General features: G+C 71.1%; 103 protein-coding genes, 1 tRNA gene and 1 pseudogene (1 of these 105 running past the window's edge). 36 read left to right on the top strand and 69 right to left on the bottom strand.

What is annotated here, in order from left to right:
* The 3 genes from ABGB10_RS28105 to ABGB10_RS28095 all read right to left on the bottom strand — a co-directional run.
* Positions 1–1,871: the 5' portion of an ABC transporter ATP-binding protein gene (locus ABGB10_RS28105; protein ID WP_347664012.1), read on the bottom strand. 106 nt of this gene lie to the left of the window's left edge; the window shows 1,871 of its 1,977 coding nt (coding positions 1–1,871); its start codon is at positions 1,869–1,871; the stop codon falls past the left edge of the window.
* 114 nt (positions 1,872–1,985) lie between these two features.
* On the bottom strand, positions 1,986–2,753 hold the full coding sequence (locus ABGB10_RS28100) for an enoyl-CoA hydratase/isomerase family protein (RefSeq protein ID WP_347664006.1): 768 nt from the start codon (positions 2,751–2,753) through the stop codon (positions 1,986–1,988).
* Between the two features lie 46 nt (positions 2,754–2,799).
* Positions 2,800–3,027, bottom strand: a complete 228-nt coding sequence (locus ABGB10_RS28095) for a helix-turn-helix domain-containing protein (protein WP_007462679.1) — start codon at positions 3,025–3,027, stop codon at positions 2,800–2,802.
* 214 nt (positions 3,028–3,241) lie between these two features.
* Here ABGB10_RS28095 and ABGB10_RS28090 point away from each other — a divergent pair, with 214 nt between their 5' ends.
* A complete protein-coding gene (locus ABGB10_RS28090) occupies positions 3,242–3,841 on the top strand; it encodes a cadmium resistance transporter (protein WP_347664005.1) in 600 nt (199 codons plus the stop codon).
* A gap of 33 nt (positions 3,842–3,874) precedes the next feature.
* Here the strand turns inward: ABGB10_RS28090 and ABGB10_RS28085 are convergent, their stop codons facing one another.
* Entirely contained in the window at positions 3,875–5,479 is a 1,605-nt protein-coding gene (locus ABGB10_RS28085; RefSeq protein WP_347664004.1) for an ABC-F family ATP-binding cassette domain-containing protein, read from the bottom strand.
* Between the two features lie 265 nt (positions 5,480–5,744).
* On the opposite strand from ABGB10_RS28085, the gene ABGB10_RS28080 reads away from it, so the two are divergent.
* The gene (locus tag ABGB10_RS28080; protein ID WP_347664003.1) at positions 5,745–6,668 is read left to right on the top strand and encodes a neutral zinc metallopeptidase; all 924 of its coding nucleotides are present in this window, start codon (positions 5,745–5,747) and stop codon (positions 6,666–6,668) included.
* A gap of 138 nt (positions 6,669–6,806) precedes the next feature.
* On the top strand, positions 6,807–7,802 hold the full coding sequence (locus ABGB10_RS28075; protein ID WP_347664002.1) for a DUF6454 family protein: 996 nt from the start codon (positions 6,807–6,809) through the stop codon (positions 7,800–7,802).
* A 66-nt stretch (positions 7,803–7,868) separates the two neighbouring features.
* Here the strand turns inward: ABGB10_RS28075 and ABGB10_RS28070 are convergent, their stop codons facing one another.
* From ABGB10_RS28070 to ABGB10_RS28015, 12 genes are all read right to left on the bottom strand, one after another.
* Positions 7,869–8,243 (bottom strand): nuclear transport factor 2 family protein, encoded by a 375-nt coding sequence (locus tag ABGB10_RS28070; RefSeq protein WP_347664001.1) that lies wholly within the window; start codon positions 8,241–8,243, stop codon positions 7,869–7,871.
* Between the two features lie 95 nt (positions 8,244–8,338).
* On the bottom strand, positions 8,339–8,986 hold the full coding sequence (locus ABGB10_RS28065) for an acVLRF1 family peptidyl-tRNA hydrolase (protein ID WP_347664000.1): 648 nt from the start codon (positions 8,984–8,986) through the stop codon (positions 8,339–8,341).
* Between the two features lie 177 nt (positions 8,987–9,163).
* Positions 9,164–9,796, bottom strand: a complete 633-nt coding sequence (locus ABGB10_RS28060) for a LysE family transporter (protein WP_347663999.1) — start codon at positions 9,794–9,796, stop codon at positions 9,164–9,166.
* Between the two features lie 385 nt (positions 9,797–10,181).
* Positions 10,182–10,790 (bottom strand): TIGR03086 family metal-binding protein, encoded by a 609-nt coding sequence (locus ABGB10_RS28055; protein WP_347663998.1) that lies wholly within the window; start codon positions 10,788–10,790, stop codon positions 10,182–10,184.
* A gap of 197 nt (positions 10,791–10,987) precedes the next feature.
* Complete coding sequence (locus ABGB10_RS28050) at positions 10,988–11,452, bottom strand: metal-sulfur cluster assembly factor (RefSeq protein WP_347663997.1); 465 nt, start codon at positions 11,450–11,452, stop codon at positions 10,988–10,990.
* A gap of 76 nt (positions 11,453–11,528) precedes the next feature.
* A complete protein-coding gene (sufU, locus tag ABGB10_RS28045) occupies positions 11,529–12,002 on the bottom strand; it encodes a Fe-S cluster assembly sulfur transfer protein SufU (RefSeq protein WP_347663996.1) in 474 nt (157 codons plus the stop codon).
* Positions 12,002–13,306 (bottom strand): cysteine desulfurase, encoded by a 1,305-nt coding sequence (locus ABGB10_RS28040; protein ID WP_347663995.1) that lies wholly within the window; start codon positions 13,304–13,306, stop codon positions 12,002–12,004. Before ABGB10_RS28040 ends, sufU begins: the two co-directional genes overlap by 1 nt.
* A gap of 20 nt (positions 13,307–13,326) precedes the next feature.
* Positions 13,327–14,100 (bottom strand): Fe-S cluster assembly ATPase SufC, encoded by a 774-nt coding sequence (sufC, locus tag ABGB10_RS28035; RefSeq protein ID WP_278140651.1) that lies wholly within the window; start codon positions 14,098–14,100, stop codon positions 13,327–13,329.
* Positions 14,100–14,426: a non-heme iron oxygenase ferredoxin subunit gene (locus tag ABGB10_RS28030; RefSeq protein WP_347663994.1), complete on the bottom strand. Its 327-nt coding sequence runs from the start codon at positions 14,424–14,426 to the stop codon at positions 14,100–14,102. The genes sufC and ABGB10_RS28030 overlap by 1 nt, the downstream gene beginning before the upstream one ends.
* The gene (gene sufD, locus ABGB10_RS28025) at positions 14,426–15,625 is read right to left on the bottom strand and encodes a Fe-S cluster assembly protein SufD (protein ID WP_347663993.1); all 1,200 of its coding nucleotides are present in this window, start codon (positions 15,623–15,625) and stop codon (positions 14,426–14,428) included. Before sufD ends, ABGB10_RS28030 begins: the two co-directional genes overlap by 1 nt.
* An 89-nt stretch (positions 15,626–15,714) precedes the next feature.
* Positions 15,715–17,145, bottom strand: a complete 1,431-nt coding sequence (gene sufB / locus ABGB10_RS28020; RefSeq protein WP_347663992.1) for a Fe-S cluster assembly protein SufB — start codon at positions 17,143–17,145, stop codon at positions 15,715–15,717.
* A complete protein-coding gene (locus tag ABGB10_RS28015) occupies positions 17,142–17,822 on the bottom strand; it encodes a transcriptional regulator (RefSeq protein WP_347664011.1) in 681 nt (226 codons plus the stop codon). The genes sufB and ABGB10_RS28015 overlap by 4 nt, the downstream gene beginning before the upstream one ends.
* Before the next feature lie 206 nt (positions 17,823–18,028).
* Between ABGB10_RS28015 and ABGB10_RS28010 the strand changes: the two genes are divergently transcribed.
* Positions 18,029–19,006 (top strand): COX15/CtaA family protein, encoded by a 978-nt coding sequence (locus ABGB10_RS28010; protein WP_347663991.1) that lies wholly within the window; start codon positions 18,029–18,031, stop codon positions 19,004–19,006.
* 582 nt (positions 19,007–19,588) lie between these two features.
* On the opposite strand, the gene ABGB10_RS28005 is transcribed toward ABGB10_RS28010, so the two are convergent.
* From ABGB10_RS28005 to ABGB10_RS27995, 3 genes are all read right to left on the bottom strand, one after another.
* Entirely contained in the window at positions 19,589–20,509 is a 921-nt protein-coding gene (locus ABGB10_RS28005; protein WP_347663990.1) for a hypothetical protein, read from the bottom strand.
* 13 nt (positions 20,510–20,522) lie between these two features.
* A complete protein-coding gene (locus ABGB10_RS28000) occupies positions 20,523–20,858 on the bottom strand; it encodes a hypothetical protein (RefSeq protein ID WP_088988554.1) in 336 nt (111 codons plus the stop codon).
* Positions 20,859–21,205: 347 nt separating this feature from the next.
* Positions 21,206–22,159 (bottom strand): heme o synthase, encoded by a 954-nt coding sequence (locus ABGB10_RS27995; protein WP_347663989.1) that lies wholly within the window; start codon positions 22,157–22,159, stop codon positions 21,206–21,208.
* Positions 22,160–22,426: 267 nt separating this feature from the next.
* Between ABGB10_RS27995 and tkt the strand changes: the two genes are divergently transcribed.
* The 6 genes from tkt (at position 22,427) to pgl (ending at position 30,804) form a co-directional block, all read left to right on the top strand.
* On the top strand, positions 22,427–24,565 hold the full coding sequence (gene tkt / locus ABGB10_RS27990; RefSeq protein ID WP_347663988.1) for a transketolase: 2,139 nt from the start codon (positions 22,427–22,429) through the stop codon (positions 24,563–24,565).
* Positions 24,566–24,580: 15 nt separating this feature from the next.
* Entirely contained in the window at positions 24,581–25,756 is a 1,176-nt protein-coding gene (tal, locus tag ABGB10_RS27985; RefSeq protein ID WP_347663987.1) for a transaldolase, read from the top strand.
* Positions 25,753–27,402 carry a glucose-6-phosphate isomerase gene (locus tag ABGB10_RS27980; protein ID WP_347663986.1) on the top strand — a complete coding sequence of 550 codons (1,650 nt, stop codon included), beginning with the start codon at positions 25,753–25,755 and terminating at the stop codon, positions 27,400–27,402. The genes tal and ABGB10_RS27980 overlap by 4 nt, the downstream gene beginning before the upstream one ends.
* A gap of 63 nt (positions 27,403–27,465) precedes the next feature.
* Entirely contained in the window at positions 27,466–29,016 is a 1,551-nt protein-coding gene (gene zwf / locus ABGB10_RS27975) for a glucose-6-phosphate dehydrogenase (protein ID WP_347664010.1), read from the top strand.
* The gene (locus ABGB10_RS27970; RefSeq protein WP_347663985.1) at positions 29,013–30,041 is read left to right on the top strand and encodes a glucose-6-phosphate dehydrogenase assembly protein OpcA; all 1,029 of its coding nucleotides are present in this window, start codon (positions 29,013–29,015) and stop codon (positions 30,039–30,041) included. The genes zwf and ABGB10_RS27970 overlap by 4 nt, the downstream gene beginning before the upstream one ends.
* Complete coding sequence (gene pgl, locus ABGB10_RS27965) at positions 30,034–30,804, top strand: 6-phosphogluconolactonase (RefSeq protein ID WP_347663984.1); 771 nt, start codon at positions 30,034–30,036, stop codon at positions 30,802–30,804. The genes ABGB10_RS27970 and pgl overlap by 8 nt, the downstream gene beginning before the upstream one ends.
* A 210-nt stretch (positions 30,805–31,014) precedes the next feature.
* Here pgl and ABGB10_RS27960 read toward each other — a convergent pair whose 3' ends face one another.
* The 8 genes from ABGB10_RS27960 to rapZ form a co-directional block, all read right to left on the bottom strand.
* Positions 31,015–31,356, bottom strand: coding sequence for an RNA polymerase-binding protein RbpA (locus ABGB10_RS27960; RefSeq protein ID WP_347663983.1), 342 nt, complete (start codon positions 31,354–31,356; stop codon positions 31,015–31,017).
* Positions 31,357–31,496: 140 nt separating this feature from the next.
* Positions 31,497–31,757 (bottom strand): preprotein translocase subunit SecG, encoded by a 261-nt coding sequence (gene secG, locus ABGB10_RS27955; RefSeq protein WP_124816438.1) that lies wholly within the window; start codon positions 31,755–31,757, stop codon positions 31,497–31,499.
* A 96-nt stretch (positions 31,758–31,853) separates the two neighbouring features.
* Positions 31,854–32,645, bottom strand: a complete 792-nt coding sequence (gene tpiA, locus ABGB10_RS27950) for a triose-phosphate isomerase (protein ID WP_347663982.1) — start codon at positions 32,643–32,645, stop codon at positions 31,854–31,856.
* 2 nt (positions 32,646–32,647) lie between these two features.
* On the bottom strand, positions 32,648–33,847 hold the full coding sequence (locus tag ABGB10_RS27945) for a phosphoglycerate kinase (RefSeq protein ID WP_347663981.1): 1,200 nt from the start codon (positions 33,845–33,847) through the stop codon (positions 32,648–32,650).
* Complete coding sequence (gene gap / locus ABGB10_RS27940) at positions 33,844–34,848, bottom strand: type I glyceraldehyde-3-phosphate dehydrogenase (RefSeq protein ID WP_088988543.1); 1,005 nt, start codon at positions 34,846–34,848, stop codon at positions 33,844–33,846. Before gap ends, ABGB10_RS27945 begins: the two co-directional genes overlap by 4 nt.
* A 263-nt stretch (positions 34,849–35,111) precedes the next feature.
* Positions 35,112–36,092: a DNA-binding protein WhiA gene (gene whiA / locus ABGB10_RS27935; protein WP_030337350.1), complete on the bottom strand. Its 981-nt coding sequence runs from the start codon at positions 36,090–36,092 to the stop codon at positions 35,112–35,114.
* A gap of 54 nt (positions 36,093–36,146) precedes the next feature.
* Positions 36,147–37,298, bottom strand: a complete 1,152-nt coding sequence (locus ABGB10_RS27930; protein WP_347663980.1) for a 2-phospho-L-lactate transferase CofD family protein — start codon at positions 37,296–37,298, stop codon at positions 36,147–36,149.
* On the bottom strand, positions 37,295–38,197 hold the full coding sequence (gene rapZ, locus ABGB10_RS27925; RefSeq protein WP_347664009.1) for an RNase adapter RapZ: 903 nt from the start codon (positions 38,195–38,197) through the stop codon (positions 37,295–37,297). The genes ABGB10_RS27930 and rapZ overlap by 4 nt, the downstream gene beginning before the upstream one ends.
* Before the next feature lie 250 nt (positions 38,198–38,447).
* Here rapZ and ABGB10_RS27920 point away from each other — a divergent pair, with 250 nt between their 5' ends.
* Positions 38,448–38,792, top strand: coding sequence for a hypothetical protein (locus tag ABGB10_RS27920; RefSeq protein WP_347663979.1), 345 nt, complete (start codon positions 38,448–38,450; stop codon positions 38,790–38,792).
* A 77-nt stretch (positions 38,793–38,869) separates the two neighbouring features.
* On the top strand, positions 38,870–40,711 hold the full coding sequence (gene recQ / locus ABGB10_RS27915; protein WP_347663978.1) for a DNA helicase RecQ: 1,842 nt from the start codon (positions 38,870–38,872) through the stop codon (positions 40,709–40,711).
* 64 nt (positions 40,712–40,775) lie between these two features.
* Here recQ and ABGB10_RS27910 read toward each other — a convergent pair whose 3' ends face one another.
* From ABGB10_RS27910 to rsgA, 5 genes are all read right to left on the bottom strand, one after another.
* A complete protein-coding gene (locus tag ABGB10_RS27910) occupies positions 40,776–41,435 on the bottom strand; it encodes a C39 family peptidase (protein WP_347663977.1) in 660 nt (219 codons plus the stop codon).
* Positions 41,436–42,255: 820 nt separating this feature from the next.
* Complete coding sequence (gene uvrC, locus ABGB10_RS27905; RefSeq protein WP_347663976.1) at positions 42,256–44,244, bottom strand: excinuclease ABC subunit UvrC; 1,989 nt, start codon at positions 44,242–44,244, stop codon at positions 42,256–42,258.
* A 145-nt stretch (positions 44,245–44,389) separates the two neighbouring features.
* Entirely contained in the window at positions 44,390–44,872 is a 483-nt protein-coding gene (locus ABGB10_RS27900) for a Rieske (2Fe-2S) protein (RefSeq protein WP_347663975.1), read from the bottom strand.
* Positions 44,873–45,094: 222 nt separating this feature from the next.
* Positions 45,095–48,040, bottom strand: coding sequence for an excinuclease ABC subunit UvrA (uvrA, locus tag ABGB10_RS27895; RefSeq protein ID WP_347663974.1), 2,946 nt, complete (start codon positions 48,038–48,040; stop codon positions 45,095–45,097).
* Positions 48,041–48,267: 227 nt separating this feature from the next.
* A complete protein-coding gene (gene rsgA, locus ABGB10_RS27890) occupies positions 48,268–49,338 on the bottom strand; it encodes a ribosome small subunit-dependent GTPase A (RefSeq protein WP_347663973.1) in 1,071 nt (356 codons plus the stop codon).
* 178 nt (positions 49,339–49,516) lie between these two features.
* Between rsgA and ABGB10_RS27885 the strand changes: the two genes are divergently transcribed.
* Positions 49,517–50,233: a maleylpyruvate isomerase family mycothiol-dependent enzyme gene (locus ABGB10_RS27885; RefSeq protein ID WP_347663972.1), complete on the top strand. Its 717-nt coding sequence runs from the start codon at positions 49,517–49,519 to the stop codon at positions 50,231–50,233.
* A 7-nt stretch (positions 50,234–50,240) separates the two neighbouring features.
* A complete protein-coding gene (locus ABGB10_RS27880) occupies positions 50,241–50,894 on the top strand; it encodes an MBL fold metallo-hydrolase (RefSeq protein WP_347663971.1) in 654 nt (217 codons plus the stop codon).
* 194 nt (positions 50,895–51,088) lie between these two features.
* Here ABGB10_RS27880 and ABGB10_RS27875 read toward each other — a convergent pair whose 3' ends face one another.
* Both ABGB10_RS27875 and ABGB10_RS27870 read right to left on the bottom strand, forming a co-directional pair.
* Positions 51,089–51,697: a VTT domain-containing protein gene (locus ABGB10_RS27875; RefSeq protein WP_347663970.1), complete on the bottom strand. Its 609-nt coding sequence runs from the start codon at positions 51,695–51,697 to the stop codon at positions 51,089–51,091.
* Positions 51,698–51,799: 102 nt separating this feature from the next.
* Entirely contained in the window at positions 51,800–52,483 is a 684-nt protein-coding gene (locus ABGB10_RS27870; RefSeq protein ID WP_347663969.1) for a 50S ribosomal protein L11 methyltransferase, read from the bottom strand.
* Between the two features lie 183 nt (positions 52,484–52,666).
* Between ABGB10_RS27870 and ABGB10_RS27865 the strand changes: the two genes are divergently transcribed.
* Positions 52,667–52,870 (top strand): cold-shock protein, encoded by a 204-nt coding sequence (locus ABGB10_RS27865; protein ID WP_007072071.1) that lies wholly within the window; start codon positions 52,667–52,669, stop codon positions 52,868–52,870.
* A 48-nt stretch (positions 52,871–52,918) separates the two neighbouring features.
* On the opposite strand, the gene ABGB10_RS27860 is transcribed toward ABGB10_RS27865, so the two are convergent.
* The 5 genes from ABGB10_RS27860 to ABGB10_RS27840 form a co-directional block, all read right to left on the bottom strand.
* Positions 52,919–54,199 carry an MFS transporter gene (locus tag ABGB10_RS27860; RefSeq protein WP_347663968.1) on the bottom strand — a complete coding sequence of 427 codons (1,281 nt, stop codon included), beginning with the start codon at positions 54,197–54,199 and terminating at the stop codon, positions 52,919–52,921.
* Positions 54,196–54,771: a metalloregulator ArsR/SmtB family transcription factor gene (locus ABGB10_RS27855; RefSeq protein ID WP_347663967.1), complete on the bottom strand. Its 576-nt coding sequence runs from the start codon at positions 54,769–54,771 to the stop codon at positions 54,196–54,198. Before ABGB10_RS27855 ends, ABGB10_RS27860 begins: the two co-directional genes overlap by 4 nt.
* Before the next feature lie 109 nt (positions 54,772–54,880).
* Positions 54,881–55,753: a hypothetical protein gene (locus tag ABGB10_RS27850; RefSeq protein ID WP_347663966.1), complete on the bottom strand. Its 873-nt coding sequence runs from the start codon at positions 55,751–55,753 to the stop codon at positions 54,881–54,883.
* Positions 55,754–55,911: 158 nt separating this feature from the next.
* Positions 55,912–57,594, bottom strand: a complete 1,683-nt coding sequence (locus ABGB10_RS27845; RefSeq protein WP_347663965.1) for a CocE/NonD family hydrolase — start codon at positions 57,592–57,594, stop codon at positions 55,912–55,914.
* A gap of 3 nt (positions 57,595–57,597) precedes the next feature.
* Positions 57,598–58,113: a MarR family transcriptional regulator gene (locus ABGB10_RS27840; protein WP_347664008.1), complete on the bottom strand. Its 516-nt coding sequence runs from the start codon at positions 58,111–58,113 to the stop codon at positions 57,598–57,600.
* A 122-nt stretch (positions 58,114–58,235) separates the two neighbouring features.
* Between ABGB10_RS27840 and ABGB10_RS27835 the strand changes: the two genes are divergently transcribed.
* On the top strand, positions 58,236–60,362 hold the full coding sequence (locus ABGB10_RS27835) for an efflux RND transporter permease subunit (protein ID WP_347663964.1): 2,127 nt from the start codon (positions 58,236–58,238) through the stop codon (positions 60,360–60,362).
* 51 nt (positions 60,363–60,413) lie between these two features.
* On the opposite strand, the gene ABGB10_RS27830 is transcribed toward ABGB10_RS27835, so the two are convergent.
* Positions 60,414–61,295: a lytic transglycosylase domain-containing protein gene (locus tag ABGB10_RS27830; RefSeq protein WP_347663963.1), complete on the bottom strand. Its 882-nt coding sequence runs from the start codon at positions 61,293–61,295 to the stop codon at positions 60,414–60,416.
* Between the two features lie 31 nt (positions 61,296–61,326).
* On the bottom strand, positions 61,327–62,730 hold the full coding sequence (locus ABGB10_RS27825; RefSeq protein ID WP_347663962.1) for a DedA family protein: 1,404 nt from the start codon (positions 62,728–62,730) through the stop codon (positions 61,327–61,329).
* A 133-nt stretch (positions 62,731–62,863) separates the two neighbouring features.
* Between ABGB10_RS27825 and typA the strand changes: the two genes are divergently transcribed.
* The 3 genes from typA to ABGB10_RS27810 all read left to right on the top strand — a co-directional run bounded on the left by typA (position 62,864) and on the right by ABGB10_RS27810 (position 66,444).
* Positions 62,864–64,732 (top strand): translational GTPase TypA, encoded by a 1,869-nt coding sequence (gene typA / locus ABGB10_RS27820; RefSeq protein WP_347663961.1) that lies wholly within the window; start codon positions 62,864–62,866, stop codon positions 64,730–64,732.
* Between the two features lie 113 nt (positions 64,733–64,845).
* Positions 64,846–65,688: a serine hydrolase gene (locus tag ABGB10_RS27815; RefSeq protein WP_347663960.1), complete on the top strand. Its 843-nt coding sequence runs from the start codon at positions 64,846–64,848 to the stop codon at positions 65,686–65,688.
* A 54-nt stretch (positions 65,689–65,742) separates the two neighbouring features.
* Positions 65,743–66,444, top strand: coding sequence for a lysoplasmalogenase (locus tag ABGB10_RS27810; RefSeq protein WP_347663959.1), 702 nt, complete (start codon positions 65,743–65,745; stop codon positions 66,442–66,444).
* Here ABGB10_RS27810 and ABGB10_RS27805 read toward each other — a convergent pair.
* Entirely contained in the window at positions 66,413–67,210 is a 798-nt protein-coding gene (locus tag ABGB10_RS27805) for a tyrosine-protein phosphatase (protein ID WP_347663958.1), read from the bottom strand. The genes ABGB10_RS27810 and ABGB10_RS27805 overlap by 32 nt on opposite strands.
* A 44-nt stretch (positions 67,211–67,254) precedes the next feature.
* Here ABGB10_RS27805 and ABGB10_RS27800 point away from each other — a divergent pair, with 44 nt between their 5' ends.
* Together ABGB10_RS27800 and ABGB10_RS27795 are read left to right on the top strand one after the other, a co-directional pair.
* The gene (locus ABGB10_RS27800) at positions 67,255–68,352 is read left to right on the top strand and encodes a dipeptide epimerase (protein ID WP_347663957.1); all 1,098 of its coding nucleotides are present in this window, start codon (positions 67,255–67,257) and stop codon (positions 68,350–68,352) included.
* 60 nt (positions 68,353–68,412) lie between these two features.
* On the top strand, positions 68,413–69,336 hold the full coding sequence (locus tag ABGB10_RS27795) for an NlpC/P60 family protein (RefSeq protein ID WP_347663956.1): 924 nt from the start codon (positions 68,413–68,415) through the stop codon (positions 69,334–69,336).
* A 37-nt stretch (positions 69,337–69,373) separates the two neighbouring features.
* Here ABGB10_RS27795 and ABGB10_RS27790 read toward each other — a convergent pair whose 3' ends face one another.
* The 3 genes from ABGB10_RS27790 to pnuC form a co-directional block, all read right to left on the bottom strand.
* Positions 69,374–70,372, bottom strand: coding sequence for a TerC family protein (locus tag ABGB10_RS27790; RefSeq protein ID WP_347663955.1), 999 nt, complete (start codon positions 70,370–70,372; stop codon positions 69,374–69,376).
* 303 nt (positions 70,373–70,675) lie between these two features.
* Complete coding sequence (locus ABGB10_RS27785) at positions 70,676–71,797, bottom strand: AAA family ATPase (RefSeq protein ID WP_347663954.1); 1,122 nt, start codon at positions 71,795–71,797, stop codon at positions 70,676–70,678.
* On the bottom strand, positions 71,794–72,450 hold the full coding sequence (gene pnuC, locus ABGB10_RS27780) for a nicotinamide riboside transporter PnuC (RefSeq protein WP_347663953.1): 657 nt from the start codon (positions 72,448–72,450) through the stop codon (positions 71,794–71,796). Before pnuC ends, ABGB10_RS27785 begins: the two co-directional genes overlap by 4 nt.
* Positions 72,451–72,532: 82 nt before the next feature.
* On the opposite strand from pnuC, the gene ABGB10_RS27775 reads away from it, so the two are divergent.
* The gene (locus ABGB10_RS27775; protein WP_269683177.1) at positions 72,533–72,826 is read left to right on the top strand and encodes an antibiotic biosynthesis monooxygenase family protein; all 294 of its coding nucleotides are present in this window, start codon (positions 72,533–72,535) and stop codon (positions 72,824–72,826) included.
* Positions 72,827–72,966: 140 nt separating this feature from the next.
* Here the strand turns inward: ABGB10_RS27775 and ABGB10_RS27770 are convergent, their stop codons facing one another.
* The 4 genes from ABGB10_RS27770 to uvrB form a co-directional block, all read right to left on the bottom strand.
* Positions 72,967–73,824 carry a helix-turn-helix transcriptional regulator gene (locus ABGB10_RS27770; RefSeq protein WP_347663952.1) on the bottom strand — a complete coding sequence of 286 codons (858 nt, stop codon included), beginning with the start codon at positions 73,822–73,824 and terminating at the stop codon, positions 72,967–72,969.
* 462 nt (positions 73,825–74,286) lie between these two features.
* The gene (locus ABGB10_RS27765) at positions 74,287–74,655 is read right to left on the bottom strand and encodes a VOC family protein (RefSeq protein ID WP_347663951.1); all 369 of its coding nucleotides are present in this window, start codon (positions 74,653–74,655) and stop codon (positions 74,287–74,289) included.
* Positions 74,656–74,749: 94 nt separating this feature from the next.
* Positions 74,750–75,658, bottom strand: coding sequence for an AraC family transcriptional regulator (locus tag ABGB10_RS27760; protein WP_347664007.1), 909 nt, complete (start codon positions 75,656–75,658; stop codon positions 74,750–74,752).
* Between the two features lie 128 nt (positions 75,659–75,786).
* Entirely contained in the window at positions 75,787–77,895 is a 2,109-nt protein-coding gene (uvrB, locus tag ABGB10_RS27755) for an excinuclease ABC subunit UvrB (protein ID WP_347663950.1), read from the bottom strand.
* 206 nt (positions 77,896–78,101) lie between these two features.
* On the opposite strand from uvrB, the gene ABGB10_RS27750 reads away from it, so the two are divergent.
* On the top strand, positions 78,102–80,003 hold the full coding sequence (locus ABGB10_RS27750) for a hypothetical protein (protein WP_347663949.1): 1,902 nt from the start codon (positions 78,102–78,104) through the stop codon (positions 80,001–80,003).
* Between the two features lie 10 nt (positions 80,004–80,013).
* Here the strand turns inward: ABGB10_RS27750 and coaE are convergent, their stop codons facing one another.
* Positions 80,014–81,195 (bottom strand): dephospho-CoA kinase, encoded by a 1,182-nt coding sequence (gene coaE, locus ABGB10_RS27745; protein ID WP_347663948.1) that lies wholly within the window; start codon positions 81,193–81,195, stop codon positions 80,014–80,016.
* A gap of 220 nt (positions 81,196–81,415) precedes the next feature.
* Positions 81,416–83,035 (bottom strand): 30S ribosomal protein S1, encoded by a 1,620-nt coding sequence (gene rpsA / locus ABGB10_RS27740; protein WP_347663947.1) that lies wholly within the window; start codon positions 83,033–83,035, stop codon positions 81,416–81,418.
* Positions 83,036–83,531: 496 nt separating this feature from the next.
* On the opposite strand from rpsA, the gene ABGB10_RS27735 reads away from it, so the two are divergent.
* The 4 genes and pseudogenes from ABGB10_RS27735 to ABGB10_RS27720 all read left to right on the top strand — a co-directional run.
* On the top strand, positions 83,532–84,338 hold the full coding sequence (locus tag ABGB10_RS27735; protein WP_347663946.1) for a class I SAM-dependent methyltransferase: 807 nt from the start codon (positions 83,532–83,534) through the stop codon (positions 84,336–84,338).
* 58 nt (positions 84,339–84,396) lie between these two features.
* Positions 84,397–84,999 carry a Uma2 family endonuclease gene (locus ABGB10_RS27730; RefSeq protein ID WP_347663945.1) on the top strand — a complete coding sequence of 201 codons (603 nt, stop codon included), beginning with the start codon at positions 84,397–84,399 and terminating at the stop codon, positions 84,997–84,999.
* 36 nt (positions 85,000–85,035) lie between these two features.
* Positions 85,036–85,254, top strand: coding sequence for a DUF2945 domain-containing protein (locus ABGB10_RS27725; protein WP_347663944.1), 219 nt, complete (start codon positions 85,036–85,038; stop codon positions 85,252–85,254).
* Positions 85,241–85,579, top strand: a pseudogene (locus ABGB10_RS27720) (DUF3140 domain-containing protein); the annotation flags it as partial. The gene ABGB10_RS27725 and the pseudogene ABGB10_RS27720, both read left to right, overlap by 14 nt.
* A 548-nt stretch (positions 85,580–86,127) precedes the next feature.
* Here the strand turns inward: ABGB10_RS27720 and polA are convergent.
* The 8 genes from polA to ABGB10_RS27680 all read right to left on the bottom strand — a co-directional run bounded on the left by polA (position 86,128) and on the right by ABGB10_RS27680 (position 96,207).
* Positions 86,128–88,827, bottom strand: a complete 2,700-nt coding sequence (polA, locus tag ABGB10_RS27715) for a DNA polymerase I (protein ID WP_347663943.1) — start codon at positions 88,825–88,827, stop codon at positions 86,128–86,130.
* A 134-nt stretch (positions 88,828–88,961) separates the two neighbouring features.
* Positions 88,962–89,675, bottom strand: a complete 714-nt coding sequence (locus ABGB10_RS27710; RefSeq protein ID WP_347663942.1) for an ABC transporter ATP-binding protein — start codon at positions 89,673–89,675, stop codon at positions 88,962–88,964.
* Positions 89,662–90,603: an ABC transporter ATP-binding protein gene (locus tag ABGB10_RS27705; protein WP_347663941.1), complete on the bottom strand. Its 942-nt coding sequence runs from the start codon at positions 90,601–90,603 to the stop codon at positions 89,662–89,664. The genes ABGB10_RS27710 and ABGB10_RS27705 overlap by 14 nt, the downstream gene beginning before the upstream one ends.
* Entirely contained in the window at positions 90,596–91,774 is a 1,179-nt protein-coding gene (locus ABGB10_RS27700) for a branched-chain amino acid ABC transporter permease (protein ID WP_347663940.1), read from the bottom strand. Before ABGB10_RS27700 ends, ABGB10_RS27705 begins: the two co-directional genes overlap by 8 nt.
* Complete coding sequence (locus tag ABGB10_RS27695) at positions 91,771–92,754, bottom strand: branched-chain amino acid ABC transporter permease (protein ID WP_347663938.1); 984 nt, start codon at positions 92,752–92,754, stop codon at positions 91,771–91,773. Before ABGB10_RS27695 ends, ABGB10_RS27700 begins: the two co-directional genes overlap by 4 nt.
* A 66-nt stretch (positions 92,755–92,820) precedes the next feature.
* Positions 92,821–93,972, bottom strand: coding sequence for a branched-chain amino acid ABC transporter substrate-binding protein (locus tag ABGB10_RS27690; protein ID WP_347663936.1), 1,152 nt, complete (start codon positions 93,970–93,972; stop codon positions 92,821–92,823).
* Positions 93,973–94,335: 363 nt separating this feature from the next.
* Entirely contained in the window at positions 94,336–95,523 is a 1,188-nt protein-coding gene (locus ABGB10_RS27685) for a hypothetical protein (protein WP_347663935.1), read from the bottom strand.
* 60 nt (positions 95,524–95,583) lie between these two features.
* Positions 95,584–96,207: a response regulator gene (locus ABGB10_RS27680; protein WP_088991522.1), complete on the bottom strand. Its 624-nt coding sequence runs from the start codon at positions 96,205–96,207 to the stop codon at positions 95,584–95,586.
* Between the two features lie 84 nt (positions 96,208–96,291).
* On the opposite strand from ABGB10_RS27680, the gene ABGB10_RS27675 reads away from it, so the two are divergent.
* The 3 genes from ABGB10_RS27675 (at position 96,292) to ABGB10_RS27665 (ending at position 97,898) form a co-directional block, all read left to right on the top strand.
* A tRNA-Leu gene (locus tag ABGB10_RS27675) sits at positions 96,292–96,374 on the top strand.
* 358 nt (positions 96,375–96,732) lie between these two features.
* Positions 96,733–97,155: a hypothetical protein gene (locus ABGB10_RS27670; RefSeq protein ID WP_347663933.1), complete on the top strand. Its 423-nt coding sequence runs from the start codon at positions 96,733–96,735 to the stop codon at positions 97,153–97,155.
* Between the two features lie 92 nt (positions 97,156–97,247).
* The gene (locus ABGB10_RS27665) at positions 97,248–97,898 is read left to right on the top strand and encodes an NAD-dependent epimerase/dehydratase family protein (protein ID WP_347663932.1); all 651 of its coding nucleotides are present in this window, start codon (positions 97,248–97,250) and stop codon (positions 97,896–97,898) included.
* A gap of 3 nt (positions 97,899–97,901) precedes the next feature.
* On the opposite strand, the gene ABGB10_RS27660 is transcribed toward ABGB10_RS27665, so the two are convergent.
* Positions 97,902–99,080, bottom strand: a complete 1,179-nt coding sequence (locus ABGB10_RS27660) for an aminotransferase class I/II-fold pyridoxal phosphate-dependent enzyme (protein WP_347663930.1) — start codon at positions 99,078–99,080, stop codon at positions 97,902–97,904.
* Positions 99,081–99,163: 83 nt separating this feature from the next.
* Here ABGB10_RS27660 and ABGB10_RS27655 point away from each other — a divergent pair, with 83 nt between their 5' ends.
* Together ABGB10_RS27655 and ABGB10_RS27650 are read left to right on the top strand one after the other, a co-directional pair.
* Positions 99,164–99,643 carry an Lrp/AsnC family transcriptional regulator gene (locus ABGB10_RS27655; RefSeq protein ID WP_347663929.1) on the top strand — a complete coding sequence of 160 codons (480 nt, stop codon included), beginning with the start codon at positions 99,164–99,166 and terminating at the stop codon, positions 99,641–99,643.
* A gap of 12 nt (positions 99,644–99,655) precedes the next feature.
* Positions 99,656–100,699, top strand: coding sequence for an LLM class flavin-dependent oxidoreductase (locus ABGB10_RS27650; protein ID WP_347663928.1), 1,044 nt, complete (start codon positions 99,656–99,658; stop codon positions 100,697–100,699).
* 200 nt (positions 100,700–100,899) lie between these two features.
* Here ABGB10_RS27650 and ABGB10_RS27645 read toward each other — a convergent pair whose 3' ends face one another.
* Positions 100,900–103,158, bottom strand: coding sequence for a cellulose binding domain-containing protein (locus ABGB10_RS27645; protein WP_347663927.1), 2,259 nt, complete (start codon positions 103,156–103,158; stop codon positions 100,900–100,902).
* 240 nt (positions 103,159–103,398) lie between these two features.
* On the opposite strand from ABGB10_RS27645, the gene ABGB10_RS27640 reads away from it, so the two are divergent.
* Positions 103,399–104,838 carry a pyridoxal-dependent decarboxylase gene (locus ABGB10_RS27640; RefSeq protein ID WP_347663926.1) on the top strand — a complete coding sequence of 480 codons (1,440 nt, stop codon included), beginning with the start codon at positions 103,399–103,401 and terminating at the stop codon, positions 104,836–104,838.
* Between the two features lie 309 nt (positions 104,839–105,147).
* Here the strand turns inward: ABGB10_RS27640 and ABGB10_RS27635 are convergent, their stop codons facing one another.
* On the bottom strand, positions 105,148–106,134 hold the full coding sequence (locus tag ABGB10_RS27635; protein WP_347663925.1) for a sulfite exporter TauE/SafE family protein: 987 nt from the start codon (positions 106,132–106,134) through the stop codon (positions 105,148–105,150).
* Positions 106,135–106,724: 590 nt separating this feature from the next.
* Positions 106,725–107,189 carry an Rrf2 family transcriptional regulator gene (locus ABGB10_RS27630; RefSeq protein ID WP_347663924.1) on the bottom strand — a complete coding sequence of 155 codons (465 nt, stop codon included), beginning with the start codon at positions 107,187–107,189 and terminating at the stop codon, positions 106,725–106,727.
* Between the two features lie 256 nt (positions 107,190–107,445).
* Here ABGB10_RS27630 and ABGB10_RS27625 point away from each other — a divergent pair, with 256 nt between their 5' ends.
* The gene (locus tag ABGB10_RS27625; protein ID WP_347663923.1) at positions 107,446–108,114 is read left to right on the top strand and encodes a YceI family protein; all 669 of its coding nucleotides are present in this window, start codon (positions 107,446–107,448) and stop codon (positions 108,112–108,114) included.
* A gap of 70 nt (positions 108,115–108,184) precedes the next feature.
* On the opposite strand, the gene ABGB10_RS27620 is transcribed toward ABGB10_RS27625, so the two are convergent.
* The 4 genes from ABGB10_RS27620 to ABGB10_RS27605 all read right to left on the bottom strand — a co-directional run bounded on the left by ABGB10_RS27620 (position 108,185) and on the right by ABGB10_RS27605 (position 112,594).
* On the bottom strand, positions 108,185–109,069 hold the full coding sequence (locus tag ABGB10_RS27620; RefSeq protein ID WP_347663922.1) for an acyl-CoA thioesterase II: 885 nt from the start codon (positions 109,067–109,069) through the stop codon (positions 108,185–108,187).
* Complete coding sequence (pyk, locus tag ABGB10_RS27615; protein WP_347663921.1) at positions 109,066–110,514, bottom strand: pyruvate kinase; 1,449 nt, start codon at positions 110,512–110,514, stop codon at positions 109,066–109,068. The genes ABGB10_RS27620 and pyk overlap by 4 nt, the downstream gene beginning before the upstream one ends.
* A 205-nt stretch (positions 110,515–110,719) precedes the next feature.
* Entirely contained in the window at positions 110,720–112,096 is a 1,377-nt protein-coding gene (locus ABGB10_RS27610; RefSeq protein WP_347663920.1) for an FAD-binding oxidoreductase, read from the bottom strand.
* A 132-nt stretch (positions 112,097–112,228) separates the two neighbouring features.
* The gene (locus tag ABGB10_RS27605; protein ID WP_347663919.1) at positions 112,229–112,594 is read right to left on the bottom strand and encodes a YciI family protein; all 366 of its coding nucleotides are present in this window, start codon (positions 112,592–112,594) and stop codon (positions 112,229–112,231) included.
* Between the two features lie 171 nt (positions 112,595–112,765).
* On the opposite strand from ABGB10_RS27605, the gene ABGB10_RS27600 reads away from it, so the two are divergent.
* The gene (locus ABGB10_RS27600) at positions 112,766–113,638 is read left to right on the top strand and encodes an aldo/keto reductase (protein WP_347663918.1); all 873 of its coding nucleotides are present in this window, start codon (positions 112,766–112,768) and stop codon (positions 113,636–113,638) included.
* Between the two features lie 25 nt (positions 113,639–113,663).
* On the opposite strand, the gene ABGB10_RS27595 is transcribed toward ABGB10_RS27600, so the two are convergent.
* Both ABGB10_RS27595 and ABGB10_RS27590 read right to left on the bottom strand, forming a co-directional pair.
* Entirely contained in the window at positions 113,664–114,080 is a 417-nt protein-coding gene (locus ABGB10_RS27595) for a hypothetical protein (RefSeq protein WP_347663917.1), read from the bottom strand.
* 12 nt (positions 114,081–114,092) lie between these two features.
* Entirely contained in the window at positions 114,093–114,275 is a 183-nt protein-coding gene (locus tag ABGB10_RS27590; protein ID WP_347663916.1) for a hypothetical protein, read from the bottom strand.
* 99 nt (positions 114,276–114,374) lie between these two features.
* On the opposite strand from ABGB10_RS27590, the gene ABGB10_RS27585 reads away from it, so the two are divergent.
* A complete protein-coding gene (locus ABGB10_RS27585; protein WP_347663915.1) occupies positions 114,375–115,193 on the top strand; it encodes a M1 family aminopeptidase in 819 nt (272 codons plus the stop codon).
* Positions 115,194–115,343: the final 150 nt, after the last annotated feature.

The raw sequence follows: 115,343 nt of genomic DNA, 5'->3' as shown, positions 1-115,343 counted from the left end.
GCGACCGCGAACTGGGTCCGGTACAGCTCGGCGTAGAGCCCGCCGACGGCCACCAACTCGTCGTGCCTGCCCCGCTCGACGATCCGCCCACCGTCCAGGACCAGGATCTGGTCGGCGTCGCGCACGGTGGAGAGCCGGTGTGCGATCACCAGGGCGGTCCGCCCGGTCAGCGCCACCGCCAATGCCCGTTGCACCGCCGCCTCGCTCTCCGAATCCAGGTGGGCGGTCGCCTCGTCGAGGATCACGATCGACGGCGCCTTGAGCAGCAGCCGGGCGATCGCGATGCGCTGCTTCTCGCCGCCGGAGAACCGGTAGCCGCGTTCCCCGACGGTGGTGTCCAGCCCGTCGGGCAGCGCCCGGACCAGGTCGGCCACCTGGGCGCCGGCCAGCGCGGCCCAGATCTCGTCGTCGGTGGCGTCGGGCTTGGCGTAGCGCAGGTTCTCGGCGATCGTCTCGTGGAACAGGTGCGAATCCTGGGTGACCACACCGATCTCGTCGCGCAGGGACGCCAGCGTCGCGTCGCGTACGTCCACCCCGCCGACCAGCACCTGCCCGTCGCTGACGTCGTAGATCCGGGAGATGAGCATCGACAGCGTCGACTTGCCGGCACCGGAGGGGCCGACCAGCGCGACCATCTGCCCCGGCTCCACGCTGAACGAGACACCCTTGAGCACCGGCTCGTCGACGGTGCGGTCGAGCGTGGCGACCTCTTCCAGCGAGGCGAGGGAGACCTCGGCGGCGCTCGGGTAGCGGAATCGCACGTCGCGGAAGTCGACCCGGCCGGCGCCCCGGGGCACCGGCACCGCGTCGGGCTTCTCCACGATGCCCGGCTTGAGGTCCAGCACCTCGAAGACGCGGTCGAACGAGACCAGCGCACTCATCACGTCCACCCGGACGTTGGAGAGCGCGGTGAGCGGACCGTACAGGCGGGTGAGCAGCAACGCGAGCGTCACCACGGTGCCCGCGCTGACGCCGCCGGTCACCGCGAGCCAGCCGCCGAGGCCGTAGGTGAGCGCCTGCGCCAACGAGGCCACCAGCAGCATCGCCACGAAGAACGTGCGGGAGTACATCGCGGACTGGATGCCGATGTCGCGGACCCGCTCGGCCCGGTCGCCGAACCGGCGGGCCTCGATCTCCGGCTGGCCGAAGAGCTTCACCAGCAGCGCGCCGGCCACCCCGAACCGCTCGGTCATGGTCGCGTTCATCTTGGCGTCGAGGTTGTACGCCTCCCGGGTGATGTCGGCCAGCCGCCGACCGACGCGGCGGGCCGGGATGATGAAGATCGGCAGCAGCACCAGCGAGAGCGCGGTGATCTGCCAGGAGAGGGTGAACATCACCGCCGCGGTGAGCACGAGTTGGATGACGTTGCTGACCACACCGGACAGGGTGGAGGTGAACGCCCGCTGGGCGCCGAGCACGTCGTTGTTGAGCCTGCTGACCAGAGCGCCGGTCTGGGTACGGGTGAAGAACTGCAACGGCATCCGCTGCACGTGGTCGTAGACCCGGGTGCGCAGGTTGAAGATGATGCCCTCGCCGATCCGGGCGGAATACCACCGTTGGGCCAGCGAGAGCAGCGCGTCGGCGACCGCCAGCCCGGCGATGAACAGGGCCAGTCGGACCACCTGGCGGCCCGCTTCGGTGCCGCCCCGGTTGATCGCGTTGATCACGTCGCCGGCGAGCACCGGGGTGGCCACACCGATGATGGCGGCCAGCACCACGGTGGCCAGGAAGACGACGATGTCACGCCGGTAGGGCCGGGCGAAGGCGACGATGCGCCGGGCCACCCCACGCTTGAGCCGGTGGGCGGAGACCTCGTCGCGGTCGCGCATCGACCGGAGCATGCTCCACCCGGCCATGCCACCGCCGGACATCGGGTTGGACATCGCTCACCTCCGGGTCGTCGGGCAGACCGCGTCGTCAGGTCAATTCTCCCGACGAGTGTGACAACCTCGGCAGTAACCCGGATCTTCCCGTGCGGTCCTTACCTAGTCTCCCCTGCCGGCGAGGTCACGAAGCCGACGGGTCTGCGCCTCCCGCTCGGCGCGCTGCTGGTCGGCGTGCGATCGCCCGGCCGCGCCGGCGAGCAACGCCTTGATCTCCACCACCGCGTCCCGGGCCCCGGCGAGCAGGCCAGCGGTCAGATCCTGGACCGCGCCGTCCAGGTCGGCTGGCGGCACGACGAGGGTGGCCAACCCGACCCGGTCCGCCTCGGCGGCGTCCAACCGGCGGCCGGTCGCGCAGATCTCCAGCGCGCGGGCGTAGCCGACCAGTTCGACGAGGCGTTTCGTGCCGGCCAGGTCGGGCACCAGGCCCAGCGTCACCTCGGCCATCGACAGTTTCGCGTCGGCGGCGAGAACACGCAGGTCACAGGCGAGGGCAAGCTGGAAGCCGGCACCGATCGCGTGACCCTGCACGGCCGCGACGGAGATGACGTCCGGTCGGTGCAGCCAGGTGAAGCCGGCCTGGAACTCCGCGATGCGCTCGGCACACTCCTGCTCGGGCAGCGCGGCCAGCTCCGCGAACGACCCCGCGCCGGAGGCACCGGCCACCGCGAGGTCGAGGCCGGCGGAGAACGCACGTCCCTCGCCCCGGACCACCACCACCCGCACGTCGCCGGGCAGGTCGCGGGAGAAGTCGCTCATCGCCCGCCACATGGCAGGCGTCTGGGCATTGAGCACGTCGGGCCGGCACAACGTCACCGTGGCGACCGGCCCGTCGCAGGTCAGCCGAACCCCGGTCGCCTCGGCGGTCACCGGACGGCCCGGGGCGCGGCGCTGGTGAACGACGCTGAGGGGCGGGTCACGCCTTCTTGCGGCGCCGGGCACCACCGCGCTGACGCAGCTGAACCCCGGACTCGGTGAGCACTCGGTGGATGAACCCGTAGGAACGGCCGGTCGAGGCCGCCAACGCGCGGATACTCTCCCCCGAGGTGTACCGCTTTACCAGGTCCTTGGCGAGCGTCTGACGCTCGGCTCCGACGATCCGGCGACCCTTCTCAGTGCTGGTGGCTGTGCCAGTGGCTGCCATGCTGTGTCCTCACGTCCCAGACTGTGCGGTTCGGATACGGTCCCACCTATTAGACCGCCTCGAACGATCATGCGCCAGATATCAACTCTTCGCCAACCGACACGCTATGCAATGTCAGCTTCCCGATAGAGTGATCCTGGCAATCGGCCCCGCCCGGCCTCCGGGCGTACCCCCGAAGGCGATGGCTGCTGCCGACGAACCGTAACCTGCCGTCGTGATCGACCTGTTCAGCACGGCGGCCGGAGCCGCGGTGGTCTTCGCCGCGACCGACGTCGACGACATCGTCATCCTGACCCTGTTATTCGTCGCGGCCCGCACCACCGGCCGGCCCCGCCCGTGGCAGATTGTCGCCGGCCAATACGTCGGTATCGGCGCGCTCGCGCTGGCGAGCGCGGTCGTCGCGGCCGGGCTGCTCGTGGTGCCCGACCCGTGGACGGGGCTTCTCGGCCTCCTGCCGATCGCGCTGGGCGTACGCGCGCTGCGGCGCTCCGACGAGGACGTCGCCCCCGCGGTCGTCACCGGAACGCTCGGCGTGGCGGGGGTGACGATCGCGAACGGCGCCGACAACGTGGCCGTCTACGTACCCGTCTTCCGTGCCCTCGGCCCAGCCGACAGCGCGGTGTTCCTCCTGGTCTTCGTGCTGCTCATCGCGCTGTGGTGTGCCGCCGGCGCCTGGCTGGGCGGGCACCCCCGGGTGGTCCGGCTGGTCGAACGCGCCGGCCACTGGCTGGTGCCGACGATCTTCATCGGCATCGGCGTGGTGATCCTGGTCAGCTCCGGCATCCTCGGCCGGCTGGTCGACCTGCTCGGCTGAGGGCGGCGTCGAGCGTCGACCACCGGGACACGATCAGGCCAGCTCGACCAGTTCGAGCAGGTCGTCGCTCCAGGCGTCCTCGTCGCCGTCGGGCAGCAGGATCGCGCGGTCCGGCTTGAGCGCGAGCACCGCGCCCGGGTCGTGGGTGACCAGGACGATCGCGCCGGGGTAGTTGGCGATCGCGTCGAGCACCTGCTCCCGGCTGACCGGGTCGAGGTTGTTCGTCGGCTCGTCGAGCAGCAGCACGTTGGCGCCGGAGCAGACCAGAGTGGACAGGGCCAGCCGGGTCTTCTCGCCACCGGAGAGCACCCCGGCCGGCTTGTTCACGTCGTCACCGGAGAAGAGGAACGCACCGAGGATCTTGCGCAGGTCGGTGTCGGACTGCTCGACGGCGGCGGCGCGCATGTTCTCCAGCACCGTCCGCTCCACGTCCAGCGTCTCGTGCTCCTGGGCGTAGTAGCCCAGCCGCAGGCCGTGCCCCGCGTGCACCTCGCCGGTGTCCGGGGTGAGCAGCCCACCGAGCATCCGCAGCAGCGTCGTCTTGCCGGCGCCGTTGAGCCCCAGGATGGCCACCCGGGAACCCCGGTCGACCGCGACGTTGACGTCGGTGAAGATCTCCAGCGAGCCGTACGACTTGGACAGGCCGGTCGCGGTGAGCGGGGTCTTGCCGCACGGCGCGGGGCTGGGGAAACGCACCTTGGCCACCCGGTCGGCGACCCGCACCTCCTCCAGGCCGGAGATCAGCTTCTCGGCACGACGGGCCATGTTCTGCGCGGCCACGGTCTTGGTGGCCTTGGCCCGCATCTTGTCGGCCTGCGCCATCAACGCGCCGGCCTTCTTCTCCGCGTTGGCCCGCTCCCGACGGCGGCGCCGTTCGTCGGTCTCGCGCGCCTCCAGGTACGCCTTCCAGCCCAGGTTGTACACGTCGATCACCGACCGGGTGGCGTCGAGGAACCAGACCTTGTTGACCACCGACTCCAGCAGCGCGCCGTCGTGGGAGATCACGATCAGGCCGCCCTTGTGGTTGGCGAGGAAGCCGCGCAGCCAGGTGATCGAGTCGGCGTCGAGGTGGTTGGTCGGCTCGTCGAGCAGCAGGATGCCGCCGCCGTTCTCACCGGCGTCGCGGAACAGGATCCGGGCCAGCTCGATGCGCCGCCGCTGACCACCGGAGAGGGTGCCGATGGTCTGCGCGAGCGCCCGGTCCGGTAGGCCGAGGTTGGCGCAGATCCGGGCGGCCTCGGCCTCGGCGGCGTAGCCACCCAGGGCGGCGAACTGGTCCTCCAGCGCGCCGTAGCGACGGACCAGCTTCTCGTCGGCGTCCTCGGCGAGGCGCGCCTCGATCTCCTGCATCTGCGACATGAGGACGTCCAGGCCGCGCGCCGACAGCACCCGATCGCGGCCGGTCACCTCCAGGTCGCCCGTGCGCGGGTCCTGTGGGAGGTAGCCGATGGCGCTGCGCTGGTCGATCTGGCCGCCGTACGGCTGCCCCTCGCCGGCGAGCACCTTCAACGTGGTGGTCTTGCCGGCGCCGTTGCGACCGACCAGGCCGATCCGGTCACCAGGCTGCACGCGCAGCGTGGTGTCGGACAGCAGGATGCGGGAACCGGCACGCAGTTCCAGGCCGGTGGCAGTGATCATGTTTTCGGGCTCGCTCTCGGGGTCTGGAAGGCTGACTCGGGGCACGCGAAACGGCCGGCGGGCTCAAGAGGCCCGACGGCGCGGGGCGGTTCAGCCTTCGCAGCGCAGCACCCGGCAAGTGTACCGGGCGCTCGCGGGCGACCCGCTCGGATTACCAATCAAGATCATCGGGTACCGGAACGCCTGTCCGGACCCCGTCCGGCACTCGATGGACGAAACGACACACAAACGACACTCTCACCGGCATACGGCGATCGGGGTCACCATGGAACTCAACGAGCGGGCCGAGCTCGACACCTCCCAGGCCAACGACCTGGGCCGGGGTGGCGGCGGGTCGGGCGGCGGCATCGGCATCCCCATCCCCGGCGGCGGCGGCCGGGGCGGCATCATCGGCATCGTGGTGGCCGTCCTCGTCGCCCTGCTCGGCGGCGGGTTCGGTCTCAACGCCATGACCAACGGCGACGAGGGCGGGCAGGCCGGAGGCACCGACCTGGAGCAGGCGTGCTCCACCGCGAACCCCGACCGTCTCGACGACGCGCGCTGCCGCAACGTGCTCTACGTCAACAGCATCCAGGCGTACTGGCAGAAGGCCTACCCCGAGTTGGGCAACGGGAAGTACGAGCCGACCGACACCAACTTCTTCCAGGCTGCCGTGAACACCGGTTGCGGGCAGGCCGACTCGGGTGTCGGCCCGTTCTACTGCCCCGCCGACAAGCAGGTGTACATCGACCTGAGCTTCTACGACGAGCTGGCCTCCCGCTTCGGGGCGAAGGGCAAGTTCGCCCAGCCCTACGTGCTCGCCCACGAGTACGGACACCACGTCCAGAACCTGCTCGGCACCAACGCGAAGGCCGGTCAGGGCGACCAGAGCGGCCCCCGCTCCGCGTCCGTCCGGCTGGAGTTGCAGGCCGACTGCTACGCCGGCGCCTGGGCCAAGCACGCCACCGAGAGCAAGGACAAGACCGGCCAGGAGCCGCTGTTCACGTCGATCACCCAGACCGACATCAGCGAGGCCGTGCAGGCCGCCGAGGCGATCGGTGACGACAGCATCCAGGAACGCTCCGGCGGGCGAGTCAACCCGGACCAGTTCACCCACGGCACGTCCGAGCAGCGCAAGCGCTGGTTCACCCAGGGCTACGACGGTGGCGACCCGAAGACCTGCGACACGTTCGGCACCGACCAGCTCTGACCTCCTCGCACGATCGTGGCAGGCCCCTCGGCGGGCCTGCCACGATCGTTTCGGGCCATGACACCGCAGCATCAGAGGGCGTTCACGACGGCTACCTACGTTCACCGGGTCCCTGCAACCCGCTGTGAAGAGGTAACGATGAAGACGACCACCAGGTGGACCCTGGCCGTCGGTGTGGCCCTGACCGCCGTCCTCGGTGGTGGTGCCGCCACCGCCCAGGCCACCGGCCCGGCAACCGGGCACTCCGGCGTGGGCCACCCCCGCGACACCGCGCTCGCCACCGCATTCGGCGCCGTGGACCGCAACACCTCCTGGCAGCAGACCGGCAAGCTGAAGCTGAACTTTCCCACGTTCCACACCGAGGGCATCGCCGTCGCCGGCGACCGGATCTTCCTCTCCTCGGTCGAGATCATCGAACCGACGGTCAAATACCCCACCCCGCAGAACGGGTACGACCGCAGCCCCGGCAAGGGCGTGGGCCACCTGTTCGTCATGGACCGCCAGGGCAACCTGCAACGGGACATCGTCCTCGGCGAGGGGGACATGTACCACCCGGGCGGCATCGACTTCGACGGGACGAACATCTGGGTGCCGGTCGCGCAGTACCGCCCCAACAGCAGCACGATCGTCTACCGCGTCGACGCCTCCAGCCTGCGGGTGCACAAGCAGTTCGAGGTCACCGACCACTTCGGCGGCGTGGTCCTCGACAAGACCACCGGCCGACTCGTCGGCAACACCTGGGGATCGCGACGCTTCGCGGAGTGGAACCTCCAGGGCAGGCAGCTGCGGACCTGGGACAACGAGAACTTCTTCGTCGACTACCAGGACTGCCAGTACGTGCCGAACGGCAAGATGATCTGCGGTGGTGTCACCAACCTGCCGCAGACCCCTGCCGCCGGCGGCAGCAAGGCCACCTACGAGCTCGGCGGACTCGCCCTGATCGACCTGCACAGCCACGACGTGCTCCGTGAGGTGCCCTTCCAGCAGTGGTCCACCGCCGGACACGTGGCCACCCGCAACCCGGTCAAGCTCGCCGCCGACGGCAACCGGCTCACCATGTGGGCCGCGCCGGACAACGGCGAGGAGGGCAACGGCACCGAGATCCTGACCTTCCAGGCGACGGTCGCCCCGTAGCCACCGCACCGCCGTCGGCCGTCCTCCACCCCGGACCGGGAGGGGATGGCCGACGGCGGACCCGGGTCAGGCGAGCCGCGAGACCTGGTAGTGGCCGATGAGCCAGTCGTCGTCGACCCGCCGCAGGAGCACGCCGAGGTTGACGGTCAGGGCCGGCCGGTCGGTGAAGCCGAACTCCACCTCCAGGTAGCCGAGGACCACGTCGTCGGCGAGACGGCGGATCTCCCGGATGTCGTACGCGGCGGTCAGGCCGAGCGGCTGGGCGGCGTAGTACGCGGCGACACCGGCCGGACCGACGGTGTACGGGTGCAACCCCTGGAAGATCGCGTCGTCGGTGAAGCACGCCGCGACCCGATCGGGCTCGTGGGCGTCGACCGCCGATTTCCACCGGTCGAGGACGGTACGCAGAATCTGGGCCTCGGACATGATGGTCTCCTCCACGCGCCCATCCTCCGGCCGCCAGCCGGGCGGCACGCCGGGAACCCCGTTCTGCGTGGCGGTCGTCTCCCCTCCGACGCCGCCGGCGAACGCCGAGGTCAGTCGGGGTCGCGCAGCCGGATCCGTACCGCACGGGCCGCGCCCACCGCCGCGACCAGCACCGCATGCCGGGGCTCCGGCACGTCGAGCAACCGCTCCGCCCGCAACGGCACGAGCGGGGCCAACCGCCGGTCGGCCAGCACCCCGTCCACCGCCCGCCGGTCACCACCGCAGACCAGCGCGGCGAGCGTCGCCGCCTCCGGCAACAGCAGCCGTACGGCCAGGTCCGCCGCATCGCCCAACGCCGCCTTCGCCTGGTTGTCACGCCGGCGGGCGAACCGGTGCTGCGACCATCCCCCCGCAGCGGTGCGCCCCTGCACGTACCGGGTGTCCACCTTGGAGACCACGAGGTCGGTGCCCTCGGCCACCCCGAGCGCCACCGCGCCCTTGCGGGCCAGCAGCAGGCCGATCCGGCGGGGCTTGACGGCGGCGGCCACGAATCCGGCCACATCCGTGCCGGCCGGCGCACCCGGTGGGGCGTACAGCTCGGCGGTTGCCCCGTCCGGGGCGGCGAGCAGCAGCCCGTACTCCCGTGTGCTGGTGGTGGGCGGGCCGTGCCGGTCGGCGAAGCCCTCGACCCAGCGGCCGACGCGGGCCGGGTCGACCTCGACCCACCGGCCTCCGCCGGCTGCGGGTCGACTGGTCACCGCCCGACCGTACGGCACAGCGAGCCCGCCCGGACCCCCGGGCGGGCACACGATCCCGGCGCGGCCCGGCGGCCCGGCACGGCCCGGCAGCCCGGCACGGCCCGGCAGCCCGGCACGGCCCGGCAGCCCGGCACGGCCCGGCAGCCCGGCACGGCCGGTGCGGTCGGGTGTTGACCGTCAGCCCGGCAGTAGCGCGGCCACCGCCAGCGCGGCGATGAGCGCGCTGGAGACCAGACCGGTGGCCAGCCGGCCACGCGGCCCGGTCAGTGCCCGGCCGACCACCGTGCCACCACCGGCGATGACCAGTTGCCAACTCGCCGACGCCAGGAACACCCCGGCCACGAAGAGCGCCATGGGGACCGCGCCCGACTCGGCCGTGTCCCGGCGGCCGAGCACCAGCGCGGTGAAGTAGAGCACCGTCATCGGGTTCAGCAGGGTCAACCCGAGCAGCGCCGCGTAGGCCCGCCCCGGAGTGCTCATGCCCCGACCGGGAGATGCCGTCGGTGATCGCCGCGAGCGGTGCGCGGACCAGGTCCGCCAGAGGCCGTGCCCAGCAAGCCCCAACAGGACCACGGCGGCGACCACCCGCAGTGGCCCGGCGACCGGCGCGATCACGTCGGCCAGGCCGGCGCCGCCGAGCACGGCCACGGCGGCGTAGAGCCCGTCGGCCGTCGCCACGGCGAGCGCCGCGGCCGCACCAACCCGGAACGAGGTACGGGCGCTGAGCCCCAGAATCAGGATCGCGATCGCGCCGACGGGAATGGCGACGCCGTAGCCGGCGACCAGGCCGGCGAGGAACGCCCCGGTCACGGACGTCGGTGGCGGGTCGAGGTTCGTCCTCGGAGCGGCCGCTGTCGACGCGCGGCAGTCGCCGCACGGACAGGGACCTGCATCGGGTACGCCTCAATCACACGCGCATCCTCCGCGCCGAACCCGCACCCCCGCCACCGAATTTTCCCGCGCCCCGCCGCCCCGCCGCCCCGCGCCGCCCCGCGCCGCCCCGCGCCGCCCCGCGCCGCGCCGCGCCGCGCCCAAGATCCGCGCAACATCGGGGAAAGTGCTGCCTCCGACACGCCGGAGACACCAACATCCCTGATGTTGCGCGGATCTTGGGCCGTGCGCCTGGCGCAGGCGACCGCGGACGCGGACGCTGACGCTGCGAAGATCGTGGGGTTGACAGGACTTGTCGGGTCGGTCAGCGCTTCCCGGCGGGCCACTGGGGGTCGCGGCCGAGGTAGGCGAGCAGGGCGCTGACGTCGTCGGCCTCCGGACCGGTGGTGATCGCCGGGGCGTATGCGCCGTAGTTCCGCAACGGCTCGACGATCTGCCGGGCGACCTCCAGCAGGGGGCGGGCCAGGTCGGCGTGGAGCGGGGACGGCTGACCGGTGGCCGCCGCGATGTCCCAGGCGTGCACCGCCGCGTCGAGGGCGCAGGCGATGGCGCCGACCTTGGCCGGCAGCTTGCCCTGGGGCAGCGGCGTTGGCACCTGCGGGTCGTCCTCGGCGACACCCGCCCAGGCCCCGGCGGACGCGTCGAGGGCGGCGCGCAGGTCGACCAGCTTGTCACCGTCGATCCGGCCGGAGGGTGCGAACGGGTCCTCCGTCGGCCCGGGGCCCCCGACGATTGCCGACACGAAGGCGAGTTGGTCGCCGGTCGCGTGTTGCAGCACCTGGGTCACGCTCCACCGCTCGCACGGGGTGGGCAGGTCCCAGGCGTCGGCCGGGACCCCCTCGACGACCGTCCGGAGCGCGGTGTGCGCCTCGTCGAGCACGATCCGCCACTGTGCCGTTGCCATCTCGCTCATCGTCCTGACCCCTCCGTCGCTGCCGCCAAACGAGCGACTCCGCTCGCCTACGGATCGGAATGTTCCGCTCTGTTTGCTGAGACCAGGCTATCAGACCGGAACGATCCGTTCCACTATTGGAGCGCACTGATTCAGAACGCATCGAGCGCGGCACCCGGAACGGGTACCGCGCTCGACGACTGTGTAACGGAGTCGGGTCAGACGTTGAAGCCGAGGGAACGCAACTGGTCCCGGCCCTCATCGGTGATCTTGTCCGGACCCCACGGCGGCAGCCACACCCAGTTGATCCGGATGTCGTTGACCAGACCGCCACCGGGGCCGGTGGTCAGTGCCTGCCGGGCCTGGTCCTCGATCACGTCGGTCAACGGACAGGCCGCCGAGGTGAGCGTCATGTCCAGGGTGGCGACGTTCTCGTCGTCGACGTGCACGCCGTACACCAGGCCCAGGTCGACCACGTTGATGCCCAACTCCGGGTCGACGACGTCCTTCATCGCCTCCTCGATGTCGGCGATCATGGCCTTGCTGACGCCGCCCGCCGGGGTGCCGGCGTCGCCGGCCTCCGGCGTCGCGACACCGTCGGTCGTCACGGCGTCGGTCTGCGGCGCCGCAGTGGCGTCACCGGCCTCCGGCGTCGCTGCGGTTGCCGTGTTCTCGCTGCTCATGCCATCACTCCGCTTCGCTCCGTGCCGCCATCGGGCAGCACTGCGCTGCACCAATTGTTCGCTCGCCGACGCTCGCTCATGCCGTCACCTCCGGGCTGACGCCCACGCCGGCACGTGCCGCGGCGTCCTTGAACGCCATCCACGGCAACAGCGCGCACTTGACCCGGGCGGGGTAACGGGCCACACCCGCGAAAGCAACCCCGTCACCGAGCACATCCTCGTCCGGCGTGACCTGGCCACGTCCGGACATCAACTCCACGAACGCCTCGTGCACCTCGAACGCTTCCCCGGCGCCCCGACCGCGCAGCAACTCGTGCAGCACGCTCGCCGAGGCCTGGCTGATCGAGCAGCCCATGCCGTCGTACGAGACGTCGTGCAGGACCGTGCCGTCGGTGGCCACCCGGACGGTGACCTCGTCACCGCAGGTCGGGTTGACGTGGTGCGCCTCCGCGACCCGGTCGCCCGCGTCTTCGGCGTCGCGCAGACCACGCCCGTGTGGGCGCTTGTAGTGATCCAGGATGATCTCCTGGTAGAGCTGGTCGAGTTGCATCAGTCGAACACCTTCCGCACCTGCTCCAGACCGGCCACCAGAGCGTCGATCTCCTCGGTGGTGGTGTAGAGGTAGAACGAGGCCCGGGTCATGGCCGGGACGCCGAACCGGCTGCACACCGGCTTGGCACAGTGGTGGCCCACCCGCACCTGCACACCGAGCGAGTCGAGCACCTGACCCACGTCGTGCGGGTGTACGTCACCGAGCGCGAACGAGATGGTGCCGCCCCGACCCACCGGCACGGTCGGGCCGAAGATCCGTAGGTCCGGCACCGAGCCGAAGGCGTCCAGCGCGTACGCTGTCAGCTCCTTCTCGTGCCACTGGATGGCCCGCATCCCGACGGCGGTCAGGTAGTCCACCGCCGCGCCCAGCGCGACCGCCTCGGCGATCGGCGGAGTGCCGGCCTCGAACCGGGCCGGCGGGGCCGCGAACGTCGAGCGACCCATGGTGACCGTCTCGATCATCGAGCCGCCGCCGAAGACGGGTGGCATGGCCGCGAGCAGCTCGGCCCGGCCCCAGAGCACGCCGATGCCGGTCGGGCCGCACATCTTGTGGCCGGTGAACACGATGTAGTCGGCGTCCAGGTCGACCACGTCGATGGGCAGGTGGGGCGCCGACTGCGAGCAGTCCAGCATCAGCAGCGCACCCACCTCGCGGACCCGAGCGGTGATGCGGGAGGTCGCGTTGACCGTGCCCAGGATGTTCGACACGTGCACCAACGAGACGATCTTCGTCCGTTCGGTGACCAGGTCCTCCAGGCCCGACTCGTCCAGCCGGCCCTGGTCGGTGACGGGGAACCAGCGCAGAGTCGCGCCGGTCCGCTCGCAGAGCAGCTGCCACGGGACGATGTTCGAGTGGTGCTCCATCTCGGAGATCACCACCTCGTCGCCGGGGCCGAGCCGGAACCGGGGGTCGGCGTCCGGGCGCAGCGAGGCGTTGGAGAAGGCGTACGCCACGATGTTGATCGCCTCGGTGGAGTTCTTGGTGAACACCACCTCGTCGGTGCTCGGCGCGTTGATGAACGCGGCGACCTTCGCCCGCGCCCCCTCGAACGCCTCGGTGGCCTCGGTGCCCAGGGTGTGCACCGACCGCGAGACGTTCGCGTTGTGCCGCGCGTAGTGCTCGTCGAGCACGTCGAGCACCTGGCGCGGTTTGTGGGAGGTGTTGGCGCTGTCGAGGTAGACCAGCGGGTGCCCGTTGATTTCCCGGTCCAGGATCGGGAAGTCGGCGCGCACCCGGGCCACGTCGAAACGCGGCACGTCGTCGTACTGCGGCATCCCCGAAGGGATCGCGATGCTGGTCATCTCGGCAGCGCCTCTCCCACTCAGGCCTTGGCCGTGCCGGCCCCGGCGGCGTACCGCTCGTAGCCCTCGGCCTCGAGCTTGTCGGCCAGCTCCGGGCCGCCCTGCTCGACGATCCGGCCGGCCACGAAGACGTGCACGAAGTCCGGCTTGATGTAGCGCAGGATCCGCGTGTAGTGGGTGATCAGCAGCACGCCGGTGTCGCCGGTGTCGCGGACCCGGTTGACGCCCTCGCTGACCACGCGCAGCGCGTCCACGTCGAGGCCCGAGTCGGTCTCGTCGAGGATCGCGATCTTCGGCTTGAGCAGCTCCAGCTGGACGATCTCGTGCCGCTTCTTCTCACCACCGGAGAAGCCCTCGTTGACGTTGCGCTGGGCGAACGCCGGGTCCATCTGCAGGCGCTCCATCGCGCCGCGCAGCTCGCCGCCCCAGGTGCGCAGCTTCGGCGCCTCGCCGTCGATGGCGGTCTTCGCGGTCCGCAGGAAGTTCGCCACCGAGACGCCGGGCACCTCGACCGGGTACTGCATGGCCAGGAAGAGGCCGGCGCGGGCACGCTCGTCGACGGTCATGGCGAGCACGTCCTCGCCGTCGAGGGTCACCGTGCCGCCGGTGATCTCGTACTTGGGGTGACCGGCGATCGAGTACGCCAGGGTGGACTTGCCGGAGCCGTTCGGCCCCATGATCGCGTGGGTCTCACCGGAGCGGACGGTCAGGTCGACGCCGGCCAGGATCGGCTTGAGCTCACCCTCGGGCAGCTTGACCGACACCTTCAGGTCGCGGATCTCCAGGGTGCTCATTATCGGGTCACTCCATTACTCGGCGTCAGGCTGAGGTAGATGTCGCCGTCGCGGACTTCGACGGGGTAGACGGGGACGGGTTCGGTGGCGGGCAGCCCGGTCGGCGCGCCGGTGCGCAGGTCGAAGCGCGAGCCGTGCAGCCAGCACTCCAGCGTGCAACCGTCGACCTCTCCCTCGGAGAGGGCGACCGCGGCATGCGAGCACTCGTCGTACGCCGCGTAGAAGTTGCCGTCCTCGCCGTGCACCAGGGCGATCGGAGTGCCGTCGACGTCCGCGCTGATCGCGGTGCCCTTCGGCACGTCCTCGGTGGAGCAGATCCGGATCATCAGGCGCCGGCCTTGGTCAGCCGGGCCTCGATCGCGTCGCCGAGACGCTCGCGCAGCGACTCCACCGGGATCTTGTTGATCAGCTCCGCGAAGAAGCCACGGACCACCAGACGACGGGCTTCGCCCTCCGGGATCCCCCGGGCCATCAGGTAGAACAACTGCTCGTCGTCGAAGCGGCCGGTCGCGCTGGCGTGGCCGGCGCCGGCGATCTCGCCGGTCTCGATCTCGAGATTGGGTACGGAGTCCGCCCGCGCGCCGTCGGTGAGCAGCAGGTTCCGGTTGATCTCGTACGTGTCGGTGCCGGTCGCCTCGGCCTGGATCAGCACGTCGCCCACCCAGACGGTGTGCGCGTCCTCGCCCTGCAGGGCGCCCCGGTAGCCGACGTAGCTGCGGCAGTCCGGCACGTTGTGGTCGACCAGTTGCCGGTGCTCCAGGTGCTGACCGGAGTCGGCGAAGTAGACGCCGTACAGCTCGGCCTCGCCACCCCTACCCGTGTATTCCACGCTGGTGAACTGCCGGACCAGGTCACCACCGAGGGAGACCTGGATGTGGACGACCTTGGCGTCCCGACCCAGCTTGATCTTCAGGTGCTGGGCCTGGACCGCGTCGTCGGCCCAGTCGGCGATCGTGACCAGGGTCAGCTTCGCGCCGTCGGCGACCAGTACCTCGACGTTGTCGGCCAGGGTGGCCGACCCGACGTGCTCCACCACCAGGGTCGTCTCGGCGAAGCGGCCGACCTCGACGAAGGTGTGCCCGAACGCCGGCTGCTCGGCGCCCGTACCGACCACCCGCAGGCGCACCGGCTCGCCGAGCACCACGTCGGGGGCCACCCGCACCAGCAGGGTGTCGGCGGCGGCACCGTAGGCCAGCGCGCTGACCCGGTCCACCGGGGTCAGCACGCTCCCGACCCGCGCGTCGTCGCGGCCGACGCGGGTGATGGCCACGCCCTCGGGCAGGTCGCCGTACTCGTGCCGGACCGCGCCGGTCACGGCCGGCGCCTCGTCCGACGACTCCAGCTCGGCGCGGCTGGCGCCGCGCAGCGACCTGGAGCCGTCGCCGGTCAGGCCGCGGAGGCGCTTGAGCGGGGTGAAACGCCACTCCTCCTCCAGGCCGGTGAGGGCCGGGAAGTCGGCGACGTCGTACGAGCGCAGCGCCTGCGACTTGGTGCTGGGCGGCGGCGCGGAAGCCTGGGTAGTCATCTCTTCCTTGGTCTGTCTGTTCCGTGACGACGAGGTGGGGTCCTGGTGTGGCGGGCCGACGTCCGGCCCGCCACGCGGGAGCGGCGGCGTCAGCCGACCGCGCCCTCCATCTGAAGCTCGATCAGGCGGTTGAGCTCCAGCGCGTACTCCATCGGGAGCTCCTTGGCGATCGGCTCGATGAAGCCACGCACGATCATGGCCATCGCCTCGTCCTCGCTCAGGCCCCGGCTCATCAGGTAGAAGAGCTGGTCATCGCTGATCTTGGAGACGGTCGCCTCGTGCCCCATCGACACGTCGTCCTCGCGGATGTCGACGTACGGGTAGGTGTCCGAGCGGGAGATGGTGTCGACCAGCAGCGCGTCGCACTTGACCGTGCTCCGGCTGTGGTGCGAACCCTCCAACACCTGGACCAGGCCACGGTACGAGGTGCGGCCGCCGCCACGGGCGATCGACTTGGAGATGATGCTCGAGGAGGTGTGCGGCGCGGCGTGCACCATCTTGGCGCCGGCGTCCTGGTGCTGGCCCTCGCCGGCCATCGCCACCGAGAGCACCTCGCCCTTGGCGTGCTCGCCGGTCATGTAGACCGCCGGGTACTTCATGGTCACCTTGGAGCCGATGTTGCCGTCGACCCACTCCATGGTCGCGCCCTCGTGGCAGACGGCGCGCTTGGTGACCAGGTTGTAGACGTTGTTCGACCAGTTCTGGATGGTCGTGTACCGGCAGCGCGCGTTCTTCTTGACGATGATCTCCACGACCGCGCTGTGCAGCGAGTCGGAGGAGTAGAGCGGCGCGGTGCAGCCCTCGACGTAGTGCACGTACGCACCCTCGTCGACGATGATCAGCGTCCGCTCGAACTGGCCCATGTTCTCCGTGTTGATCCGGAAGTAGGCCTGCAGCGGGATCTCCACGTGCACACCCTTCGGCACGTAGATGAACGAGCCACCGGACCACACGGAGGTGTTCAGTGCGGCGAACTTGTTGTCGCCGACCGGGATCACCGTGCCGAAGTACTCCTTGAAGACGTCCTCGTGCTCGCGCAGCGCCGTGTCGGTGTCCAGGAAGAGGACACCCTGCTCCTCAAGGTCCTCACGGATCTTGTGGTAGACGACCTCGGACTCGTACTGCGCCGCGACACCGGCGACCAACCGCTGCTTCTCCGCCTCCGGGATGCCCAGCCGGTCGTAGGTGTTCTTGATGTCCTCCGGCAGGTCCTCCCAGCTGGTGGCCTGCTTCTCGGTGGACCGCACGAAGTACTTGATGTTGTCGAAGTCGATCCCGGTGAGGTCCGCGCCCCAGGCCGGCATCGGCTTGCGGCCGAACAGCCGCAGGCCCTTCAGCCGCAGGTCGAGCATCCACTCCGGCTCGTTCTTCTTGGCCGAGATGTCCCGCACCACCGCCTCGTTGATGCCGCGCTGGGCAGTTGCCCCGGCGGCGTCCGGGTCGGACCAGCCGTACTCGTACCGGCCCAGGGCGGCGAGCTGCTCTTCCTGGGTCAGGGGCTGGACGATCTGCTCGGTCATTTATCTGTCCTCACAGTGGTGACGGGATTACCGGATTGAACACGGCCCGGCTGGGTCGGGATGTGCGTGGTGCACACCCCGTCGCCGTGCGCGATGGTGGCCAGGCGCTGCACGTGGGTGCCGACCAGACGGGAGATCACCGCGGTCTCGGCCTCGCACAGCTGGGGAAACTCGGCGGCCACGTGCGCCACCGGGCAGTGGTGCTGGCAGAGCTGACCGCCGGAGGCGATCGTGGTCGCGTTGGCAGCGTAACCCTCGGCGGTGAGCGCCGCGGCGAGTGCCTCGGCGCGGGCGAGAGGGTCGTCGCCAGCGTCCTCCATGGCTGCCCGGCAGCGGGACTCGAGAGCGGAAACCTGCTCGGTGGCGAACGCCTCGACCGCGTCCGAACCGCCGCTGCGGGCGATCCAGCGCAACGCGGCGGTGGCCATGTTGTCGTAGTGGTGTGTGCCACAGCGGACCCGGGCGGCCTCGGTCAACAGGAACACCTTGGCCGGACGCCCCCGCCCACGGCTGCCCTGCACGGTCTGCTCGCGGGCGTACACGTCACCGTCGGCGAGCATCGCGTCCAGGTGTCGGCGGATCGCCGCCGGGCTGAGCCCGAGGGCCACACCGAGCTGCGCGGCGGTGGTGGCCCCCCGCTCCAGCAGCAGGTGGGTGACCCGGTCGCGGGTGGAGATCTCGGCCGCAACGGCCCCTGACGTGCTCGCGACGGGTGCGGACGCGGGCGCACCGACAGCCGGACCGGCCGTCGGCTGCTGCCCGGAGAGCGCCGCCGCGTTTTTCACAACGCCAACGTTACGTAATTACGCGGAGGGTCGCAAACCCGGGCCCCGGTGATCCGAACCACCGCGTCGCCGGAGTCGGACGAACCTCGATCACTACGGTGCGTAGGATTTGCGCCGTGAACCGAATCGTCCGTCCGGTCTCCGGCACCCTGCTGCGCCGCCTCGCGCTCGCCTCGATCATCGCGAACGTGGGCATCGTCGTCACCGGCGGGGCCGTCCGGTTGACCGCCTCGGGCCTCGGCTGCCCCACCTGGCCCCGGTGCACCGACGATTCCTACGTCACCACGCCCGAGATGGGCGTGTACGGGGTGATCGAGTTCGGTAACCGGATGCTGACCTTCGCGGTGGGCCTCATCGCGCTGGCCACCCTGCTGGCCGTGCTGGCACACCGACCCCGCCGACCCGGGCTCCTCGCGCTGGCCGTGGCGGTCTTCCTGGGCATTCCCGCCCAGGCGGTGGTCGGTGGCATCACCGTGCTCACCAACCTCAACCCGTGGGTGGTCGGCCTGCACTTCCTGGCCTCGATGGCGGTGATCGCCGCCGCGTACGCCCTCTGGCGGCGAATTGGCGACCCCGACGGCCCGACCGTGGCAGTGGTGCCCACGCCGCTGCGCACACTGGCCCGGACCACCACCGGCGTCACCGTCGCGGTGCTGGTCATCGGCACCTGGGTCACCGGCAGCGGTCCCCACGCCGGCGACCACGGCGCAGCCCGCAACGGGCTCGACCCGGAGTCGATCTCGCAGGTACACGCGGACGGCGTCTTCCTGCTGATCGGCCTCTCGGTGGCGCTGATCTTCGCGTTCCGCGCCGTCGGTGCGCAGCGCGCCACCCGCGCCGCGATCATCCTGGTCGCCGTGGAGCTGGGCCAGGGCGTGATCGGCTTCGTGCAGTACTTCACCCACGTGCCCGCCCTCCTGGTCGGCGCGCACATGCTCGGGTCCTGTCTGGTGCTGCTGGCCGCCCTGTCGGTGCAGTGGTCCACCCGGGAACGCCGTCCGGTCACCCCGGCACCCCAGGCCGTCCCGGCCGACGCCGCCCCGGCCGACGCCGTCCCGGCCCCGGTCACCGCCTGACACACCCGCGCCGTCGCGCCTTCACGCCGCACGCCTGTGTGCCTCACGCATGCCGGCCTCACGCATGCCGGCCTCGCGTCTGCCGGCCTCGCACCTGCCGGGTTGCCTATGCGCCCCGCGCCCCGCGCCCCGCGCCCCGCGCCCCGCGCCCCGCGCCCCGCGCCCCGCGCCCCGCGCCCCGCGCCCCGCGCCCCGCGCCCAAGATCGTGCTCGAACCAGGAAGTAGTGGCCTCACCAACGCCCCGACACCACTACAACAACGAACAAGCACGATCTCGGGGCCAAGACCCCACCACGGCGCTCCGCACCGGACCACCCAGCCCAAGATCCGCACAACATCGGGGAAAGTGCTGCCTCGCCGCGCGCTGAGGCAGCAACTTCAGCGATGTTGCGCGGATCTTGCGCCACCCGCGCGGATCTTGGAGGTGGCGGGCGCCAGGCAACACGCGGACACCCCGCCACGCGGACACCCGGTAGGCGGACACCCGGCAGCGCAGGGCGCCCAGGCGGCAGTGCACATGGATGAGCTTCCGGGGCAGCTGCCGTCTGGGGCGGCGGCAGCGTGGGACGGCGGCAGGTGGGTCAGCTGTGGCGGGCCAGGTGGGTGGTGACCGCGTCGGCGAGCCGGTCGGGGGCCCCGTCGGCGTACCCGATGAAGAGTGACGGCTCGGTCAGCTCCAGCTCGACCAGGACCGGCTCGCCGTCCGGGCCGGGGATGAGGTCGACCCGGGCGTAGAGGAGCTGCCTCGTGCCGCCGGGGATCGCGGCGAGGGTCTTCTCGGCCACCGCGAGCTGTTCGGGTCGGGCGGTACGGGAGGTGATCTCCTCGGCCTTGTAGAGCCCGTCCGGGCCGAGGTCCGGGCCGGTCAGCATCGGGCCCTTGCGGATTGCGTGGCTGAACGCGAGCCCGTCCGGGCCGGCCAGGAAGAGCAGCGCTGTCTCGCCCTCGGTGTCGACGGCACGCAGGTACGGCTGAACCATGGTCACCCGGCCGGCGTCGGAGAGCCGGCGGACGTGCGCGGCGGCGAGAGCCCGGTGCTCCGGATCGGCCAGGTCGTACCGGCCGGTGTCCTGGCTGCCGGCGCTGACGGCGGGCTTGAGGACGTACTCGCCGGTCTCGGCGGGCGGCTGCCAGCCCTCCCCCGGCTCGACCCACGACGTCGGTACGGTCGGCACCCCGGCGGCGCTCAGCTCGGCGAGATAGCGCTTGTCGGTGTTCCAGCGAACCACCTCGGCCGGGTTGACCAGCACTGGGACGGTCGCCGCCCAGGCGACGAACTCGTCGCGGCGCAACGCGTAGTCCCAGGGTGAGCGGAGCACGACCAGGTCGTACGACGACCAGTCGACGTCGGGGTCGTCCCAGACCTCGGTCTCGACGGTGATGCCACGGGCGGTGAGTGGGGCGAGGACCAGCCGGTCGTCCGGGTCGAGGTCGGCCAGGTCGGCGCAGGTGACGAGAGCGACCCGGGGTTCCCCCCGGGTCGACTGGTGATGGGTGGTCAATTCAGGTGTCTGTTCAGCGGGCCATCGTGCGCCGGGCCATCGACCGCCAGAGGTCGTTGCTCGGACGCATCTGGTCCATCAGTTCACGCTCCCAGGCGTTCTCCACGGCGACTCCCGCCTTGGCGCACGCCTCCCGTGCGGTGACGGTGTCGTCGGCGAACTGGTCGCCCCACTCACCGTCGGCACCGACCAGGACGATTCGCGCGCCACGCTTGCCGACGTACTCGATGACCGCCTTCGCGCCGCCGTGTCCGGCGGCGAACGCCTTGAGGCCCGCAACCAGGCCCTGGGGCGTCTGCTCGCCGGCGGTCTGCTCGGCCGTCAGCGTCGTATCGGAACCATCTGCCATGACGCGAAGCCTAAGCAGACTCGCACCCTCCCGGGCGAGAACCATGAACCTTTTGTGATGCCAATTACCTACAGGTTTAAGGTTGACCACAGACTTGCTGTCCGTTTATATACCGACTTTTGCACCCAAAGCACGTCGACAATTGAGCACCCAACCGCCGCAGGTTGAGTCCATCCGACTCATGCTGAAAGTTACTCTGATGTGATGTTAAACCGGGACAACCCATCCACGGCCATGATTAATCAGGAGATCACCGGCGTCGATCGCCGACAGCCCAAGCCGCAACGCGGCGAGCGGGCCAGGCCGGCGAGCGAGCCAAACCAGCCAGCGGGCCAAACCAGCGCGGGTCAGATCAGCGCGTCGAGCGCGACGGCCACGAACACGATGGTCAGGTACGTGGTCGACCAGTGGAACAGCCGCATCGGCTTGACCGCCTCGCCGCGCGTCGCGCGCCGGCAGAGCTTGTGCGCCTCGACCACGAAGATGGCACCCACCACCAGGGTCGGCACCCCGTAGATCGCGCTGAGCCCCAGCGGCCAGACAGCCAGGGAGGTGAGCACGGTGAGCCACGCGAAGATCAGGATCTCGGCGTTCACCCGTCGGGTCGAGGCCACCACCGGCAGCATCGGGATACCGGCTCGGGCGTAGTCGTCCTTGTACTTCATGGCGAGCGGGTAGAAGTGCGGCATCTGCCAGAAGAAGACCACCGCGAAGAGCCCCCAGGCGGCGGGTGCCAGCGAGCCGGTCACCGCCGCCCACCCGATCAGGACCGGGGCCGCCCCGCATGCGCCGCCCCAGAAGGTGTTCGTCGGGGTGGACCGCTTGAGCCACAGGGTGTAGACGAGGTCGTAGTAGGCGATCGCCGCGAGAGTCAGCCCGGCGGCCAGCAGGTTGGTGAACGCCGCCATCAGGGCTACCGACACGGCCGCCAGCACCAGACCGAAGATCAGCGCGTTACGCGGCGACACCGTGTGCGCCGGCAGCGGCCGACGCTTGGTCCGCCGCATCAGCTGGTCGATGTCCCGGTCGATGTAGCAGTTGAGCACGCTGGCCGCGCCGGCGGCGAGCGAGCCGCCGATCAGCACGACGGCCATCAGCCACAGCGACGGGAGACCACCCTCGGCGAGCATCATCGCCGGGATGGTGGTGACCAGCAGCAGTTCGACGATCCGCGGCTTGGTCAGCGTCACGTACGCGGAGAGGACCGCGCGTACGTCCCGCCGGGCCACCGGGCCCTCGGCCGCCCGCGCCGGGTGTTGCCCGGCCGGGTTGCTCGCGGGGCGCTCGGTGATCATGCTCACGGATTGCCACCTTCCGGCATCGGGCACGGGGAGATCGGATCGGCCGGGACCGCAGCGGATCCGCATACCGACCCACACACTACGCGCCGTCGTTTTGGCTGCCCGGCCGACCCGACAACGGTGCGGGCCGTCACACCACCGGGTTGAACCGAGCATCCGGATGGTCACGTAGCGCACACCATGCACAGATCCCTGGGCGCACGTTTAGGGACGCTCGATAAGGTCATCGGTGAGGGTTCCGCCCATCTGCCGAGGAGCACAACCATCGTGGCTGTTAAACGACCCGAGCACTCCGCACTGAACTGGTCCGACCTCGATCGCCGGGCCGTAGACACCGTCCGCGTGCTGGCCATGGACGCCGTAGAGAAATCCGGCAACGGCCACCCGGGCACCGCGATGAGCCTCGCGCCCGCGGCGTACCTCCTCTTCAACCGCGTCATGCGGCACAACCCGGCCGACCCGAACTGGCCGGGCCGCGACCGGTTCGTTCTCTCCGCCGGGCACTCCAGCCTGACGCTCTACATCCAGCTTTTCCTCTCCGGTTACCCGCTGAGCCTGGACGACCTGAAGTCGCTGCGGCAGTGGGGCTCGCAGACGCCGGGGCACCCCGAGCACGGGCACACGCCGGGCGTGGAGACCACCACCGGCCCGCTCGGGCAGGGCCTGGGCAACGCGGTCGGCATGGCCATGGCGGCCCGCCGCGAGCGCGGCCTGTTCGACCCCGAGGCCGAGCTCGGCGCGTCGGTCTTCGACCACGACATCTGGTGCATCGTCTCCGACGGTGACATCGAGGAGGGCATCAGCCACGAGGCCAGCGCCCTCGCCGGGCACCAGCAGCTGGGCAACCTCACGGTGATCTACGACGACAACGAGATCTCCATCGAGGACGACACCCGGATCGCCAAGAGCGAGGACGTGGCCGCCCGCTACGAGGCGTACGGCTGGCACGTGCAGACCGTCGACTGGCGCAGCGGCGACGCCGACCAGGGCGACTACCACGAGGACGCCGAGGCGCTGTACGCGGCGCTGGTGGCGGCCAAGGCGGAGACCTCCCGCCCCTCCTTCATCGCGCTGCGCACCATCATCGGCTGGCCCGCGCCCAACAAGCAGAACACCGGCAAGATCCACGGTTCGGCGCTCGGCGCCGACGAGGTGAAGGCCACCAAGCGGATCCTCGACTTCGACCCGGAGCAGACCTTCCAGGTCGACGAGGAGGTGCTCAGCCACGCCCGCACGGTGATGAGCCGCGGCTCCGACGCCCAGCAGGAGTGGACCACCGCGTTCGACGCCTGGAAGAAGGCCAACCCGGAGCGCACCGCGCTCTACGAGCGGCTGGCGGGTCGCGTACTCCCCGACGGCTGGACCGACGCGCTGCCGGTCTTCCCAGCCGACGCCAAGGGTGTCGCCACCCGGGCCGCCTCCGGCAAGGTGCTGGAAGCACTCGCGCCGGTGCTCCCGGAGCTGTGGGGCGGCTCGGCCGACCTGGCCGAGAGCAACAACACCACCATGAAGGGCGAGCCGTCGTTCATCCCGGCCGCGCACGCCACCAAGGACTTCCCCGGTCACGAGTACGGCCGCACGCTGCACTTCGGCATCCGTGAGCACGCCATGGGCGCGATCCTCAACGGCATCGCCCTGCACGGTGGCACCCGCCCGTACGGCGGCACGTTCCTGGTCTTCAGCGACTACATGCGTCCGTCGGTCCGGCTGGCCGCGCTGATGCAGCTGCCGGTGACCTACGTCTGGACGCACGACTCGATCGGCCTCGGCGAGGACGGCCCCACCCACCAGCCGGTGGAGCACCTGACCGCGCTGCGCGCCATCCCGGGCCTGGACGTGGTCCGCCCGGCGGACGCCAACGAGACGGCCTGGGCCTGGCGGCAGGCGCTGGAGCACACCGACCGGCCCACCGCGCTGGCGCTGAGCCGTCAGCCGCTGCCGACCATGGACCGCGACGTCCTGGGCAGCGCCGAGGGCGTGGCCAAGGGTGGGTACGTGCTGGCCGAGGCGTCCAACGGCAAGCCTCAGGTGATCATCGTCGGCACCGGTTCCGAGGTGCAGCTCTGCCTGACCGCCCGGGAGCGGCTGGAGGCCGACGGCACCCCGACCCGGGTCGTCTCGATGCCCTGCCAGGAGTGGTTCTACGAGCAGGACGAGGCGTACCGGGAGTCGGTGCTGCCACGCGGGGTAAAGGCACGGGTGAGCGTGGAGGCGGGCATCGCGATGTCCTGGCGCGGCATCGTCGGCGACCTCGGCGAGAGCGTCAGCCTGGAGCACTACGGGGCGAGCGCCCCGCACACCGTGCTCTTCGAGCAGTTCGGGTTCACCCCCGACCGGATCGTGGCGGCGGCGCACGCCTCGCTGGCCCGGGTGGGCGACATCACCGGTTTCACGACCGGCAACTGAGGGAGCGTGGACGGCATGACGGACAAGCTGAATGAGCTCACCGCTGCGGGCGTGGCGGTCTGGCTCGACGATCTTTCCCGAGTACGACTGAGCTCCGGCGGGCTGGACCAGCTCCGCCGCGAGAAGCACGTGGCCGGTGTCACCACCAACCCGACGATCTTCGCGAAGGCGCTCAGCGACGCCGACGAGTACAACTGGCAGCTGCACGACCTCGCCACCCGTGGTGTGGAGGTCGAGGAGTCGGTGCGCATGCTCACCACGTACGACGTGCGGTGGGCCTGCGACGTGATGCGCCCGTCGTACGACGGCAGCGACGGTGTCGACGGCCGGGTCTCCATCGAGGTGGACCCCCGGCTGGCGCACGACAGCGACAAGACCGTGGCCGAGGCCAAGGCCCTGTGGTGGCTGGTCGACCGCCCCAACCTCTACATCAAGATCCCGGCCACCGAGGCGGGCCTGCCGGCGATCACCGCCACCCTGGCCGAGGGGATCAGCGTCAACGTGACGCTGATCTTCGGTCTGGACCGCTACTCGGCGGTGATGGAGGCGTTCCTGGCCGGTCTGGAGCAGGCCAAGGCCAACGGCCACGACCTGTCCAAGATCGGCTCGGTGGCGTCGTTCTTCGTCTCCCGGGTCGACTCCGAGGTCGACAAGAGGCTGGAGAAGATCGGCTCCGACCAGGCCAAGTCCCTCAAGGGCAAGGCCGCCATCGCGAACGCGCAGCTGGCGTACGAGCGCTACACCGAGGTCTTCTCCTCCGACCGCTGGCAGGCGCTCGCCGCCGCCGGCGCGCACCCGCAGCGGCCGCTGTGGGCGTCCACGTCGACGAAGAACCCGGACTACCGCGACGTGATCTACGTCGAGGAGCTGATCGCCCCCGGCACGGTCAACACCATGCCGGAGTCGGTCATCCACGCGTACGCCGATCACGGCGAGACCCGCGGCGACACCATCACCGGCGCCTACGACGCGGCCCGGAAGGTCTTCGCGGACCTGGAGTCGGTCGGGGTGGACATGGACGACGTGATCGCCACCCTGGAGCGCGAGGGCGTGGAGAAGTTCGAGGCCAGTTGGCAGGAACTGCTCGACGGCGTGCGCAAGTCGCTGGAGGCGGCAGCCAAGGGCAAGGGTGCGCCGAACAAGGCCGCCAAGGGCAACGCCAAGGCCGCCGAGAAGGCCGGTGGCGCATGAGCGACCTACTCGCTGGGCCGGTGGAGGCAGCCGCAGGGCTCGCCGTGTACGGCGCGGACGCGGTCGACAAGTCCGCGCCCGCCTCGACCCGGGACGCGCTGGTCAAGGCCGGTGTCCCGGGCAGGCTGGCGGGCAAGGACGCCAGCCTGTGGGGCCCGGACGCCGAGGCCGAGGCGAAGATCCGGCTGGGCTGGGTGGACACCCACCAGCGCAGCCGGGAGCTGCTGGTGCAGCTCGCCGAGCTGACCGCGGAGCTGGCCGACCTGGACCACGTGGTGCTCGCCGGGATGGGCGGCTCGTCACTGGCCCCCGAGGTGATCACCCGGACGCTGGGCCGCCCGCTGACGGTGCTGGACACCACCGACCCGGGCCAGGTCCGCGCGGCCCTCGGTGACCGGCTGGAACGCACCGTCGTCGTGGTGGCGAGCAAGTCCGGGTCGACGGTGGAGACCGACAGCCACCGACGCGCGTACTGGCAGGCGTTCCTGGACGCCGGGATGACCGAGGCGGAGGCCGGCCGGCACTTCGTCATCGTCACCGACCCGGGTTCGCCGCTGGAGACCACCGCGGCCGAGATGGGCGCGTTCACCGTGCTCGCCGACCCGAACGTCGGCGGCCGGTACTCGGCGCTGACCGCGTTCGGTCTGGTGCCCTCGGCGCTGGCCGGGGTCGAGATCGCGGAACTACTCGACCAGGCCGACGCGCTGGCCACGTCGCTCGGCGCGGACCAGAACAACCCGGCGCTGGCGCTGGGCGCCGCCCTGGGCGCCGCGGCCACGCTGGCCCGGGACAAGGTCGCCCTGATCTCCGACGGCACCGGCATCGACGGGCTCGGCGACTGGGCCGAGCAGCTGATCGCCGAGTCGACCGGCAAGGCCGGGGTGGGCATCCTGCCGGTGGTCGTGGAGTCCCCGCAGAGCCCCGGCGCCACCGGCCCGGACGTGCTGACCGTCAGCTACGGCGGCGCGCTGGCCCCCGGTGACGTGCCGGGCGGTGGCGCCGCGCCGGACGTGGCCGTCAACGGCCCGCTGGGCGCGCAGTTCCTGGCCTGGGAGTACGCCACGGCGGTGGCCGGGGTGGTGCTCGGCATCGACCCGTTCAACCAGCCGAACGTCACCGAGTCCAAGGAGAACACCAACAAGATCCTGGCCTCGGGCCTGCCGGCGGAGACGCCGTCGTTCACCGAGGGCGCGATCGAGGTGTACGCCCCGCAGGGCGCTCCCGGGGACCTGGCCGGCGTACTGCGCTGGCTGCTCGACGGGCTGGGCGACGACGGTTACCTCGCGGTGATGGCGTACCTCGACCGTTTCGCCGACGCCGACGCGGCCCGGCTGCGGCCGCTGCTGGCCCAGGCGGGCGGGCGCCCGGTCACCTTCGGTTGGGGTCCGCGGTTCCTGCACTCGACCGGCCAGTACCACAAGGGCGGCCCGCAGGTGGGCAGCTACCTCCAGGTGACCGGCGCGGTCGCCGAGGACCTGGAGGTGCCGGGCAAGCCGTACACCTTCGGTGAGTTGCAGGCGGCGCAGGCCGCCGGGGACCGGCAGGCCCTCGCCGGTCGGGAGCGGCCGGTGCTGCGGCTGCACCTGACCGACCGTGCCGCCGGTGTCGCCCAACTGCTCGACGCCGCCGGTGATCTGCGGGCTTGAGGATGGACGACGTGACTGAAGTGGAAGCGAGGGGGCACCGTGAGCGCGAGGAGTGAGCCGGGGTTGCGAGCCCCGGAGTCGCGAACCGAAGATGGCTCCACGAACCCCCTGCGCGACCCGCAGGACCGCCGGTTGCCCCGGATCCCGGAGCCCTGCGCTCTGGTGATCTTCGGGGTGACCGGCGACCTGGCCCGCAAGAAGCTGCTCCCCGCGGTCTACGACCTGGCCAACCGGGGGCTGTTGCCGCCCGGCTTCGTGGTGCTCGGCTTCGCGCGCCGCGACTGGGGGGACGGCGACTTCGAGACGCTCGCGTGTGAGGCGGCCCGCAAGCACGCGCGCACCCCGTGGCGGGACGAGGTGTGGGCACGTCTGGCCGGCAACATCAAGTTCGTCGGCGGCTCGTTCGACGACGACGCGGCCTTCGACACCCTGGCCTCGACGCTTGACGACCTGCGGCAGACCCACGGCATCACCGGCAACGCGGCCTTCTACTTCTCCATCCCGCCGGCCGCGTTCCCCGTCGTGCTCAAGCAGTTGGCCCGCACCGGAATGGCCGACAACGAGAAGTCCGGTGGTTGGCGGCGGGTGGTGGTGGAGAAGCCGTTCGGCAACGACCTGCCGTCGGCGAAGGCGCTCAACGACCTCGTCGACGACGTGTTCACCCGCGAGGACGTCTTCCGGATCGACCACTACCTGGGCAAGGAGACGGTCCAGAACATCCTGGCCCTGCGGTTCGCCAACAACCTGTTCGAGCCGCTGTGGAACTCGAAGTACGTCGACTCGGTACAGATCACCATGGCCGAGGACGTCGGCATCGGCAGTCGCGCCGGCTTCTACGACACCGTCGGCACCGCCCGCGACGTGCTGCAGAACCACCTGCTCCAACTGCTCGCCCTGGTGGCGATGGAGGAGCCGACCAGCTTCGACGCCGACGAGATCCGGGCCGAGAAGCTGAAGGTGCTCAAGGCGATCACCCTGCCCAAGGACGTCGCCCGGGACACCGTCCGCGGTCAGTACCTGCCCGGCTGGGTCGGCGGCGAACGCGCGGTCGGTTACCTGGACGAGCGGGACGTTCCCAGCGACTCCACCACGGAGACGTACGTGGCGGTGCGGCTGGGCATCCAGAACCGCCGCTGGGCGGAGGTGCCGTTCTACATCCGAGCCGGCAAGCGGCTGCCCCGGCGGGTCACCGAGGTCGCCATCATGTTCAAGAAGGCGCCACACCTGCCGTTCAACGACGCCGACATGGAGTCGCTGGGCAACAACCAGCTCGTCATCCGGGTGCAGCCGGACGAGGGCGTGGTGCTCAAGTTCGGCTCGAAGGTGCCGGGCACGACCATGGAGGTCCGCGACATCGCGATGGACTTCCAGTACGGCGAGGCGTTCACCGAGTCCAGCCCGGAGGCGTACGAACGTCTCGTCCTGGACGTGCTGATCGGCGACCGCACCCTGTTCCCGGACGCCGCCGAGGTCGAGCAGAGCTGGCAGGTGATCGACCCGCTGGAGCACGCCTGGGCGGGCACCACACCGGAGCCGTACCGGGCCGGTGAGTGGGGGCCGCGGGCCTCCGACGAGATGCTGGCCCGTGAGGGTCGCGCTTGGAGACGAGCATGATCGGGCTGTGGGACACCACCGGCAACGAGGTGGTCAAGGCGCTCGCCGCCGAGCGGCGCAGCGCCGGCGGGGTGGCCAGCGGTATGGCGCTCACCCTCATCGTGGTCGTGGACGAGAAGCGGGTTCGGGAGGCGGAGGCGGCGGCGACGATCGCCGCCGCCGCCCACCCGTGCCGGCTGGTGGTGGTGGTCCGCTCCGAGATCGAGCGGGACCGCAACCGGCTCGACGCGGAGATCGTCGTCGGCGGTCGGCTCGGCCCGTGCGAGGCGGTGGTCACCCGGATGTACGGTCGGCTGGCCCTGCACGCCGAGTCGGTCGTGATGCCGCTGCTCGTCCCCGACGTACCGGTGGTCACCTGGTGGCACGGGGAGCCACCGGCGGAGATCGCCACCGACTTCCTCGGGGTGGTCGCCGACCGGAGGATCACCGACTCGGCGCAGGCGGCCGACCCGGTGGAGGCGCTGCGGCAGCGTGCCCGGGACTACGCCCCGGGCGACACCGACCTGGCGTGGACCCGGATCACCCCGTGGCGGACGCTTGTCGCGGGGGCGTTCGACACGACCAGCGAGCGGGTCACCGAGGCGACAGTCGTCGCACCGCCCACCGACCCGACGGCGGCGCTGATGGTCGGTTGGCTGTCCAGCCGGCTGGGCATCACCCCGCGCCGGGTGGACACCAACGAGTTCCCCCGGATGCGGGAGGTGCAGTTGAGCTGCGCCAACGGCGACCAGCTCACGCTGACCCGCGAGGACAGCATGGCCGTGTTCCGGCGGACAGGCCAGGACGACCGGGCTCTGCCGCTGGTCCGCCGCCCGCTCGGTGACGAGCTGGCCGAGGAGCTGCGCCGCCTGGACGCCGACCAGGTGTACGCGGAGGCGCTGGGTGCGACCGTCGGGTTGCGGGGGTTGGAGCAGCGTCCCGCGCAGCGGGTGCACGTCTGGAAGGATCCGGCCACCGCACGGCGCGCCGAGGCCGGGGTCACCGCGCACGCCGGCACGAGCGGCGAAGGCGCATCCCATGAGTGAGGCGAGTGTCGCCGTCCACGCCGACGCCGACCTGCTGGCGCAGGCCGTGGGCGCCCGGTTGCTGGTGAAGCTGCTCGACGCCCAGGCCGACCGGGGCGAGGCGTCGGTGGTACTCACCGGCGGCCGGATCGCCGCGGCCGTCTACCGGGCGGTGGCGACACTGCCGGCCCGCGACGCGGTGGACTGGTCCCGGGTCGACGTGTGGTGGGGCGACGAACGGTTCCTGCCCGCCGGCGACCCGGACCGCAACGAGACCCAGGCTCGGGCCGCCCTGCTGGACGTGGTGCCGCTCGACCCGGCCCGGGTGCACCCGATGCCGGCATCCGACGGCCCGGCCGGCAACGACCCCGAGGCGGCGGCAGCGGCGTACGCCGAGGAGTTGGCACGCGCCGCCCGGCCCGGCCACGCCACGCTGCCGCACTTCGACGTGCTGATGCTGGGCGTCGGCGAGGACGGGCACGTGGCCTCGGTCTTCCCCGAGCACCCGGTGCACTACGACAACCGGCCGTGCAGCGCGGTGCGGGGCAGCCCCAAACCGCCGCCGGTGCGGACCACCCTCACCCTGCCGACGATCAACACCGCTGACGAGGTCTGGTTGGTCGCCGGCGGCGCCGACAAGGCCCGTGCGGTGGGCATGGCGTTGGCCGGTGCCGGGCCGGTGCAGTTGCCGGCCGCCGGGGTGCACGGCGTGAGCCGTACCCGCTGGCTGCTCGACCGGGCCGCGGCAGCCGACGTACCCGCCCGCCTCCGCAGCCTGCGCTAGGCGAGTAGGTCCTGACTCAGGGCGGGGCTGCGGACGCAGCGAAGGGCGCTACCTATCCGCTTCGGCTGGCCCGCCGAGCCGATTGTGCTGTTGAGCGATATGCCTCAGAGGTATGAATATGACTCTGAGGCATATCGCTCACTGTCGCATCCGCCCGCACAGAGGCGACCGACGGTCACCGCCGGCCGCGCCCACCCGCAACGCCGCGCCCTACTCGCCGCGGCGGCGGCGGAGCGCGGCGAGCGCCTCGGCCAGCAGCGCCTCGCCCTCCTCGGCGGTACGCCGCTCCTTCACGTACGCCAGGTGGCTCTTGAACGGTTCGGCGCGGACCCGGCCTGGCGGGTTCTGCGCGTCCCGACCGGCGGGTAGGCCACAGCGGGGGCAGTCCCAGAGCGCAGGCGCCTCGGCGTCCGCGGCGATCCGGATGTCGATCCGGTGGTCGTTGCGGCACCAGTAGGTGACGTCCTGTCGGGGGGCGGGTTGGTGCCGCTCGTCGGGGCGCATGGGTGCGGACCCGACCCGGGCGCCACGGATGACGTTGCCACTAGGCACGGCTGCTCGCTCCTGTCGTCGGAGGGGACCCGCCGTCGTCGAGGGGTGGGCGGCGGGCGACGCGGTGCAGCGGAGAAAAGCCTGCGCGCGGCCCGTCGAGTGACGGACCGCGCGCAGATTGTACGACTTGACGCGCTCGCTCAGGCGCCGCTGTTCATTTGCAGGCGGAGCCAGAGCCCGAGGCCGACGATGGCGGCGAACCAGACGACGCTCACCAGAACGGTGTAACGGTCCAGGTTCTTCTCCGCCACCGACGAGCCGGCGAGGCTGGAGCTGACGCCACCGCCGAACATGCTCGACAGACCGCCGCCCTTGCCGCGGTGCAGCAGGATCAGCATGGTGAGCAGAATGCTCGTGATGACCAGCAACACGATCAACGTGTATGCGAACCAGATCGGCATGGCTGGGGTCAGTTCCTCTCGTAGCGATCCTCGCCCGGTCTGATCGGGCACGGCGGCACCGACCGGCGGACGGGCGGTGTCAAGGATACCGAGCGATCAGCGGGCGAGGTGCTCCGGGAAGCGGCAGATCTGAGCGAATTCCTCCGCGTCCAGGCTGGCGCCCCCCACCAGACCGCCGTCCACGTCCGGCTGGGCCATGATCGAGGCGACGTTGGACGCCTTGACCGAGCCACCGTACAGGACCCGGACCTGGTCAGCGGTCTCCTGGTCGAAACGCTCCGCCAGTCGCTTCCGGATCGCCCCGCAGACCTCCTGGGCGTCCTCCGGGGTCGCGGTCTTGCCCGTGCCGATCGCCCAGACCGGCTCGTACGCGATCACGACCTGCCGCACCTGCTCGGGGGTGAGCCCGGCGAGGCCCCCGTCGAGCTGGTCGGAGCAGTGCGCCACATGGGTGCCCTGCTCGCGGACGTCCAGCCCCTCCCCCACGCAGAGGATCGGGGTCAGGCCGTGCGTCAGCGCCGCCTTCACCTTGGCGTTGACGACCGCGTCGTCCTCGTGGTGGTAGGCCCGCCGCTCGGAGTGCCCGACCACCACGTACGTGCAGCCGAGCTTGGCCAGCAGCGGACCGGAGATGTCCCCGGTGTACGCGCCGGACGCGTGCGGGGAGAGGTCCTGCCCGCCGTAGCCGATCAGCAGCTTGTCGCCGTCCACCGCGGTCTGCACGGTACGCAGGTCGGTGAAGGGCGGCAGGACGACCGTCTCGACGTCGGTCAACTGCTTCTCGGTGAGGCTCGCCGCCAGCTTCTGCACCAGCAGGTTGGCCTCGAGGTGGTTGAGGTTCATCTTCCAGTTGCCGGCCATCAGCGGCCGACGGGTGGTGCTCGCCATGTTCAGTTCTCCAGGGCCGCGATGCCGGGGAGGGTCTTGCCCTCGAGGTATTCCAGGGAGGCGCCGCCGCCCGTGGAGATGTGCCCGAAGGACGACTCGTCCAGCCCGAGGGCACGGACCGCCGCCGCCGAGTCACCGCCACCGACGACGCTGAACGCGTCGGCCTTGGTGATCGCCTCGGCGATCCCCCGGGTGCCCGCCGCGAACGCCGGCATCTCGAACACGCCCATCGGGCCGTTCCAGAAGATCGTCTTCGCCTGGGACAGCGCGGCGCTGAAGCCGGCCACCGTCTCCGGGCCGACGTCCAGCCCGAGCCGGTGGCTCGGGATGCCGTCCACGCGGACCGTGTCGTGCGCGGCGTCCGGGGCGAACGCGTCCGCCACCACCACGTCGACCGGGAGCAGGATCTTGCCGTTGGCCCGCTCCAGCAGGTTGCGGCAGGTGTCGACCATGTCCTTCTCGAGCAGCGAGGTGCCCACCTCCAGGCCCTGGGCCTTGAGGAAGGTGAAGCACATCCCGCCGCCGATGAGCAGCCGGTCGACCGTGGGCAGCAGCGCCTCGATCACGGCGAGCTTGTCGGACACCTTCGACCCACCGAGCACCACCACGTACGGCCGCTCGGGGTCGCCGGTGAGCTTGGAGAGCACCTCGACCTCACGCAGCACCAGTCGACCCGCGACGTGCGGCAACCGGGCCGGCACGTCGAAGACGCTGGCGTGCTTGCGGTGCACCGCACCGAACGCGTCGTCCACGTAGGCGTCGCCGAACGCGGCGAGCTGGTCGGCGAACGCACCCCGCTCGGCCTCGTCCTTGCTGGTCTCGCCCGCGTTGAAGCGCAGGTTCTCCAGCAGGGCGACCTGGCCGTCGGCCAGGTCCGCGACGGTGGAGCGGGCCGACTCGCCGACGGTGTCGGTGGCGAAGTGCACCGGAGCGCCGAGCAGCTCACCGAGCCGCCCGGCGACCGGGCTCAGGCTGAACTGCGGGTCCGGAGCGCCCTTCGGGCGGCCCAGGTGCGAGCAGACGACCACCTTCGCGCCAGCCTCGACCAGCGCGCCGAGGGTCGGCAGCACCGCACGGATCCGGCCGTCATCACTGATCGCGCCGGTCTGCTTGTCGAGCGGGACGTTCAGGTCGGCGCGCACCAGCACGCGCCGACCCGACACCCCCTCGGCGAGCAGGTCGTCGAGGGTCCGGATGCTCACAGCGACGAACCGACCAGCTTGACGAGGTCGACCAGACGGTTGGAGTAGCCCCACTCGTTGTCGTACCAGCCGACGACCTTGACCTGGTTGCCGACGACCTTGGTCAGCGGCGCGTCGAAGATGCACGACGCCGGGTCGGTGACGATGTCGGTGGAGACGATCGGGTCCTCGTTGTAGACCAGGATGCCCTTGAGCGGGCCGTCCGCGGCGGCCTTCAGCGCGGCGTTGACCTCGTCCACGGTGGTCTCGCGACCCACGTTGACGGTGAGGTCGGTGACCGAGCCGGTCGGGATCGGCACCCGCAGGGCGTACCCGTCGAGCTTGCCCTTCAGGTCCGGCAGGACCAGGCCGATCGCCTTGGCGGCGCCGGTGGAGGTCGGGACGATGTTCAGCGCGGCGGCCCGGGCCCGACGCAGATCCGAGTGCGGCGCGTCCTGGAGGTTCTGGTCCTGGGTGTACGCGTGGATCGTCGTCATCAGACCGTGCTGGATGCCGAACGTGTCGTGCAGGACCTTCGCCATCGGGGCGAGGCAGTTGGTGGTGCACGAGGCGTTGGAGATGATGGTGTGCTTCGCCGGGTCGTAGGTGTCGTGGTTGACACCCATGACGACGGTGACGTCCTCGTTCTTCGCCGGGGCGGAGATGATGACCTTCTTGGCCCCGCCGTCGACGTGCGCCTTGGCCTTGGTGGCGTCGGTGAAGAAGCCGGTGGACTCGATGACGACGTCGGCGCCGACCTCGCCCCACGGCAGCTTCGACGGGTCCTTCTCGGCGTACGCCTTGATGGTCTTGCCACCGACGGTGATCTCGTCGGCGGTGGCCTTGACCTCGTAGGGCAGGCGACCGAGGATGCTGTCGTACTTGAGCAGGTGGGCGAGCGTGCCGTTGTCGGTCAGGTCGTTCACCGCCACGACCTCGATGTCGGCGTCAGACGCCAGCACTGCCCGGAAGAAGTTACGGCCGATTCGGCCGAAGCCGTTGATGCCAACCCGGATGGTCACAGGTCCCATCTCCTCGCGTTCTGGTCTGCCGGCCTCAGACAACGGCCGGCGGAGTGGTGTGCGCCGACCGTTGGAGCCGGCCGTTGACGGTTCGTCTCGGCCACCCCGCCGCGGTCTGAGGACCTTGACCGCCCGAGGCGGTGTGCACGACGAGGAGTGCCTGTGTCGGCCCCCTTGCCGTACGCAGCGACCTTATCCGAGCGTGCGAGACCACGCTGCGCCGGGTCGTGCTCCCGGGCGCACCGTGCGGCCTTACCGTCCTATCAGACCACGAGCATGTCGGGCGTGACTGCCGCTTCGGTATCCGGGATGCCGAGGTCCCGGGCCCGCTTGTCGGCCAGCGCCAGAAGTCGGCGGATCCGCCCGGCAATGGCGTCCTTGGTCAGCGGCGGGTCGGCCAGCGCGCCCAGCTCCTCCAGCGACGCCTGCCGGTGCTCCAGTCGCAGTCGCCCGGCGTCGGTCAGGTGGTTGGGCGCCTCGTCGGCGAGGATCTCCAGGGCACGGGTGACCCGGGCGGCGGCGGCGACCGCCGCGCGCGCCGAGCGGCGCAGGTTGGCGTCGTCGAAGTTGGCCAACCGGTTGGCGGTGGCGCGCACCTCGCGGCGTACCCGACGCTCCTCCCAGGCCAGCACGCTGGAGTGCGCGCCGATCCGGGTGAGCAGCGCGGCGATCGCGTCGCCGTCCTTGACGACCACCCGGTCCACCCCGCGTACCTCACGGTTCTTCGCGGTGATGCCGATGCGCCGCGCCGCGCCGACCAGCGCCAGCGCCGACTCCGGCCCCGGGCAGGTGATCTCCAACGCACTGGAGCGGCCGGGTTCGGTGAGCGAGCCGTGCGCCATGAACGCCCCCCGCCACGCGGAGACCGCGCAGCAGACGTTCGCCGCCACGACGTGCGGAGGCAGCCCGCGCACCGGACGGCCCCGCACGTCGAGCAGGCCGGTCTGCCGGGCGAGTGCCTCGCCGTCCTTGACCACCCGCACGATGAAGTGGCTGCCCTTGCGCAGCCCGCCGGACGCCAGCACGTGGATCTCGCTGGGATAGCCGTAGACCTCGGCGATCTCCCGGCGCAACCGCCGGGCCACCGCCCCGGTGTCCAGTTCCGCCTCCACCACCACGCGGCCGGAGACGATGTGCAGCCCGCCGGCGAAGCGCAGCAGCGCGGCCATCTCCGCCCGCCGGCAGCAGGGCTTGGGCACGTCGACCCGACTCAGCTCGTCCTTGACCGCGGCCGTCATCGCCATTGTGCGTCCCCTCACGGACCGGTTCCGGCGTGTCGCCGGAGATTACGTACGTGTCTAACGATCGGCGCCCAGGACAGGCACCAGTGCGGCGCCCAAGGCAGCCGGATCATGGCGGGGAGTGCCACCGGTGACGGCGACGGGGGCGAGGACCAGGCGGGCACCCAGCGATTCTGCCGCACGTTCGACCGGTTCGGGGTCACCCACCGCCTTGGCATCGGCGAGCACGAGATCCACCTTGAGCTCGGGCAGGTACCAGTGCAGAGCCGCGAGGTGGTCGGCGACGGAGAGCCCGAGGGTCTCCTTCTCCGCGGCGAGGTTCAACGTGACCAACCGCCGGGCCGAGGTGGACACGATCGCGTCGGCCAACTGCGGCACCAGCAGGTGCGGGAGCACGCTGGTGTACCAACTGCCCGGTCCGAAGATCAACCAGTCCGCCGCCCTGATCGCCTCGATCACCTCGGCGCAGGCCGGTGGGGCGGCGGGCGTGAGGCGCAACGACTCGACCCGCCCGGTGGTGACCGCCACCTGGTGTTGGCCGCGTACGGTGCGCACCTCGTCGGGGGCGGCGGGGTCGACCCCGCGTACCCGCGCCTCGATGCCGACCGGCTGCCGGGACATCGGCAGCACCCGGCCGACCGCGCCGAGCATCGCGCCGGCGTGCTCCAGCGCGGCCACCGGGTCACCGAGCAGCTCCATGAGGCCGCAGAGCACGAGGTTGCCCACCGCGTGCCCGGCCAGCCCGTCGGCGCGGCCGCTCGCCCGCTCCGCGCCGGGGCCGTTCGGGCCCTGGCCGTTCGCGTCGGGGTCGTCGGCGCCAAGGCTGGTTGCGGCCTGGTCGCGCGGGTCGGGGTTGCGGCCATTGGTCGCCTGGTCCGGGTTGCGACCATCGGTCGCCGTCCGGCCCGGGTCGGCATCGCCGAGCTCGGGTACGCCGGCCGGCACGGCGGCGAAGCGGTGCTGGAACAGCCCGGCGCTGCGCCGGGTCGCCGGGTGGTCTCCGGCCAGTGCCACCAGCGCCTGACGCAGATCACCCGGGGGCAGACCACCCCGCTCGGCGCGCAGCCGGCCACTGGAGCCGCCGTCGTCCCCGACGGTGACCACCGCGGTGATGTCGAGGTCGAGTTCGGGGGCGCAGTGCCGCAGCGCGCGCAACGAGGCGGACAGCCCGTGGCCGCCACCGAACGCCACCACCCGCCGGGCCGTCATTCCCGCCCCAGGTCGCGGTGCTGGGCGTTGGCCGCCAGCCCGGAGTGGCGCAGCCGCCCGGCCAACTCCTCGGCGATGGCGACGCTACGGTGCTTGCCACCGGTGCAGCCCACGGCGACCGTGAGGTACCTCTTGCCCTCCCGCTCGAAGCCGGTGGTGGTGGCGTTGACCAGGTCGGCGTACGAGGCGACGAAGGCGTCCGCGCCCTCCTGGCCGAGCACGTACGCGCTGACCGCCTCCTCCCGCCCGGTGTGCTCGCGCAACTCCGGCACCCAGTACGGGTTGGGCAGGAACCGGGCGTCCAGCACGAAGTCGGCGTCCGGCGGCAGGCCGTACTTGAAGCCGAAGGACAGCACGGTGACCCGCAGGCGGCGTGCGTCCTCGCCGCCGAACAGCTCCTCGATACGTCGGCGGAGCTGGTTGACGTTCAGGTGACTCGTGTCGATGATCACGTCCGCCTGGTCGCGTGCCTCCTCCAGCAGCCCTCGCTCCACGGCGATGCCGTCGGCGAGCCGCCCGTCCCCCTGCAGAGGATGCGAACGGCGAACGCTCTCGAACCGTCGGATCAACACCTCGTCGTCGGCGTCGACGAAGACCACCCGGGGCGAGAACCCGCGCTCCTTGAGCTCGCGGATCGCCCCGGCCAGGTCGGTGGAGAAGGCCCGCGACCGCACGTCCAGCACCATCGCGGTACGCCGAGCCGCGCCGCCGGCCTTGAACGCCAACTCGGCCATGTCCAGCATCAGAGCCTGCGGCAGGTTGTCGACCACGTAGTAGCCGACGTTCTCCAACGCCCTGGCGACCGTGCTGCGGCCGCCGCCGGAGAGCCCGGTGACCACCACGAGTGTGGTGTCCGACTCCGCCGCCGACTGCCCGTCGACCGCATCCGGGTCGTCGATCCGGTCACCGACTGTGCGCGCCTCGCTCACCCGTACCCCCAGCCGTGGCGCCGCGGCCGCCTTTGGCCGCGATTGGTCAATCAGCGACTCTATCCCGCCGCCGGGTTGAGGCCGGGCACCCGTGGCCGAGCGGCGGCTGCGGACCGTTCGACGGTCGCTCTCCCGACACCGAGCGCGCTTGATAACGATCAGTAGTCTTCAATACGCTCACCGTGATCGTCACAGGTCAAACCGACATCTGGAGGGCGCGATGCACGACCTGGCGGACAAGAACAAGTACGTCGGCTTCCTGTTCATGCGGATCAGCCCCGAGTACTTTGCCCTCGGCCGCGAGGGCATCCACGAGGTCTCCGCCGAGCACGCCCGCGACCTGGGCCGCTTCGCCAAGCAGCTCACCCATGTCGTCTGCACCGGAGTGAACGGCAAGTACGACCAGGTCACCATGGTCGAGGCCGACACCCTGGAGGAGATCAACGCGGCGGCCACCGCCTTCCGGATGGGCAACAAGGCCCGCTACATCGAGATCGTCGACATCGTGGTCGGGATGAAGGCCCCGCCACGGGGCCTGGCCAACCGGTCCAGCCAGCCCGGCTGACCGCGTCGCCCGTCCTGGTGCATCCGGCCCGGGTGCGCCGGGCGGGCGCTGTCGGGGTCGGCTCGTAGACTCCGCGGATGGCTTCTCCCACCGACCTGCGGACCGAGGGCGCGTTGCCGGTGCTGCGCCGGGTGTTCGGCTACGACGCCTTCCGCGGCTTCCAGCAGGACGTGATCGACCACGTGGTCGACGGCGGCGACGCGCTGGTGTTGATGCCCACCGGTGGCGGCAAGTCACTGTGCTACCAGATCCCGGCCCTGGTTCGCGACGGCGTCGCGGTCGTCGTGTCCCCGCTGATCGCCCTCATGCAGGACCAGGTCGACGCGCTCACCGCGGTCGGCGTCCGCGCCGGCTTCCTCAACTCGACCCAGAGCCTCGACGCCCGGCGCCGGGTCGAGGCCGCCTTCGTCGCCGGCGAGCTGGACCTGCTCTACCTCGCCCCGGAAGGGCTCGGCGTCCGCTCCACGCTCGCCCTGCTGGACCGGGGGCGCATCTCCCTGTTCGCGATCGACGAGGCGCACTGCGTGTCCCAGTGGGGGCACGACTTCCGCCCCGACTATCTCGCGCTGTCGATGCTGCACGAACGGTGGCCGCAGGTGCCACGGATCGCGCTGACCGCCACCGCGACCAGCGCCACCCGCACCGAGATCGCCAGCCGGCTCAAGCTCGACGACGCCCGCCACTTCGTGGCCAGCTTCGACCGGCCCAACATCCAGTACCGGATCGTGCCCAAGCGGGAGCCACGCAAGCAGCTCCTGGCCCTACTGCGCGACGAGCACCCCGGCGACGCCGGGATCGTCTACTGCCTGTCCCGGGCCTCGGTCGACAAGACGGCGGAGTTCCTGGTCGCCAACGGGATTGCCGCCCTGCCGTACCACGCGGGTCTCGACGCGTCCACGCGCGCCGCCAACCAGCAGCGCTTCCTGCGCGAGGACGGCCTGGTGATGGTGGCCACGATCGCCTTCGGCATGGGCATCGACAAGCCCGACGTACGCTTCGTCGCCCACCTCGACCTGCCCAAGTCCGTCGAGGGCTACTACCAGGAGACCGGCCGCGCCGGACGGGACGGCCTGCCGTCGACCGCGTGGCTCGCGTACGGGCTGCAGGACGTGGTCCAGCAACGCAAGATGATCGAGACGTCGGACGGTGACCTCGCCCACCGCCGCAACCTCGCCGCCCACCTGGACGCGATGCTCGCCCTCTGCGAGACGGTGCGCTGCCGGCGCGTCCAACTGCTCGAATACTTCGGCGAGACGTCCACGCCTGCCTGCGGCAACTGCGACACCTGCCTCAGCCCGCCGGAGTCGTGGGACGGCACGGTCGCCGCCCAGAAGCTGCTCTCCACGGTCTTCCGCCTCGACCGTGAGCGCAACCAGCGCTTCGGCGCGGGGCACTGCATCGACATCCTGCTCGGCAAACACAATGACAAGATCAGCCAGTACGGCCACGACTCGCTGACCGTCTTCGGCATCGGCTCCGAGCTGAGCGAGGCGGAGTGGCGGGGTGTGGTCCGGCAACTGCTCGCCGAAGGGCTGCTCGCCGTGGAGGGCGACTACGGCACGCTCGCGTTGACCGACGCCAGCGCCGACGTGCTGGGCCGCCGCCGAACGGTGACGATGCGCCGCGAGCCGGAGAAGCCGGCATCGAGTCGCTCGTCGAAGCCGCGCGGCTCGGCCACCGTCGTCGCCGAGCTGACCCCGGCCGCCGCGCCGGTCTTCGAACGCCTGCGCGGCTGGCGGGCGACCACTGCCAAAGAGCAGGGCGTTCCGGCGTACGTGATCTTCCACGACGCCACGCTTCGACAGATCGCCAACGACGCGCCGGGCACGCTTGCCGAGCTGTCCCGCGTCAGCGGGGTCGGCGAGAACAAGCTCGCCAAGTACGGCGAGCAGATCCTGGCCGTACTGGCCAGCGACTGAGACATGCCGAAGGGCCGGGCCCCGTGGTGTGGGGTCCGGCCCTTCGGTTCGTTCGGTGGGTGGGTCAGCTGGTGGCGTAGCCGCGGGTGGCGATCCAGTCCGCGAGGTGCTCGGTGCTGATCCAGTAGGAGGCGGTGTTCGGGTCGGCGGAGTCGGCGATCTTCACGGTGTCGCCGTTGTCGCGGTAGCCGACGACGCTGATGTAGTGCCCGCCCTCGTAGGAGTGGGTGGCGCCGTCGGTGTCGGTGCTGGTACCGGCGATGTTGGCGACCACGGCCCGGCCGTCGTCGACGGTGCGGACGATGTCGGCGCGCAGGGTGTCGGTCTGCTTGCCGTCGGCGTCGGGGGTGCTGATCTCCACGGACCGGTAGGCGTCGTTCTTACCGGTCTCCTTGTTCAACACCGGGGTGATGTCGTTGATCGAGTTCGTGCCGGCCTCGGTGGTACCCATCTCCTTGGCCATGTCATCGACGTTGATGTTCTTGCCCTGCACACTCAGGGCGTTACGAGTCGCGGCAGGCCCGCAGTAGTAGAAGTTCGGCTGCGCCTCGTAGCGCACACCCAGCTCCCGCTCACCATGACCCTTACGGTCAGCCTGGGCCTGGGTGGCCGGCTTGCTGCTGGGTGCGGCGAACGCGGTGGTGACGGGCCCGGCGATGGCGCCACCGGTGAAGGCGAGGCCAGCAGCGGTCAGAGCGGTCTTACGAATCAGATCGGTACGCATGATGGCGTGCTCCTCTGCATTTCGGGGGTAACCCGCACACACAACGCCGGGGGGCGGCCGTGCGGGGGGAAGTTCATCGCCCGGCGACCCTGCGGGGTCGGCATCGGGATGTGGTGTAACCGGGTGCGGCGGCGACTCATTCCGCCAGGCTCCCGGCTCGTGGGGCTCGACCGAGCCCGGCGGGGTGTAACCGGGTGCGGCGGCGGCTCATTCCGCCGGCTACCACCGCGCCAACCCGCTTCCCGGAGACCACCGGGGCGGCCTGGCCGGTGTTCCCGGCGGCCGGCGTGCACCACGACCCAACGTCGCGGCCGTGCCAGGTATAACGACCCCGAGCCGGCCCGGATTCCGCCACCCAGGTGACAGCGACCACCCGACGAACCTCATGAACCGGACAATCCGCGCCCCGGCGACCGCGCACCATCCTTGATCCACTCGGGTTCCGCGAAAACGCGGTATCCAAGGCCGCCGGACACCGCGACTTCAAGGAAGGCGAGTGGATCAACCCGGAGGGCCCGATGACGCGCGGTCTACGCACCCCGAGGGCGCGTCGGGCGTCCGTGAACCCCTGCGCCGCGTGCGCGGTTTGCCGCAATTCGCCCCAAGACCGCACCCAAACCAGGAAAGAGTGCCTTCCACGCGCCGACGAGACCACTACAACCAGGATCGAGCACGATCGAGCAGGTAGGCGACCTGTCACCGCGACCGGCGCGACCTGCGGACAACAGCCGTGTCCGTCATCCCCACGCTCTCCGGGAAACTGACGCCTCACACCGGATGTTGCGCAGATCTTGGACCGCCGAGCGGTGCGAGGGCGACGTCAGACTGTCGGGGGCGACTCCACGCCCTCGTCGGCTTTCGTGTCCTTGTCGAGGGCGGCCAGGATCGCCTCAGCGGTACGCCGGCCCACCCCGGGCACTTCGGTGATCTCCTCGACTGTGGCGGCGGAGAGCCTCTTGAGTGAGCCGAAGTGTCGCAGCAGCGCCTTGCGCCGTACCTCACCGAGGCCGGGCACATGGTCGAGTGCCGACTCGGTCATCCGCTTCGACCGGCGTTGCCGGTGGAAGGTGATGGCGAACCGGTGGGCCTCGTCCCGGACCCGTTGCAGCAGGTAGAGACCTTCCGAGGTGCGCGGCAGGATGACCGGGAACTCGTCGTCGGGGAGCCAGACCTCCTCCAGCCGCTTGGCCAGCCCGCACAGCGCCACGTCCTCGATGCCCAGGTCGGCGAGGGCCTGCGCGGCGGCCGCGACCTGCGGGGCACCACCGTCGACGACCACCAACTGCGGCGGGTACGCGAACTTCCGCGGTCGGCCGGTGGTCGGATCGATCAGGACCCCGACCTGCGGCTCGACCGTGTCTTCCGGAACGGTCGGGTCGTCGGCCGACTCGACCCCCACCTCGCCCGTCTCGGCCCGCGCGTCCAGGTAGCGGGCGAAGCGGCGGCGCAACACCTCCGACATCGCGGAGAGGTCGTCGGTGGCGCCACGGACGATGAACCGCCGGTATTCGCTCTTGCGGGGCAGCCCGTCTTCGAAGACCACCATGCTGGCCACCACGTCGGTGCCCTGGATCTGGGAGATGTCGAAACACTCGATGCGTAGCGGCGAGGTGCGCATGCCCAGCGCCTCGCTGATCTCGTCCAACGCCTTGCCCCGGGTGGTGAGGTCACCGGACCGCTTCAGTTTGTGCCGGGCCAGCGCGTCCTTGGCGTTGCGCTCGACGGTCTCCATCAGTGAGCGCTTGTCACCGCGCTGCGGCACCCGCAGCGACACCCGGCTGCCCCGGTGGTCGGAGAGCCATTCCGCCAGCGCGTCGGCGTCGGCGGGCAGCTCGGGCACCAGCAACTCCCGGGGCACGTCGGCCTCGCCGTGCTCGCCCCCGTACACCTGGGTGCAGAAGTGGTGCACCAGGTCGCCGGTGGTCAGGTCCTCGGTCTTCTCCACCACCCAGCCGCGCTGGCCGCGAATGCGCCCGTCGCGGACGTGGAAGACCTGCACGGCCGCTTCGAGAGGGTCGTCGGCGAACGCGACCACGTCGGCGTCGGTGCCGTCGCCCAGCACCACGGTCTGCTTCTCCATGGCCCGGCGCAGCGCGGCGACGTCGTCGCGCAGCCGGGCGGCCCGCTCGAACTCGAGCTGCTCGCTCGCCTCGGTCATCTCGCGTTCGATCTTGCGGACCATGGTGTCGGTGCGCCCGGCCATGAAGTCGCAGAACCCGTCGACGATGGCGCGGTGTTCGTCGGCGGAGACGGTGCCGACGCACGGCGCCGAGCACTTGCCGATGTAGCCGAGCAGGCAGGGGCGGCCGACCTGCCCAGCCCGCTTGAAGACACCCGCGGAGCACGTGCGGGCGGGGAACACCCGCAGCAGCAGGTCGAGGGTCTCGCGGATCGCCCAGGCGTGCGAGTACGGACCGAAGTAGCGCACCCCCTTGCGCTTGGCGCCACGCATCACCTGTAGCCGTGGGTATTCCTCGTTGAGGGTGACAGCCAGATAGGGGTACGACTTGTCGTCGCGGTAGCGGACGTTGAACCGAGGGTCGTACTGCTTGATCCAGGTGAACTCCTGCTGGAGCGCCTCGACCTCGGTGGCGACGGTGATCCAGTCCACCGACTCGGCGGTGGTGACCATCTGGCGCGTGCGCTCGTGCAGGTTCCAGACGTCGCCGAAGTAGGAGTTGAGCCGGCTGCGCAGGTTCCTCGCCTTGCCGACGTAGATCACCCGGCCGGTGCCGTCGCGGAAGCGGTAGACCCCCGGTAGCTCCGGGATGGTGCCGGGTGCGGGGCGGTAGGTCGAGGGGTCAGCCACGCCAGCAAGCCTAGTCCGCAGCACCGACAGCCCAGCGCAAGCTCTAGATCCACTCGGTTTCGGGGAAGTCGGGGTGTCGCACTGTCACGAACACCCCGACTTCCCGAAACGCGAGTCGATCACGCGGCCAGCCCCACCGCGCCGGTCAGGCCAGCGAGATCTGGTCCCCGGTGACCTTGATGTCCTTGGGCGGCAGCGGCTTGGTGGCCGGACCGGCCTTCACCGAGCCGTCCTCGATCGAGAACTTGCTGCCGTGGCAGGTGCAGTTGATGGTGCCGCCGTCGACGTTCGTGACCGGGCAGTTCTGGTGGGTGCAGATCGGGCTGAAGCCCTTGAACTGGCCGGCGGTGGGCTGGGTGATGACCACGCCGTCGGTGGCGAGGACCTTGCCGCCACCGACCGGGATGTCGGCGGTGGTGGCCAGCGACTGGGCGCCCTGCCGGTCGCCGCCACCCGCGTCGCCGGTGCTGGGGACGGCCGGACCGCCACTGGTGGGGGTGCCGCTGCCGCTGCCGTCGTCGCTGCCGCAGGCGGCCAGGACGACGGCCGCGCCGACTGCCCCGACTCCGGTGAGCAGGGTGCGACGTGTCTGCGTACCCGGACCGGTCAGCGCCTGATCGTCACTCATGCCTCGCCTCTCTCTAGCCCGCTGCGCCGGTCGAAAGCCGGCCACACTTCTCCACACGGGCAACTGTGCCGGATGGTTCATCCGGGCATCTGTCCGACCCAGGAAATAGGACGGGGCGGGCTCCGGAGGGCCCCGTCCGCGCCGCGATCGACACGCACGAACCCGACCGGACCCGCCCCGCGAAGCCCGCCGTCAGGCGGACCCGTCCTCGCGGATGCCAGGTCAGCGCGCGCCCGCGGGCACCTTTCGGCTGGCCCGCGCCTTGGTCGCGCCGTTGGCCTTGGCGGCACGGGTGGTGGCGGCGGCCGCGCCCTTGGCCTCGCCGTCGAGCTTGAGCACCTGGCGCAGGAACTCGCCGGTGTGGCTCTCGGCCACCTCGGCGACCTCCTCGGGGGTGCCGGTGGCGAGCACGGTGCCGCCCCGGTGACCGCCCTCCGGACCCATGTCGATCAGCCAGTCGGCCGTCTTGATCACGTCGAGGTTGTGCTCGATGGTGATCACCGTGTTGCCCTTGTCGACAAGCCCTTCCAGCACCATCAGCAGCTTGCGGATGTCTTCGAAGTGCAGACCGGTGGTCGGCTCGTCGAGCACGTAGACCGTCCGACCGGTGGAGCGCTTCTGCAGCTCGGACGCGAGCTTGACCCGCTGTGCCTCACCGCCGGAGAGGGTGGGCGCGGGCTGACCGAGGCGTACGTAGCCCAGGCCGACGTCGACCAGGGTCTTGAGGTGCCGGTGGATGGCCGGGATGGCGGAGAAGAACTCGGCGGCCTCCTCGATCGGCATCTCCAGCACCTCCGAGACGGTCTTGCCCTTGTAGTGCACCTCCAGGGTCTCCCTGTTGTACCGGGCGCCCTTGCACACCTCGCAGGGGACGTACACGTCGGGCAGGAAGTTCATCTCGATCTTGATGGTGCCGTCGCCGGAGCACGCCTCGCAGCGCCCGCCCTTGACGTTGAACGAGAACCGGCCCGGGCCGTACCCCCGAACCTTGGCCTCGGTGGTCTCGGCGAAGAGCTTGCGGACGTGGTCCCAGACCCCGGTGTAGGTGGCCGGGTTGGAGCGCGGCGTCCGACCGATGGGCGACTGGTCCACGCCGACGACCTTGTCGACGTGCTCCAGGCCGGAGACCCGGGTGTGCCGGCCGGGCACCAGCCGGGCGCCGTTGATCTGGTTGGCCAGCACCGCGTACAGGATGTCGTTGACCAGCGTCGACTTGCCCGAGCCGCTGACCCCGGTGACCGCGATGAGTTGACCCAGCGGGAACGAGACGGTCAGGTTGCGCAGGTTGTGCTCCCGCGCGCCGTGCACCACCAACTCCCGTGCCGGATCCTGCGGGCGGCGCGCCGACGGGGTCGGGATCGACCGCCGCCCGGAGAGGTACGCCCCGGTGACCGACTCCTTGTTCTTCAGCAGCGCGGGCACCGAGCCGCTGTGCACGATCTTGCCGCCGTGCTCACCCGCGCCGGGCCCGATGTCGACGATCCAGTCGGCGGTGCGGATGGTGTCCTCGTCGTGCTCCACCACGATCAGCGTGTTGCCCAGCCCGCGAAGCCGGACCAGCGTCTCGATCAGCCGGTGGTTGTCGCGCTGGTGCAGCCCGATCGACGGCTCGTCCAGCACGTAGAGCACGCCCACCAGGCCGGAGCCGATCTGGGTGGCGAGCCGGATGCGCTGCGCCTCGCCGCCGGACAGGGTGCCTGCCGGCCGGTCCAGGGAGAGGTAGTCCAGGCCGACGTCGAGCAGGAACCGCAGCCGAGCGTTGATCTCCTTCAGGACCCGCTCCGCGATCAGCTTCTGCCGGTCGCTCAGCTCGATGCCGGCGAGCAGGTCGGCGCACTCCCCCACGGACAGGTTGCAGACCTCGGCGATGCTCTTGCCCGCGAGGGTGACCGCGAGCACCTCGGGCTTGAGCCGGGCGCCCCCGCACGCCGCACACGGCACGTCGCGCATGTAGCCCTCGTACTTGTCGCGGGACCACTCGGACTCGGTGTCGGAGTGCCGCCGCTCGATCCACTGCACCACGCCCTCGAAGCCGGTGTAGTAGGAGCGCTCACGGCCGTACTTGTTGCGGTAGCGCACGTGCACCTGGTCGTCGGAGCCGTGCAGGATCGTCTTCTGTGCCCGCGCCGGCAACGCCCGCCACGGAGTGTCGACGTCGAAGTGCTGGGCCTCGCCGAGCGCCTCCAGCAGGCGCAGGAAGTATTCCAGGTTGTGCCCGGTGGACCAGGGCTGGATCGCGCCCTCGCGCAGGCTGCGCTCCGGGTCGGGGATCAGCAGCTCCGGGTCGACCTCCTTCTTGGTGCCCAGGCCGGTGCACTCCGGGCAGGCGCCGTACGGCGCGTTGAAGGAGAAGACCCGGGGTTCGAGATCCTCGATGGCGAGCGGGTGGTCGTTGGGGCAGGCCAGGTGCTCGGAGTAACGGCGCTCCCGGTCCGGGTCGTCCTCCGGGAGGTCGACGAAGTCGAGCAGCACCAGGCCGCTGGAGAGACCCAGGGCGGCCTCGACCGAGTCGGTCAGCCGCTGCTTGGCGCTGGGCTTGACGGTGAGCCGGTCGATCACCACCTCGATGGTGTGCTTCTCCTGCTTCTTGAGCTTCGGCGGCTCGGTCAGCGGGTGCACCACGCCGTCGACGCGGGCCCGGGCGTAGCCCTTGGCCTGCAACTCGGCGAAGAGGTCGACGTACTCACCCTTGCGGCCCCGGATGACCGGCGCGAGCACCATGAACTTGGTGCCCTCGGCCATCGCGAGGACCCGGTCGACGATCTGCTGGGGGCTCTGCCGGGAGATCCGCTCGCCACAGACCGGGCAGTGCGGCTCACCGATGCGGGCGAAGAGCAGGCGCAGGTAGTCGTAGACCTCGGTGATGGTGCCGACGGTCGAACGTGGGTTGCGCGAGGTGGACTTCTGGTCGATCGAGACGGCGGGGCTCAGGCCCTCGATGAAGTCGACGTCTGGCTTGTCCATCTGGCCGAGGAACTGCCGGGCGTACGACGAGAGCGACTCGACGTAGCGGCGCTGACCCTCGGCGAAGATCGTGTCGAAGGCCAGGCTCGACTTGCCCGACCCGGACAGCCCGGTGAACACGATGAGTGCGTCCCGGGGCAGGTCGAGACTGACGTCACGCAGATTGTGCTCGCGCGCGCCACGGATGATCAGTCGGTCGGCCACGGTGCGTGTACTCCCGGGAGAAGACGAAGCGAAGAATGTGTCCCGCTCTGGGTGATTTGAGCGGTCGTACGGGCGCGGAAAACACGCCTCGGCAACTCTAGCCCCGAGGTACGACACTTTCCCTCGCCCGCACATTCCGCCAGCTCAGCACGGTCGGCCGCACCAGGCCGAGACCCCTCGCCGCACCGGAGCACGGCGCGGCGAGGGGCGAACAACCGGAGAGCCGGTCAGTAGCCGCCGGGTGTCGGCGGGCGGGCCGTCCGGCGTCGGGCCGACCGCCAGCCGCCGCGTCGCTCCGCCGCCACCCGTGCCTCCCGCCGTCGGCTCTCGTGGGCCACCTCCCCCTGCAGCCGCCGCCAGCTCTCCCACCGCCGGGTGGAGAGTTCGCCGGTGTGCAGCGCCTCCCGTACCGCGCAGGCGGGCTCGCCGTCGTGCCCACAGTCGGCGTACCGGCAACCCTCGGCCAACCCGGCGATGTCGGCGAACGCCCGGTCGAGCCCGGCCGCGCCGTCGAGCAGGCCGACCGCTCGTACACCGGGCGTGTCGATCACCGCACCCCCTCCGGGGATCGGTACGAGGGCCCGCCACGTGGTGGTGTGCCGACCCTTGCCGTCGACCCGGCGGATCGCCTGCGTCGGCATCATCACGGCGCCGGCGAGGGCGTTGACCAGGCTCGACTTGCCGGCGCCGGAGGGCCCGAGCAGGCCGAGCGTGCGGCCCGGGGTGACCTCGGCGCGCAGCGGTTCCAGCCCGGTGCCCCGCTCGGCGCTGACCGGCAGCACCGGCACTCCGGGCGCGACCGCGGCGAGTTGGCGGGCCAGCGCGGCCGGGTCGGCCGCGAGGTCGGCCTTGGTCAGTACGACCAGCGGCCGGGCGCCGGACTCGTGGGCCAGGGACAGCAGCCGCTCGATCCGGCCCACGTCCGGCTCGGGGTGCACCGGCTCCACCACGGCAGCGGCGTCGAGGTTGGCGGCCAGCACCTGCCCGCTGGCGTCCTTGCCGGCGGTACGCCGGATCAGCGCGCCCCGGCGCGGCAGCACCCCCTCGACGGTGACGCGACGGTCCGGCCAGTGGGTCAGCAGAACCCAGTCACCGGCGCAGGGCAGGGCGGACGGGTCCCGGGCGGCGGCGGCCAACACCGCGCCGCCCAGGCTGGCCCGGACCGGGCCGGTCGCGGTGAGCACCGTGCAGACCCCCCGGTCCACTCGGGCCACCCGACCCGGGTGGTGCTCGGCGCGTCGCTCGGCGTACGCCGCTCGCTCGGCGTCCCAGCCGAGCGCGGTCAGATCGATCGTCATGGCATCCTCATCGGTGTCGAAGCTGGTGATGGCGGAACACGCGTGCCACGTCCGGCATGATCACCACCTCCGTCCGATGTCCCGGTGCCGCGTCTGCCGCTGACGGTAGGTCGCGCGCCGACGCGCCGAAAGCGATTTCCCCGGCGACGCCGCGACGGCGGACCGCTAGGGTCGACGCGTGACCACGGATCCGCTGTTGCTGATGGGCGAGGTGGACGCGGCCACCAGCCGTCTGCTGCGTACCGCCGCTTCTTTCGACGCCGCGGACCTGGCCGCGGCGTCGTTGCTGCCGGGCTGGACGCGCGGCCACGTGCTGGCGCATCTGGCGCGCAACGCCGACGGCTTCGTCAACCTGCTCACCTCGGCCCGCACCGGGCAGGACATGCCGATGTACGCCTCGCTGGAGGTCCGCGCGGCGGACATCGAAACCGGTTCGGCCCGCCCGCCCGCCGAGCACCTGGACGACCTGCGGCGCAGCGCGGACCTGTTCGCCGAGGCGGTCGCGGCGATGCCGGCCGAGGCGTGGGCGGCGACGGTGCAGGCGCGCAAGGGCCCGTGGCCGGCCGCGCTGCTCGTCTGGGGTCGGCTGCGGGAGATCGAGGTGCACCACCTCGACCTGGCCGCGGACTACCGGGCCGGCGACTGGTCGGACACGTTCGCCCACCGGCTGCTGCGCGAGGCGGCCAGCCACCACGCCATGGGGCCGACACCGCCGTCGATGGTGCTCCGCCTCGACGGCAGTGAGCACGAGGTGGTGATCGGGGACCGCGCCGGCGCCCCGGTCGTCGCCGGTCCCGCCCCCGACCTCGCCGCCTGGCTGATCGGCCGTGCCGACGGCGTCCCGCTCTTCGTCACCCCTGACGGTCCCCTGCCTACTCCACCGGAATGGATCTGAAAACGTCATGACATACAGCGGAGACGTCACGCACGGCGGAGCGCCGGCGGTACGCGAGCTGGACGGGCTCACCATCAGCAAGCTGTCGGTGGGCCCGATGGACAACAACGCCTACCTGCTGCGCTGCACGAGCACCGGTGACCAGGTGCTGATCGACGCCGCCAACGAGGCGCCCCGGCTGCTGGAGCTGGTCGGCGACGGCGGCCTCACCGCGGTGGTGACGACCCACCAGCACATGGATCACTGGGTGGCGCTGGAGGAGGTGGTCGCCAAGACCGGCGCCCGGGCGCTGGTGCACGCCGACGACGCGGCCGGGCTGCCGATCGAGGCGGAGCAGCTGTCCGACGGCGACACGGTTTCGGTGGGCGACTGCGCGTTGGAGGTCATCCACATCAAGGGGCACACCCCGGGCTCGATCGCGCTGCTCTACCGCGACCCCGCCGGCACCCCGCACCTCTTCACCGGTGACAGTCTCTTCCCCGGTGGCGTTGGTAACACCGACAAGGACCCGGAGCGTTTCGCCGCGCTGATCGACGACGTCGAGCACAAGCTGTTCGACCAGCTACCGGACGACACCTGGTTCTACCCGGGCCACGGCAAGGACAGCACCCTGGGCACCGAGCGCCCCGCCCTCCCCCAGTGGAAAGCAAGAGGCTGGTAACCCACCGACCAGATAAGAATCACCCGACGTCGACCGAAACCCACCAAAGATCAAGACCCACCGGCGGGCGCGGGCGGACGCCGCCCACGAGGGGGGCGGGGGCCCGCCGTGCCCGGCGGGAGGGGATCAAGCCTGACCGCCCGGAGCCGGGCACGGCGGGCCTCCGCCCCACCACCGCAACCACCGACAAGCCCTCAACCACCCAGAGCGAACAACCGCCGCCGCGCCCCCAGCAACACGACGGAAGCCAGCACCAACCCCACCCCCATCGTGATCAGCAGCGGGCTGGGCTCACCGGGCAGCAACCCGGCGAGGGACCGCGACGCGGTGCCCAGCGCGAGGTAGAGACCGGCCCAGGCGGCCGCGCCGAGCGTGGCGCAACCGAGGAATCGACGGTACGACATCCGCAGCCCACCGGCGGCCAGCGGAAGCAGCGCGTTGAACACGGGCAGGAACGGGGCGACGACCATCATCCGGCCGCCACCGCGACGCAGGATTCCCTCCGCCGCCGCCCAGCGCGTCTCGCCGATCCAGCCGCCGATCCGACTGTGTCGTAGCTGGTCGGCGTAGCGGCGGCCGACCAGGAAACTCAGCGACCAGCCGGCCAGGCAGCCGACCAGGACGGCGGCGAAGGTGGCCAGCCCGGTGGTCGGGCGGCCCACTCCGACGGCGGCGAGGATCGCCACGTCACCGGGGACCAGGACACCCAGCAGGGGTACGGCATCGAAGAGCATGACGAGCCCGAGCGCACCCATCAGCAGCAGAACGGGCAGTTCACCGATCTGGGCCAGCCATTGCGTCATGTCTCGTACGCTATGGCCGCCGCACCACTTCGGACATCCGGTTACAGCCCCCAGCTACCCCTGGGTTCCGTCTCGGGGTCACCCCTGAGGCGACGCCGGCCCTCAGACGGGTCGCAGCACCTGCACTCGGCGTAGTGACGAGTCGACCGAGGGTTCGGTGGTGGGCACCGGATAGTCGGCGAGCACCGTCAGTCGGTCCGCCGGCAGGTGACCCCGGCCGGGGTCACCGACCAACACCTCGGCGCCGGCGGCGGCGATCCGCTCCAGGAACGGCAGCATCCGGTCGGCCATCGCCCGGTCGTAGAAGACGTCCCCGGCGACGACGAGGTCGGCCTCCGCGTCGATGCTGTCGAGCAGGTCGTCCCCGACGGCGTCGACGGCGACCTGGTTGGCCCGGGCGTTGAGCGTGACGGCGGCGACGGCGTACGGGTCGATGTCGTTGGCGATCACCTGCGTGGCGCCGGCAAGTGCGGCCGCGATGGCGACCAGCCCCGACCCGGCGGCGAGGTCGAGCACCCGGCGACCGGCGGCCAGCTCCGGGTGGTCCAGGACGTGGCGGGCCAGTGCCTGACCTCCCGCCCAGACGGACGCCCAGTACGGCGCTGGCAGGGCGTGTCCTGCGGTGGCCTCCATCCGAGCCCACCAGACGATCGCGTCCTCGGCCAGGTGCAGCCGCACCTCGGGGACGAACGGGGTGGGGACCAGCCGGAGCCGGTCCAGGCCGGCCCCGGGAGCGTCGATTTCGCGCTCCAGCTCGGTCAGCGCGTTGGCTGCGGCACCCGTCATCGGCGCAAGCATGCCCCAGCGACGGGTGGTCGGGGCGGCTTTCACGTGCCGCCGCGCAGAGTTCACCCGAAGACCTACGGCACTTCGGCCAGCAGATTGGGGTTTTGCCCGTTACTGTCGAACAGGTACGGGCGATCATCGGCCAGAGGCCGAGGGTCAGCCGCTTTGAACAGGGAGAGATGCATGGCAACCGGCACGGTTAAGTGGTTCAACTCGGAAAAGGGCTTCGGCTTCATCGAGCAGGACGGTGGAGGGCCGGACGTGTTCGTCCACTACTCCGCCATCGCGACGAGCGGCTACCGGGAGCTCAACGAGGGCCAGAAGGTCGAGTTCGAGGTGACCCAGGGGCAGAAGGGTCCGCAGGCGGACAACGTCCGCCCGATGTAGCTCCGTGCCGGTGACGGCGGCCGGTCTCCGGCCGCCGTCGCAGCGCACTCAAGACGCCGCCGGGGCGGCGGGCAGGTCCCGCCGCCTCCGGATTGGCCCGATCAACAGAATCAACGGGGTGACCGCCTGCCAGGCGGTCATCACGAAGAGTGCTGTCCCAACGCCGTAACGCGTGCCGATCGCACCGGCCAGCACGGCCGCCAGCGGGATGGTGCCGTAGTTGAGCAGTTGCATGCTCACTGTGACCCGGCCGAGCAGGTGGTGCGGCGTGTAGGTCTGCCGGAAGGCACCCTTGACCACGTTGCCGATGGTCACGCCGAGGCCGATCAGCAGGCCACCGAGGGCCGGCCAGGTCAGCCCGATGCCGGGTGCCGCGAGCGGGATGAGCAGAGCCGGCGGGCCGGCGAGCGCCGCCCCGATCAGCAGGGCCCGCGCCGTGCCGCAGCGCCGGCCCACCCTGGTGGCCAGCAGCGCCCCGACGATCCCTCCGGCGCTCATCACCCCGACCAGCGCCCCGACCAGGCCGGGTTCGAGACGCACCTCGCGGACCAGGAAGACCACCAGGACGGCCTGGTAGCCGGTCAGCCCGAAGTTGCTGGCCGCGCCGAAGGCCGTCAGCACCCGCAGGTACGGGTCCCGGACGACGAAGCGCAGCCCTTCGGCGATGTCCTGACGCAGTGACCGGGATCGGCCCGTTCGGCGTACGCGTGGTTCACGTGTGCGGATCCGCACCAGGAGTACCGCCGAGGCGAGGAACGTGAGCGCGTCCAGCAACAGGGCGGCGACGGCACCGGTGAGCTGGGCGATCAGCCCGGCGAGCCCCGGCCCGACGACGTGGCTCACGGTGTAGGTCGCCTGGAGCTTCGCGTTGCCCTCGGGTAGTTGCTCGGGTCGCAGCAGCACCGGCAGGTACACCTGGTCGGCGGTTTCGAAGAAGACTCGCGCGGCGCCGGCGCTGAGGGCGACCACCAGCAGGTGCGCCACGGTGAGCCGGCCCAGCGCGGCGGCCAACGGCACGCTGAGGAAGGCCAACGCGCAGAACAGGTCGCACACCACCATCACCGATCGGCGTGGCAGCCGGTCCACCCACGCGCCGGCGGGCAGGCCGATCAGCAGCCACGGCAGCCAGGCCGCGGCGGTCAGCACCGCCACCTGGAAGGTGCTGGCGTCGAGGACGGCGACCGCGACCAGGGGCAGCGCGACGACGGTGACGTTGCTGCCGACGCTGCTCACGGCCTGGCCGGCCCAGAGCAGCCGGAAGTCCCGATGCCGCAGTAACCCGCCAGCCCGCCGGACGGGGGTCGGGCCGCTGCGGGTGGCGGTGGTCACGGTCGGGCCGGCACGCCGTGGACGAACACGAAGACCGGGCGTCGGTCGGCGTCGTCGTCGGGCAGGTCCCGGTCGGCCCAGCGCGCGAGGACGTCGATCATCTCGCGGCTCAGCTCGGCCAGCTCCCCGGGCGTGAGGCGCAGCCAGTGGTCGGTGGAGAACGGCGCGTCGTCCCAGGTGGCCTGTGTGGTCTCGTCGACGGCGTGCCACGCCCGGGCCAGGGCGACGTGCCGGTCGAGGTTGAGCGAGGTGGCGGCGTCGGCGACCGCCCGGGCGGCCGGGTCGGCGTCGAAGTCGGTGTTGGACCAGCGCAGTCCTCGGGTGACCAGCCGCCACCACCGCTCGCGTCGGTCCCGGGCCAGCTCGGGGGCCTCCGTGACCAGGTCCGCGGCGGCGAGGACCTTGAGGTGGTGGCTGACGTTCGCCGGTGCCTGGTCGGTGCGCTCGGCGAGCTGCCCGACGGTCGACGGCCCGTGCACCTTGAGCACGTCCATCAGCCGGCGGCGCAGCGGGTGGGCCATGGCGGCCAGCACCCGCGAGTCGGTGATCTGGCGTACGTCGGGGCTCTCCATGCCCTCACCATGGCATCCGCAACAACTGTTGCGCAACAGGCATTGCCCAACAGTTGTTGCGGGATCGAAGGGAGAGGGGCGACCCGGCGGCTACGGGCCGCCCCTCCGTTCAGGCGACCAGCCGGCGGGCCAGCTCGTCGGCGACCTGTTTGGCGATGGTGGGAGGGATCGCCGCGGCGATCTCCTCCGGCGTCAGCCCGGCCAGCACGCCCTCGACGATCGCCGCCTCGTCGGTGAAGTCCTTCCCGGCCAGTGCGTTGAGCGTGGTCTGCAGGGCGGTGAGCTGCTTCGTCATCGCCTGCAGGTTCCAGTTGCCGGTCACCGGGGCACCGGTGTCGTCCCGACCCTCCGCCATCCGGGTGTAGATCTGGCCGATCGGGTTTCGGCCGTCCAGCACGGTGAGGTTCGTGTAGACCGTGGCCAGCCAGTTGTGCTCTTCGGGGGTCATGTCGTCGTCCTCCAGGAGTCCGATGGAGCTGAGATAGCGGCGGAACAACGGCCGCTGGTCGCGACCGGCCTTGATGGCGTCGCGGAAGAAGCTGAAGTGGGTGTGCCAGCGGTGCGAACTGTCGCCGGTGCTGCGCTTGCCGAGGCGGTCCCACCGCTTCACTGTGCTGCCGTCGGGGCTGTAGATGATCTCGCGGATGTCCCGGGTGTCGGCCGCGTTCGCGGCGCACTGGGCCACGCACCAGACCGAGAAGCTGGCCATGGTGTGCGTACGGCCGCCGGAGCGGACCTCGAACTGGCCGACGTCCAGCGCCGCCGCGTCCAGGGTCAGTCCGGCCCGGTCCCGGGGTGACTCGACCACCGAGTAGTCGTTCGTGACCACCCGGTCGGATCCGCAGTGATAGCCGCCCCGATGGGCCGAGTCGCCGACGATGCCGACCTCCGCCGGGTCCAGGTCGTCAGGGCCGGGGGCGTTGTCGAGGTGAGTGAGAAGCAGGCTTCGGAGGGCCAACAGGTTAGCCGGGGCCCGGGTCATGGGGTCCCCCTCTCAACTGGGCGGGGACCGGGCGCGACGTCACACCGTGTACGCGGTGCTGGGCTTTGGGCGAGCCCGGTCTGCTGGTGCACGGCGCCGGGCGTTGACTCAACCATAGCCCGCAACTCCGGTGAATGCCCAGCTCAGACGGACTCTGTTCAGATTGGAGGTTGCGAAGTGGCAGAGTGGACGGTCGGCAACAGCAGCGCCGAGGGATGCGCTGGGTCGTGCAGAACCTGCCGCCAGCCGGCACGCAGCGTCACCGCCGTACCGAGGGGTTCACCGGTGCCGGGGTTGCGCGCCCAGCGAGGATGGGCGCCACCGGCGACCTGCACCCGCAGTCGGTGTCCGGCGGCGAACCGGTACGCGGTCGGCCAGAGCTTCACCGGCACCCGCAGCACGCCGTCGGGGTCGGTCGGAAAGCGCTCGGGCGTGACCCGCACCAGCCCGTCGCACACGTTCCACGAGCGACCGCGACGGTCCACGTCGCACAGTCGAACGAAGACGTCCAGGTGCGGCAGCTCGCTGCGGACGTGGATCTCGGCACGTACCGGGCCGATCACCTCGACCGGGCCGGTCAGCGGGGCGCTGGTGTAGGTGAGCACGTCGGGGCGGGCCTCGACGTGCCGATTGTCCACCGGGCCGGCCCGCTGGGCGACGAGCAGCGGGCCACCCGCCGACGGGGTCGGGTCGGCCGGGTCGTACCGGAACTCGTCCGCCGCCGACGCGACCGGCGGGCGCGCCGCCAGCTCACCACCCGGATGCAGGTGCCACGCGGTCTCCACCGCCGGGGGCGGCCAGTCCGGCAGGTCCCGCCAGCCGCCGCCGGCACCGACCACGTACAGCCGTACCGGGGCGCAGCCGTGGCGTTGTGGGCATCGGCCCGCCGGCTGCCCGGCCGTGAGGTGCTCGTCGAGCCAGGCCAACCCCTCGCGCAGGGCAGCCACGAACAGGCCTGGGCTGCCGTGCGTCCACGGGCCGATCACCAGGCGCGGCTGCGCTCCGGTGGCGCGCAGGGTGGCGTAATCGTCGAGCTGGGCGGGCAGGAAGATGTCGTGCCAGCCGGTGACCATGGCCACCGGTGCCCGCACCCGGGCCACCCGGTCGGCGAAGACCCGGGTCCGCCAGTAGACGGCTTCCGGGTCGTGGTGGCGCAGCCACTCCTGGAAGAACGGGATGGTCACGCCGGTGGCCACCCGGTCGGCGTCCACCAGCGGCAGGTGCCGCAGCGCGGCGGCGAGCCGGGGTTGCCCACGCTTGAGCTCCCACTGCCGGGCCGGCCACGGCACGGTCTGCGCGTGCAGCAGCTCCGCCCAGGTCAGCACCGTGTCCAGGGCGAAGGACTCCCCCGCGTACGTCGAATCCCGGGTGGCCGATGCGGTCACCACGGCGACCATCGCGCGCAGGTCCTCGTCGGCGTCGGCGGCCAGTGCCCACTGCGCGAAGCCCTGGTAGCTGACCCCGAACATGCCCAGCTGACCGGCCCACCAGGGTTGCCGGCGCAGCCAGTCCAGGGTGTCCACTCCGTCGTCGCGCTCGTGGACGAGCGGGGCGAACGTGCCGCCGGAGCCGTCGGTGCCCCGGCAGGACTGGATCACCGCGTGCCGACCCCGTGCGGCGAGCAGCCGGCCGAGCAGCCGCAGCGGTCCACCCCGCCCGTACGGGGTGCGGATCAGCACGGTCGGCGCGTCCCGGGCTGCCGGGGCGTAGTGGTCGGTGCGCAGCACCACCCCGTCGCGGACCCGGACCGGGATGTCGCGGGTGACACGCACCGGACCGGGACGGGTCGGTGGCAGCCGGAGCGCGGCGGCGGCGAGGCGGGCGACGAGCCGGTGCGGCACCGGTCAGCCCGTCGGGAAGTGGGGCGGCTCGGGACGGGCGGCGCGTACCGCGTCCCGGTGGTCTCGCAGCGACTCGCCCATCTCCGCCATGAACCGGTGCACGATCTCCAGCTCGTCGTCGCCGAAGCGGTCCATCACCGTGTCGGTACGCGCGCCCAGGGGCTGGAAGAACTCCATGGCCAGGGCGGCGCCCTGGTCGGCGTAGTGCAGCAGCACCTTGCGCCGGTCGACGGTGTCCCGGTCGCGGCGGATGTGACCGGCCCGCTCAAGCCGGTCGATCAGGGCGGTGACCGAGCCGGAGGAGAGGTTGAGTTGCGCACCGAGGCGGCCGGGGGTGATCGGCTCACCGTGCAGTTCGGCGTCCATCACGGCGATCAACGCCTGCAGGTCGGTCGGGTTGAGCCCGTGCAGGTTGGCGAAGGCGTGACCGACCTGCTGGGCGTCCGCCGCGTACCGCCGGAGGTTGTTGGTGATCTCCGCGACCAACTGCTCGCGGCGCGTGTCGCGCCGCCGGTACATGCCGTGAGTCGCCACCTCGCGTCGCTTCCCCCGTCGTCGGTCCCGGGTTGCAGCATAGAACAGCCGCCGATAATCTCGATTGTCGAGATACTCGACTTCCGAAGGACCCCGAGGTCACCCTGATGTCTGTGTTCACCAGAGTCGCCCGAGGCCGGTTGGCCGCCTGGCTCACCGTCGCCGCGGCGATCGTCGTCGCCGCGATCGTCTTCGGGACACCCCAGCCGGACAACCCCGCGCCGGTCTCGGCCACCGGCCTGTCCGCCCAGTGGCAGTCGACCCAGGTGCAGCGCCTACAGGCCCAGCTGCCCTCCGACGACGTGCAGCCGGCCATCGTGGTGGTCAGCCGCGGCGACGGCGGCGCGCTGAGCGAGGCCGACCGGGCCGGCGTCGCCGCCCGCGCCGGCGACCTGCGCGGCTTCGCGGCGGGCGGGCAGGTCAGCCCCGCCCAGGTCTCCCCGGACGGCACGGTCGCCCTGGTCGTCGTGCCGGTCGACACCGCCGGCGGGCAGGAGGCCGTCACCGAGACGGTGAGCGGGCTGCGCACCGCGCTGGCGGATCTGCCCGACGGCCTGACCGCTGACGTGACCGGTTCCCCCGCCTTCACGGCCGACCTCTCGTCGGTGTTCGACGGTGCCGACATCACCCTGCTCGCGGTGACCGCCGCCGTCGTGGCGGTGCTGCTGCTGATCACCTACCGCAGCCCGTTCCTGTGGATCGTGCCGCTGGTCGTGGTCGCGGCGACCGAGCAGATCACCCTGCGCGCGGTGGACACCATCGTGCCGGCCGTCGGCATCAACCTCCAGCAGGGCCAGGTCACCGGCATCGCCAGCGTGCTGGTCTTCGGTGCCGCCACCGACTACGCCCTGCTGCTCATCGCCCGGTACCGGGAGGAGCTGCGGCGTGCGGAGGACCGCTTCGCGGCGATGCGCGCCGCGCTGCGCCGCACCGCCGAACCCATCCTGGCCAGCGGCGGCACCGTGGTGCTCGGCGTCCTCACCCTGCTGCTCAGCGAGCAGGAGACCAACCGGGCACTGGCGGTGGCCTGCGCCACCGGTGTGGTCTTCGCCATGCTCTCGGCCCTGTTCGTGCTCCCCGCCGTCCTGGTGCTGTTCGGCAGGGGCCTGTTCTGGCCGTTCGTCCCCCGCGTCGGCGGCCCGGCCCGGGAGGGTCGGCCCTGGGGCCGGCTCGGCGCCGCCGTGGAGCGCCGCCCGGTGGTGGTCGCCGTGCTGGCGACCCTGCTGCTCGGCGGTCTGGCCCTGGGTGGCCTCGGGATCCGCACCGGCCTGTCCGAGACCGAGCAGTTCCGGGCCCAACCCGAGGCGGTGACCGGCGCACAGACGCTGGCCCGGTCGTTCCCCGCCGGCAGCACCCAGCCGGTGGCCGTGCTCACCACCCCGGCGGCGGTGCGGGCGGTCACCGACGCCGCCACCGCCGTGCCCGGCGTCGCCTCGGCGCGCACCGGCGACGCCGGCGAGGCCGTGGCCCAGGTCGACGTGGTCCTGGACGCCGAGCCCGGCACCACCGCCTCGGACCGCGCGATCGAGGCGCTGCGCGAGGCGGTGGCCGCCGTTCCCGGCTCCGCTCCCCCGGCCGCCGCCGGCGCGGACGCGCCCTCCGGGGCGATCGTCGGCGGCTCCGTGGCCGCCACGTACGACTCCGACGAGGCCAACGACCGCGACCTGCGACTGATCCTGCCGATCATCCTGCTGCTGGTCGGCGCGGTGCTCGTGCTCCTGCTACGCGGGCTGCTCGCACCGTTGCTGCTGGTGCTCACCGTGATCGCGTCGTTCTTCGCCAGCCTCGGCGCGGCGTGGCTGCTCTTCGACCACGTGTTGGACTTCCCGGCGCTCGACAGCGGCGTGCTGCTGCTCGCCTTCGTGTTCCTCGTGGCGCTCGGCGTGGACTACAACATCTTCCTGGTCACCCGGGCTCGGGAGGACGCCCGCAGCGTGGGCACCCGCGAGGGCATGCTCTCCGCCCTGCGGGTCACCGGCGGCGTGATCACCAGTGCCGGAGTGCTGCTCGCCGCGGTGTTCGCCGTGCTCGGCGTGCTGCCACTGATCACCCTGACCCAGATCGGCATCATCGTCTGCATCGGCGTCCTACTGGACACCCTGCTGGTCCGCACGGTCGTGGTGCCGGCGCTGGCGTTCCTGCTCGGTGAGCGCTTCTGGTGGCCCGGCCGGATCACCCGCGACCCCGTGCCGGCCACCCCGGCGTCGCCGGAGCCGGTCGCCGCCCGCGACTGACCGACAGGTGCGACGGGGGCCGTGGCGGTGTCGCCACGGCCCCCGTCGACGTCAGTAGTCCAGGCAGACGCACTCGGACATCAGCGCGCGCACGTTGCGCACGTACGACGGGTTGGGGATGGCCAGCGGCTTCCCCTCCTGCGCCACCGCCCCGTGCCCGAAGTTGTACGCGGAGATCACCGCGTTGAGCAGGCAGGAATTCAGCTCGGCGGTGCACAGCGCCGGGTCGAGACGGAAGTCGGACTCGAAGTACATGTCGCCGATGTACTTCGTCGTCCAGGCCAGGTAGGTCGCGCCCAGGTAGGCGTTGTCCCGGTAGGCGTCGATCTCGTAGCTCTTCTCGAACCGCTGGTTCATCCAGGTCGCGGTGCCCGGCATCACCTGCATCAGACCGACGCCGCCGTCGCAGGCGTAGATGTTGGACTGCCAGCCGCTCTCCTGCCAGGCGGTGGCCTTGAGCAGGTTGAGCGGGATCTTGATGTCCGGCGCGGAGGACGGCCAATAGGTGCGGCCGGCCGCGTCGGTCAGCGCCGCCTTCACCTCGGCCCGGGTCGCCTGGGTGCCCTTGTAGCTCGGCTTGCAGGAGCTCGGCGCCGGCTTCGGCGGCGCCGGCGGGACCTGCGTCTCGGTGGGCGGCTTCGCCACCGCCAGGGGCTTCGTCGCGGCGCCGGTCGGCTTCTTCGTGGGCTTCTTCGTCGGCGTCGGGGTCGCGCTGCGACTCGGCGCGGCGCCCATCGACTCCACCGCGCTCGCCGACGGGCTCGGCTCCCCGGCGGCCTCGTCGGAGGGGGTGTCGGTCGGCGCGTCGGTGACCGCCACCGGCGCGGCCACACCCTGCGGGGTCTCCCCCTTGGCGGCGCAGCCGACAAGCGTGCCCGCCAACAGGAACCCGGCGAGCGCCGCGGCGCCCAGCCGACCGGTCCGTCGAATCATGCCGTTGCCTCCCCGTGATCGTCGCCGCACCCTAGCAAGGTTCCACCGGGCTACGGTGCCCCTGCGACGACGGCCGGGTCGGGTCCACCGGCTGCTCCAGATCCCCCACCGCCCGGTCCCGGGTGGCCCACGCCACCATGAACACCACCGTCCAGAGCACCCCGAGCAGCACCGCCGCGGCGGTCCCGCTCGCCGTGTCCAGACCCAGGTAGAGCCGCGCGCCACCGATCCCGAGCACCCCCGCGGCGGCGGTCGTCCACGCGGCCACCGCGACCGGCCACCGGGTGCCCCGGGACACCAGCCAGGCCAGGGTGCAGAAGCTCGCCGCGACCACGGCGTTCTGGGTCGGTAACGGTGCCGACCCGCCGCCCTGCGGCCCGGTCAGCTCGGCCACCACGGCCAGCACCACCAGCGGCACGAACGCGCCCACCGTGCCGACCACGCTGAGCAGGTCGGTCCGCCAGGGCCGGCTACGCCACGCCAGCACCGCCGCCACCAGCGCCACCAGCAGGATCAACACCGACCCTCGTACCACCGACACCAGGACCGTCGTGACGTCGGCGGCATCCGGGGTACGCCGGGCGGCGAACCACCCCGCGATGGCGCCGTCCAGCGCGGCCAGGCCACTGTTGCGCACCGCCACGGCGAGCAGGCCGGCGATGGCGAGCCCGGCGACGAAGAGCAGCAGGAGCCCGGCGGCCAGGTTGAGCAGCAGCGTCCACGCCGGCCCGATCCGCACGGCCACCAGGAAGAACAGCACCCCGTAGCGCGCCGTGAGCCAGCGCACCGGGGGTAACGCGCCGGCCCGGGACAGCAACGCGCGAACCGGGTCGGGGTTGCGACCCAGCCACCGGCCGGCGAGCACCACGGCCAACAGGCCGGCCAGCAGCACCAGCGCCGCGCCGGTGGCCCGACCGAGCAGCCGGGAGACCGTGTCGTACGACTCACCGGCGAGGTGACCGAGCAGGACCGAACCACCCACCCAGGTCACCACCCCGGCCAGGTTCCACAGCACGAACCGCCGGTACGGCATGCCGGCCGCACCGGCCAGCCGGGGCACCAGGGTGCGGGCGAAGGCCACCCAGCGGGCCGCGAACACCCCCCGCCCCCCGAGCCGGGCGAGCATGGCGTCGGCCCGGCCCCACCGCTCGGGCCCGACCCGGTGACCCAGCCCGGCACGCAGCCGGGGGCCGTATCGCCGTCCGGCGCGGAAGGCCAGCCCGTCCCCGGCGACCGCCGCGACGATCATCGCGAGCAACGCCGGCCCGAGCCGCAAGGTACCGTTGTAGGTGAGGAAGCCGACGAGCAGCAGGGTAGCCTCACCCGGCACGAGCAGGCCGAAGATCACCGCGGTCTCGCCCGCCACGATCAGCGCGGCGACCAGGTAGATCCACAGGGTGGGCAGACTCTGCACCCAGGTCAGCAGGTCGTGCACTCAGGCCCCCGGGACACGGGAGCCAGCATGCCAGCCGGGAGAACCACCGGCACAGCAGTTTCACCATAGATCAGGGGCACCTGGGGGTGACCCCGACGCGGCCTGCGCGAGCGCAGGCGGAAGGATAGAGGGTATGCAGCTTCGCACCGACCTCCGCAACGTCGCCATCATCGCTCACGTCGACCACGGCAAGACCACCCTGGTCGACGCCATGTTGCGGCAGGCCGGGGCGTACGGCGCCCGGGGCGAGAACACCGAACGGGTGATGGACTCGGGTGACCTGGAGCGGGAAAAGGGCATCACGATCCTCGCCAAGAACACCGGCGTGCGCTACCTGCCGGCGGACGGCTCCGACCCGGTCACCATCAACATCATCGACACCCCCGGCCACGCCGACTTCGGTGGCGAGGTGGAGCGCGGCCTCACCATGGTCGACGGCGTCGTGCTGCTCGTCGACGCCAGCGAGGGCCCGCTGCCGCAGACCCGCTTCGTGCTCCGCAAGGCGCTGCGGGCCCGGATGCCGATCATCCTGGTGATCAACAAGGTGGACCGGCCCGACGCCCGGATCAAGGAGGTCGTGGACGACACCTACGAGCTCTTCCTCGACCTGGACGCCGACGAGGAGCAGATCGACTTCCCGATCGTCTACGCCTGCGCGCGCGACGGCATCGCCTCGCTGACCCAGCCGGCCGACGGCTCGGTGCCCGACGACAGCACCTCCCTCGAACCACTGTTCCGCACCCTGCTGGACACCATCCCGGCACCCGCGTACGAGGACGGCGCCCCGCTGCAGGCGCACGTAACCAACCTCGACGCCTCGCCGTTCCTCGGCCGGCTGGCGCTGTGCCGGGTCCGCCAGGGCACCATCAACAAGGGTCAGACGGTGGCCTGGTGCCGCACCGACGGCAGCACCCAGCGGGTCCGCATCTCCGAGATGCTGATGACCGAGGGCCTGGAGCGCAAGCCGGCCGAGACCGCCGGCCCGGGCGACATCATCGCCGTCGCCGGCATCCCGGAGATCATGATCGGTGAGACCCTCGCGGACGTCGAGAACCCGGTCGCGCTGCCGCTGATCACCGTCGACGAGCCGGCCATCTCGATGACCATCGGCACCAACACCTCGCCGCTGGTCGGCCGGGTCAAGGGCTCCAAGGTCACCGCGCGGATGGTCAAGGACCGGCTCGACAAGGAGCTGATCGGCAACGTGTCGCTGCGGGTCCTGCCCACCGAGCGGCCGGACGCCTGGGAGGTGCAGGGCCGCGGCGAGCTGGCGCTGGCCATCCTGGTCGAGCAGATGCGCCGGGAGAGCTACGAGCTGACCGTCGGCAAGCCGCAGGTGGTCACCAAGGAGATCGACGGCAAGACCTGCGAGCCGGTCGAGCGGCTGACCATCGACGCCCCGGAGGAGTACCTGGGCGCGATCACCCAGCTCCTCGCCACCCGCAAGGGCCGGATGGAGCAGCTGGTCAACCACGGCACCGGCTGGATCCGGATGGAGTGGCTGGTCCCGGCGCGCGGCCTGATCGGCTTCCGCACCGAGTTCCTCACCGACACCCGGGGCACCGGCATCCTGCACCACGTCTTCGAGTCGTACGAGCCGTGGTTCGGCGAGCTGCGCACCCGCAACAACGGCTCGCTGGTCGCCGACCGGGCCGGCGCGGTCACCGCCTTCGCGATGATCAACCTGCAGGAGCGCGGTCAGCTCTTCGTCGACCCGACCACCGAGGTGTACGAGGGCATGATCGTCGGCGAGAATTCCCGCTCCGACGACATGGACGTCAACATCACCAAGGAGAAGAAGCTCACCAACATGCGGGCGTCGACCTCCGACGAGACCGAGAAGCTGATCCCGCCGCGCAAGCTCTCGCTGGAGCAGGCACTGGAGTTCTGCCGCGAGGACGAGTGCGTCGAGGTCACCCCGACCGCGGTGCGCATCCGCAAGGTGGTGCTCGACCAGCAGCAGCGGGGCCGCGCCGCCGCCCGCCGCAAGCACGCCGGCTGACCCCACCGGCACCCGGCACCGGGCGCGTCGGCCGCTTGCGGCCGGCGCGCCCGTCTGCTTACCCCCGACGGGCACCCGAGCCCGCCCACCCGTGATCCGCTACGGTCACCGGCATGACCTGGGACGATCTCGACGCCCACCTGGACCAGGTGCCCGGCACCGTCTCGGCGTACGTGGGCCGACTCGACGCGCCGCCGACCTGGACCCGCCACCCGGACGCCGCCCACTACGCCGCGAGCACCATGAAGGTGGCGGTGCTCGCCGCGCTGCACCGCGCCGCCGAAGCCGGCGACCTGGACCTGGACGCCCCGGTTCCGGTGGTCAACGAGTTCGACTCCGCCCAACCCGGAACGCCCCGCTTCTCCTGCGCACAGCCCTACGACAACGACGACGCGGTCTGGGACCGCCTGGGCGGGACGGCACCGCTGCGGTGGCTGGCCGACCGGATGATCGTGCGCTCCAGCAACCTGGCCACCAACCTGGTCATCGGGCACGTCGGGCTGCCCGCACTGGCCGAGGTGTGGGCGTCGACCGGTGCCCGCAACAGCGTGACGGGTCGCGGCATCGAGGACTTCGCCGCCCGCGAGGCCGGCATCACCAACACGGTCACCGCCGCCGACCTGGCCGCGCTGCTCGGCGCGCTCGCCTCCGGCGCCAGCACCCCCGGCCCACTCGCCTCGCCCGCCGCGTGCACCGCCATGCTGGACGTCCTGTTCGCCCAGGAGCATCGCGAGGACCTGGCCGCCGGTCTGCCCGAGGGCACCCGCATCGCGCACAAGAACGGCTGGGTACGCGGAGTCCGGCACGGCGCCGGCGTGGTGCTGCCCGACGACGCCCCGCCGTACCTGATCGCCGTCTGCACCACCACGGACCCGGACGACGGGGTCGAGGACGACGCCTGCCAGCTGATCGCGGACATCTCCGCGCGCGTCTGGGCCGCCCGCCACCGGCTCTGACCCGCGACCCGCCGAGCCCGGCTACGCTCTCCGCACCCCACCCCGGAGCCGCCGATGCCTCGCAGTCGCTTCGTCCTGGTCCTCTTCCTCGTCGTGACGGCGGTCAACCTGCTGGCCGTCGCCGCCGGCGGCGGCCTGGCCTTCCTGCTGACCAAACCGCTGCTGATGCCGCTGCTCGCCGGGTACCTCTGGTGGGCCGCCGCCGAACGCGCGGCCCGGCCGGACCGGCTGATGCTCACGGCACTGGCCTTCGCCACCGGCGGCGACGTGGCCCTGATGATCGACGGCACCGGCTGGTTCCTCGCCGGCATGGCCTGCTTCCTCGGCACGCACCTCTGCTACGTCGCCGCGTTCACCCGGCACGGCATCGCGACCGCGCTGCGTCGTCCGCCGCTGATCGCGGTCCCACTGGGCTACGCGGTGCTGACCGTCGTCGCGCTGACCTGGATGTGGGAAGGGCTCACCGACGCCGGACTGGCCGTGCCGGTGGCCGTCTACGCGCTCGCGCTGGCCGCGATGGCCAGCACCGCCGCCACCCAGGGCTGGCGGGTCGGGCTCGGCGCCGCGCTGTTCCTCGGCTCGGACCTGTTGATCGCCGCCGGGGTGGCCGGCGTGGCCCAGCCACCTGGCGAACCGGTGCTGGTGATGGCCACCTACGCGGCCGGTCAGGCGCTGATCGTCCTCGGCCGGGCCGCCCGCGTCGGCACACCGCCGGGCGCTCCGGTCACTCCAGCAGTCGCGCCCGCAGCGCCCTGACGTCGCCGTCGGTCAGCCCCAACCCGTCCCGCAGGTACGCGTCGAACGAGCCGTGCACCCGACGTACCTCGTCGTAACCGGCGTCGAGGTACTCGGCGCGGACCTCCAACACCGGCAACACCGCGTCGACGTCCAGGTCGGGCTGCCGCCGTCGCATCGCCTCGACGATCACCGCGCGCAGGCTGTCGGTCAGCTCGTTGTTGCGCAGGTAGTCGGCGCGGATCGCCGCCTCGTCCACTCCGAGCGCCGTCAACAGGATGACGGTCAGCCAACCGGTGCGATCCTTGCCGGCGGAGCAGTGGTAGACCATCGGCAGGTTCTCCGGCTGGGCGGCCAGCCGGACCGCCTCGGCGAAGCCGGCCCGGGCCGACTCCCCGGTGACGAACCACCGGTAGATGGCCGCCATCGCCCCCGCCGTCCCCTGCCGGGCCAGCTCCGCGTACGCGTCCAGGTCGTGGCCGAGCAGCACCGCCGAGACGTACGTGAACACGGGGTGCTCCGGGTCGTGCACCGGCAGGCACACCACCCGTGGCTCACCGGCGAGCCGGTCCGCGGGGGCGACCGCGATCTCCGAACCGTCCCGGAGGTCGACGACGCACGCCGGCCCCAGCTTCGCGAGCACCGGCAGGTCCTCGTCGGTGAGCCGACCCAACGCGGGAGTACGGATCAACTGCCCCACCCGGACCCGCCGCCCGTCCGCGCCGACGAGCCCGCCCAGCTCGCGCGCGTTCGGTGCGCCCACCAGCTCCCAGCCCTGCCCGGTCATCCGGTCTCCCCTCCCGCGGTGCGCCTGCGTATAGGGTGCCGCACATGACGATCTCGGAGGTACGCACCCACCGGGTTTCCGCCCCCTTACACACCCCGTTCGTCACCGCGCTGCGTCGGGCCACCACAGTGGACACGCTGGTCGTGGAACTGGTCGACTCCGACGGCCGGTCCGGCTTCGGCGAGGCGCCCCAGGTCTGGCAGGTCACCGGCGCGTCGGTCGCCGGCGCGGGAGCCTGCGTCCGCGAGATGCTCGGCCCGCAGCTGATCGGTCGTGACCCGGACGACCTGGTGACCCGCTGCGCCGAGGTGCAGCGCGCCGTGGCCGGCAACGAGTCGGCGAAGGCAGCGGTGGACGTCGCGCTGCACGACCTCGCCGCCCGGCGACTGGGCGTACCCCTGGTGCGGTTGCTCGGGGGCACCACGCTGCGGGTGCCGACGGACGTCACGCTGGCGGCGGGCGACGCGGTGGACCTGGCGGCGGCGGCCCGGCAGCGGCAGGCCGACGGGTTCGGCGTGCTCAAGCTGAAGGTCGGCACCGACGCGAGCGGCGACGTGGACCGGGTGCGGGCCGTCCGCGCGGCGGTCGGGCCGGGGATCCGGATCCGGCTGGACGCCAACCAGGGTTGGACACCCCGGGAGGCGGTCCGGGTGATTCGGGGCATCGAGGACTCCGGGCTCGACGTGGAGTTGGTCGAGCAGCCGGTGGCCCGCTGGGACCTGGACGGGCTGGCCTGGGTCAGCGACCGGGTGTCCGTGCCGATCCTGGCCGACGAGGCGGTCTTCGGGGTCCGTGACCTGGTGGAGGTGATCCGCCGTCGGGCCGCCGACCTGGTCAACGTCAAGTTGGCCAAGTGTGGCGGGCTGCACCCGGCGCGGACCATCCTCGACCTGGCCACCGCCCACGGTCTCGGCACGGTGGTCGGCTCGATGATGGAGAGTCAGGTCGGCATCGGGGCGGCGGCGAGCCTGGTCGCCGCGTACGGCACCACAGCCGTCCCCGACCTGGACGCCGCCTGGTGGCTGGCCTGGTCGCCGGTGCAGGGTGGCATCCGGTACGAAGGGGCGACCGTGGTGCTGCCGAACGCCCCCGGCCTGGGCATCTCCGGCCTTGCTGAAGCAAAGGTGCAGACACGTGGTTGATGATCGTTGGTTTCTTTCATAGGGTTTCTCCTGGACGGCCGACACGATCTGGGGGTTGACGTGGAGCTGCAACCGGGCCGCGAGGCGGTCATCCGGGTCGCGGTGGCGACGCTGTGGACCTCCCCCGAGGCGGTCCGCCCGGTCGACCGCCCGGCACTGACCGCCCGCGCCGACATCCTGGCCTGGGTCGCCGGGATGAACACCGACCAGCAGGTCGGCGACTGCGTGCTGAGCCAACTCCTGCTCGGTGAGCGGGTCCTCGTCAGCGAGCTACGGCCGGACGGCTGGGCCCGGGTCGTCGCCGTCGAGCAGCCCGCCGCCAAGCTCGACCCGCGCGGCTACCCGGGATGGCTCCCCGTCGAGCAACTGACCCCCGTCGACCCGACCGCCGCCGGCACCGAACCGCCGCTGGTCGTGGACACCACGGTCACCGGGCTGCACGCCGCCCCGGGCGGTCCGGTGGTGCTGCCCGGCGTCGTCGTCGGCACCCGCCTCGTCCCGGCCGGCCCCGCACGCGACGACTGGCGGCCGGTACACGTCCCTGGCCAGGCCACGCCGCTCTGGCTGCCCGACGACCACCTCGTCGTGACCTCTGCCGCCGCGCCGACCCCCGCGGAGGCGCTCGCGGTGGCGCAGCGGCTGCTGGACGTGATCTACATCTGGGGTGGCCTCTCCGCGCACGGCATCGACTGCTCCGGGCTCGTGCACCTGGCCTGGCGGCGGCTCGGGGTGCTGCTACCCCGTGACGCCGACGACCAGGCCGCCGCCACCACCCCGCTGACGTTGGGCGCGGAACGCCCCGGCGACCTCTACTTCTTCGCCCGCCCCGGAAGCAAGATCCATCACATCGGCATCGTCACCGCCACGCCGGGCAACGGCGGCGAGCGGCGGATGCTGCACGCCTGCTACCGACGCCGGCGGGTCATCGAGGAGCCACTACCGGCCGACCGGACCGCCACCCTGGTGTGCGCGCACCGGGTCTGACCGGCCGGGCGCGTGTCCGCACCCGGCCGGTGACCGGTCAGCGTCGGGCGTCGACCAACTCACGGCGTCGGTCCCGCGAGGACTTGATCAGGCTTGCGGCCGTGGCGATGCCCAGGGTGCCGATGATGACCAGCAGCGACAGCCAGATCGGGATGTGCGGCGCCCAACCGACGTGCTCGCCACCGTTGACGAACGGCAGGTTGTTGTCGGCCAACGCCTCCAGCACCAGCTTGACCCCGATGAAGCCGAGCACGACGGCCAGGCCGTAGCTCAGGTAGATCAACCGGTCGAGCAGGCCGCCGAGCAGGAAGTAGAGCTGCCGGAGGCCCATCAGCGCGAAGACGTTCGCGGTGAAGACCAGGTACGGCTCCTGGGTGATGCCGAAGATCGCCGGGATCGAGTCCAGGGCGAAGATCAGGTCGGTGGTGCCGATCGCGATCATCACGATCAGCATCGGGGTGAACAGCCGCTTGCCAGCCACATGGGTGGTGAGCTTCGCGCCGTCGTAGTCCTTCGAGATCGGCAGCGCCTTGCGGCTCCACCGGATCAGCACGTTCTCCGAGAACTCGTCCTCGTCCGGCTCACCCTGCCGGGCCAGGTTCACCGCGGTGTAGATCAGGAACGCGCCGAAGATGTAGAAGACCCAGGAGAACTGCGTGATCAGCGCCGCACCGGCGGCGATGAACCCACCGCGCATCACCAGTGCCAGCACGATGCCGACGAGCAGGACCTTCTGCTGGTACTGCCGGGGCACCCCGAAGCGGGCCATGATGATCACGAAGACGAAGAGGTTGTCCACCGAGAGGCTGTACTCGGTGAGCCAACCGGTGTAGAACTGCCCGGCCGCGCTGGCCCCGGAGGTCAACCAGACCCCGGCGCCGAAGAGCAGGGCGAGACCGACGTAGAAGCCGACCCAGAGGCTCGACTCCCGCACACTCGGCTCGTGCGGGCGCCGACCAATGATCAACAGGTCGACGAGCAGGACCGCAGTCAGCGCGACAAGCGTCCCCGCCCACACCAATCCGGACACGTCCAACGTTCATTCCTCCGGCAGACACGCGGCGTCGGGCACACCGTACGCCCCCGGAGGGGCCGGTGTACCGCTGTCGCTCACTCTGGTGACTGTCGGAGGTCTCTTCCGCCGCCACCCGTGACCGGAAGGCGACCTACGGGGCCGGGTCGGGTCGCCGTGGTTCCGACGATCGACCGTGCTGACGACTCCGTTGCGGGGGAATACTCCCCTCCTCGGTGACCATTGTTGCCCACCACACGCCGTAATCACACCCCGGGCGGTGGGTGGCGCCGGACACGCGGCACACCCCGTATGTGTCCTAGGAGGCTAGTGCAGTTCGGGTGCGGCTATCGGGTCGGCGAGCGACCAGCCGGCGGCGAGCAGGTCGTCGCAGGCCCGCACCGCCCGCGCCAGCCGCTCGGCGTGCGTCCCGGCCAGCTCCACCACGGGAACCCCGCACCCCGCCAACTCGGTACGGAACCGCTCGGTCATCCAGGCCCGCAGATGCTCGCCGTCGCGGAGCCCGTCGTCGGTGAAGGGCACCCCCAGGTGGTCCGTGAGCAGATACAACGCCGGCCGGCGGGCCGCCGCCCGGACCTCCGGCGACGCGCTGCCCAGGTAACGCTCCTCCCACACCGCCGTGGCCCGCGCGTCGGTGTCGCAGATCAGCAGCGGGGCGCTCGTCCGGGCCGCCGCGTCCTCGGCGGCCTGCTGCTCGCGGACCACCGTGCGGAAGTCGTCCCGGTCCCAGGTGACGTCGAAGACGCTCGCCTGCGGGGCGCGCTCCCGCAACCGGGCCAGCTTGCGGGCGGTCAACTCCCGCCCGAACTCCGGCACCCAGGGCGTGCCGTAGTGCGCCGCGAGCGCCTCGGCCATCGTGGTGGTGCCGGTCGACTCGGCGCCGACCACCACCACCCGCCGAACGAACCAGGCCCGCACCGGCGGGCTCAACCACCGCCAGTGACCCGCTGGGTCCGCGCGGACGGCCGTGCCGGACACCGGCACGGTCCGCCGATCCGGATCCACCGACACGGGTACGGCGTCGAAGCGCCGAGCCAACTCGACGCCGTACGCCTCCGAGGAGAACACCGCGTCCACCCGCCGCGAACCGACCGCCGCCCGGAACACCGCACAGTGCGCGTCCCAGACGGCCGGGTCGTCGTAGTCGACGGGGTGGTCGTCGTACCGCCCGACGAAGCGGACCCACGGCGTGTCCGCGTGCGCCTCCCGCAGCCAGTCCAGTCGCAACGGGAGCGGGATGGACTCCCGACGCGAGGGCGCCACGACGACGGTGACCTCCGCGCAGCGGGCGGCGGCGGCCCCGATCAGCGCGTGGTGCCCGGCGTGCGGCGGGTAGAACTTGCCCACCACCATCCCGTGCCCGAACTCGGGGGCCAGCGCCGGCTGGCCGGGCATCGGGGCACGGCGCGGTGCCTGCGGGCCGCTCACGCGATGACCGGTGTCGGGCCGGGCGGAACCGGGGTCGGCGGGTCGACCCGACGCAGGTCCGCCCGCCAGGCCCGCAGACCGAGCACGCACAGGGCGAGGAAGACCAGGTAGAGGACGGCAGTCAGGTGCAGCCCCTTGTACGCGTACAACGGGATGTAGATCAGGTCGGCGGCGATCCACAGCCACCAGCTCTCCACCCGCTTGCGGGTCTGCCCGTAGGTGGCCAGCAGGGACAGCGCGGTGGTCAACGCGTCCGGCAGCGGCACGGTCGAGTCGGTGGCCCGGTCCAGCAGGACCCACAGACCGGCGGTGAGCAGCGCGCCGACGACGGCCAGCGCCAGCCACTCCCCCCGCCCGGTACGGCTCACCGTGAGTCGGCTCCGCCGCTCGCCGCCGAACAACCAGTGCCACCAGCCATAACAGCCGAGCACGACGTACACGACCTGGAGCCCGGCGTCGGCGTACAGGCCGGCGGTCCAGAACAGCAGCATGAGCAGCAGTACGTTGGCGATGCCGATCGGCCAGTTGGCGATCTTCTGCCGGGCCACCAACCACACGTTGAGCACACCTGTCGCGAACCCCAACAGTTCCGCCCAGGTGGTGCCCGTACCGGCCACCCGGAACGCGGTGCCGGTGAGCCAATCGATGATCACGATGCCACCCTAGGGGCACCGCCCACGCCGGAACAGACCCCGGAACACCACCGGCCCCGACCGCCGTGGGAGGCTTTGCGACATGGTGCTCGAAGTCGCGCTGATCGACGTACTACCCGGACACGAGGATGCGTTCGCCGCCGCGTACGCCGAGGGTCACCCGGTGCTCGCCGGGGCGACCGGCTGCCGGTCCGTGCGGATGACGCGGGGCATCGAATCCCCGACCCGCTTCGTGCTGCTCGTCGAATGGGACTCGGTCGAGGCCCACGAGGACAACTTCCGGGCCACCGAACGCTTCGAGCGGTGGCGTGCGTTGATCGGGCCGCACTTCGCCGGGCCGCCCGTGGTCGAGCACTTCCTCGACGTACCCGCCTGAGCGCCGCTGTCGTAGCCGAGGGTTGCTGTCGTAGCCGAGGGTTGCTGTCGTACCCCGCGGTTATCGTGCCCGCGCACGCGCCGGCCGCCGGTCCCGACGGGCTCGGGGGCGCCGGGCCCGGTGGCCGCGCGGCGCGACCCCTACTCGCCGACGCGGCGGGCCAGCACGGTGATCGTCTCCTCCGGTGACAACGCCGCCGCCAACAGCGCCTCGGTCATCCGCTGGTAACGGTCGACGTCGAGCACGGTGGCCAGCCGGACGTCGGTGGTCAACGCCTCGAGCATCACCGTCCGCGGGTCCGCCGGGTCCGGGAAGGCATAGCAGGAGTACGGCGTGAGTGGGTGCAGCCCGCCGCCAGCCGCCCCGCGGGGCAGCAGCCGCACCGTGACGTGCGACAGCCCGGTCACGGCCACCAGGTGCCGCAACTGTTCCCGCCAGACCGCCTCCGGCAGGTCGCCCGGGTCGCAGACCGCCTCGGCGAGCACCGCCGTGTAGCGCGGCGGGTACGCCCGCCGCAACACCTCCTGCCGCAGCGCCCGGGCGCGCACCTCGGCCTCCACGTCCACCTCGGGCGTGAGCTGTGCGCCGGCGGTGACCAGCACCCGGGCGTACGCGGGCGTCTGAAGCAGCCCCGGCACGACCGACGGCTGGTACTCGACGATGTCGGCGGCACCCGCCTCCAACTCGGCGTAGGTGCGTTGCCGCTCACTCATCTCGCCCAGGGTCTTCCACCAACCGCGGCTGGTCGCCGCGTCCCGGGCGATCACGATCAGCGCCTCGCGGGCGGGTGAGGGCACCTTGTAGATGTCCAGCAGATCGAGCACGTCGGCGAGGTCAGGACGGCTCTGACCCAACTCGATGCGGGACAACTTCGACGTCGAGGCCCAGCCCAGCCGGTCGCAGACCTGCTCCAGGGTCAGCGCCTCGCGCCGGCGTAGCTGGCGCAACTCTGCGCCGAGACGTGCACGTCGAATGACAGGACTCGTTGGCAGCGGCATCCCGGCCTCCCCACCGAGGGAGAGTACGCAGGACGATCACCCAGTGCAATAGTTTGCTCGCGCACCGCAATCAGGGCATTCGGGGTCGCCGCCGATCCCGACCGGCGGCACCGACGGTAACCACTGGTCGACAGGGGTTTCCCCCCGGGCGGTGGCGTCCTGGCCTGATCCCCGCGCCACGCGTTCGCGGGGTGCCGAGGAGGCACTACCACCGGCTGTCGCTGTGGAGCTGATGTCGCAAACGATTCGGCCGTCAGCGGAGCCCGGCCGAGGAACGAACGAGGCCCGGTCGAGGGACGGCCGCCTGGCGTCACCGATACGTGGCCGTGATGCCACGAACGATTCAGCGCCAAAGGTTCCTACCGACACCCCCATTGTCCGGCGGCTGGCGGCTGGCGGCTGGCGGCTGGCGGCTGGCGGCTGGCGGGGCATTCTGCCCGCGTGCGTGCCGCTGCCATTGGCTCAGGGGCGGTAGGTGCCGAACGCCCAGACGTTGCCGGCCAGGTCGCGGGCGGCGTAGTCGCGTGAGCCGTAGTCGGTGTCGAACGGCTCCCGGATGATCTCGGCACCGGCCGCGCGAGCCTGGGCGCAGTGGGCATCGACGTCCGGCACCGCCACGTAGACCGACCAGTCGTCGTCGGCCGGCCGAGGTGCGGTGTCGGCTTGTCCACCCAACATGATCATGCCGGTATCGAGGACGAGCTCGGCGTGCGCGACCGAGCCGTCCGGTGTCTCGTGCACGACGTGCGTCTGGAAACCGAAGGCAGAGCAGAGCCAGTCGATCGCGGCGCGGGGATCGGGGTAACGGAAGATCGGATAGACAGTTCGCATGAGCTGATTGTGCGGCCGACGATTCAGGTCTGGATTGGACGAACGTGACCTCGGCAGATCGACCCGCCGAGGTGTGTCAGCACGCCGAGGTGTGTCAGCACGCCGCCGTCCGGGAGGCGAGCAGTGCGGTCGGGGTGGCCCCGGCGAACTCGCGGAAGTCCCGGATCAGGTGCGACTGGTCGTAGTAGCCGCAGCGCACCGCCACCGCGGCCCAGTCGACCAGCCTTCCCGCACCGGGCAGAGCCGCAGCAGGCCCGGCCTGCTCGACGCCCGCCGGCGGCCCGCAACCCGGCCCACCCATGGCACTCGGCCCGACGTTCAGGCCGAAGTCGCTCAACGCCGAATACGCCTGCTGGAAACGCAGCAATCGGGCGGCCGTCTTGGGCGGCAGACCCACCTCCTGCCGGAACCGGGACGCGAGATGCCGTCGGCTCCAGCCCAACTCATCGGCCAGCTCACCGACCCTCCCTCGCCCACCGCTGGCGACAAGCCACTGCCACGCCCAGTCGAGGCGGGCGTCCACCGGCGGGGACGCCGCCAGCCGGGCACCGAGCACCCTGTCGAGCAGGACGAAGCGCTCCGCCCAACCGGGCGCCTCGGCGAGGCGGTCGCGCAGTCGCGCCAGCCAACCCCCCGGAAGCTGCCCGACGCCGACCGCCCGATTGGTCAACTCGCTCAGCGGCAGGCCGAGAAGCCGGCGAGCGGCCAGTGGGGCGAGCAGTAGCTCGACGCCCTCCCCCACGCCCAGCGTGCGGGTCGTGCACCAACCGTCGAAGGTGCCGGCCACGAACGAGTCGACCTGCGTGACACCACGCTCCGCGCTGCGCGGGTCGGTCACGTCCAGTGGAGCACCCCAACCCAGGATCAGCACCACGAAGATGCCCGCCGACTCCCGGCGGACCAGTGGGAGGTCCGCTCGCTCCCGATAGCCCACGTACCGGTCCACGAACGGACGTAGGCGGACATCGGGCCGCCCGGCGACCATCTCGTCGGCCGGTGCCACCTCCGTCAAACCCTGACCACCCTTCGCGTTGGGCTGCCCGCGCGCCGAGCGAGGCGGCCCGACCAACCTTGGTGTGCCGGGCCGTCAACGCCCGAGCGGGGCGCAGGTCGTGGCCGAACGACCGTCCGTCACTTCACGCCGGCGGCGTCCATGCCGCGTAGCTCCTTCTTCAGGTCGGACACCTCGTCACGGATCCGAGCCGCCAACTCGAACTGCAGCTCCCGGGCGGCGGCCAACATCTGGTCGTTGAGCTCCTGGATCAGCTGTGCGAGGTCGGCGCGGGCCATCCCCTCCCGCGAGGTGGTGGCCGCAGCGGACCGACTCCGGCTGCGGGTCTCCTTGACCGGCGCCTTGCCCCGGGAGAGCTGACGCACCGCACCCCCGACCCGGGAGTTCTCGGTGTCCTCCGCTTCGCGGTAGATGTCGTCCAGGATGTCGTGGATCTTCTTCCGCAACGGCTCCGGGCTGATCCCGTGCGCCTCGTTGTGCGCGATCTGCTTGGCCCGCCGCCGGTCGGTCTCGTCGATCGCCGCCGCCATCGACGGGGTGATCTTGTCGGCGTACATGTGCACCTGACCGGAGACGTTACGAGCGGCCCGGCCGATGGTCTGGATCAGCGAACGGCCGCTGCGCAGGAAGCCCTCCTTGTCGGCGTCGAGGATCGCCACCAGCGACACCTCGGGCAGATCCAGACCTTCGCGGAGCAGGTTGATGCCGACCAGCACGTCGTAGTCGCCCTTGCGCAGCTCGCGCAGCAGCTCCACCCGACGCAACGTGTCGACCTCCGAGTGCAGGTAACGCACCCGGATGCCGTTCTCCAGGAGGTAGTCGGACAGGTCCTCGGCCATCTTCTTGGTCAACGTGGTGACCAGCACCCGCTCGTCGCGGTCGGTCCGAAGCTTGATCTCGTGCATCAGGTCGTCGATCTGGCCCTTGGTCGGCTTGATCACGACCTGCGGGTCGACCAGACCGGTGGGCCGGATGACCTGCTCGACGAACTCGCCCTGGGCCTGCTCCATCTCCCAGGTGCCGGGGGTGGCGGAGAGGAAGACCATCTGGCCGACCCGCTCCAGGAACTCGTCGAAGCGCAGCGGTCGGTTGTCGGCCGCACTGGGCAGCCGGAAGCCGTGGTCGATGAGCATCCGCTTGCGGGACGCGTCGCCCTCGTACATGCCGCCGATCTGCGGGATGGTCACGTGCGACTCGTCGACCACGGTGAGGAAGTCGTCGGGGAAGTAGTCGAGGAGGCAGTGCGGCGGGCTGCCGGGCAGTCGCCCGTCCATGTGCATCGAGTAGTTCTCGATGCCGGAGCAGAAACCCACCTGCCGCATCATCTCGATGTCGTAGGTGGTGCGCATCCGCAACCGCTGCGCCTCCAGCAGCTTGCCCTGCCGCTCCAACTCGGCGAGGCGCTCGGCCAGCTCCGCCTCGATGTCACGGATCGCCCGCTCCATCCGCTCCGGACCGGCCGCGTAGTGCGTCGCCGGGAAGATCACCAGCTGGTCGACCTCCCGGACCACGTCACCGGTCAACGGGTTGAGGTAGTAGAGCTTCTCCACCTCGTCACCGAACAGCTCGATCCGGACCGCCAACTCCTCGTACGCAGGGATGATCTCCAGCGTGTCGCCGCGGACCCGGAAGGTGCCCCGCTGGAAGGCCATGTCGTTGCGGGTGTACTGGATGTCGACAAGCCGGCGCAGCAACTGGTCGCGGTCGAGCTCCTGGCCGACCTGCACCTTCACCGCCCGGTCGAGGTATTCCTCCGGGGTGCCCAGGCCGTAGATCGCCGAGACGGTCGCCACCACGATCACGTCGCGGCGGGTGAGCAGCGACATCGTCGCCGAGTGCCGCAGCCGCTCGACCTCCTCGTTGATCGAGGAGTCCTTCTCGATGTAGGTGTCGGTCTGCGGGATGTACGCCTCGGGCTGGTAGTAGTCGTAGTACGAGACGAAGTATTCGACCGCGTTGTGCGGCAGCAGCTCGCTGAACTCCTTGGCCAGCTGCGCGCAGAGCGTCTTGTTCGGGGCGAGCACCAGCGTGGGGCGCTGCAACCGCTCGATCAACCACGCCGTGGTGGCGCTCTTGCCGGTGCCGGTCGCGCCGAGCAGCACCGTGTTGCGGTCGCCACGCCGAACCCGACGCGCAAGCTCGTCGATGGCTGCCGGTTGGTCGCCGGCCGGCTGGAACTCACTGACGACCTGGAAGCGGCTGTCGAGCCGGGGAATGTCGAGCGCCATGCCGTCAACGGTACGCCGGAGGTCCGACAGGAACGGCCGTCACGCCAGGTACGTGATCGGCTTCAATATTCCCATTGTGTGGCCCATGTCACCGGGACTACCCTCTTCATGTAGGCCGCTCGCGGCGGCCGACCGGGCCGGTGGCCAGGCCGTCATCACGGCCGGCGACCCCCGGCACTGCGGTCGCAGCACCCGGCTCGCCCGGCGTGCGCACCCGTGTGGTCGCGCTCGAGGCGCAGACCGGCCGCCGCGAGCGCCCCTGCTCGTCACCCCGGTGCCTCCCCGCCCGTTTCATCTCCGTGGACACCTCTCCGACCCCGGCTCCCGACACCACCCCCCGCGCCGGCCGCAACGCCGATGCCAAACGGCGAGCTTCCACCGCACCCAACGCCGACGCTGGAGACGCACGGCGACCCACCACCGCACGCACCGCCGACGCTGGAGACGCACGGCGAGCCACCTCCCGCAACGCCGGGGACGCGCGGCGACCCGTCGAGGCCGGGGTCAGGCCCACCACCAGCCGATCCGCTGCCGCCCGACCGGCCAGCAAGGGACGGCCCGCCGGTACGCGCCGGGCGGCCACCACCCGCGGCACCGAGGGGACCGCGGCCACCACCCGCCGCAACGACACCTCCGCACCTGCCGTCGACCCGGACGGGGCCGGCAGAGCCCTGGCCAGCCGCCGTCGGCGTACCGTGCTGCTGTTGCTCGCTCTGACCGCGGTGACGTCCGCGGCGGCGCTGGTGTTCGGGCTGTTGAGCTGGGCACCCGACCCGACCGAGCCGACCCGGCCGCTGACCGTCGCCGAGGGCGAGCGGCTCGCCGCCGTGCGGGTCACCAACCTGCGGGACCTGCGCGCCGGGGTCCGAATCACCGCTGGCGTCGACGCCGCCCGGATCGAGCTGGTGGGTTGGGTGGACTGGTCACGGTCACTGCTCTACCTCGACGTGGGTGGGCCGGGCGCGGGTGCCGAACGCGGTCTGGTGCAGAAGGTCGGCCCGGTCCTGGTGGTCCGGCCCGACCCCGCAGCCGTGCCCACCCCCGCCGCGCCGCCCCTGGTGCCTCCCACGGACCGTTGGCGGTTGCACCGCCTGGCACCTGCCACGAACCTGGCACCGGTGCTCGACCTGCTCCTCGGCCTCGCCGCCGACCGCCCGGACGCGACGCAGGCGGTGCCCGGCGGCGGCGCGCGCTGGATCGCCCGGGACACCGTGGCCGCCGGCCCGGTGGACGTCCTGCAGGCGTCGCTGCCCGGGACACCACCCTCCGGTTCGGCACCCGGCAGCACCACCTCGGCCGCCGGTTCGGCGAACGCCGACCCGGACGGGCAGACCCGGTACTGGCTCGACCAGGACGCCCGCCTGCACAAACTGGTGACCCGGCTGCCCGGCGTCGGCCCGGTCACGGTGGTCCTCAACCGGACGGACCGGCCGACACTGCACCCGGTGGACGCACTCGGTGGCCGGCCCGGCCTGCCCCGCGCGCTGACCGACGCCGAGCGGCGTCGACTGGACCAGCTACCGGCCCGGTTACGCGCGCAGAGCGGCGCCACGGTGACGCTGACAGCTCCCGTGGGCACGGACACGAACCTGCGGGGCGCCGGCTGGTTGAGCTGGACCACACGTACCGCGTACCTCGCGGTTGTCGACCTGGGCCTGCCGGACCGCCGGACGCTGCTGCGGCGCGACACCACCGGTCTGGCCCGGGCGGACCTGCCCGCCGGCGCCGCCGGTGGCGGGACCGCGGAGGAGCCCGACCGGCCACCGCTACCGCCGCCGGCCGGGCCGTGGCGCGTCTCGCGATCCGGTAGCGACGCCCTGAGCGTGCTCGTCGACGCGGCGGTGGCCGCCGGGTCGGTCGGGCCACGCGGTACGGCCGTCCGGGTACGAGAGGACGTCGCCGGCGGACAGACCGTGGACGTCGTCGAGGTGGGCCCGGCCGGAGCGCGGCTACGCTACTGGATCGGTCGCGACGGCTCGCTACGCCGGCTGGAACTGCACACCGACGCCAACGCGTGGGCCCAACTGGACCTCCGCCCCACCGTGGTGCCCCGGCTGGGCCCGATTCCCCGGCCGGCTGACACCCCTCGCCCCCGCGCTGCCCGCTGACCGGTGCCGCTCAGGGCCGCCAGCCGGTCTGCTCGGCCCACTGCTCAGCCCGCAGGTACTCCTCGTCGAACCACGGATCACTGGCCGTGCCCGAGTCGCCGGCCTCCGGTGCCGCGTCGACCAGGTCGCGCTTGAGCAGCAGGTACGTGGCCCGCTGATCGGGGTCGGCACGCAGGTGGTCGCGCATCATCAGGGCGTACCGCCAGCCCGGCGAGTCGGCGACCCGCACATGCAGGCGAACCGGGCGGGCCGGGTCCGCGCTGCCGTGCAACCTCTTCGTCCACCGAGCGCTGCCGGCCGGACGCGGGTCGTCCCACCACTGCCCCGGCACCCGGGGGAATCCGGCATTCGCCAGGCGGTCGGCCAGCGCGCCATCGGCGTCGGCGAGGCTGGTCACGGCCACCTGCACGTCGATGACGTCCTGGGCGGCGAGGCCGGGCACCGCGGTCGAGCCGACGTGGTCGATCCGCAGGGCGTCCGAACCGAGCGCGTGTCGGATCCGGGCGGCCAACCGCGCGTACTGCTCCGGCCACGTCGCGTCGGCGCCGGCCCGGTCGGTCGGACTGGGCGGGACCACTCGCCGCTCGCGCAGATTGTCCTCGTAGGGCAGTAACCTCCGCTGCCAGAGCGCGTCGACGGCGTCGTGCAGGGCCGCCAGGGTGCCGTCGTTGGTCAGCACCACGTCCGCAGCGGCCCGCCGACGGACGTCGTCGGCCTGGGCGGCCATCCGCCGCTCAGCCTCCGCGCGGTCCATCCCCCGGTCACGCGCCAGCCGTTCCAGTCGGGTCGGCACGGCCGTCTGCACCACGATCACCAGGTGGTACGAGGGCGCGAGACCCACCTCGACCAGCAGCGGTACGTCGTTGACGACGATCGCGTCCGGCGCCGCGGCGGCGGTCAACTCCGCGGTGCGGGCCCGAACCCGAGGGTGGGTGATCGACTCAAGCCGACGGCGCGCCGCCTCGTCGGCGAACACCAGCGCGCCCAGCGCGGCACGGTCCAACGCGCCATCGGCGTCCAGCACCGCGTCGGAGAAGGCGGCAACGATCTCGGCCAGCCCGTCCGTGCCCGGTGCCACGATCTCCCGCGCCACCTGGTCGGCGTCGATGAGCACCGCGCCCCGCTCGGCCAGCCGTGCGGCCACCGCGCTCTTGCCCGACCCGATCCCGCCGGTCAATCCCACTCTCAGCACCCGACCAGTCAACCGGATCCCCAAGCCCACCACCAAACCCGTCCACCCGACCAACCCAGCCGGGTCCGGCCCGGCGCGGCCCAGCCCGGCACGACGCGGCGCGGCCCAGTCCGACGCGGCGCGGTCCAGCCCGGCGCGGCAGGGCAGCCGGCTCACGGCGAAGGCCCCGCCCCCGGCGATCCGGAGATCGCGGGGACGGGGCCTGTCGTCGTTCAGCGGGTCACTTACCGCCGGCGAGCTTCTCCCGCAGTGCGGCGAGCGCCTCGTCGGTGGCCAGCGTGCCGGCCGGCTCCTCGGCCTGCCGGCTCGGGGCCGGGCTGGACGAGGAGGTGGTGCCACCGCCGCCACCGGCAGCGGCCGGGACGACCGGAGTCGGGTTGGCAGCGGCTTCGGCGTCGGCAGCCCGAGAGGTCTGCACCTGCTTGGTGTGGGCCTCCCAGCGCAGACGAGCCTCGGCGTACTGGTTCTCCCAGGTCTCGCGCTGCTTGTCGTACCCCTCGAGCCACTCGCCCGTCTCCGGGTCGAAGCCCTCCGGGTAGATGTAGTTGCCCTCGGTGTCGTACGTCGCGGCCATGCCGTAGAGGGTCGGGTCGAAGTGCTCCTCGCCCTCGACGAAGCCCTCGTTGGCCTGCTTGAGCGACAGGGAGATCCGGCGACGCTCCAGGTCGATGTCGATGACCTTGACCATGACCTCGGAGCCGACCTGGACGACCTGCTCCGGGATCTCCACGTGGCGCTCGGCCAGCTCGGAGATGTGGACCAGGCCCTCGATGCCGTCGTCGACGCGGACGAACGCACCGAACGGAACCAGCTTGGTGACCTTACCCGGCACGATCTGCTGGATCGCGTGGGTGCGGGCGAACTGCCGCCACGGGTCCTCCTGGGTCGCCTTCAGCGACAGCGAGACCCGCTCGCGGTCCAGGTCGACGTCCAGGACCTCGACCTCGACCTCCTGGCCCACCTCGACGACCTCGGACGGGTGGTCGATGTGCTTCCAGGACAGCTCGGAGACGTGCACCAGACCGTCGACGCCGCCGAGGTCCACGAACGCGCCGAAGTTGACGATCGAGGACACGACGCCCTTGCGGACCTGGCCCTTCTGCAGCTTGTTGAGGAACTCGGTGCGCACCTCGGACTGCGTCTGCTCGAGCCAGGCCCGGCGGGACAGGACCACGTTGTTGCGGTTCTTGTCCAGCTCGATGATCTTGGCTTCGAGCTCGCGCCCGACGTACGGCTGCAGGTCACGCACACGACGCATCTCGACCAGCGACGCGGGCAGGAAGCCGCGCAGCCCGATGTCGAGGATGAGGCCGCCCTTGACCACCTCGATGACCGAACCGCGGACGACGCCGTCCTCGTCCTTGATCTTCTCGATCGTGCCCCAGGCCCGCTCGTACTGTGCCCGCTTCTTGGAGAGGATCAGACGACCCTCCTTGTCCTCCTTCTGGAGGACCAGGGCCTCGATGTGGTCACCAACCGTCACAACCTCGGCGGGGTCCACGTCGTGCTTGATCGACAACTCCCGAGAGGGGATGACGCCCTCGGTCTTGTAGCCGATGTCGAGCAGGACCTCGTCCCGATCGACCTTGACGACGGTGCCTTCGACAATGTCGCCGTCGTTGAAGTACTTGATGGTCTCGTCGATCGCGGCGAGGAAAGCCTCCTCGGAACCGAGATCGTCGTGGGTGACCCGGGTGGCGCTCGAGGGGGCCTCGATGCTGCTCGTCATGTGGGCGGTTGCTCCGGTCGGTGGGTTGTCACAGCAGGCTGGTGTCGCAGTGACCTGTTCGCGCCAGCGGATCCGTCGCCGGGCACACCGAACGATCGCTAGTGAGATCATGATGTGGCTCCGTCGACCGCGCACCTGCTCCCTGCCGAGGCAACGCGATCCGCGAGCGCATCGTCTAGCCTACCGTGCGCATTACCACAGCGTGCAAGCCCTCCCGGCTTCTCTACATGCGGTGACCTGCGAAAGGCGAACAATCGCCCGGAAACGACCCCTGCTGTCTCGTGCGTCACAGCAGTCACACACGCCCCCCGCCGGCGGGGCATCCGGGTGCCGGAGATGCCCCGACTTCCAGCGAAACCGAGTTGATCAAGCCCACACCCGCAGCGGCGCGCAGTCCGGCGCTCCGGTCGGCGAGCGGGCGGCCATCGGCACGTCCACCGCCGCTAGCTAGATCGACTCGGTCTTCTGGAAACCGGCGCGTCCCGGCGACTCGGACACGGCGACTCTACGGAAACCGTGTCGGTCGGGCGCCGCCGCGCGAGGAGTCGCTGGAATCTCGGCCGCGCCGCCGCACCCGACGCGGCGGGTAGGGCCTAGCGTGAGCGCCGTGAATGACGACAGCCGGGTCACCCGGCGCCGGGTGGGTGACGCCGAGGTCCGGCGGGCCAACCGCGGCTGGTGGGACACCGACGCCGACGACTACCAGGCCGAGCACGGCGCGTTCCTCGGCGACGTGGACTTCGTCTGGTGTCCGGAGGGGCTCCGCGAGGCCGATGCCCGCCTGCTCGGTGAGGTGTCCGGGCGGCGCGTGCTGGAGGTCGGCTGCGGCGCGGCGGCCGCCGCCCGCTGGCTCGCCACCCAGGGCGCCTGGCCGGTCGCCTTCGACCTGTCCGCCGGCATGTTGCGGCACGCCGCCAAGGCCGCCGACGACACCGGGGTACGCGTACCGCTGGTGCAGGCCGACGCGCTCGCCCTGCCGTTCGCCGACCGGTCGTTCGACCTCGCCTGCACCGCGTTCGGCGCGATCCCGTTCGTGGACGACTCGGCGGCCCTGCACGCCGAGGTGCACCGGGTGCTGCGCCCCGGCGGGCGCTGGGTGTTCTCGGTGACCCACCCGATGCGCTGGATCTTCCTCGACGACCCCGGCGAGGGCGGGCTGACCGCCGTGCACTCGTACTTCGACCGCTCCCCCTATGTGGAGCAGGACGAGTCCGGCGTGGCCACCTACGTCGAGCAGCACCGCACGCTCGGCGACCGGATCCGCGAGCTGGTCGGGGCCGGCTTCCGGCTGCTGGACCTGGTGGAGCCCGAATGGCCGGAGGGGCACGAGGGGATCTGGGGGCAGTGGAGCCCGCTGCGCGGACGACTCTTTCCCGGTACGGCCATCTTCGTCACCGAGAAGCCCACCGACTGAGCGCGTCGCACGCACTGTCCGACCCGCGGTCCCATCGATCGCCGGTAGGCTCAGCCCCATGAGCGCCGAGCCCATCCCGACATCACCTGGCCCCTGGTGTCCGGACCCGATGCGGCAGCAGCGTGCCGACTACACGCTGGAGGACCTGCTCGCCCTGCCGGACGACGCCCCCCGCGTCGAACTTGTCGACGGAGTAATCCAGGTGACGCCCTCCCCCACCCTGGGCCATCAAGACATCTCATTCCTCCTACGTCTTTGGCTTCACTCACGCGTGCCGGGCCATCTCCGAGTCGCCCAAGCGGTGGGAGTGGGACTCAGCCGCAACACCAGCCGGCAACCAGACCTGTTGCTCTGCCGCGCCGACGTGCCGTCCGACCGGTCCACTCTGCGGCCGTCAGACGTCGTACTCGCCGTGGAGATCGTTTCGCCCGGCACGCGACGGATCGACCGGTTCGCAAAGCCGGGTGAGTACGCCGCCGCCGGCATCCCGTTCTACTGGCGAATCGAGCAGGACCCGGTGCACGTGTACGCGTACCGGATCGGCGACCGGGTGGGGCCGGGCGGTGAGCGGCAGTACGAACTGGTCGACGACGGTGCCGACGTGATCGAGCTGACCGAGCCGTTCGAGATCAAGCTGCCGGTCGCCGAGATCACCCCGTAGTCGTTTCGCCCTGGCCGCCTCGGGTAGCCGAGGACCATGGCCGAACAGAGGTTCCGCAAGGGCGACCATGTCTCCTGGTCGGCCCACGGCAGCCGCGCGTACGGCGTGGTGCGGGGGACGATCACCGAGCGGACGCGGATCCGCGGGCGGGCCGTGAACGCGGCACCCGACGACCCGCAGTATCGGGTTCGCAGTGACGGAACGGGCCGCGACGTGGCCCACCGCCCCGAGGCGCTGCGCCATGAGCAGAGGTGACGACGGCCGGGACACCTATCGGGAGTTCACCGAGGCGGTGAACATGAAGCCCGGTGAGCTGTCGTCCTGGCTGGAGACCGACGAGTCGAAACAGGTCGGCTGGCACAAGGGCGGCCGTTCCGGTGGTGGCGAGTCCGTCGGGCACGAGTCCGGCCGGAAGATCATCAACCTGCTCCGCCGTAAGCGCGGCGATCTGTCCGAGGGCGACTACAAGCACATGCGCAAGGTCGTCGGCTACGTACGCCGGCACATGGCGCAGCGCCCCTCCGGCAACATCCGCGACACGAAGTGGCGCTGGTCCCTCATGAACTGGGGCCACGACCCGATGAAGTAGCGCACGGGGACCGCCTCCGGCGGGCTCCCCACCGCAAGATCCGCACAACCGCCGCAAGATCCGCACAACTTCGGCGAAGTTGCTGCCTCAGAACACCACGACCCAGCACTTTCCCCGAAGTTGCGCGGATCACGCTCGTGCCCGGCGGGCGGACAGAGCGCAGCCCGGCGGGAGAGAGCGGCCCGGCGGGCAGGACGGGGTGTGGCCCAGCGGGCGGGACAGAGAGCGGCCCGGCGAGACAGAGTGCGCCCAGCAGCACAGGGTGCAGCCCGGCGAGACGGGGCAGAGTTCAGCCCAGCACGACGGGGTGCAGCCCGGCGAGACGGGGCAGTGACGCGACTGCGGCAACCGGGTCAGGGTTCCGGGGCAGCCCGACCCGCGCAGGGATCAAGCCTGACCGCCCGGAGCGGGTCGGGCTGCCCCGGAACCCCCAACCGCAACGGGCGACCCGAACCCCAACCGCAACAGCGCGGCCCGAACCCCACCGCAACGGATCCGACTGCCCCCGGAACCCCCGCCGCAACCACGAGGGCTAAGAATCAGTGATCGGCGCTGTTCCAGTCCCGGCCTTCGCCCACCGACACCTCCAACGGCACCGACAGCGGGTACGCCCCGCCCATCTCGTGGCGGACCAGTGCCTCCAGTGCCTCTCGCTCACCTGGAGCGACCTCGAAGACCAGCTCGTCGTGCACCTGCAACAGCATCCGCGAGCGCAGCCCGGCCTCGCCGAGCGCGGTGTCGACGTGCAGCATCGCGACCTTGATGATGTCGGCCGCGGAGCCCTGGATGGGGGCGTTGAGCGCCATCCGCTCGGCGATGTCGCGGCGCTGCCGGTTGTCGCTGACCAGGTCGGGCAGGTAGCGGCGGCGACCCAGGATGGTCGAGGTGTAGCCGTCCTGGCGGGCCCGGGCGACGACCTGCTGGAGGTAGTCGCGCACCCCACCGAAGCCGGCGAAGTAGTTCTCCATCAGCCCGCGCGCCTCTTCGGTGCTGATGCTGAGCTGCTGGGACAGGCCGAACGCGCTGAGGCCGTACGCCAGGCCGTAGTTCATGGCCTTGATCTTGCGGCGCTGGTCGGGGGTGACCTCGTCGAGCGGCACCCCGAAGACCGACGAGGCGGTGGCGGCGTGGAAGTCGGCGCCGGAGTTGAAGGCCTCGATGAGCGCGTCGTCCGACGACAGGTGCGCCATGATGCGCATCTCGATCTGGCTGTAGTCGGCGGTGAGCAGGCACTCGTAGCCCTCCCCCACCACGAAGGCCCGGCGGATGCGCCGGCCCTCCTCGGTGCGGATCGGGATGTTCTGCAGGTTGGGTTCGGTGGAGGAGAGCCGACCGGTGGCCGCCACCGTCTGGTTGAAGGTGGTGTGGATCCGACCGTCGTCGGAGACCGACTTGAGTAGACCGTCCACCGTCGACTTGAGCTTGGCCACGTCCCGGTGGCGCAGCAGGTGGGCCAGCACCGGGTGCGGCTGCTGGGCGTAGAGCCACTGCAGCGCGTCGGCGTCGGTGGTGTAACCCGTCTTGATCTTCTTGGTCTTCGGCAGGCCCAGCTCGGTGAAGAGGATCTCCTGCAACTGCTTCGGTGAGCCGAGGTTGAACTCCCGACCCACCGCCTCGTACGCGCCCTGCGCGGCGGCCTTCACCTCGGCGGCGAAGTGCGCCTCCAACTCGGACAGGTAGTGCGTGTCGGCGGCGATGCCGGTGCTCTCCATGCCGGCCAGCACCCGCATCAACGGCAACTCGACCCCGGCCATCAGGCGGGCGGACTGCTCGCCGTCGCGGGACAGCTCGGCGTCGATCGCGTCGGCCAGGTCGAGGGTGGCCCGGGCCTGGAGCATCAGGTTCTGCTCGGCAACGCCCTCGTCGCCCAGCCCGTCGAGGGTGAGCTGGCCCGACTCCGGGACATCGACCCGCAGCTCCCGGTGCAGGTAACGCAGCGCCAGGTCGGTGAGGTCGTAGGAGCGCTGGTCGGGGCGGGCCAGGTACGCGGCGATCTGGGTGTCGCGGACGATGCCGGCGAGCTGCCAGCCGTGCGCGGCGCAGGCCAGCACGGCCGGCTTGCTGTCGTGCAGCACCTTGGGTCGCTGCGTGTCGGCCAGCCAGCCGGCCAGGGCACCCTCGTCGGTCGGATCGAGCCGCGCTGGGTCGACCCAGGCCGCGGCACCGCCGGCGGTGGCCAGCGCCAGGCCGGTGATCGAGGCGGTGTGCCGGCGGTTGACGCCGGTGTCGAGTTTGACCGCCAGCCCGACCGGCGTGCCGGTCGGCGCGTGCGTGCTCAGCCAGCCGGCCAGCGCGCCGGACTCGGTGAGCACCTCGCCGGAAAGGTCGAACCCGGACTCGGCCTCCGGCTCGACCGCCTCCAGGTACTGGTAGAGACGGTCGCGCAGGATGCGGAACTCGAGGGTGTCGAAGACCTGGTGCACGGCCTCCCGGTCCCACCCGGTCCAGCGGGTGTCCTCCGGGCGCAGCGGCAGCTCCAGGTCGGAGACGAGCCGGTTGATCTCGTAGTTGCGGATCACGTCGGCGAGTCGCTCCCGCAGGCTGTCGCCGGCCTTGCCCTTGATCTCGTCGGCGCGGGCGATCACGCCCTCCACTCCGCCGTACGTGGTGATCCATTTGGCTGCGGTCTTCGGGCCGACGCCGGGGATGCCGGGGAGGTTGTCACTGGTCTCGCCGACGAGCGCGGCCAGGTCCCGGTACTGCTGCGGGCCGACGCCGTACTTCGCCTCGATCGCCGCCGGATCCATGCGGGCCAGGTCGGAGACGCCCTTGCGCGGGTAGAGGACGGTGATCTGGTCGTCGACCAACTGGAACGCGTCCCGGTCACCGCTGCTGATCAGCACCGACATGCCCTGGTCGCGGGCCTGACAGGCGAGCGTGGCGATGACGTCGTCGGCCTCGAAGCCCTCCTTCTCCACCACCGGGATCTGAAGGGCGGCCAGGACCTCCTTGACCAGGCTGACCTGGCCCTTGAAGTCGTTGGGGGTCTCGCTGCGGCCGGCCTTGTACTCCGCGTACTGCTCGGTGCGGAAGGAACGGCGGGAGACGTCGAAGGCCACCACGATGTGGGTGGGCTGCTCGTCACGCAGGACGTTGATCAGCATCGACGTGAAGCCGTACACCGCGTTGGTCGGCTGACCCGTCGTGGTGGAGAAGTTTTCCACGGGCAGGGCGAAGAAGGCCCGGTATGCCATGGAATGTCCGTCGACGAGGAGCAGGCGCGGCGTCGTAGCTGTCACGGCAGCGACTCTAGTCCGTCGCACCGACATCCCCGGCCGGCGGCACCGGTGACGCGACACCGAACCGACAGCCGGCCCCGAACGTCGGCGGCCGGCCACCCCGCGAGGGGATGACCGGCCGCCGCTCGGATGGCTCAGGCCACGCCGAGGTACGCCTCCTTGACCGACGGATCGTGCAGCAGGTCCTGACCGGACCCCTCCTTCACGATCCGGCCGGTCTCCAGCACGTAACCGCGGTGTGCCCGCGACAGCGCCTGCTGGGCGTTCTGCTCCACCAACAGGATGGTGGTGCCCTGCTGGTTGATCTCCGTGATGATGTCGAAGATCTGCCGGATCACCAGCGGGGCCAGACCCATCGACGGCTCGTCGAGCAGCAGCAGCTTCGGACGGCTCATCAGCGCCCGGCCGACCGCGAGCATCTGCTGCTCGCCGCCGGAGAGCGTGCCACCGGCCTGCTTGCGCCGCTCGGCCAGCCGTGGGAAGAGCGTCAGCACCCGGTCCAGGTCGGCGGCGATGCCGGCGGAGTCCCGCCGGGTGTACGCCCCCATGTCCAGGTTCTCCATCACCGTCATACCCGGGAAGATCTGCCGCCCCTCCGGCGACTGACACAGCCCCCGGACCACCCGCAGGTCGGCCCGGAGCTTGCTGATGTCCTCACCGTTGAACGTGATCTTCCCCTCGGCCAACGACCGGGTCCCGGAGATGGCCCGCATGGTGGTGGTCTTACCGGCGCCGTTCGCGCCGATCAGAGCCACCACCTCACCCTCGTTCACGGTGAGGCTGATGCCGTGCAGCGCCTCGATCCGACCGTAGGCGACGGCGACGTTCTCCAGCTCAAGCAGCGTCATCGGCGGGCTCCCCCAGGTACGCGGCGATCACCTTCGGATCGCGGCTGACCTCCGCGGGCGCACCCTCGGCGATCTTGCGGCCGAACTCCAGCACCACGATCCGATCGGTGACGCCCATGACCAGCCGCATGTCGTGCTCGATGAGCAGCACGGTCAGGCCCATGTCCCGGATCTTGCGGATCAGGGTGAGGAGTTCCTCCTTCTCCGCCGGGTTGAAGCCGGCGGCCGGCTCGTCCAGGCAGATCAGCTTCGGCTCGGTGGCCAGCGCGCGGGCGATCTCCAACCGGCGCTGGTAGCCGTACGGCAGGTTGCGCGCCTCGTCGTTGGCCCGGTCGGCGATGCCGACGAAGCGCAGCAACTCCAGCGCCTTGGCCTCGGCAGCCCGCTCCTCCAGGATGTGCCGGGACAACCCGAACGTCTTGGCGAACGTCCGACGCGTCTCCTGCCACGACCGCTGGATGCCCGCCTCGGCGGTCACCTGCGGCAGCTCGTGCGGCTTCGGCTTGCGTCGGGGCAGCCGGAAGATCGCCCCGGGCACGCTGGTCCTGTGCCGGGAGTCCGTGCCGACCATGACGTTCTCCAGCGCCGTCATCTCCGGGAAGAGACGGATGTTCTGGAACGTCCGGGAGATGCCGAGCTGGCTGATCTGGTGCGGCTTGCGACCGGTCACCTTCTGGCCACGGAACCGGACCGCACCGGAGGTCGGCTTGTAGACCCCGGTCATCACGTTGAAGCTGGTGGTCTTGCCGGCACCGTTCGGCCCGATGAGGCCGAGGATCTCGCCCTCGTAGATCTGGAAATTGATCTTGTCGAGGGCGACCACGCCACCGAAGCGCAGTGTGACGTCGTCGACTTCGAGCAGCACCGACCGAGGCCCGGGCTGAGCCGGGATCTTCGGCGCGGACGTGCTGGTGGTCTGGTCAGACATGAGCGGGCGCCTCCTCTGCCTCCGCCGCGCGGTCCTTCAACTCGCGGGCTCGCCGCCGGCTCGGGATCAGACCCTGCGGACGCAGGATCATCACCAGCACCATGGCCAGACCGAAGACCAGCCAACGGTAGTCGGCGAAGTCGCGGAACCGCTCCGGCAGGTACGCCAGCAGCACCGCGCCGAGCGAGACACCGAGCATGTTGCCGGAACCGCCGACCACGACCATCGCGACGAAGAGGATCGAGAGGTTCGCGTTGAACTGGGTCGGGTCGATGAACGCGTTCCGGCTGCCGAAGAGGAAGCCGGACAGGCCGCCGAGCGCCGCGCCCATGGCGAACGCCCACAGCTTGAACTTGAACGGGTACACGCCCATCACGGCGGCGGCGTCCTCGTCCTCGCGGACCGCGAGCCAGGCGCGACCGACCCGGCTGTGCTCCAACCGGCGGACCACGATCACCATCAGCAGCACGAAGGTGATCGCCAACCAGTACCAGGGCTTCGCGTCGATCAGACCGAAGACCTTGTTGTCCGCCGCGGGCGGACCCTCCGGGCCGGGAATGGCCGAGATACCGACCGGACCGTTGGTGACCCCGGTGGCGTTGCGGGCCACGATCCGGATGATCTCACCGAAGCCGAGCGTCACGATCGCGAGGTAGTCACCGCGCAGTCGAAGCGTCGGCCAACCCAGCAGCACCCCGGAGATCATCGTCAGCACGATCGCGATCAGCAGACAGATTCCCCAGGTCACCGCCCACGTCGGCGGCAGGTCGAACTCCTGCTGGATCCACTTGACCACCGGCGAGTTCACCGAACCGAACAGCGCCACGCTGTAGGCGCCGATCGCGAAGAACCCGATGTAGCCGAGGTCGAGCAGGCCGGCGAGGCCGACCACCACGTTCAGACCGATCGCGACCAGCACGTAGATGGCGCAGACGAAGAGCACGCCCGCCCAGTTGTTGCCGCCGTCGATCGAGTCGGTGCGAAGGTCGTTCAGACCGGGGATCATGAGACCACCGGGCAGCTTGCCCAGGTACGGCAGGGAGTAGATGAAGACGAGCAGGGCGACCACGCCGATGGCCTTCTGCCACTTCGGCAGTGCCTGCCAGCGCTCGCTGACCGAGGTCAGGAAACCGACCCGGCGGCGATCTGCGGAGCGAATCTTGTCGATCATGCGCGGGCCCTCCCGAGCGACTCACCCAACAGGCCGGTGGGCCGGAACATCAGCACCACGATCAGCACCACGAAGGCGATGACGTCCTCCCAGTTGGACGCGAAGAGCGTCGCGCCGTAGACCTCGACGATGCCCAGGAAGAGGCCACCCAGCAGCGCGCCGCGCAGGTTACCGATACCACCGAGCACCGCGGCGGTGAACGCCTTCAGACCGAGCACGAAGCCGATGCTGTTCTGGGTGAAGCCGAACCGCATGCTCCACAACAGCGCGGCGGCGCCGGCCATGATGCCACCGAGCACGAAGATCAGCATGATCACGCGCTCCTGGTTGACGCCCATCAACGCGGCGGTCTCCGGGTTCTGGGCCACCGCCCGCACACCCCGGCCGTACCGGGTGCGGTTGATGAACCAGTCCAGGAGCGCCATCATCGCCACGGCCGCGACGAACACGATCAGCTGGATGTTCGTGATCGCCGTGTTGCCGATGCTGAACAGGGTCTCCTGCTGGATGATCGTCGGCATACCGACGATCTGCCGAGGCCGACCGAACGCCTCCGGCAGCACGCCACCGAGCAGCTTCGGCAGCACCTGCCCGAACAGCTCGACGAAGACCAGCGACAGGCCGATCGCGGTGATCAGGAAGATCAGCGGCGGCGCGTTCTTGCGCCGCAGCGGCCGATAGGCGATCCGCTCGAGCGCGAGAGCCGTACCGCCCGAGGCCGCCGCCGCGACGACCAGGCCGAGCACCAGGAACAGGATCGCCTGGCCGACAGGGGGGTTATTTTGCACCCCGAGCTGGGTCCACAGGATCAGCACCGAGAAGGTGCCGACCATGAACACCTCGGAGTGCGCGAAGTTGATCAGGCGAAGGACGCCGTAGACGAGGGTGTAGCCAAGGGCGATCAGGGCATAGATGGCGCCCTTGGACAGCCCATCGACCGTGTGCTGGCCGAGATGGCCGATCAGTTCATCGAAATGCACCGGGGGTCTCCTTGAATCGAGTGCGGCCGGGGTGAAACACCCCGGCCGCACTCCATTGCTTGGGCGTCAGCTGAGCTTGAGCTCCTGCAGCGGCTCGATAGCGGTGCCCTTGATCTGGTAGGCCCAGATGACGACCTTCGTGGGGTCAACGTCGCCCTTGGCGTCGAACTTGATGTACTTCGACACGCCCTGCTTGTCGTACGACTTCACGAACGCCAGGATGTCCGCGCGGCTCTTCTTGCCAGCCTTGAAGGCGTCCAGGTAGATCGTCGCGCCGTCGAAGCCTTCCGCACCGTAGGAGCCCGGCGGGATGCCGAACTTCTTCTGGTAGTCGGCGGAGAAGGTGCCACCGGCCTTGTCGGCCGGGAGGCACGGGCAGGTGATGATCGCGCCCTCGGCGCCACCGGAGGCACCCGACGGGAACGCGGTGTCGTACAGACCGTCCGGGCCGACGAACTTGGCGTTGACGCCGGCGGCACGCATCTGCTTCACCAGCGGAGCGGCCTCACGGGTGTAACCGCCGTAGAAGACGAAGTCCGCCTGAGCGGCCTTGATCTTGGAGATGGTGGCGTCGAACTGCGTCTGCCGCTCCTGGATCTTGTCCTTGTTCACGACCAGCGGGCCGAGCTGCTTGCCCAGCTCGTCGGTGATGCCGGCGCCGTAGGCGCTGGCGTCGTCGACCATGAAGACCTTCTGCGCGTTCTGGGTCTTCAGGTAGCTCGCCACCGCACCGGCCTGCGTGCCGTCGTTGCCGACCACGCGGTAGAAGGACGTGTTGCCCTTCTGGGTCAGGTCGGTCCGGGTCGCCGAGGGGCTGACCATCGCCAGGCCGGCGGCCTGGTAGATCGGCATGGTCGCGTCCGACTCACCGGAGAAGTGACCACCGATGACACCGAGGAACGAGTTGTCGCCCGCGATCTGGTTCGCGAACGGGGTCGCCACCGCGGGGTCACCCTGGGTGTCGAACTCCTGCATGGTGACCTTGCAGTTCGGGTTCGCGGTGTTGAACTGCTCCACGGCCAGCTTCGCGCCGTTCAGCGACGGGATCACCAGACCCGCGTTGTCACCCGTGAACGCGCCGAAGATCGCGATCTTGCCACCGCAGTCACCGGACGCGGTCCCACCTTCGCCGCTGCCGGAATCCTGGCAACCAGCCGCGACCACCAGGGTCGCGGCGAGCGCAACGGTGCCCAGCGCCCGTACATAGCTTCGCCTCACGGCTTTGACCTCCTCCAGATGCGGACCCGGCTGACCCGAAGCGACGGCGACAGCAGCAGACCGCAATTCCACCCACCCCGCAGGGACTCCCCCTGCGTTACGGCTCGTGATGGCGGAGCGTACCGACACCGCATACCGTCCCGGAAGGCCTGGACGCGGGGTCTGCGAAACCGTTACGAAGACGTGGGCAATCATGTCGATGTCCGTAACAGGTGAATCGGCCAATCGGTCCTTAAGCCCGCGCCCGGTCGGAATACCACCCCCGCTCGCGCGGACCGCCCTCATCCGGCGAAAGCCTCGTTGAACTGCGAAAACAGCTCGACACATCGCGATCGGGCCGACGCACCCCGGCACAGCCGGCTTTCACGCCCCTGCGCCGTCCGCCCACCAGAGCCCGGCCCGGGCGCCGTCGTCCGCAGCCAACCACCACCGGTCACCCACCGCCACCAGCGTCACGTCCCGGTCGACGCCCGCCGGCACATCGAGCGGCATGGCGGCCTCTCGCCACGACCCACCACGATCCGCCGACACCCACACCGAATGCCGCGCGCCGTCGACCACCGCGGCGAACAGCCGATCCCCCGACGACACCAGCGACGCCACCGCCGGCACCCCCGCGCCGGCCCGCCGCCCGAACGCACCGGCCGCCACCCAGCCCGCCGCCTCCTGCCGCCACGCTCCGAACGTCGACCCCCGCAGCCCCACCGCCACCGGCACACCGCCGACCAGCACCACCCGCTGCAACTCCTCGTACTCCGAACCGCCCGGCAGCACCGTTCGCCGCCAGGACCGACCGTCAGGCGACGACCAGACCGCCGGGTCCCGGTCGATCCGACCGGCCGGCAGGAGGCCGCCCACCGCCAGCCAGCCCGACGACGTCGCCACCGAGTCGAACGCCCAGGTCACCCCCACCGCGTCACTGGCCAGCTCCGGAGCACCCTCGACCAGCGCGAACTCCGCCGCGTCCGGCGACCCGACCCAGGAGGCCGCCCCCGCCGAACGGTTGCCGACGATCAACCAACCCCGCGCACCAGCCGTCAGGCGGGACACGTTCACCGCCGTCGGCCCGCCGTACGTCTCGAACGACGCCTGCACCTCGACCAGCGTGCCGTCGGCCACCTGCCGCCACGTGCTCACCCGCGGATAGCCGTGCGCGCCTCCGACCTTCGCCCCGATCAGCGCCGCCTTCGCGTCCCGGCAGGCCACCGACAGGAACACGTTCTGCCGACCGTAGAAGGAATCCGGACGAACCGGCAGCACCGTCCAGCTCGCACCGTCCACACTGGTCCAGGCCGCCGGACGCGTGCCGCCCTCGGCGTCGACGACGCCGCCGACCACGAACCACCGGCCCGCGCACGACGTCGCGTCGCGTACCACCGGACGCCCCGCACCGCCGGGCGGCGCCGGCAGCGTCAGCGGCTGCCAATTCGGCCGCGTGGCCGGCGCGGCGGCCGTCGTCGGCTCGCCGCCGCTCGGCGCGGCCGGTCCGTCGCACCCGGAAAGAGCCAGCGCGAAGAGGCCGAGCACCGTGATCACCCGTCGGACGGACACCGGTCGATGCTAACCACCGGAGGTCACGGGCGGCGGCCCCGCGCGGGCCGCGTCAGGCGCTCAGACGGTCGGCTGCTGCGACACCTCGCCGCCAGCGGTCTCCGCGAGGATCCGCTCGGCGACCTCCTTCATGGTCATCCGGTGGTCCATCGCCGTGCGCTGGATCCACTTGAACGCCTGCGGCTCGGTCATCCCGTAGGTGGTCATCAGCGCGCCCTTGGCGCGCTCCACCGCCTTGCGGATCTCCAGACGGTCGGTCAGGCTCGCGACCTCCGCCTCCAGGGCCGCGACCTCCGAGTAACGCGACAGCGCGATCTCCACCGCCGGGACCAGGTCGCTCTTCTGGAAGGGCTTCACGAGGTACGCCATCGCGCCCGCCGCCCGCGCCCGCTCCACCAGGTCACGCTGGCTGAACGCGGTCAGGATGATCACCGGGGCGATCCTGGCACCGGCGATGCGCTCGGCGGCGGCCAGCCCGTCCATGATCGGCATCTTGATGTCGAGGATGACGAGGTCGGGCTTCAACTCCTCGGCGAGGCGGACGGCTGTCTCGCCGTCACCGGCCTCCCCCACCACCTCGTAACCCTCTTCGACCAGCATCTCGGCGAGGTCCAGCCGGATCAGCGCCTCGTCCTCGGCGATCAGTACGCGCCTGCGCTCGGCATCCGTCGGCATCTCAGCCACCAGCCCTACCCCCACCATCGATCACTGCACGGCTACCCACCCATGCTCCCGCATGAGAGTAGTCGGGTACAGTAAGCGCCACCCGCCGGGATGGTGGAACGGCATACACGGAAGTCTCAAACACTTCTGCCCGAAAGGGCTTGCGGGTTCGAATCCCGCTCCCGGCACTTTGTCATACACGTGTTCGATGATGTAGGCGTGCATCCACCCCAGATGCGGGCGCGAGCTCGCGCCCTACGCGCTCAGGGACACAACATCCATGCTGTGGCTCGCAGGCTCTCCGTGCCATACAGCACGGTCTGGCACTGGTGCGTGGATCGACCCGAGCCGGTGAAGCGCGGCACGGAGCTACGGTGCTTCCGGTGCCGGCCGGATGTCGACAATCCGACCGACCCCGCGGCCTACGCCTACCTGCTCGGTCTCTACCTGGGCGACGGCCACCTGGTGACAACGGCACGCGTCCCCGTGTTGCGCATCTACTGTTCCAATGGGTGGCCCGGGTTGATTGAGGCGTGCGATGTGGCCATGCGCGCCGTTCTGGCGTCGAAGGTGCAGCGGGTCCAGAAACAGGGTTGCGTCGGCGTGCAGAGCTACGGCATCCACTGGCCGTGCCTGCTCCCGCAGCACGGCCCGGGTAGGAAACACGAGCGACCGATCGTCCTGGCCGACTGGCAACTGCCGATTCTCGAAGATCATCCCGGCGACTTCCTGCGCGGGCTCTTCCACTCCGACGGCTGCCGAACAGCCAACCGGGTCACGATGCGAGGTCGGCACTACATCTACCCGCGCTACATGTTCGTCAACGAGTCGGCCGACATCATGGGGCTCTGCCAGTGGGGCCTCGACCTGCTGGGCGTCGCCTGGCGGATGAACCGGCGCAACTCGCTGTCGGTGGCCCGGCGCGACGCGGTCGCCACGTTGGACCGGCACGTCGGCCCGAAGTCCTGACCGCCGCCCGCGCGGGTCGTGCCGATCGTGGGAGCCTGGCTGACGCGCGGGCGGATGGCCGGTGGCGGGGTCGACGACAGGGGTGGAATCTGATGCGGGTGGTCATCTTCGGTGCGACCGGCATGGTCGGCCAGGGTGTGTTGCGGGAGGCGCTGCTCGCCGAGGACGTGCGGGAGGTGCTCACCGTCGGCCGCAGGCCGACCGGTCGGCAGGACCCGAAGCTGCGGGAGCTGACGGTCGCGGACGTGGGCGAGTTGGCCGCGCTGCGCGCCGAGTTGACCGGCGTCGACGCGTGTTTCTACTGCCTGGGTGTGTCCTCGTTGGGTCTGGACGAGGCCGCGTACACGCGGGTCAGCTACGACTACCCGCTCGCGGCGGCGCGGTTGCTGGCCGAGGTGAGTCCGCAGGTCACGTTCGTCTACGTCTCGGGCGTCGGGACGGATTCGTCGGGTCAGGGTCGGGTCATGTGGGCGCGGGTCAAGGGCCGTACCGAGAACGCGATCATGGATCTGCTGCCCAACGGCTACGCGGCGCGTCCCGGTTTCATCCAGCCGACCCACGGGGCGGTGTCGCGGACCCGTGCGTACCGGATCGGGTACGCGGTGACGCGTCCGCTGTTCCCGGTGCTGCGTCGGTTGCTGCCGAACCAGGTCACCACGACGGACGGGATCGGTCGGGCGATGCTGCGGGTGGCTCGGGAGGGTTCGCCGACCCGCGTGCTGGGCAACCGCGAGCTGCGCTGAGGGTCAGCCGATCGTGTCGAGGGCCTGGGCGAGATCGGCGCGCAGGTCCTCGGGGTCTTCGAGGCCGATCGAGAGGCGCAGCAGGGCGGCGGCGGGTTTCGCGTCGCCCTCGACGGGCCGGTGGGTGAGCGAGGCCGGGTGCTGGATGAGGGTGTCGACGCCGCCGAGCGACACCGCGTGGGTGATGAGGTGACAGGCGCCGGCGACGGTCGCCGCGGCGGGTGCGCCGCCGCGTACCTCGAAGGCGAGCAGGCTGCCGGGTCCGGCCATCTGCCGGCCGACCAGCGCCGCCGGGTCGTCCACCGAGGGGTGGTGCACCCGGTGTACGGCGGGGTGGTCGGCGAGCCAGCCGGCGATCTTCTCGGCGGTGGCCTGTTGGGCGCGGACCCGCAGCGGCAGGGTTTGCAGGCCGCGGTGCAGCAGGTAGCCGCCGAGCGGATGCAGGATCGCGCCGGTGACCGCGCGGACCTGACGTAGGCGCACGGCCCAGTCGGCGTCGCAGGCGACGACGCCGGCGAGCACGTCGCCGTGCCCGCCGATGCTCTTGGTGGCGCTGTGCAGGACGAGGGTGGCGCCGTGCCGGGCGGGTTGTTGCAGCACGGGGGTGGCGACGGTGTTGTCGACAAGCAGCGGGATGTCGCCGGCCTCGGTGGCGAGGGCGGCGATGTCGACCAGGTCGAGGGTGGGGTTGGCGGGTGTCTCGACGATGACCAGTGCGGTGTCGGGTCGGATGGCGGCGGCGACCTCGTCGGGGTGCGCCCAGGTGACGGTGGTGCCGAGCAGACCGGTGGCGAGGACGTGGTCGGTTCCGCCGTAGAGGGGCCGGACGGCGACGACGTGCCGGCGGTCGTCGCGGGCGGCGGCGAGCAGGGTGGCGGTGAGGGCGGCCATGCCGCTGGCGAAGGCGACGGCCTGGGCGGTGCCCTCCAGTTCGGCGAGGGTGGTTTCGAAGCGGGCGACGGTGGGGTTCCAGAGCCGTTGGTAGACGGCGCTGCCTTCGGCGGGGAGGGTGCCGCCGGTGGCGAGCTGCTCGTACGCGGCGCCGCCGTCGTCGACCGAGGGCAGCGGGTTGGTGGTGGACAGGTCGATGGGTGGCACGTGCACGCCGAGGGTGCGTAGGTCGTCGCGGCCGGCGTGTACGGCCCGGGTGTCCACCGTCGTCATGCGGGTAGCGTCGAACATCTACCAACGATCAGGCAATGGTTCGGCAGATCATTCTGTCAATCAGCTTTGTTTCGGTGGTGGATTCGGGCGAGGATGGCGGAATGCCTCCTGAACCGAATGATGTGCGGCCGTATCCGGCCCTGGACGAGGTGGACCGCGCGATCCTCGGCGAACTGGCCGCGGATGGCCGCCTGCCGAACAACGCGCTCGCCGAGCGGGTGGGGGTCGCGCCGTCGACGTGCCTGACCCGTACGCGGGCGCTGCGCGAGCGGGGCGCGATCCGTGGATTCCACGCCGAGGTGGATCCGGCCGCGCTCGGTCTGCCGTTGCAGGCGTTGGTGTCGGTGCGTCTGACCGCGCACGAGCGGGCGGCGGTGGACGCGTTCCGGGCCCGGTCGGTGCGACTGCCGGGGGTGGTGTCGGTGTTCCACGTCGCCGGTGCGGACGACTACGTGCTGCACGTGCGGGCGGCGTCCGGGGACGCGTTGCGGGACTTCGTGCTGGACCATCTGGCGGTCGACCCGGTGGTGCAGCACACCCAGACCAGCCTGATCTTCGAGCAGGCGCGCGGGATGGGTTGAGCAGCGGTTGGAATGAACGGGCAGGCCGGGGAGTTGGCACAACGTGTGATCACCGTACCGTTGTCTGTTCTTGATCTTGCCCCGGTCGCCAAGGGCACCACTGTCGGCGCGGCCCTGGAGGCCACCACCGAGCTGGCGCGACGCACCGAGGAGTTGGGCTACCGCCGGTTCTGGGTGGCCGAGCACCACAACATGCCGGCGATCGCCAGCTCGGCTCCGGCGGTGCTGCTGGCGCACCTGGCCGCGAACACCTCGACGATCCGCCTCGGTTCGGGCGGGGTGATGCTGCCCAACCACGCGCCGCTGGTGGTGGCCGAGCAGTTCGGCACCCTGGAGGCGCTGCACCCCGGTCGGATCGACCTGGGCATCGGCCGAGCGCCGGGCACCGACCAGGTGACCGCGCTGGCGTTGCGGCGCACCATGGAGGGCCTGTCCGCGGAGCACTTCCCCCGCGAGTTGGCGGACCTGATGAACTACTTCAGCGGCGAGAAGCCCGGGCAGATCATCGCCATGCCGGGGCAGGGTGCGCAGCCGGCCGTGTGGCTGCTCGGCTCCAGCGGGTTCAGCGCCCAGCTCGCCGGGCTGCTGGGTCTGCCGTTCTCGTTCGCGCACCACTTCAGCTCGGCGAACACCCTGCCGGCGTTGGCCCTGTACCGGCAGAACTTCCGGCCGTCGCAGTGGTTGGACAAGCCGTACGCGATGGTGGCGGTCAACGCGGTGTGCGCGGAGACCGACGAGCGGGCCGAGTGGCTGGCCGGGCCGAGCGCGTTGTCGTTCCTGAAGCTGCGTTCCGGGCGGCCCGAGCCGCTGTCGACGCCCGACGAGGCGGCGGCGTACCCGTACTCCGAGTTCGAGAGGGAGTTCGTCCTGCAACGCCGCGACGGTCAGGCGATGGGCTCGCCGGAGACGGTAGGCCGGCAGCTGACCGAGCTGGTGGAGCGCACCGGCGCGGACGAGCTGATGCTGACCACGCTGGTGTACGACGTGAAGGACCGGGTGCGGTCGTACGAGCTGATCGCCGAGCAGGTGGCGGGCGGTCTGCACCGGAAGGCGTGAAACACGATCTTCACGTCAGCGTCACCCCGCCGACCCGGACGGTGCCTAATGTTGGTTCCGGTGGTGGTACGGCACTCTCGGTCGGGACGGGTCGAGAGTGCCGCGGTGTGGCGCACCGGGCCGGAGCTGAGCGGATTCCGCGGCTGCGGCCCGGTGCCTGCCACCCTAGGCGACCCGGTTCGGGATCGCCAGGGGTCAGATCAGCGTAGGTGGATGTCCGGGGTGGGCGGGTCGGCCATCCCGTTGCCGATGAAGAACCCCGGGTGCGGCGGTTGGTTGTAGGCGGTGTTCTGCCACGCGATCGCCACCCGATACTGCGGGTCGTGCATCAGCGTGTAGATGCGGGTGCTGGTCGGGGTGGGCGTGCTGTAGATACGCAGCGCCCGGCTGTCGCTGGTTCGCCAGACCACCTCCTCACGCCAGTCACCCAGGATGTCGCCGGACAGCGCCGGGGTGGACTTGGTGCCGTTGTTCGACGCCACCGAACTGCCGGTCAGCAGGCGGGTGTCGCCGCCGGTGCCGTACTTGTCGACAGCCGTGCCGTCCAGCAGCTCCCGCACCGGGTCACCGTCCCACCAGGCGAGGAAGTTCGCCGACGACGGCTTACGGCCGATGTTCTGCCCCCTGGTGTTGGCCAGCCCGGCAACCGCCGACGACCACGACTCCGCGCCGGGGCTGCCCGCCCAGATGTCCGCCGAGACACCCCGGCCGTTGTCGCCGGAGGCCGGCGTGGACCAGAGCACCTGACCGGTACGGGCGTCGGCGAAGTAGGAACTTGGCTTGCTGGCGTCCTCGTCGACCTTGAACACCTCCAGGCCGGAGCGGCCCGGGTCGAGGTCTCCGACGTGCAGGGCGTCCCCGTGCCCGTTGCCGGTGGAGTGCAGCAGCCGACCGTTGTCGTCGATGGTGGCCGCGCCGTACACGATCTCCTGACGGCCGTCGCCGTCGACGTCGGCCACCGACAGCTGGTGGTTGCCCTGCCCGGCGGCGGCACCGTTGCCGGAGGAGTTCGAGTCGAACGTCCAGCGCCTGGTCAGCGTGCCGTTGCGGAAGTCCCAGGCCGCGATCACCGCACGGGTGTAGTAGCCCCGAGCCATGATCAGTGAGGGGCGCTGCCCGTCCAGGTACGCGGTGCCGGCGAGGAACCGGTCCACCCGGTTGCCGTACGAGTCACCCCACGAGGACACCGTGCCGCGCGGCGGGTCGTAGTTGACGGTGGAGAGCACCGCGCCGGTCTGACCGTCGAACATGGTCAGGTACTCCGGGCCGCTGAGCACGTAACCGCTGGAGTTGCGGTGGTCCGCCGACGACGATCCGATGACCTGACCGGTGCCGGAACGGGTGCCGTCGGCGGTCTTCATGGCCACCTCCGCGCGGCCGTCACCGTCGTAGTCGTACACCTGGAACTGGGTGTAGTGGGCGCCGGCGCGGATGTTGCGGCCCAGGTCGAGCCGCCACAACCGGGTGCCGCCGAGGGTGTACGCGTCGACGTAGACGTTGCCGGTGTAGCCGGACTGGGAGTTGTCCTTGGCGTTCGACGGATCCCACTTGAGCACGATCTCGTAGCTGCCGTCGCCGTTCAGGTCACCCACCGAGGCGTCGTTGGCGCTGTAGGTGTAGCTCTCGCCGCTGGGCGTGCTGCCGCCGGCCGGGACCTGCAACGGCACGTCCAGGTAACCCGCGCCGAACTGCAACGCCGGTGCCGACGCCGCCTGCTCGACGCCGCCGACCACGGCCCGCACGGTGTACGCCGAGCCGGCCGCCGCGCCGCTGTCGAGGTAGTTGGTGGCGCCGGTGATCGGACTGGCGTTGACCCTGGTCGAGCTCCGGTAGAGGTTGAACGCCACCCCGGCGGTCTCGGTGCCGAGCAGCCGCCAGGAGACCAGGTTGCCGCTGCCGGAGCGGATACTGACCAGGCCGCGGTCCAGGTTCTCCATCTGCAGCACCCCGTTGGTCGGGGGTGGCGTCGTGGGCGGTGGCGTGGTCGGGGGCGGGGTGGTCGGCTCTTCGGTGGGCGGTGGTGTGGTCGGCTCCTCGGTGGGCGGGGCGCCGGTGCACGTCGCGCCGTTGAGCGCGAAGCTACCCGGCACCGGGTTGCTGCCGGTCCACGAACCGTTGAAGCCGAACGAGGCGGAGCCGTTGGTGGCGAGGCTCCCGTTGTAGTCGACGTTGCGGGCGGTGACCTGGGCACCGGACTGGCTGACGCTTGCGTTCCACGCCTGGGTGACCTGTTGGCCTGCGGCATACGACCAGGTGAGGGCCCACCCGTTGACCGGGTCGCCGAGGTTGGTGACGGTGACGTTGGCACCGAAGCCGCCCTGCCACTGGTTCGTGATCTGGTAGTCGACGCGACAGCCGACGGCGGCGGCCGAGGCGACGACCGTACCGAGGGTGCCGACCACGACGGCGGCGGCTGTCGTACCGGCGAGCAGGATCAGCCGATGTCTGGACGGGTGCATGGACTGCCTCCGGGGATCCGGTGATGATCGCTGAGGACCACTGGCCCTGCCCGGGAAGCACAGTGGACCGGCCCGGCCGCGACGGCGGACGGCGATCTGATCGGGGGTGAACGCCCTGGAACTCACGGATCCGACTCAAGCCGCATCGTAGGGCAAGCGCTTTCCGCTCCGCAATATCGATACCTGTCGCATCGATACTGGGTCTTGCGCCGGCGATCGATGCCTGATCAACTCGTTGAGGTGACCGATCCGCACATGGACCCCGACGAGTTCCGCCGCGCTGGCCACGCCGTCGTCGACTGGATCGCCGACTACTGGGAGACAGTCGGGCGACGGCCGGTTTCCCCGTCCGACCCGCCCGGCACGGTCGCCGCCGCTCTCCCCACCACGCCACCCACCACCGGCGGCGAACCGGTCGAGGCCGTCCTCGCCGACCTGGATGCGATCGTCGTACCGGGGCTGACCCACTGGCAGCACCCGAGCTTCTTCGGCTACTTCCCGGCCAACACCTCCGGCCCGAGCGTGCTCGGCGACCTGGTCAGCTCCGGGCTCGGTGTGCAGGGCATGCTCTGGGCCACCAGCCCCGCCTGCACCGAGCTGGAGACGGTGCTGATGGACTGGCTGGCCCAGCTACTGGACCTGCCGCAGCGGTTCCGCTCCACCGGCAGCGGCGGCGGCGTCATCCAGGACTCCGCCTCCTCGGCGACCCTGGTGGCCACCCTGACCGCACTGCACCGGGCCAGCGGGGGCCGCTGGCGCGACACCGGCATCGACCGGCGCTACCGCGCCTACACCTCCACCCACGGGCACTCCTCCATCGAGAAGGCCGTCCGGATCGCCGGCCTGGGCAGCGAAGGGGTCCGCGCGATCGACGTCGACCCGGACACCCAGGCGCTGCTGCCCGCCGCGCTACGCGCGGCCATCGAAGCCGACCTGGCAGCCGGGGACGTACCGGCCATCGTGGTGGCCACCATCGGCACCACCTCCACCACCGCCGTCGACCCGGTGCCGGAGATCGGAGCCATCTGCGCGGAGTACGGCATCTGGCTGCACGTCGACGCCGCGTACGCGGGCTCCGCCGCCGTCTGCCCCGAACTACGGTGGTCGCACGCCGGCCTCGAGTACGCCGATTCGTACTGCTTCGACCCGCACAAGTGGCTGCTCACCGGCTTCGACTGCGACGCGTTCTGGGTGGCCGACCGGGCCGAGTTGATCGAGGCGCTGACCGTGCTGCCGGAGTTTCTGCGTAACGCGGCCTCCGACTCCGGCGCGGTGATCGACTACCGCGACTGGCAGGTGCCGCTGGGTCGACGCTTCCGGGCCCTGAAGCTGTGGTTCGTGCTGCGCTGGTACGGCGCCGAAGGGTTGCAAGCGCACATCCGCTCCGGCGTGCGGCTCGCCGAGCGGTTCGCCGAACAGGTTCGCGCCGATGACCGGTTCGAGTTGGCGGCGGCGCACCCGTTCGCGCTTGTCTGCTTCCGGCTGCGCGCCGACGACGACGTCAACGCCGCGCTGCTGGCCTCGGTGAACGCCACCGGGCGCGTGCACCTGACGCACACTCGGGTCGCCGGCCGCTACACGCTGCGGATCGCCATCGGCTCCCCGCAGACCACCGAAACGCACATCGACGACGCCTGGACACTGCTCGCCACCACGGCCAACGACCTACTCACCCCCTGACCTCGCCCGTCGCCGTCGCGGCCGTCGCGGTCGCGAGCGTCGTCCTCGGGTCCTCGCGGTCGCCGCGGTCGCGACCGTCGCCCTCGCGCCCCGCGCCCCGCGCCCCGCGCCCCGCGCCCCGCGCCCCGCGCCCCGCGCCCATGATCCGAACAACATCCCCGATGTTGCTGCCTCCGACACGCGCGAGACACCAACATCCCCGATGTTGCGCGGATCTTGGGCCGTGCGCCTGGCGCAGGCGGCCGCGAGCGCGGCCGGTGCCTTGCCGTCGAGCGGGGGGTGGCGAGCGGGGTGGCGAGCGAGCGGGGGTCAGCGTGGGTTGGGCGTACCCGTTTGGGTCAGCTCGGCCGGAGCCGCGCCGGCAGCACCAACGCCGGCAAGTGCGGCCGGGGCGGGCACGGGAGAAACGTTTGCGGCCTTCGCGGCCTCGGCGCGTGCCCGCCGGGTTCGGCGAAGGGCCCGCACGGCCAATACCAGGGCGGCCAACCAGCCGACGGCCAGCAGGGCGTACGTGATGGGGCGGACCGGGCCGTCCAGTTCGGCGGAGCGGATCAGGGTGCGGGCGTTGGTCAGCACGATCACGCCGCCGACCGCTGCGCCGAGCAGTTGGGCGGGCACGATTCGCACCAGCCAGGCGGCCAGCGGGGCGGCGATGAGCCCCCCGACCAGCAGTGCGGCGACGGTGGGGAGCAGGAACCCCTCGGTGCCCAGCCCGATCAGGAAACCGACGCTGGCGGCGCCGGCCACGACGAACTCGGCGGTGTCCACCGAGCCAATCACCTTGCGGGGTTCCATCCGGCCGGAGACCAGTAGTGCCGGCGTGGCAACCGGGCCCCACCCGCCGCCACCGGTCGCGTCGACGAAGCCGGCGACCAGGCCCAGGGGGCCGAGGAAGCGACCGCGGAGCCGCCCGCCGACCCGATCGGTGCGCAACGGGCGGGCGAAGCGAACCAGCAGGTACGCGCCGAGCGTGAAGAGGATGCCGGCCATCCACGGCGCGGCGGCCTCGGTGGAGATCGAACTGAGCACCGTGGCACCGGCGAAGGCACCGATCGCGCCGGGCAGGGCGATGCGGGTCACCACTCGCCAGTCGACGTTGCCGAACCGCCAGTGCGCGACCCCGGCGGCGAGGGTGGTGCCGATCTCGGCCAGGTGCACCGATGCCGAGGCGGCGGCCGGGGCGACTCCGGCGACCAGCAGCAGCGTCGACGAGGTCAACCCGTACGCCATGCCGAGCGAACCATCGATCAACTGCGCGACGAGCCCGACCAGAGCGAGGACCAGTAGCTTGCGCACGAGCGCCCCCTGACTTTTCGGTATCTCCTATCGACTTGGTCGACAATGCGGCACGGGGCAGCCACGGTCAAGCCCCCGATCGGTGGATGGGACGCCACCGCGCGGCGCTCCCCGGTGGACCAACCACGCGACGCTTCGCAGCGCGCGGCGGTCCCGCCGCGTCGACCACCGGACGCTTCACCACCGGCCAGATCTTGGACAGTTTCCGTTGCCTGGGCGGGCCCTGCCAACGGAAACTGTCCAAGATCTCCCGGAGCCCGCGGCGAACTGTGCACCAACTCCGACAACGCCGCCCCGGACTGGGTGTCGACTCCCACAAGGCCGTCCCGAACGCTGCACCGAGCCCCACAAGGTCGCCCCGGACGCTGCGCCGGCTCCCAGAAGACCGCGCCGGAACGGTGCCGGGGCCGGCAGGACGGCGGACGGTTCGCTGGCTTAGCGCCTCAGCGCGGTGATCGCGGATGTCGAACTGCTCCCGAACAGCAGAGCACGACGCGACACCGCAGCGCACGACGCGACACCGCAGAGCACGACGCGACACCGCAGAGCACGACGCGACACCGTGACGGTGGCCCGGGATGGGCCGGCGCTCAGGTCCAGGCGCGCGGGTCGGCGACCAACTCCATGACCCGCGCGGGCAGGGTGCCTGCTGCCACGTCGGCGACGCTGACCAGTTCCAGGATTTCGCGCTCGCTCGCCCGCAGCGCGATCCAGACTTCCTGGAGCGCGCGGGCCGGGCCGTGGTAGCCGAGTTGTTCCGGGCGCTGGCCGCGTACGTGCGCCAGCGGCCCGTCGATCACCCGGATGACCTCGGCGAGGGAGATCTCCTCGGCGGGGCGGGCCAGCCAGTAGCCGCCCTCCGGGCCACGCTGGGCGTGCACGATGCCGCCGCGGCGCAGCTGGAGCAGGATGCTCTCCAGGAACTTCGGCGGGATCTCCTGGGCTCGGGCGATCTGGTCGGCCGTGACCGGCCGTCCGCGCCCCGGACCACTGGCCGTCGCGGCGAGCTCGGCGGCCGCGCGGAGGGCGTAGTCGACCCGGGCGGAGAGGCGCATGTCGGCAAGGTTAGTCGCTGGTCAACCGGGCGGGCGGGCGACCCTCGGCCGATCGGACACGCATCGACGGAAATCCGCGAATTCGCGCCCTCGGGGTGGACCAGTGAAGTGCGTCATGATCCACGACAAGGTGGGGGCCGAAAAGCCGTTCCGGAGCGTCCCTATGCTGGGCGGGAGTACGACTGCCTGGCCGTTTACCCGACCGCCGGCAAGATATGGACAAACGCCCGGGCACCCTCGGGGGGAAGGCAATACGATGACCGATACCGCGACACGTACCTGGGATGGCATGACCATCCCGGTGGCCGGCACCTATCTTCTCGATCAGGCGCACAAGCGGATCGGTTTCCTGTCCCGGCACATGATGGTGAGCCCGGTACGCGGCGAGTTCGCCGAAGCCACCGCGCAGGTCTTCGTGGCGGAGGATCCGCTGCTCTCCTCGGTGACGGCGACCATCATGTCGGCCAGCATCACCACCGGGAGCATCGACCGGGACACGCATCTCAAGAGCGCCGACTTCCTCGACGTGGAGCGCTATCCCACTCTCGAATATCGAAGCACCGGCATTAAGTGGCAGGGCAACGACAACCCCATATTCCAGTGGGCCCGTCTGCGCAACCATCGGCTGGGTGGACGAGGCCGGAGTCACATTGTTCCGCCGCAGTCCGACGGCGTTCCCGGACGATTCGTCCTCACCGGTGAGTTGACCGTGAAGGGAATCACCCGGTCTGTCGACCTGGAGGTGAATTTCGGCGGCGCACGGCAGGATCCGTACGGGCAGAACATCTTCGGTTTCAGCGCTACGGCCGAGATCAACCGCGAGGACTACGGCCTGCTCTGGAACGTCGTCCTGGAGAGCGGCGGGGTGCTGGTCGGTAAGACGGTACAGATCGAGATCGCCGGCGAGACCATCTACCAGGGCTGATCGACGTCATCCCCGCCAGGTTGCCTGGCGGGGATGAGCGACAACTGCCTGGCGGGGATGGTCGAGAACGTCAGGTGCCGACGCGGCGCAGCAGACCCTCCTGGACGGCGCTGGCGATCTGCCGGCCGTCGGTGGTGAACATCCGGCCGGTCGCCAGCCCACGGGCCCCGGACGCCGACGGACTCAGGCAGTCGTAGAGGAACCACTCGTCGGCACGGAACGGCCGGTGGAACCACAGGGCGTGGTCCAGGCTCGCCCCGACCAACCCGCCCGGCCCCCACACCTCACCGTGCGCGGAGAGCACCGAGTCGAGCAGGGTGAGGTCCGAGGCGTAGGTGAGCGCGCAGGCGTGCAGCAGCGGATCGTCGGGCAGTTTGCCGTCGATGCGCATCCAGACCCGCTGGTGCGGGTCGGCGGGCCGGTCGCCGGGGCGAACCCAGCCGGGCTCCCCCACATAGCGCACGTCGATCGGTCGCGGAATCTGACCCCAGATGCCCAGCCGCTCCGGGTAGCGGGCGAGCCGGTCGGCCATCGTCGGCACGTCCTGCGGCAAGGGTACGTCCAGCGGGGCGGTGACCTGGTGGTCCAGACCCTCCTCGGCCCGCTGGAACGACGCCGACATGAAGAAGATCGGCTTGCCGTGCTGGAGGGCGACCGAGCGGCGGACCGAGAACGACCGTCCGTCGCGGATGTTCTCCACCTGGTACTCGATCGGCTCGACCGGGTCGCCGGGGCGGACGAAGTAGCCGTGCAGCGAGTGCACGAACCGCTCCGGGTCGACGGTGCGGCCGGCGGCGACCAGGGCCTGACCTGCGACCTGGCCGCCGTACACCCGTTGTGGACCGACCGGGGGGCTCATCCCCCGGAAGGTCATCTCCCCGGTCGGGTCGAGGTCCAGCACTTCCAGGAGCTGGTCCACGGCGGCCTGGCCGACCGCGACCCGACCGTCGCTCACTGCAGGGCCCGCGCCGACGCCGCGTCGACCAGCGAACCGAGCTGGTGGACGCGCAGCGTGTTGGTCGAGCCGGGGGTGCCGGGCGGGCTACCCGCGACGATCACCACGTAGTCACCGGGGTTGGCCCGGTTGAGGCCGAGCAGCGCCTGGTCGACCTGACGGAACATGTCGTCGGTGTGCTGCACGAACGGCATCAGGAAGGTCTCCACGCCCCAGGTGAGGGCGAGCTGGTCGCGCACCTCGGGGACGGGCGTGAAGGCCAGCAGCGGCAGGTCGCAGTGCAGGCGGGACAGCCGTCGGACGGTGTCGCCGGTCTGCGAGAAGGCGACGAGCGCCTTGGCGTTGATGGCCCGGGCGATCGACGAGGCGGCGACGGTGAGCGCGCCACCGTGGGTACGCGGGTCGTGCTGCAACCGGGGAACGCCGATCGAGCCGGACTCGGTGGTCGTCACGATCTTGGCCATGGTGCTGACGGTCAGCACCGGGTACTTTCCGACGCTGGTCTCGCCGGAGAGCATCACCGCGTCCGCACCGTCGAGCACCGCGTTGGCGACGTCGGAGGCCTCTGCCCGGGTGGGACGGGAGTTCTCGATCATGGAGTCGAGCATCTGGGTGGCCACGATGACCGGCTTGGCATTTTCCCGGCACAGTTGCACGGCGCGCTTCTGCACCAGGGGGACCTGGTCCAGCGGCATCTCGACACCGAGGTCACCGCGGGCGACCATGACGCCGTCGAAGGCCAGCACGATGGCCTCCAGGTGCTCCACCGCCTCCGGCTTCTCGACCTTGGCCAGCACCGGGCGGAACACGCCCTCCTCGGCCATGATGCCGTGCACGAGCTTGATGTCCTCCGCCGAGCGGACGAAGGAGAGCGCGACCAGGTCGACGCCGAGCCCGAGGGAGAAGCGCAGGTCCTCGGCGTCCTTGTCCGACATGGCGGGCACGCTGACCGCCACGTTGGGCAGCGAGACGCCCTTGTTGTTGGAGACCGGGCCGCCCTCGGTGACCAGGCAGCGGATGTCGTTGCCGGTGACGTCGGTGACCTCGACGGCGACCCGACCGTCGTCGATCAGCAGCCGGTCACCGGGCTTCACCTCGTGCGGCAACTTCTGGTAGGTGCAGGAGACCCGCTCCTTGGTGCCGATGATGTCGTCACCGGTGATCACGACCGAGTCGCCGGTGCGCCACTCGTGTGGGCCGTCGGCGAACCGACCGAGCCGGATCTTGGGGCCCTGGAGGTCGGCGAGGACGGCCACCGGCTTACCTGCCGCCTCGGACGCCTCCCGGACCAGTCGATAGACCGCCTCGTGGTCGGCGTGGCTGCCGTGGCTGAAGTTGAGCCTCGCCACGTTCATGCCGGCCTCGACGAGACCCCGGATGCGCTCCGGGGACGAGGTGGCGGGACCAAGAGTGCAGACGATCTTCGCGCGGCGTGTCACGCCCATCAGGCTAGTCTCTCCTTCAGGTCGGACTCGGGACCGACCCATTGCAGGCAGCGGAACATGTGTCCAACGACGCGCGGCGCGCGTCGGGCCGGCGGGCGGAACCGCACCGGGAACGTTGTGGCGACGGGCATCAGCGACCGCGCGCCGGGAATCGTACGCCTCCGGTGACGTGCGCTGTCGGGGTGCTCCCGGGCGCGGCCTGCCATCAGTGCCCCGACGGCGGCAGGGTGGGCACCGCGGTGAGCAGCTCACGCGGGTCGTAGCGGCGCTTGGCTCGGCGTAACCGGGGCCAGTTCGCGCCGTAGGCGAGCCGGACCCGATCGGTCTCCTCGGGGGCGAGCAGGTTGGGGTAACCGCCGGGCAGCGCGTGCGGGGCGAGCCCCGCCGAGGTGCGCTCGGCCCACTCCCGGTGCGGCTCGGCCTGCTCACCGGGCGCCCAGACCGCGATGATCTCGGTGAGCAGGTGGTCGGTGCGCAGCCCGAACGCCGTGTCGGCGAGCCGGACCCGGGTGGCCGCACCGTGGAAGTGGTGCACGGCCAGCGCGGAGAACGGCGAGCTGACCTGCCGGGCGGCGTCGACGATCACGTCCACCGCGCTGTCGGTAAACGTGGGAAGCCAGCGGGTGCGCAGCAGGTAGTGGTTGCCGTCGACCATTCCGCCGTCGAACATCCGCAACGCGTCCGCGTACGGCATCGGGGCGATCTGGTCGACCAGCGGGGTGCCCAGGGCGCGCAGCCGGTCCATCCACGGCAGCCCGGCGTCCAGGTCCGGGCCGCTGTAGAACGGGCAGACGAAGATCACCGGTTCGCCGGCCGGGCCGGGCAGGAAACCGGTCATCACGGTCAACTCGTCCGGGGCCTCGGCGACCAGCGCGCCGTAGCCGCGTAGCACGTCCGGCGCCTCGGCCAACGCGAACATGACCATGCCGGCCAGCACGCCGGGCAGCCGGTGCGCGCGGAAGCGCAACTCGGTGACGACGCCGAGGTTGCCGCCGCCGCCGCGCAGCGCCCAGTACAGCTCGGCGTCGTGCCGGGCGTCGGCGGTGACCCGGCGGCCGTCGGCGAGGACCACCTCCGCGCCGAGCAGGCTGTCCAGGGTCAGCCCGAACCGGCCGCACAGTGGGCCGTACCCGCCGGCGAGGCCGAGCCCGGCCATGCCCACGTCGCCGACCGTGCCGGTGGGCACCACCAGGTCGTACGGGCGGGCGGCGGCGAGCAGCTCCGCGGCCGTGGTGCCGCCGCCGACGGTCACCGTGGCCGTGTCCGGGTCGACCCGGACGGCACGCAGCCCGGTCAGGTCGAGCACCAGGCCGCCGTCGCGTAGCGCCCGGCCCGCCCAGTCGTGCCCTCCGGAGCGGACCGACAGGGGCAGGTGGCACCGGGCGGCGATGCGGACCGCGGCGGCCACCTCGTCGGTGTCCCGGCAGCTCGCGACCAGGGCGGGCGTGCGCTGGACCGCGCCGTTCCAGAGCCTTGTGGTGGTGGTGTACGCGGGCTCGCCCGGCTCGTGCAGCCGGTCGCCGAGCAGGGCACGCAGCCGGGCGGCGGCCGTCGCGACATCGGGGGTGGCGGCGGAGCTCATGGCGACTCCTCGACCGGGGCCGATCCATGGCTCCGGGTACGCCCCGGCGGCGGCCCTCGCTGGGCGCGACCGTAGCACCGGCGGGCGGCCGGGCGCCGTCGCCATCACGACAGCCGCCGATTGACCGACCAATCAGCTCTCGGCCTTGACCAGCGGAAACTCCAGGGAACCGGCCGGGCAGAGGAAGGTCAGCACGTCCACCCGGTAGAGCCCGGCCTGCACCGCCGGGTCGGCCTCCAGCACGCTGCGCACGTCCTCGACGCTGCCGGTGCGGGCGAGCCCGAAGCCGATCGGGGGCTCCGGGTTGCTGGTCGTCCCGTCGATCGAGCCGGACACCAGGATGATGCCGCTTCGCTGCAACGCCTGCATGTGTTCGGCGTGCTCGGCCTGCAGCCGCTGCACGGTCTCGGCGGGCAGCACCCGCCCGGCCGCGCCGGGATAGAGCACGATGCACTCGTACGTGTCGAGCGCGAAGTTGACCTGCGGCACTCCCGCCATGGGTGCTCCCTCCGCCGTCGCGCCGGAACCCACCGGCCCCGGCCAGCGTCGCACGTACGCCCCGGTCGTATCTGTCGCTTCCGGGTAACCGTCGGTGGGCGGGTGACGTGTCCAGTCGCACAGTCGGCGAACCGGCGGTGTCACTGTCGAGTTCCGGGGGATGATCTACCCATGGCGACAAACATCAGTGAGCAGCCCGCGAAGGCGTCCGGCACGTACCGCATCGGTGGCGACGTCACGGTCAACCGGCTCGGCTACGGGGCTATGCAGATCACCGGCCCGGGTGTCTGGGGAGACCCGAAGGACCCGGCCGAGGCGGTCCGGGTGCTGCGCCGAGCGGTCGAGCTGGGCGTGACGTTCATCGACACCGCCGACTCGTACGGGCCGTTCGTCTCGGAGTTGCTGATCCGTGAGGCCCTGCACCCGTACGCCGACGATCTGGTCATCGCGACCAAGGGTGGGTTCACGCGGGCCGGGCCCGGCGACTGGCGCGTCGTCGGCCGCCCGGAGTACCTGCGCCAGCAATGTGAGCTGAGCCTGCGCCACCTGGGCCTGGACAGCATCCCGCTCTACCAGTTGCACCGGATCGACCCGAAGGTGCCGCTCGCCGAGCAACTCGGTGAGCTGGCGTTGCTGCGGCAGGAGGGCAAGATCCAGCACATCGGCCTGTCCGAGGTGAGCGTCGCGCAAATCGAGGAGTCCCAGGCGATCACCACGATCGCGTCCGTGCAGAACCTGTACAACCTCGCCAACCGCAGCGCCGAGGACGTGCTGGAGTACTGCGAGCGCAACGACCTCGCGTTCATCCCGTGGTTCCCGATCGCCACCGGTGAGCTGGCCCGTCCGGGTGGGCCGCTGGACGCGATCTCCACCGCGCACGGCGCGTCGCCCGCGCAGCTCGCGCTGGCCTGGCTGCTGCGCCGTTCGCCGGTGATGCTGCCGATCCCCGGTACGTCCTCGGTGGCGCACCTGGAGGAGAACGTCGACGCGGCCGACGTGCGACTCACGGACGACGAGTTCGAGGCGCTCGCCAAGGCGAGCTGACCCGCCGGTCTGGACGCCGCCGGTGTCAGTCGGCGGCGTCCGCGCCAGGATCCCGGGCGGCGTCCGGACCGGGCTCCCGGGCGACCCGCAGTGCCTCGGTCGCCTGGGCCAGCAGGCGCGCGGAGTCGGTGCGTCCGCTCACCTGGAGTTCCACCTCGGTGTCGCCGGCCTGGATCCGGATGCTGGCCTCGGTGCGCTGCTGGTCGGCCCAGGACTGCAACAGGTTGAACAGACCTGGCAGCAGGCCCTGGGCCAGCACCGCGATGATCACCGCGTCGCTGAAGCCCGGCCGGCCCCCGCCGCCACCGGCCTGGCGGACGACCGGCCGGTACTCCGGATGGCGGTGGATCCAGGCCAGCAGGTCGACCGACGGCTGCTGTCGCTGCCGGGGGTTGATGGTCAGCCGCACGGGCAGCCGGGCGGCGGTGTTGCTGTCGGTCACAGGCTCTCCCGGTCAGTTGGTGGCGGGGCGGAAGGTGACGCCCTCCCCCGCCGCGGTGGCGACGCCGGTGACGACGAACGTGTCGTCGTCGGTGAACGGTGAGGTGCCGCCGAAGTACGTGTTGGTTCCGCTGACCTGCACCCTGCCCCGGGTCTCGGTCGGGGTGGAGACCTGGGCGCTGGCCGGGCCGGTCAACTCGAGGGCGAGCTTCGGGTACTCCAGGATCTTCCAGGTGACCTTCTGCGCGGACCCGCCGTAGTAGCGGAACGCCCCACCGCCACCTACCTGGCCTTCATGGCCATCGGCCAGTACGACATCGTCACCGACACCACTCCGAGCGGCCAGCCGGTGGTCAACGCGTACAGCACCTCGCTGGGCGCCCTCGGGCCGGCCGCGCGGGCCAGCATCGAGCGGACCGCCGAGATCGTCGACTGGGAGAGCGGGATCTTCGGGCCGTATCCGTTCGAGGCGCAGGGTGGCGTGGCCGGTCCGGTCGACGGCATCGGCTTCGCCCTGGAGACGCAGACCCGATCGGTGTACGGCCCGGGCTTCTGGCGACGCGGCGCCAACACCTATGTGGTGGTGCACGAGAACGCCCACCAGTGGTTCGGTGACTCCGTGTCGGTCGCCGAGTGGCGCCACATCTGGCTCAACGAGGGTTTCGCCTCGTACGCCGAGTGGCTGTGGTCGGAGGAGCAGGGTGAGGGCACGGCCCAGGAGCTGTTCGACTTCACCTACGCCAGCTACCCGGCCGACGACGAGTTCTGGCAGGTGCTGCCCGGTGACCCGGGTGCCGACCGGGTGTTCGACGACGCCGTCTACGACCGGGGCGCGATGACGTTGCACCAGCTCCGGCTGGCCGTCGGCGACGACGCGTTCTTCGAGATCCTGCCGCCCTGGGCCACCGAGCACCGGTACGGCAACGGCACGATCGCGCAGTTCCAGGCGCTGGCGGAACGGATCTCCGGGCTGGACCTGGACGACCTGTTCACCACCTGGCTCTTCACCACCGGCCGACCCGACGTGGCCAGTGCGGCCCGCAAGACCGCGCCGCCGACCGAGCCGAAGTCCTGGGCCAAGATCCGCGAGTCACACCACCTGATGTCGCACTAGCCCCGCACCGCCCAGCCCCTACCGCCCTACCGCGTCGACCGCCCTACCGCCCTACCGCCCTACCGCCCTACCGCCCTACCGCGTCGATCATGGAGTTGTGGTGCCTGACATATCGGGCAAGGATGAACCTATTACCCACCACAACTCCAT

The organism is Micromonospora sp. B9E7 (assembly GCF_039871815.1).
Classification (GTDB): Bacteria; Actinomycetota; Actinomycetes; order Mycobacteriales; family Micromonosporaceae; genus Micromonospora.
Note: the sequence above shows the minus strand (reverse complement) of the source record. Positions and strands in the feature narration are given on the sequence as shown.

Excerpts from the sequence above, each read along its gene's own strand:
- ABGB10_RS28095 (WP_007462679.1), bottom strand. The coding sequence starts at position 3,027 with ATGGCAGCCACTGGCACAGCCACCAGCACTGAGAAGGGTCGCCGGATC.
- ABGB10_RS28085 (WP_347664004.1), bottom strand. The coding sequence starts at position 5,479 with ATGATCACTGCCACCGGCCTGGAACTGCGTGCCGGTTCCCGCATCCTG.
- ABGB10_RS28080 (WP_347664003.1), top strand. The coding sequence starts at position 5,745 with ATGGAACTCAACGAGCGGGCCGAGCTCGACACCTCCCAGGCCAACGAC.
- ABGB10_RS28075 (WP_347664002.1), top strand. The coding sequence starts at position 6,807 with ATGAAGACGACCACCAGGTGGACCCTGGCCGTCGGTGTGGCCCTGACC.
- ABGB10_RS28055 (WP_347663998.1), bottom strand. The coding sequence starts at position 10,790 with ATGAGCGAGATGGCAACGGCACAGTGGCGGATCGTGCTCGACGAGGCG.
- ABGB10_RS28050 (WP_347663997.1), bottom strand. The coding sequence starts at position 11,452 with ATGAGCAGCGAGAACACGGCAACCGCAGCGACGCCGGAGGCCGGTGAC.
- sufU (WP_347663996.1), bottom strand. The coding sequence starts at position 12,002 with ATGCAACTCGACCAGCTCTACCAGGAGATCATCCTGGATCACTACAAG.
- ABGB10_RS28040 (WP_347663995.1), bottom strand. The coding sequence starts at position 13,306 with ATGACCAGCATCGCGATCCCTTCGGGGATGCCGCAGTACGACGACGTG.
- sufC (WP_278140651.1), bottom strand. The coding sequence starts at position 14,100 with ATGAGCACCCTGGAGATCCGCGACCTGAAGGTGTCGGTCAAGCTGCCC.
- ABGB10_RS28030 (WP_347663994.1), bottom strand. The coding sequence starts at position 14,426 with ATGATCCGGATCTGCTCCACCGAGGACGTGCCGAAGGGCACCGCGATC.
- sufD (WP_347663993.1), bottom strand. The coding sequence starts at position 15,625 with ATGACTACCCAGGCTTCCGCGCCGCCGCCCAGCACCAAGTCGCAGGCG.
- sufB (WP_347663992.1), bottom strand. The coding sequence starts at position 17,145 with ATGACCGAGCAGATCGTCCAGCCCCTGACCCAGGAAGAGCAGCTCGCC.
- ABGB10_RS28000 (WP_088988554.1), bottom strand. The coding sequence starts at position 20,858 with ATGGCAGATGGTTCCGATACGACGCTGACGGCCGAGCAGACCGCCGGC.
- tal (WP_347663987.1), top strand. The coding sequence starts at position 24,581 with ATGACGGACAAGCTGAATGAGCTCACCGCTGCGGGCGTGGCGGTCTGG.
- ABGB10_RS27980 (WP_347663986.1), top strand. The coding sequence starts at position 25,753 with ATGAGCGACCTACTCGCTGGGCCGGTGGAGGCAGCCGCAGGGCTCGCC.
- ABGB10_RS27970 (WP_347663985.1), top strand. The coding sequence starts at position 29,013 with ATGATCGGGCTGTGGGACACCACCGGCAACGAGGTGGTCAAGGCGCTC.
- pgl (WP_347663984.1), top strand. The coding sequence starts at position 30,034 with ATGAGTGAGGCGAGTGTCGCCGTCCACGCCGACGCCGACCTGCTGGCG.
- secG (WP_124816438.1), bottom strand. The coding sequence starts at position 31,757 with ATGCCGATCTGGTTCGCATACACGTTGATCGTGTTGCTGGTCATCACG.
- tpiA (WP_347663982.1), bottom strand. The coding sequence starts at position 32,645 with ATGGCGAGCACCACCCGTCGGCCGCTGATGGCCGGCAACTGGAAGATG.
- whiA (WP_030337350.1), bottom strand. The coding sequence starts at position 36,092 with ATGGCGATGACGGCCGCGGTCAAGGACGAGCTGAGTCGGGTCGACGTG.
- ABGB10_RS27930 (WP_347663980.1), bottom strand. The coding sequence starts at position 37,298 with ATGACGGCCCGGCGGGTGGTGGCGTTCGGTGGCGGCCACGGGCTGTCC.
- ABGB10_RS27920 (WP_347663979.1), top strand. The coding sequence starts at position 38,448 with ATGCACGACCTGGCGGACAAGAACAAGTACGTCGGCTTCCTGTTCATG.
- recQ (WP_347663978.1), top strand. The coding sequence starts at position 38,870 with ATGGCTTCTCCCACCGACCTGCGGACCGAGGGCGCGTTGCCGGTGCTG.
- ABGB10_RS27910 (WP_347663977.1), bottom strand. The coding sequence starts at position 41,435 with ATGCGTACCGATCTGATTCGTAAGACCGCTCTGACCGCTGCTGGCCTC.
- ABGB10_RS27900 (WP_347663975.1), bottom strand. The coding sequence starts at position 44,872 with ATGAGTGACGATCAGGCGCTGACCGGTCCGGGTACGCAGACACGTCGC.
- rsgA (WP_347663973.1), bottom strand. The coding sequence starts at position 49,338 with ATGACGATCGATCTGACCGCGCTCGGCTGGGACGCCGAGCGAGCGGCG.
- ABGB10_RS27880 (WP_347663971.1), top strand. The coding sequence starts at position 50,241 with ATGACATACAGCGGAGACGTCACGCACGGCGGAGCGCCGGCGGTACGC.
- ABGB10_RS27875 (WP_347663970.1), bottom strand. The coding sequence starts at position 51,697 with ATGACGCAATGGCTGGCCCAGATCGGTGAACTGCCCGTTCTGCTGCTG.
- ABGB10_RS27870 (WP_347663969.1), bottom strand. The coding sequence starts at position 52,483 with ATGACGGGTGCCGCAGCCAACGCGCTGACCGAGCTGGAGCGCGAAATC.
- ABGB10_RS27865 (WP_007072071.1), top strand. The coding sequence starts at position 52,667 with ATGGCAACCGGCACGGTTAAGTGGTTCAACTCGGAAAAGGGCTTCGGC.
- ABGB10_RS27855 (WP_347663967.1), bottom strand. The coding sequence starts at position 54,771 with ATGGAGAGCCCCGACGTACGCCAGATCACCGACTCGCGGGTGCTGGCC.
- ABGB10_RS27850 (WP_347663966.1), bottom strand. The coding sequence starts at position 55,753 with ATGACCCGGGCCCCGGCTAACCTGTTGGCCCTCCGAAGCCTGCTTCTC.
- ABGB10_RS27840 (WP_347664008.1), bottom strand. The coding sequence starts at position 58,113 with ATGTACCGGCGGCGCGACACGCGCCGCGAGCAGTTGGTCGCGGAGATC.
- ABGB10_RS27835 (WP_347663964.1), top strand. The coding sequence starts at position 58,236 with ATGTCTGTGTTCACCAGAGTCGCCCGAGGCCGGTTGGCCGCCTGGCTC.
- ABGB10_RS27830 (WP_347663963.1), bottom strand. The coding sequence starts at position 61,295 with ATGATTCGACGGACCGGTCGGCTGGGCGCCGCGGCGCTCGCCGGGTTC.
- typA (WP_347663961.1), top strand. The coding sequence starts at position 62,864 with ATGCAGCTTCGCACCGACCTCCGCAACGTCGCCATCATCGCTCACGTC.
- ABGB10_RS27815 (WP_347663960.1), top strand. The coding sequence starts at position 64,846 with ATGACCTGGGACGATCTCGACGCCCACCTGGACCAGGTGCCCGGCACC.
- ABGB10_RS27810 (WP_347663959.1), top strand. The coding sequence starts at position 65,743 with ATGCCTCGCAGTCGCTTCGTCCTGGTCCTCTTCCTCGTCGTGACGGCG.
- ABGB10_RS27805 (WP_347663958.1), bottom strand. The coding sequence starts at position 67,210 with ATGACCGGGCAGGGCTGGGAGCTGGTGGGCGCACCGAACGCGCGCGAG.
- ABGB10_RS27800 (WP_347663957.1), top strand. The coding sequence starts at position 67,255 with ATGACGATCTCGGAGGTACGCACCCACCGGGTTTCCGCCCCCTTACAC.
- ABGB10_RS27775 (WP_269683177.1), top strand. The coding sequence starts at position 72,533 with ATGGTGCTCGAAGTCGCGCTGATCGACGTACTACCCGGACACGAGGAT.
- ABGB10_RS27770 (WP_347663952.1), bottom strand. The coding sequence starts at position 73,824 with ATGCCGCTGCCAACGAGTCCTGTCATTCGACGTGCACGTCTCGGCGCA.
- ABGB10_RS27765 (WP_347663951.1), bottom strand. The coding sequence starts at position 74,655 with ATGCGAACTGTCTATCCGATCTTCCGTTACCCCGATCCCCGCGCCGCG.
- uvrB (WP_347663950.1), bottom strand. The coding sequence starts at position 77,895 with ATGGCGCTCGACATTCCCCGGCTCGACAGCCGCTTCCAGGTCGTCAGT.
- rpsA (WP_347663947.1), bottom strand. The coding sequence starts at position 83,035 with ATGATCTCACTAGCGATCGTTCGGTGTGCCCGGCGACGGATCCGCTGG.
- ABGB10_RS27730 (WP_347663945.1), top strand. The coding sequence starts at position 84,397 with ATGAGCGCCGAGCCCATCCCGACATCACCTGGCCCCTGGTGTCCGGAC.
- ABGB10_RS27725 (WP_347663944.1), top strand. The coding sequence starts at position 85,036 with ATGGCCGAACAGAGGTTCCGCAAGGGCGACCATGTCTCCTGGTCGGCC.
- ABGB10_RS27710 (WP_347663942.1), bottom strand. The coding sequence starts at position 89,675 with ATGACGCTGCTTGAGCTGGAGAACGTCGCCGTCGCCTACGGTCGGATC.
- ABGB10_RS27705 (WP_347663941.1), bottom strand. The coding sequence starts at position 90,603 with ATGTCTGACCAGACCACCAGCACGTCCGCGCCGAAGATCCCGGCTCAG.
- ABGB10_RS27700 (WP_347663940.1), bottom strand. The coding sequence starts at position 91,774 with ATGATCGACAAGATTCGCTCCGCAGATCGCCGCCGGGTCGGTTTCCTG.
- ABGB10_RS27670 (WP_347663933.1), top strand. The coding sequence starts at position 96,733 with ATGCGCGCCGTTCTGGCGTCGAAGGTGCAGCGGGTCCAGAAACAGGGT.
- ABGB10_RS27665 (WP_347663932.1), top strand. The coding sequence starts at position 97,248 with ATGCGGGTGGTCATCTTCGGTGCGACCGGCATGGTCGGCCAGGGTGTG.
- ABGB10_RS27660 (WP_347663930.1), bottom strand. The coding sequence starts at position 99,080 with ATGTTCGACGCTACCCGCATGACGACGGTGGACACCCGGGCCGTACAC.
- ABGB10_RS27655 (WP_347663929.1), top strand. The coding sequence starts at position 99,164 with ATGCCTCCTGAACCGAATGATGTGCGGCCGTATCCGGCCCTGGACGAG.
- ABGB10_RS27650 (WP_347663928.1), top strand. The coding sequence starts at position 99,656 with ATGAACGGGCAGGCCGGGGAGTTGGCACAACGTGTGATCACCGTACCG.
- ABGB10_RS27645 (WP_347663927.1), bottom strand. The coding sequence starts at position 103,158 with ATGCACCCGTCCAGACATCGGCTGATCCTGCTCGCCGGTACGACAGCC.
- ABGB10_RS27630 (WP_347663924.1), bottom strand. The coding sequence starts at position 107,189 with ATGCGCCTCTCCGCCCGGGTCGACTACGCCCTCCGCGCGGCCGCCGAG.
- ABGB10_RS27625 (WP_347663923.1), top strand. The coding sequence starts at position 107,446 with ATGACCGATACCGCGACACGTACCTGGGATGGCATGACCATCCCGGTG.
- pyk (WP_347663921.1), bottom strand. The coding sequence starts at position 110,514 with ATGGGCGTGACACGCCGCGCGAAGATCGTCTGCACTCTTGGTCCCGCC.
- ABGB10_RS27610 (WP_347663920.1), bottom strand. The coding sequence starts at position 112,096 with ATGAGCTCCGCCGCCACCCCCGATGTCGCGACGGCCGCCGCCCGGCTG.
- ABGB10_RS27605 (WP_347663919.1), bottom strand. The coding sequence starts at position 112,594 with ATGGCGGGAGTGCCGCAGGTCAACTTCGCGCTCGACACGTACGAGTGC.
- ABGB10_RS27600 (WP_347663918.1), top strand. The coding sequence starts at position 112,766 with ATGGCGACAAACATCAGTGAGCAGCCCGCGAAGGCGTCCGGCACGTAC.
- ABGB10_RS27585 (WP_347663915.1), top strand. The coding sequence starts at position 114,375 with ATGGCCATCGGCCAGTACGACATCGTCACCGACACCACTCCGAGCGGC.